Below are 109,120 nucleotides of genomic sequence, written 5' to 3'. Positions count from 1 at the left end.
TCGACAACAATGGTGGTATCCAATCAATGTCCAGGAGAGGTAATTGTTATGACAATGCCGTGATGGAAAACTTCTTTGGCCATTTGAAAGCCGAGATGTATCACGGCGAGAAGTTCGGGTCTGTCAAAGAATTCACCGCTGCGGTAGACGCGTACATCGACTGGTATAACGCGGAAAGACTCCAGCTGGGACTTGATGGTTGCACCCCGATGAAATACCGGGATAAGGCCTTTAAGGCGTTAGCCGGGTAGGATTACCCCTAGTCTAACTTTCGGGGGCAAGTTCAGAACTTCTTCGGCCGGTCGGGGGTGGGGTGGTCGGTGACCTGGGGAAACGCCGCACTGGGCGGCCCGAGAAGGCCCCGAACCCCAAAATGGTTCCCCGGCTCGGGAACTTCTTCAGCCGACCGGGCCGGTGACCCGAGGAAACGCCGCAAACCCCAGAACCGAATTCCCCAAAAACCGGAACTAGATCCGGTGGTTCGGCCGGTTCGGGTGCCGGTCGCGCTTGTCAGAGACGGTCACGCCGTAGAGGGTGCGCCCCATGATGAAGGAGCCGACGGAGCCGACGATCCATACGCCGGCGATGGCGATGATGGCGCGGAGGAAGTCGTTGAGGTCGAAGCCGGTGGTCGACCAGGACCAGATCAGTTTGGCAACGACCAGGAGCGGGAAGGCGAGGCAGACGGTTGGGCCGAGCAGGTTCGCGCGGGTCAGGGCGTCGGGGGCGCGCAGCTGCAGGAGCGCGGTGGCGACCACGAGCAGGGTGGCCACGATGACGAGCGCTGCGACGATGATTTCGATGATGGTCATTAGCGGCGTCCTCTCGTGATGATGCGGGCCATGGAGATCGTTGGGATGACGCCACAGACGAGGCCTGCGAGGATGGCGATTTCGTAGCCGATCATGGTCGGGGTCCAGATGGACCAGACGAGGAAGATGGTGACCATGGCGTAGAAGATGAGGTCGGCCATGACGGCGCGGGAGAGTTCGTCTTTCACCAGGATGAGGCCGGCGAGGCCGACGAGCAGGCTGAGTGCCATGACGATGACGCAGCCCATGAGGATTGTTTCAAACATGTTCTAGTCCATCCTTTCCGCTGGTGGCAGGGTGTGGTCGTCGGGGTCGCCGAGGTCCACGTAGTGGTCCCACCCGATGGATGCGGGGTCCAGCGGGGTGGCTTTGATGGCCGGGTTGATGCGCTCTTCCATGTCGATGAGGCCGGCGATCTGATCTAAAGGATCGCTGCCGAATGCGGCCTGGACCAGCAGCACGATGGGGCCGTCTTCCTGGGCGGGGTAGCGCAGTCCGAGGGACAGCGTGCCCGGGGTGACGGTGATAGAGGTGGAGTACCAGAAGATTTGCCAGTCGGTGGTCAGGCGCAGTGGGTAGTAGATGATGATCGGGTCCAGCCCGGTGTTGGGTTTGAACGCGGCGGCGGCTGCGCTGAAGCCGGAGGCGAAGATTTCTTTGATGAGCCAGGCGGTGTAGCCCACGCCGTGTGCGAAGCGTTGCAGCATGGTTAGTTACCTCCTTGGAGGGTGTCCACATCGGGGAGGCCGATGGCGTCGTCGCCGAGGACGGCGGTGGTGTAGGAGTTGACGTCGAGAAGGCTGTCGACGGCCGCGGTGCTGGCTGCCCAGAGCGGGCCGGCGCCGATGAACATGCCAAGCGACATGAGCATGAGCAGCGCGGACGGTGCGAGCAGCTTCGCGCGGACGTTGAGGGCCTTCGGGTAGTGCTGCATTGGGCGGCCCCAGAAGACGCGTTTCCAGACGCGCATCATGGAAAGCAGCGCACCGAAGGACGCGACGATGATGGTGGTGATTGCCACCCAGGAGCGCCAGTCGCCGGCCGTGGCGGCTGCGAGCACGATGGTGACCTTGCCGAAGAGGCCGGAGAACGGCGGGAAGCCGACGATGGAGAACGCGCCGGCGACAAAGACCGCGGAGGTCAGCGGGTCGCGGCGTGCGAGGCCAGACAGTTTCGAGATGGTGCCGGTGCCGTAGGTTTCTTCGATGGCACCGACGTTGAGGACGAGGGCCGCGATGGTGATCATGTGGTGCAGCGTGTACATGAGGCCGGCGGCGAGCGCGTAGCGGGCGTCGTCGTTGGTGAAGGCCAGCATGATGAGGATGAACGGCATGCCGTTGACCATCTGGTAGGCGAGGACGCGGCGCATGGTGTGCTCGGCAAGGCCGGCGAAGCCGCCGATGAGCATGGAGATCACCATGATGACGATGATGAGCGTGTTCCAGCGGGCGTCCATGTCGAAGATGACTACCCAGATGCGGAAGAGCATGTAGACGGCCACCTTCGTGTGCAGGCCTGAGAATAGGCCCATGACGGCGGCGCTGGTGGAGGGGTAGGTGCGTGGCAGCCAGGTGTGGACCGGGAAGACGCCGGCTTTGGCGGCGATGGCGATGATGACCAGGCCGGTGGCCACGGTGATCGGGCCGTTGCCGGCCGTGGCGCCGCGCAGGGCGGCGATGTTCACCGCGCCGGCTACACCGTAGATGTAGCCCACGCCCATCACGAGCAGCGTGGATGCCGCAAGGTTCACCAGCACGAACGTGCGGGCGGACAGGAGGCGGTTGCGGGTACCGGTCATGGCGATGAGGCCGTAGGACGGCAGCAGCATGACCTCGATCATGACGAAGAAGTTGAACAGGTCCGCGGTGAGCAGCGCGCCGGAGACACCAGTGATGAGCACCAGGGTCAGTGGCGTGAAGTAGCGCGCCTGGGTTTCACCGGCGACGCTGGCGAACCAGTTGGAGGTCAGCGCCACGATCATCGTGGTGATCAGCATGATGGCGGAGAACTGGTCGGCAGCGAAGGAGATGCCGACGCCACCCTGGTACAGGCCGATGACGTGGGCAATCGTGCCGTGTTCTGCGGTGTAGCCGTACAACCAGATGGCCAGGCCAAGGTTGATGGCGGGGATGATGAGGCCCAGGGCGTCGTTGCAGCGTTTCCAGGGACTGAGCGTCGTCACTGCCGCCATGATGAGGGGCAGGGCGACGAAGACTGGGAGGATTGCGTCCGCACTCATGCGCGTGGTGCTCCTTCCGTGTTGTTCATCTTGTTCGGGTTGAGGCGCGCGGTGCGGCCTGCGGTGGACAGTGCGGACGGGCTCAGGCGCATGAGGTCGTAGGTGCCTGCGACGCCGGTTGGGTTGTCCATGGTGTCGTCATCCTTGCCGAGGGACGCCAGCATGAGCAGGATCGTGGTCGTCGCCATCGCGATAACGATAGCGGTGAGCACGAAGGCTTGCGGCAGCGGGTCGGACAGGTCGGCGAAGGCGGTGCGGGAGGGGAATGCCTCGCCGCGCCAGGCGCCGATGCCGGTGGCCAGCAGCGTCAGGTTGGAGGCGTGTCCGAACAGGGACATGCCGAAAATGATGCGGACCATGCCGCGCTGGAGGATCATGTAGACGGACCCTGCAACCAGGACCGCGATGGTAAGTGCCATGACCATGTGGTTTACAGCTCCTTCGTGGTAACTGGGCGCGGGTTTTCCGCGGGGTTGAGTGGGGCTGGGTGGGCGTCGACAGGCTCGGCGGGTGCTTCCGGCTCTGGTACATCCGGCAGTGGGTTTTCGCCGCCGCGGGTGTAGGTGAGGTCGGAAATTTCGGTGCCGGGGCGTAGGTAGCCGCCGAGCGCGTTGAGCGCCTGCGTAACCATGCCGAGCACGGCGAGGTAGATGCCGAAGTCGAAGATGAGGGACGTCGTCATGTGCTCCCCGGCGATGGTGCCGTGGATGGCGTACATGAATCCGCCTTCGAGGAACCCGAGGAAGCCGGAGCTGATTGCGATGATGATGCCCCAGCCCGTCAGCCTGATCGGGGTGAGTTGCTTGACGACGTACGCATCCGCGCCACGGGACAGGTAGTTGAGGCCGAACGCGGTGGCCAGCACGAGCGCTGCGACGAAGCCGCCGCCGGGCGCGGTGTGGCCGCGGAAGAAGATGAGGACGGACAGCAGCGCCAGGATCGGTACGACGAGCGCGGACGCCTTGCGCAGTGGCAGCGAGTTGAGCTGCGACTGGCCGAACGGGCGTGGGCGGGTGCCGGCCTCGAACATGTGGCGTGGCATGGACTGGACGACGGCCGCGATGACCACTGCCGCCATGCCGAGCACGGAGAGCTCGCCGAGGGTATCGAAGCCACGGAACTCAACGATGATGACGGCGACGATGTTGTCGGCGCTGGTCATCTTGCCGCCCTCGGTGAGGTACCACAGGGCGAGGTCGGAGCGGTCGTGGCGGCCCAGCAGGGCGTAGACGCCGAGGAAGGCGACCACGCCGGCGATGGCAGCGACGACGGCCGCGAAGACCTTGCGTGAGGTCGGGGTCTTGGGGAAGGTGCGTGGCTGGTAGCGCAGCACCACCATGATGATCACGACGGTCAGCGACTCGACGAGGAACTGGGTGAGCGCCACGTCGGGTGCGCCGAGCATGAGCATCTGCAGCGTCATGCCCACGCCGGTGGTGCCCAGCAGTACCGCCGCGGCGAGGCGGGAGCGGGTGCGTACCAGGCCGATGACGGACAGGGTGATGATGGCGAATGGGATGAGGTCCCACCACACGTCGATGCCTTCGGCGCGCGGTGCGAGTGGCATGCCGTCGACACCCTCGGTGAAGACCGTGGTGCTCACGCCGAGGACGAGGATGCACAGCACGGTCGGCAGCAGGTGGCGCGACGGGTTGAAGGTGTCCGCCATCGCGCCGAGCCAGCGCCCGACCGTGGAAAGCCCGCGGACCATGCCGTTGAGCAGGTCGTTGCCGCTGGTTGGCAGCAGCTGCTTGTTCTCGACGGCCGCGAAGAACGGCTTGCGCACGAAGAGGATGAAGCAGATGCCCAGCACCAGTACCGCCAGCGAGACGATGAACGGCGCGTTCAGGCCGTGCCACAGCGCCAGGTGTGAGTGGAACTCGGTGTCGCCCGTGATGGTGCGTACGCCTGCGTTGATTGGGCTGTCCACCCAGCCGAGCATGAACGGCAGGAGCAGGGAGGTCAGGCCGGGCAGCGCGGCTGGCAGCCAGAGCGCGACGGGCGCTTCGGTGACGTGCGGCATGGGCTTGGTGCCGTCGATAAACGCGCCGAAGACGATCTTTGCCGAGTAGATGAAGGTCAGCAGGGCGGCGAGGCCGGCGACGGCGAGCAGGAGCGGGCCGAAGCGGGTGGCGTCGAACGCCGTGAGGATGGATTCCTTCGAAATGAAGCCGAACAGCGGCGGGATGGCGGCCATGGAGGCCGCGGCCACGCAGGTGGAGGCGAAGGTGAACGGCAGCTGCTTGTACAGCTGGCCGAGGCGGCGAATATCGCGCGAGCCTGCCTGGTGGTCGACGACGCCGATGAGCATGAACAAGGAGGACTTGAACAGCGCGTGGGCCAGCGTGTGCACCATCGCGGCGGCGAGTGCCGCCGGGGTGCCGATACCGATTGCCGCGACGATCCAGCCCAGGTGGGAGACCGTGGAGTAGGCCGTCAGGTGCTTCAGGTCCGTCTTCGTGATGGCGAAGGCGGCCGACATCAGCGCAGTGAACAGGCCGGTGACGAGCAGCAGCGTGTTCCACGCGGTGACGTCATGGAAGATGGTGGAGAAGCGCAGCAGGAGGTAGACGCCCGCCTTGACCACTGCCGCCGCGTGCAGGAACGCGGAGACTGGTGTGGCTGCCGCCATGGCTTCGGGCAGCCAGAAGTGGAAGGGGAACTGCGCGGCCTTCGTAAACGCGGAGAAGCCGATGAGCAGCGCCACCGTGGTGGTCAGCCCTGGCGATTGCGCCCACACCGGCGACGCGAGCACCGCGCTGAGCTGCGTGGTTCCCGCCGCGACGGAGACGACCGCGAGGCCCGCCAGGAGCGTCAGCCCGCCGAAGAAGGTCAGGATGAGCGTGCGGTAGGACCCGGCCTCGCCGCCGGAGCCGGAGCGCGCGATGAGCAGGAAGGACGCGATTGAGACGAGTTCCCAGCCGATGAAGAGGAGTACGGTGTCGTCCGCAAGCACGAGCAGCAGCACCGAGAGGGTAAACGCCGTCATGATGGTGTAGAAGCTGGTGTTGCCCTCGCGCTTCGGCAGGTATGCGGCCGAATATATAAGGACAATCCCGCCAATGACGAGCGCCAGTAGCGCGAAGAAGATACTCAGTCCGTCCGCGCGTAGTGAGAACGCGATTTCGGTGCCGGGCCCGAGGATGTCATTGGCCCAGGTGACGGACCATGTTTCTACGTTCCCTTGGGAAATGCTGGGAAATTCGCGGCCCAGCGTGATCGCTGCGGCGAACAGCAGGAGCGCTAGCGGCCAGCCTGCTTTCCTGTCGAAAACTCGCACGAGCAGCGGCGATAGTGGTACCGTCGCGGCCACGAATGCGAGCACGAGAGGTAGTGCCATGGTGAACCCTCTCCAAGATTGAAAACTGTCAGTTGCTTTAAAGGGTAGCAACAAGCTTGGACAAGGCCACAACAACTTTGCCAGCGTGCGGTGTGCCCTCCAGCCTTCATGCAGTTGCAGGGGTTACATTGTGCAACATGAAGTGGCGCGTGTTGTGTGTGTTGTTGGTGTGTATTGTGGCGGCGTTTTTGCCGTTGAGCCCGGTGAGTACCTGGATGTCCACGCAGGGCGACGCCGCCGCGCCGCAGCTGCCGTCGGATCAGGGCAACCCGAATGAGGCGCGCCGCGCCGCGGGGGAGGCCAACACGCAGGCCAGCTTCCTCACACAGGGCACCAAAGAGCTTGTCGACGGCACCTCCCAGCTCACCGGCGGCGCCGACGAACTCGTCGCCGCGATCTCGCAGGCGCAGGCTGGTGCCCAGGAGTTGTCGGCCGGGATGGTGCAGCTGCAGGCGGCCACGGGGCAGCTCGGGGGCGGCGCGACGGAGGTCGCGGACGCGATCGGCCAGGTTGTTGAGCAGGCCACGGCTTTCGATGCGGTGCGTGGCCAGGTCACCGCTGCCATCGACCGCGCCCTCGTATCGACGAAAGCCTCCAAGGACCCGGACGTCATCGCCGCGCGTGAGCAGCTCCAACAAGTAAAGGTGCAAGCGGAAAACGCGCAGCTGCCGCCGGAGGTTGTCTCGCAGATGAACAAGCTGCGTGACGGCTCCCGCGAGGTGGCCAACCAGTTGGCGGTGCCGGGCTACGCCTACCACGACGGCGTGTACACCGCGACGAACGGGGCCCAGCAGCTGGCGAACGGCCTGACCCAGCTCAATAACGAGGCGCAGGGCGCGGTCGGCGGTATCGCTCAGCTTGATGAGGGCGTCGCAAAAATTGACCACATGGCGAACCTGACTGCCGACCAGATCCGCGCGGTACGCGGCGCGCTCCCGGCACCCGCCGCGGCACAGGCAGGCGCGGAGGGGGCAGCGCAGGAGCCGCAGGAGTCCTCGCTGGCCCCGGTCGCAGCGATGCTGGTTGCAGCACTCGTGGGGCTTGGTGGCGTCGGCGTCGCCGCGGCGGCGTGGCTGTCCCGCACGAGGCACTGGTTGGCGCTGGCGCTGGGCGTCGTACTCCTGGCGGTTGCTGGCTGGGTGCTGGTGTTCATCCTCGGCCGGAACCTAAGCCCCACGGCCCTGGGGATCGCTGCGCTTGCGCTGCTGTGCGGCGCGGCCGCATCCGCCGGAGTGACGACAGCGCTCGCGGCGATCTTCGGGCGCGGATGGGGGACCCTGGTTGCCACAATCCTGGCAATTTCTCAGATGGGGGTAGTCGGGTGGGTCTGGAAAGCCGCTGCGGCCGCCCCTGTGAGTGGCGCCCTGGAGGCGATTTCGGCGGCGATGCCGATGCACTGGCTGGCCGCGTCGCTCTCGAGCGCGGGCAATAATGGCTCTGTGCAGGCACTGTGGATCGGCGTCGGGATGAGTGCGCTCGTCGCGGCGGTCGGGCTGCTGGGCGGTGTGCCGCAGCGAAGCCGTGTTGCCGTTCACGAGGAGGAATAACCCAAGCGCACGGACACGGTTCCTACTTTCGGATGGGTTTGTGATAATCTGGCGCTGCTCATTTCAAGTAATAGGGGCTTGGATTGAGTGGTCTCCTTTCGCCCCATAGTGGGCAAGAAAGGGGTTAGGGATGGGGAAGGCCCCGTCGGCTTCGGTCGGCGGGGCCTTCACTTATGTAAATTTAAGTGTTTTACCGAAGCTGGGGTTTGGTTACACTATTCCTGTATTTGCAATGTATGTGCGAAATAAACTGGCGCGCATTTATTGATTGGAGCTTTCCATGAATCTCACGACCAGCCGCGGCGGCCGTAAATCCGGCCGCGCAGGCATCACTCTCGCATCGACGATCGCTCTTGCCCTGGGCGGCGCTGCGGTCATCGCCCCGTCCCCGCACGCCGGGGCACAGGAAGCAGGAGACGAAAACCTTACCTACACGGGTGACATGGTTTCGCTGGGGGACCAGCAAGCACCAAGTGGACTTATTGACAAGACGTGTACACTCGATCTAGGAAAGGCCGACGAACGCGATGAGGCAGGCAAATATGCCAATCACGCCGGACTCACGTTCCAGACGCACAACCCCAGTAGCGCATCTCCAGACAAAACTGGATTTGGCCTCCAGATGCACTTTGACACCTCGAAGCAGCGCACGTTCACGGGGGCCGTCTTTACCGACGGTGGGAGAGTCCCTGTAGCGGCCGGTGAATTGGACGCCGTCCCAGAGGGCGAGAAGCTAACCCCGGACAACTCATTTACGGTCAACGGCACAGCTGACCCCGCCGAAATCGAAGCTAGCAGAACACAACGAAATCTGAATGGCGACTTCACCTTCAGCGAGCAGTTTCAGCAGCAAGCCGTTGGCGATAAGGGACTGACCCTTGCGTGGAAGGGTAATTACACGCAAGACAACCCTGGAGTCAAGTTCTTCGGTGATAACTTCTTCATCACCGCGAACGTCAACCCGTGGCCCAGCGAGACCGATAACTGCGTGCCGTTGCAGCTTGACTGGGCGGACGTGTCCAAGGCAGTGGTCAAGCCTGGCGAGAAGGTGAAGATTGCGAACGCCATCGGCGAAGTTCCTGAAAGCGACCTGGCTCGACTGCGCATCAAGGTGGCGGACGGTAGCGGTCAGATGCTTGAAAACGTCACCATCACGCGCGAGGGTTCCGACTTCTTCCTTACCTGGCCGACATTCGTCGACGATGCGGTGCTGGACAGCCTGCAAGGGCTTCGGTTTACCGCCGTCGCGCTGCCACGAGAAGTTCAGCAGCTTGACGAGCTGGCGAAAAACGCTAAGGATACAGGAGATCAACCGATCCCAGGTGAGGCTACCGATAGCTCCATCGCGCTGCCACGCTACAACACCGCGAACGAGATTAGCTCGCACGCTATCAGCGTCGACGACACCCTGTATCACGACCCGCAATACAAGAAGAACCAGGTGACCATCACCTCCGGCATCGTGGATGGCCAGCCAAGCGATCAGACGCAGAAGATCACCTTCGAGCCCGTCGCGGACAAGAACCGCGATACGCTTGCGGACCTGAAGAAGAAGTACGACGCCAAGATCACCCTCGACGACCGCCTCGTCTACGAAGGCTGGACCGCCGAGTTCGCTGACCCTGAAAAGGACGACTACCGCGTGATCGTCACGGCGCCAGCGGGCTTCGACAAGCCGGTCCCCGGCACGTTTGCCCAGCCCGTTGTCAACGTGCGCTACTCCAACGGCTCCAAGGACGTCATCCCGCTGCTCGTGGTAGTGGCCCCGAACCACACGCAGCAGACCGAGCTCAAGTACCCCAAAGAGACTAAGCAGGGCGCTCAGGGCACGCCCCTGACCGCTGAAGCGACGCTGACGCGAGTACTGGGCAAGGGGGACGTCATCAAGCCTGCTAAGTACGAAATCGTCGAAGGCTCCTACGACAAGGACCACTGGGAAGAAGTCACGGTCGATAAAGACGGCAACGTCACCGCAAAGTCCAAGAAGGACGCCCCGAACTTCACCACGATCACGCCGAAAGTGAAGGCAACCTACCCGGACGGCACCACCGATGAGGCACCGGTCTCGTTCCAGGTTGTGTCGAACGTGAAGGTGCCGGAATACGGCGCAACCTCGGGTAAGGCAAAGGACACGGTCACCCTGAAGCCGACGGTCCCATCGAAGGGTCTGGGTGGCAAGGAAACCGACGAGCAGCCGAACCGCTACACCTTCCCTGACGGTTCCCTGGAGTACAAGGTCGGCGACTGGACTATCACCGTCGACGAGAAGACAGGTGAGCTCACCAGCACCATCCCGGAGAACGCGCTGCCGGGCGCCTACATCACGGTGCCGGTGAAGACGTACTACGCAAGCGGCTCGGTGCCGCAGGAAGTCACCGGCACCATCAACGTGATTGGCGACGGTACAGGTTCCGATATTGCGAACTACCCGCCGAAGGTCACCAAGGCGGGGATGAAGGTGTCCTCCAACATCAATACGCAGCTGTCGGACCCGAAGCTGGCGAAGTACGAGCTGCCGAAGAGCCTGCCGGAGGGGTGGACGTTCGACGTCGCCGATGACGGCACCGTGACCGCGACCCCACCCAAGGACGCGAAGCCAGGGGACGAGGAAACCATCAGCATCCACGTCAACTACCCTGACGGCTCCGAAGCCGACGTCCCTGTCACCGTCACCGTCGTGGGTGAGGACAAGGACATGAACAACCCGAAGTACCCAACCAAGACTGGGAAGCCGGGCGACAAGGTCACCAGTCCCGTCGATGATAAGGACATCCGCAAGGAGTCGGAACCAAAGTTCTCCCTCATCACGGACCCGAAGGACCCGAACTACATCGCGCCACCGCGCAACCTGACATGGGACCAGGTCAAGATCGACCCGAAGACGGGCACGATCACCACCCCGATCAGCGAGAACGCCGTGCCTGGCAGCTCCGCCGACATCCCTGTGCGTGTCACGTACAAGGACGGATCGTCAGACACCACCATCGCCACCGTCGTGGTGGTCGGCGACCAAGCCAACGTCTACGAGCCGCGCTATGCACAGCAGGAGACGAAGCCGGGCGTCGCAAAGACATCCGACATCACCAAGGACACCAAGGTCCCAGACAAGGACCTGGACGAAAAAACGCCGTACAGCGTGCCTGATAAGGTTGACGGCTGGACCGTCAGCGTAGACAAAAACGGTCAGGTCACCGCCACGCCACCGAAGACGGCGAAGCCAGGCGACCACATCGACGTTCCTGTCACTGTCAAATACGAGGATGGCTCCAAGGACGTAGTCAACGCGCCGTTCGTGGTGCGGCAGGAAGACAAGGACATTTATGAGCCGGGCTACTCCGTCGAGTCGACGGCCCCGAACAAGTACGTCAGCCGTCTGATCTCGCCGAAGGACCTGCCGGAAGGTACCACGTACAAGCTGGAGGCCCCGAAGGAGGGCGACTGGAAGTACGAGATCAACCCGGACACGGGCGAGGTCACTGTTACACCGCCGGCAGACGCGAAGCCGGGCGACAAGCAGACCAAGAACGTCACGGTCAAATACCCGGACGGCTCCACGGAGGAAGTCCCGGTCACCACAATCGTGAACCTGACCAACAACTACCAGGCCGAGCCTGCCTACCCGCCGAAGACCACCTACCCGGGTGAGCAGACGGTGTCGCCGCTGAGCATCGAGAAGCCAGCGGGGCTTGAGGTTGCCAAGGAGAACCCGTACCTGATCCAGCCAGCAGAAGGCAAGATCACCCCGACGGGCGAGAACAACGAGTTCGGCAACCCGATCTACAAGGTCCTGAGCGAAAAGGGCAAGTTGTGGGACGCCAGCCTGGACAAGGACGGCAACATCCTGGCCACCCCGCCAGCCGACGCCGAACCAGGCGACCTGATCAACGTCCCAGTCCTGGTCACGTACGCTGACGGCTCCGTCGACACCACCAGCGCGCCAATCACGGTCGTTGGTCAGCCGAAGCGTGAGCTGCCGTTCGACGTGAAGGTCGTAGAGGACCCGAACATCCCAGCCGGCGAGCACAAGGTCGTCACCAAGGGCGTACCGGGCACTGAAGTCATGGACCGCGACGGCAACTGGGTACGCAAGACGGACCCGGTCACCGAAGAGATCCATGTTGGCACCAAGCCAGCCACCGCTGGCACGACAACCACCTGGACCGCGCCGATCCCGCACGGTTTCATCGAACGCCCGAACAAAGAGCTGGAGCCGGGCACCATCAAGGTTGTCGAGGAAGGCGAGAACGGCGAGAAGACGTTCACCGCTGACTTCAGCGCAACCGGTGGCAAAGCTGGCGTCGAAACGAAGGAAGAAACCACGAAGGAGCCGAAGGACCGCATCGTTGAATACGGCCCGGCGGCGGACGCAACCGAGCTGGTCACCAAGACCACCAAGCGCGTCCCATTCGAAACCGAAGTCACCATCGACCCGACCCTGAAACCGGGCGAAAAGGTCGTCGACCAGCAGGGCGAGTACGGCGAAGAGGTAGAAACCTCCACGCAGAAGATCGAGAACGGCAAGCCTTCCGGCGACCCAGTTGTTGATACCAAGCGCACCAAGGAGCCAGTCACCGAGAAAATCCGTGTTGGCGCAATGACCAAGAACACGGACGTCGCCAAGACCGAGGTCGAGGTGCCGTTCGAAACCCGGATCGTCTTCGACCCCGAGCTGGAAGTCGGAGAGCAGAAAGTCGACCCCGAGCACCCAGGCGTACCTGGCAAGGACGAGGTGACCACCACCCGGACCATCGAGAACTCCCAAATCACCGACATCCACACCGAAAAGACGCGCGTCACTGAACCACAGGACCGCATCATTCGCGTCGGCACCAAGGAGAAGCCAGGCGTCACGCCTGAAATCCACTGGACGGAAGAAACCCCGTTCAAGGTCATCGTGAAGGAAGACCCGACTCTCGACGCCGGCACCCACAAGATCGCGCAGCCAGGCAAGGTAGGCAAGATCTCGCACAAGGTGATCGACGGCGTCCCACAGAAGCCGGAAATCCAAGAGCCAGTCGACCAAATCATCCTGGTTGGCACCAAGAAGCAAACCAAGCAGACTGAGCTACGCGAGACCATCCACACCCCAGTCCCATTCGAGACTAAAATCCGCAAGGTAGACACCCTGCCAGCCGGCGCAGTACGCACCGTGCAGGAAGGCACCTACGGCGAAAAGGTCACCGAAAAGGTCTGGAAGCTTGTCGACGGCACCGTCCAAGGCGACCCCGTCGAAAACACCACCGACACCAAGACACCGCAAAACCGCATCATTGAGGTCGGCGTCGGCAAGGTCGTGCCAACCTACGGCAAGGTCGTCCAGGAGCCAGGCTCCACCGACGAAGTGCCACTGCACGAAGGTTCCAAGGTCCCAGCAAACGCCAAGGTCGAAATCGACCCCGACTGGAAGCCAGAAATCGAAGGCTGGAAGGCCACCATCGACGAGCACGGCAACGTCTTGTCGACGCCACCAGCAAACGCCAAACCTGGCGACTCCGTCCTGATCCCAGTCAAGGTCACCTACGGCGACGGCAGCAGCGTCATCGTCCCGGCCTTCGCCTCCGTGAAGGACAAGTCCGACGCCCCGAAGGCCAACTACGGTGCGCTCAAGACACTGCCAGGAGAAACCCACACCCAGCAGCCCGAAAACGCGGCTGAGGGCGACAAGTTCTCCGTACCGGGCGACGTCGACGGCTGGGAAGTATCCGTCGACGACAACGGCGTCGTCTCCGCAACGACACCGAAGGACGCCAAGCCAGGCGACTGGATCCGCGTCCCCGTCACCGTCACCCCGAAGAACGGCGAAACCTACACCACCTACGCCGTGTTCACCGTCGGCAACCAGCCAATCGAGCCATCCGAGCCGCTGAAGCCAGGCAAGCCGGATCAGCCAGGCCAGCCTGGTGAGCCGGGTGAGCCTTCGACGCCTGAGGTGCCTGGCCTGTACTACCCGCCGGCCATCACCACCCCGGGCACTGACGTGCCGGTCAACATCGGCAAGCACACCGACGGCAACACCTACGAAGTAGGCGCGCTGCCGAAGGGTTGGAAGGCGACCATTTCCAAGGAAGGCAACCTGCTGGTCACCCCACCAGCCGACGCCACCCCAGGCGAAAAGGTCGACATCCCAGTCACCGTCACCACCGCCAGCGGCAAGAAGTACGAGGTGAAGACGGTAGTGGGCATCATCGCCAAGGACAGCAGCGCGACGGACAAGCCTGGCAAGCCTGGCAAGCCTGGTGAAGGCTCCTCCGCCGACGGCTTCAAGCGCTGCATGGCCAACATGTTCGCGCTCAACAGCCCGATTCTGTGGCTGCTGCCAATCGGCCTCGCAGCCGCAGTCGGCGCACCAATCGCGGAAGCCCTCCAGCCACAGTTGAACGGCCTGACCGCCCAGTTCAACGAAGCAATGCGTCGCAACACCCCAGACCGGGGCGAAGGCGGCCGTGGCTGGGAACGCCCAGACTGGGTACGCGAAATTGATGCGCAGGTCGCAGCCATCAACAAGCAGTTCGCCCCAATCGGCGAGCAGCTGCGCCCAATCGGTATCGCACTCGGCGCAATCGCCGCCGGCGCCCTCGCGATCTCCCTGATCAAGCAGGCGTGCGAACCCGAAGGCTTCGACCACGGCATGACCATCTTCGGTTCCTCCAAGGAAGGCGAGCCAAGCGCAGCCTCCAGCAAGAAGGGCGCCATCCATGACGCCATCATGGGGAGCTCCAACAAGGAGAACAAGGAGAAGTAGCGCCGTCTAGGCCAGTGAACCCGCCCAACCACCGACTCGTTTCGGTGGGGGGCGGGTTTTCGCGTGTGAACTTTTGGCCTGTAAAAAGTGAGCCAGTGACAAAGGACGCAACTAACAAAAATTAGGCATTTTGTGACCAGCTGGTTTGTATGTCTGGTCCAAACGTGGTTGCGTCTTTTGTCACTCACCCCTTCAGGTAAGGAAAGCAACGCCAAAACCCCGCCGCAGAAGCGGCGGGGTTTTCATTGGTCGGGATAACAGGATTTGAACCTGCGACCTCTTCGTCCCGAACGAAGCGCGCTACCAAGCTGCGCCATATCCCGTGGGCACAAGGATATGTTACTCCTACGCCCACGAAAAACAAAAGCAGTGGTCAGGGCCGTTCCGTGATGTGGAGCAACGCCGCGGATGGCGGGCAGAAGATGCGTACGGGGGCGTACTTGGAGGTGCCCAGCCCGTTGGAGACTTCCATCCACATGCGGCCGAAGCGGTGCAGGCCGGAGGCGCGCTCGCGGTCGATGTCGGCGTTGGTGACGATTGCGCGCTCGCCAGGGAGGCAGATTTGGCCGCCGTGGGTGTGACCGGAGAGGGCCAGCTGGTAGCCGTCGCGTTCGAAGGCGTCGAGGACTTCCCGGTAGGGGGCGTGGAGCAGTGCGATGGACAGGTCCGCGTCGGGGTGGGGTGCGCCGGCGATTGCGGAGTAGTCGTGAAGGTTGTGGTGTGGGTCGTCGACGCCGGTGATGGCGAGGCGGACGTCGTTAATTTTGAACTCGAGGCGGCGGTGCGTGGCGTCCTGCCAGCCGTGCTCGATGAACGCGGCGCGCATGCCTTCCCAGGGGAGGTCGACGTAGGAGGGCTCGCGCTTCGTGCCAAGCAAGTACTTGAAGGGGTTGACGGGGCGGGGTGCCCAGTAGTCGTTGGTGCCGAAGACGAACGCGCCCGGGACGTCCAGGAGCGGGCCGAGGGCCTGGAAGACCCAGGGCACACCCTTGGGGTCGGAGAGGTTGTCGCCGGTGTTGATCACCAGGTCGGGGTGGAGTTCGGCGAGGCTGGAGACCCAGGCGACTTTGGCGTGTTGGCCGGGGATCATGTGGAGGTCGCTGACGTGCAGGATGTCGAAGGTGTCCCGCCCGCTGAGGGTGCCGGGTGGGAGGAGGGGGAGGGTGTATTCCTTCAGTCGGTAGTTGTTGAGTTGGCTCACGCCGTACGCGGCAGTGGCTCCGGCGACCCCGGCGGCAACTCCGGCGGCGCGCGTGAGGCGTTTGAGGGAAGTGTTCACGCGTCCTAGCGTACAGATGGACTACGCTTTTCCACATGAGTGAATTGAAAGCACAGCTGCGCGCAGACCTGAAGACCGCGATGAAGGCGAAGGAGAAGGAGCGCACCGGCACGATCCGTATGTTGCTTGCCGCGATCCAGACCGCTGAGACCGAGGGTGCGAAGCACGAGGTGGATGATGCGGAGATCTTGAAGATTATTGCTCGCGAGGTAAAGAAGCGCCGCGAGTCCGCGGAGATTTACGCCACGAACGGCCGCCAAGAGCTTGCCGACGCCGAACTCCGCGAAGCCGAAATCCTCGAGGCATACCAGCCTGCCCAGCTCACCGACGAGGAAGTCGACGCCCTGGTGGAGGAGGCCGTCGCCGAGGTCGGTGCGGAGTCGATGGCGCAGATGGGTCAGGTCATGAAGGCTGCGAACGCGAAAGCCGCCGGCCGTGTTGACGGCAAGCGGCTTTCCACGGCGGTCAAGGCCCGCCTGAGCTAGGGCTAGTTAGCCTTATTGGAAGACGCTCGTGAGCGCATCGCGGGCGTCGTTGAGTGACTGCTGGATGCCGTCGAAGTCGACGGCGGGGGCTTGCGTGCTGGTCGGCGGGGTGGACGCCGACGGTGACGCGGTGGGGGAGGCGGCGCTGCCGTCGGACACGTTGAGGGTGACCATGGTGCCCTGCGTGAGTGCGGGGTTGGCGGGGATCGCGGCGATGACGTTGCCGGTGGGCGCCCCGTTGCCGAAGACGGTTTGAGTGGTCACGTTGAACCCTTGCGCCTGGAGCTGCTGCTTCGCGGTGGCGGCCGGGAGGCCGACGACGGCGTCGAGCGCCGACTGCTTCGTGCCGCGCGTGTAGGTCGCACTGGTCGGCGGCAGGCCCGCGGCCGCGGCGCCGGGCACGCCGTGGGCGGCTTGGAACCAGGTGCGCGCGGCCTCGTTGCCGCCGAACAGGTTGCCTACGGAGCACTGACGCACTGGGCCGGTGCACAGCGGGGTGGTTTGGGTGCCGTCGTTGAAAATGTACGGCGCGCCGGCCATCCCGCGGGTGAACCCGAGGAACGCGGAGGACTGGTGGGACTCCGTGGTGCCGGTCTTGGCTGCGACGGGCGAGGTCCACCGGGCGGCGGCGGCTGCGTCCTTGGCGGTGCCGTCGATAGAGTCGTGTGACATACCGAGGGCGAGCGCGCCCGCGATCTCCGGGTCGAGGACTTGCTCGCACGGCGGGCGTTGGATGAACACTTCCTGCCCGTGCTTATCCACCACGCTCTTGATTGGGTTCGGCTCGCACCAGCGGCCACCCGCGGCCAGCGTGGCGCCCACGTTGGAGAGCTCGAGCGGGTTCACCGCGGTGGGGCCCAGGACGAAGGAGCCCATGTTTTCTTCCTTCGCCGCTTGGGCGACGGAGCGGCCGTCGCCAAACGTATTGGGCTCGGTGTAGGAGCGAAGGCCCAGGCGCACCGCCATATCCACTGTCGGGGTGACGCCGACGCTCTGGATGAGCTCGATGAACGACGTGTTCGGAGACTGGGCCAGGGCGTCGCGCAGGGTCATTTGTGGCGGGTAGACGCCGGCGTTCTCCACGCAATAGGCGCCTGCGGGGCAGCCTGCGGCGCCGCCCTTGCCCATGCCGTAGACCACGGAGCGCACCGGCGTGTTCAGCATCGAGTCGAGCCCGTAACCCTGCTCGAGCGCAGCCGCGGCGGTGAAAATCTTGAATACGGAACCTGCGCCGTTGCCCACCATCGACGTGGGCTGCGGCAAGATCGTCTGGTTCTTCTCCAGCTCAAGGCCGTAGTAGCGCGAGGACGCCATCGCGAGGATGTCGCGGGAGTCCGCGCCGGGCCGGATCACGTTGAGGACCTCGGCCACGCCGTGGGTGGCGGGGTTGACGTTGTTACGCACCGCCTGCACTGTTGATGCCTGCACCGCGGGGTCCAGGGTGGTGGTGATGGTGTAGGAACCGCGCTCGATCTCGTCGAGGCTCAGGCCCTTGCTCTCCAGGTATTGCAGGGCGTAGTCACACATGAAGCCCGCGTCGCCGGCGGTGATGCAGCCGTCCGGCAGGCCCTTCGGCTTGTCCACCACGCCCAGTGGGGTCGCCGCGTAGCGGTCCGCCTCCTCCTGGGTGAGGTGGCCTTCGTTCGCCATGTTCTGCAGGACGGTGTTGCGGCGCTGCGTCGCGCCCTCCGGGTTCGTGTATGGGTTGAGGTACTCCACCGACTGCAGCAGGCCCACCAGCAGCGCCGCCTGCGGCGGGTTCAGCTCGGACGCTGGGATGTCGAAGTAGATACGCGCTGCGGCTTCGATGCCGTAGGCGTGGTTCCCGAAGGAGACAAGGTTGAGATAGCGGGTGAGGATCTCGTCCTTCGTCAGCGTCTTGTCCAGGTCGGAGGCCATGCGCATCTCCCGCAGCTTCCTCGGGATCGACTGCTCAGTCGCGGCCTGCGCCTCCTCGTCGTTGCCGGCCTCGACGAGCCACAGGTAGTTCTTCACGTACTGCTGATTAATTGTCGACGCCCCCTGCTCAACACCACCCGCCAGCACATTCGTCACCATGGCCCTCGCGAAGCCCTGCATATCAACGCCGTCATGCATATAAAAGCGTCGATCCTCTGTGGAAACCAGTGCATGTTTTACATGCGCTGAAATTTTTTCGCTCGGGACTTCGTATCTACGCTGTTTGTATAACCACGCAATGGGGGTGCCGTTGACGTCCGTGACAGTCGTGACGCCGGGGACATCACCGTGCGTCAGGTCGAGCAAATTCGACTGCATTGTATTCGCGGTGCGCGCAATAGCGAGGCCCGTCAGGCCCGCGACCGGCGCCAAACACAGGGCAATCGCCAGCGCAACGGCGCAAAGGCCGAGCAAAAGGTTTCCAAAGGAACGAAGTGCACTCACACCGTTACCTTAAATGAAACGCGGGGGAGAGTGAATAGGACGCCCCCATCTTTCGTGTGACGCATTTTACAAGGTGCATACCCTGTGAATACACTTACAAGCGCTTAATGGGTCTAAGTATTATACTTTGCCTCCGCTTGAAAGGAGACCGATTCATGACTGCCACTCTTGGAACCGCGACTTGCGAGGACACCCGCGCCATTCCGCGCCGCGTGAACTCCGCTGGGGAGCTTGTGTTTGACCGTGGGGAGTGGATTACTCGTGCAATCTGTCGCACAGGTGACCCAGACGCTCTCTTCGTACAAGGTGCCGAACAGCGCAAGGCCGCAGAAATTTGTCGACGCTGCCCCGTCCAACTCGAGTGCCTCGCCGAGGCGCTGGAAAACCGGGTCGAGTTCGGCGTGTGGGGTGGCCTGACTGAGCGCCAGCGCCGCGCCGTCCTGCGCAAAAACCCGCAGGTCAACGACTGGGGCGAGCACCTCGTTGCAGGACGTGAGATTATCGGCCTCTAAATATCGTCTAGGGTAGTGGCCATGACGAAATGGGAATACGCAACGGTTCCGTTGCTCACGCACGCCACGAAGCAAATCCTGGACACCTGGGGTGAAGACGGCTGGGAACTGGTCACCGTCACCCCAGGCCCGACGCCCGACAGCGTCGTCGCCTACATGAAGCGCCCGCAGGAGTAGGCCATGGCACACACAGATTGGGACGCGCGCCTCGCCGAGCTCGGCATTACCCTGCCCGCCGTCGCCGCGCCCGTTGCCGCCTACGTCCCCGCAGTGCAGACCGGCAACCACGTGCACACGTCCGGGCAGCTCCCATTTATCGACGGCTCCCTCCCCGCCACCGGCAAAGTCGGCGCCGACGTTTCCGCCGACGACGCCTACGGCTACGCCCGGCAGGCCGCCCTCAACGCGCTAGCTGCCGTCGATAATTTGGTGGGCCTCGAGCGCATCAAGCGCGTCGTGAAAGTCGTAGGCTTCGTCGCCTCCGACCCAACCTTCACCGGCCAACCCGGCGTGATCAACGGCGCCTCCGACGTCATCGGCGACATCTTCGGCGACGCCGGCGCCCACGCCCGCTCCGCCGTCGGCGTTGCCGTCCTCCCCCTCGACAGCCCAGTCGAAGTCGAGATCATCGTCGAGCTCGACTGATACCGCGCGGTGCCCCTAAGCGGGGGAATCGCACTGTTTCGCAGCAAAAACCGGGCACAAGGCGGTAGGGTGGGTGACATGCAGCATCCCGCTTATAGTCAGTTGCGTCCTGTAACGGCATCCGTCGCGGTCGTTCTAGCGCCCAATCCAAGCTACGCGGCGCTCGAAGGCACAAACTCCTGGGTCGTGCGCGACCCCGAAGACGAATACAGCATCGTCGTCGATCCGGGCCCAGAAGACGAAGGCCACCTCAACGTCCTGCAAGCAAAAGCAGACAAGGTCGCCCTCATCCTGCTCACCCACCGCCACCACGACCACGCCGACGGCGCCCGCCGCTTCTCGCAACTCACCGGCGCCCCCATCAGGGCCCTCGACGCCCGCTACACCCACGGCGCCGAGCCGCTCACCGACGGCGAGATCATCTCCGTCGAAGGCGTCTCCCCCAAAATCCAGGTCGTAGCCACCCCCGGTCACACCGCCGACTCCACCTGCTTCTTCGTCTACACCCACGACATCGAAGACGACCAACTCGAAGGCATCATCACCGGCGACACCATCGCCGGCCGCCACACCACCATGATCTCCGAAACCGACGGCGACCTGGCCCAATACCTGGAGACGCTCTCCATGCTGGAACGCCGCGGCAAGAACATCCCGCTGCTGCCCGGCCACGGCCCCGACGCCGCCGACCTCTCCGCCTTCGCCCGCAAATACATCGACCGTCGCGAACAGCGCCTCGACCAAATCCGCGAAGCCCTGAAGAAGTACGGCGAGGACGTAGACATCAACACCCTCGTCGACGCCATCTACGACGACGTCGACCCCGTCCTCCGCGGCGCCGCCGAACAGTCCACCCGCGTCGCTCTGCGCTACCTGAAGGAACACTAGTTCCTGGTGTTTCGAGTTCTAGAGCCCTAGTTGCCTTAGTTGTGGATGCCGGCAACTAGGGCTTTTGCTTTGCCTTTTCATGCCTGCGGGGAACTTTTTGCGGGTTCTGGTCGGCTTCGGGGTGGGTGGGTCGGCGTTTCCGCTGGTGGCCGGGCCTCACCTCTTTGCGCGGCGGGTGCGGGGTTGAAATGGTTCCCCGCGGCTGGGTGGTGCCGCATCAAAGTCCAGGTCGCGAAAACCTGGCGCGGGATTTTGGTGCGCCTCCGCTTGCGCAGTGACAAAAGACGCAATCGAAAAGAGGCTAGACATTCAAACCGCCTGTTAGAAAAAGGGCTATTCAAAAAAGTGTGCGTCTTTTGTCACTGGATCCTCTAATGGGCAGAAGAAAACCCCCGGGGAAGGCCCAGGGGTTCACAAATAACAGGCAAAAGCAGCCTACCGCGCGCGGCGGGCGAGGTGCTCCGTGTTCACGATGACCACGGACTTGCCCTCGAGGCGGATCCAGTCGCGGTGGGCGAAGGTTGCCAGGGCTTTGTTGACGGTCTCGCGGGACGCGCCGACAAGCTGGGCGATTTCCTCTTGGGTGAGGTCGTGGTTGACGCGGAGGACGCCGCCTTCCTGGGAACCGAATCGGTTCGCCAGCTGGAGCAGCGTCTTGGCGACGCGGCCGGGCACATCAGTGAAGATGAGGTCGGCGAGGGAGGCGTTGGTGCGGCGGAGGCGGCGGGCCAGGACGCGCAGGAGCTGCTGGGAGATTTCTGGGTGGTTGTCGATCCACTTCTTCAGCAGTGTGGAGTCCATGGTGGCCGCGGTGACTTCGGTGACGCACACTGCGGAGGAGGTGCGTGGGCCTGGGTCGAAGATGGAGAGTTCGCCGAACATGTCGGAGGGGCCCATGACGGAGAGGAGGTTTTCGCGTCCGTCGGGGGCGTGGCGGGCGAGTTTCACTTTGCCGCTGATGATGATGTAGAGGCGGTTGCCGGGTTCACCTTCGTCGAAAATGGTGGTGCCGCGGTTGAAGGTGACTGTTTCCATGTCTTGGATCAGTGCTGTGACGGCCGCGGGATCCACGCCTTGAAATATGCCCGCGCGGGCGAGAATTTCTTGTGCGCCTTCCATGAATCCTCCTTTTGGACTGGTGTGACATCCCGTGTTGGTTGTCACGTTAGCTCTTGAAGTGTGCGTTTGTCACACCACACTGTGAACTGTACCACTAGTCGACGACTGCGGACTCCAGGTGTTCCATTCCTATCGTGAACAGCCCGAGAATGAGGGGAATCGCGACGACTAAAAGTACTGCCATGTGTCCATCGTATCGCTTACCCCGTTAAGGTGAGAAAGCATGTCTGGTTCGTTGACGCCGCAGCGGCGGCGGGTCCCTGGTAAGCATCCGGTGTTGGAGGGTGAGGAGTCGCTGTTGGCGCGGAAGCGTCGGGCGCGGAGGATTAACCGTACGCTGGCGAAAGCGTTCCCGGATGCACATGCGGAGTTGGATTTTTCGAACCCGTTGGAGTTGCTTGTGGCGACGGTGTTGTCGGCGCAGACGACGGATGTGCGGGTGAATCAGGTCACCCCCGCGCTGTTCCGGGCGTATCCGACGGCGGCGGATTATGCGGCGGCGTCGCAAGCGGAGGTTGAGGAGATTATTCGCCCGACGGGCTTCTTCCGCGCGAAGGCTGCGAACCTGATTGGGTTGGGGCAGAAGTTGGTGTCGGATTTTGGTGGTGAGGTGCCGGTCGCGTTGGAGGACTTGGTGAGCTTGCCGGGGGTGGGGCGCAAGACGGCGCACGTTGTGCGGGGGAATGCGTTTGGGAGGCCGGGGTTGACCGTCGATACGCATTTTCAGCGTTTGATGCACAGGCTGAAGCTTATCGACGCCTCCTTGGGTTCAAATGCGGTGAAGATCGAGCATGCTGTGGCTGAGTTGATTGAGCCTTCGGAGTGGACGATGTTTTCCCACCGGATCATTTTTGAGGGTCGGCGGGTGTGTCATGCGAAGTCGCCTGCGTGTGGTGTCTGCCCTATCGCGTACGATTGTCCCAGCTTTGGTCTGGAGGGTCCGACGGACCCGGCTGAGGCCGCGAAACGTGTCAAGGGCGAGATGGAGCAGCTGTGAGTGCGAGTAGGTCGGTGGGCGCGAGTGTTGCCGCGATTGTGGTGGTGACGGCGCTGGTGGTCGGGGGTGCGTGGCAGTTGTTGCGCCCTGACCAACCTGCGCAGCCGGGCGACCAGCCCGCACCGACGGCGCAGGTGGCTCAGCGCCCCGATTGCCCTGGGCCGACTGTGGCTGGTGTCGCGCTGCCGTGTTTGGGTGGGGAGACGGGGCAGGAGTCGGAGTCGGGCTTGACGGTGGTGAACGTGTGGGCGTGGTGGTGTGAACCGTGCCGCGCGGAGTTGCCGCTGTTTGACACGTTGGCGGAGGCGCACCCGGACGTGCGTGTGGTGGGGGTCCATGCGGATGGGAATGCGGCGAATGGGGCGGCGTTGTTGGGGGATGTGGGCGTCGATATGCCGAGTTATCAGGATAGTGAGAATGCGTTTGCGGGCGCGTTGGGGTTGCCGGCGGTGGTGCCGTTGACGTTGGTGCTGCGCGATGGGCACCAGGTTGGGCTGTTCCCGAAGGAGTTCGGCTCCCTGGAGGAGCTTGAGGCGGCGGTGGGTCTCTAGTGCTTATCGACGCCTTCATCCTCATCATTGTGCTCGCCGCCTGTGTCAGTGGTTGGCGGCGCGGCGCGTTTTCGGCGGTGCTGTCGGCGCTGGGCATCGTGGCTGGCCTGACGCTCGCGGTGGTGGGGCTGCCGCCACTTCTTGAGCGGGCGGACGCCCAGTGGGTGCGCGTGGCGGGGCTGATTGTGGTGGTTGTGCTGGTGGTCTGCTTGGGGTCCTTCGCGGGCTCGACGGTGGGTGATTGGGTACATGACCGGTTCCGTCGGAAGGCGGCGCAGCGTCTCGATTCGCTGTTTGGTGCCCTGTTCCAGGGTGTCGTGGCGGTGGCGTTGGTGTGGTGCGTGTGTATGCCGTTGGCGGCGTCGTTGCCGGGGGCGTGGGCGAAGCAGTTGCAGAGCTCGCGGGTGCTGACGCAGATTGATGCCGCGATGCCTGCGGCGGGCAAGCAGTTGCCGTCGCAGGTGGCGGCGGTGCTGGCGGATTCGGGGCTGCCGCCGCTGATTTCGCCGTTTGCTTCGGATGGGCACACGGAGGTCGACGCCCCCGACCCGTCGGTTGCGCGCCCCGAGCTTGTCGACGCCGCGCGCGCCTCCGTAGTGCACGTGATGGGGGATGCGGAGTCCTGCAGCAGGCGGCTGATGGGCTCCGGCTTCGTGATCGAGGACGGCTACGTGCTCACCAACGCCCACGTCGTAGCGGGGACGGAGACGGTGTCCCTGGACACGGTGCTTGGCGTGAAGAAGGCCAAGGTGGTCTTCTACGACTCGGAGGCGGACATTGCGGTGCTGCACGCGGAGGCGCTGGGGATCGCGCCGCTGCGCTGGGCGGAGGGGACGCTGCGCACCGGCGACAGCGCCCTGGTGATGGGGTTCCCGGAGTCCGGCCCGTTCGAGGCGATGCCGGTGCGGGTGCGCAACCAGGTCAGCCTGTCCGGCCCGGACATTTACGCGAAGCGGCACGTGCAGCGCCAGGTGTACACCATCCGCGGCAATATCCGCCAGGGCAACTCCGGTGGGCCGATGCTCACCCCGTCCGGCGCGGTGGCGGGCATGGTGTTCGGGGCGTCCGTGGACGCCACGGAAACCGGCTACGTGCTGACGACGCAGCAGATCCTGGAGCGCACAGGCGAGATCGCAGACCTGCGGGAGCAGGTAGGCACGGGGGCCTGCGTCGGCCGCTAGCTTCTGAGCACGTGCTACATGCGGGCTTCGATGCGTGCGAGCTCCATGATGTAGGGCAGCGCGTTGGTAATGTGGGTGCCGTCCTGGCGCAGACGCAGATGGTCGGCGGTGGCGTCCTCGGGCTGGTTGCGCAGCAGGTCGCGCAGCCACAGTTGGTCGAAGAGCGCCGGGACATGGCGGTAGAGCGCCGTCGGTACAAAGGCTGCCTTGGTGCCAGTCCACGGGCGCGGGGTGTGCCGCGTGACCAGATGCGGGGAGCGCTCCCGCAGCGTGTTCGTGATCACGGTGGAGGCGCCAGCGCTGATCACCTCCGCAGAGTCGTGGCCAAGCGTGTGGATCGCGCCCTTCAGGTCACCGGCGTGCAGCAGGAGGGCGTCGCCGCTGCGGCGCACCGGCTTGTCGGACAGGCCGCAGCCACGCAGGTCGAGGGCTGCGACGTGATAGCCGGAATCGGCAAAGTCGGCGATGCGGTTGCGGTAGTCATACCAGCCACCGAACGCGCTGTGCAGCAGCAACAGCAGAGGATTCGTAGGGTCGCCCGCGACGGCCGCATGCAGGCGCAACCCACGAGTGTGCAACCACTCGTGGGTGAATGGGCCAGGTAGGTCGATGGCCGAAGGGGACGTCGAAAAGTGGGGCACGCCTTAGTTCGAGCCCGTGTAGAGCCCGGAGCTGTCCTTGGCAAGGTTCTTCTGCGCCTGGCCTGGGCGCAGATTCTTCAGCTCGTTGACGGAATCAATGGTCTTCTTCGGCGCGCGGATCTTCTTCAGGCTCTTCACGCCGACCAGCGCCAGGATGCCCGCCAGAGCGATCATGATGGCGAAGACGATCAGGAACGCCCAACCGCGGTGCATCCAGGAGGACAGCATCTCGGCGAACGCGAAGAAGAGGAAGAAGGAGGAATACAGGGCGATAACACCCGCGACGCCCAGGAGGCCACCGCCGACGGCGCCCTTCTTGGCCTCGCCGATGACCTCGGCCTTCGCCAGCTCAATCTCGCCGCGAACCAGGGTAGATACCTGCTCGGAGGCGTTCGAAATCAACGTACCGATGGAGTCCTTGCCCGGGTGGGTGACATCGGTGTCGTGCAAAGGAATCGAGTTGACCTTTGCGGACACTGCGGACGTTCCACTGGTGTACAGACCTTCGTTGCTCACTGTATGTTCAACCTTCCTGCGATTATTGAATGCACTCAACCCTAGCAACCATTGATGGGATTTGTCGCACACGCTCAGGGCTTAGGCAGACTTATCTTTCTTCATGGCCTTCGCCAGCAGCGTCCCTGCCACGGCCAACGCGGTCACGCCCGCTATGACGGACGCCCCGATACCGACTTCTTTCGCGTTCGGCATCTGGATCAGCGGCTCCGGGTTCTTGAACGTCTGCACGTCCCAGCCCTCCGCCTGTGCGTGTTTGCGCAGCGCCCGGTCCGGGTTGACGGCGACGGGGTTGCCCACCAGCTCCAGCATGGGGATGTCGGTGGCGGAGTCGGAGTAGGCGTAGCTTCGCTCCAGGTCGTAGCCGTGTTCGGCGACGAATTCGCGGATGGCTTCGGCCTTGGCGTCGCCTTTGAGGTAGCGGGTGATGCGGCCGGTGAGGGTGTCGTCGACAACTTCGACCTCGCTGGCCACAATCATGTCGATGCCCAGCTCCTTCGCAATCGGCGCGACAAGAATGTTTGCCGACGCCGAAATAATAATGACGTCGTGGCCGAGCTTGCGGTGCGTCTCGATGAGCTCGCGGGCCTCCGAGTAGATCGCCGGGGTGATCACGTTGTGCATGGTCTCGGTGGTAACGGCGGCGACGTCCTCGACGCTCCAGCCGGTGATCATGTTGGCCAGGTTGTCGCGGGTGGTGTCCATCTTTTCGCTGCTCTGCCCGACGAGCATGTAGGCGGCCTTAGTCAGGTAGAGGTCCAGCGCTTCCTGGCGTGTGATCATGCCGTTGTTCAGGAACTCTTTGCCGAACGCGAACACGGACGAGGTGGCGATGATCGTCTTATCCAGATCAAAAAACGCCGCTACCGGTGCCGAGTTCGAAGCCATGTGGCACATTCTAACGCCACATACACGAACATGTCGGGCCGTGCGGCGTCTTATCCACAAAACGAGGTTGAACGCTCAGGCAGCACGGGAGTTATCCACAGGCGCGGTACAAACCGTTGTGGCGGCGGTGTGGCGTCAGCGATGCTCGAGGTCATGAGCACGCACAACATCACCATCGCCGTCAACGACGCGGCACTGCACCCCGAGGCCATGCACCTCGCGGCGGCAACAGGGATGCCCGTCACCGACCTCAGTAGCGCCGAGCCGGCGGAAGTCGCCCGCCGCTGTGAGCAGGCCTTCGCCATACTTATCGACGCCCACTTCGCCACCCACCTGCCCCCAGCAGTACTGCGCCGCCCGAACTGTTTCGAGCTCGGCCAGCAGCGCGGTGCCTACGACGTTCCGGACCAGTCCGGGCAGCTGCTGCGCGCGATTGGGGCGCTGCGGACCCCGAAGGAACGCGGCCGAGTCATCGGCGTGGTCGGCGCGTCCGGCGGCGTGGGGGCCTCAACATTCGCGGCGGTGTGCGCCAGGGCCGCGGCGCCCTCGACCCTGGTGGATGGGCACGCCCACTCGGGCGGGCTGGACCTGCTGCTCGGCATTGAGGAGGAAATCGGGGCCAGGTGGGGCGAGATCGCGATCGGCGAGGGCGCTGTGGCCCGCGAGGACGTGCGCCGCGCGCTGCCCGCCACCCCGGACGGCGTGGCGGTGATGACGTGTAGCAGGGAGGTCGCTGGTGCGGGGTTGGGCTCTTTCGCTTCTGTTGACGAGCTGGAGGCGCTGGTGGAGGTGCTCGGCACCGGCGGGGTGACCGTGGTGGACGCTCCGTGCGCGCAGCTGCCCGCGCGCGTTGATGTGGTGGCGATCCTGGTCGCCCCGCAGGTCAGGGTGGTGTCCGCGGCGGCGCAGCTGGTCGCCGAGTGCGAGCGAGCAGGGCTGCGGCACGTGCTGGTGGTCAGGGACATCGGGTGGGCAGGCATCGGGGTGAATGAGATCGCCGCGATTGCTGGCTCGCGGGTGGTGGCCACCATCGGCCAGGTGCGCGGGCTGACGAAGCGCGTCGAGCAGCGCGGCCTACCGTCGCGCTTGCCTACTGGGCTTGCGAAGGCGGCGAAGGCTGTGCTCGAGGAGGTGGCCTCATGAGCCTCATCGATCGCGATCTGCTGCTCCGCGTGCAACGCCGCATGGCCGACGAACCCGGGGAGGTTGACGCCACCCGGCTTGCGGCGCTGATCCGCGAAGAGGCCGTCGTCATCAGTGACGTGGACGTACTGGCGGCGATGCGCCAACTTCGCGACGACACCTCCGGCGCCGGGCCCCTGGAGCCGCTGCTCGCCGGCGGCGAGGTGACCGATATCTGCGTCAACGCCCCCGACCGCGTGTTCGTGGACCGCGGGCACGGCCTCGAGCGCAGTGAGATCCGCTTCGACTCCGAGGAGGCCGTGCGTCGCCTAGCCACCCGCCTGGCGTTGCGCTGCGGGCGTCGCCTTGACGACGCCCAACCCTACTGCGACGGCCATTTCCGCAGGCCGGACGGCTCGATTATCCGCTTCCACGCGGTGCTGGCTCCCACGGCCGTGGCGGGCACGTGCCTGTCGCTGCGCGTGCTGCGCACCACCACTGCCACCCTCGACGAGTTGGTGGCCAGCGGCACGATGGATGAGGAACGCGCCGAGATGCTGCGCGAAATCGTGCGGGCCCGGCGCGCCTTCGTCATCGTGGGCGGGACGGGTTCGGGCAAGACGACGTTGCTCTCCGCGATGCTTGCGGAGGTGGCCCCGCACGAGCGGATCTTGGCGATCGAGGACACCCTGGAGTTGACCCCGAACCACCCGCACGTGCTGAACCTGAATACGCGGGCGGTGAACACGGAGGGCGCTGGCCAGGTCACGATTGCGGACCTGGTGCGGCAGTCGCTGCGGATGCGCCCGGACCGGATCGTGGTGGGGGAGATCCGCGGGGCGGAGGTGACGGACCTCCTTGCGGCCCTGAACACCGGCCACGAGGGTGGCGCTGGCACCTTGCACGCGAATGCGATTGAGGAGGTCCCGGCCCGGTTTGAGGCGCTCGCCGCGCTCGGTGGGATGGGGCGCGACGCCCTGCATGCGCAGTTGGCGCCGGCCCTGGATACGGTGATTGTGATGCAGCGCCGCCCCGACGGCCGCCGCGTCCTGCACCAGATCGGTGTGCTGGAGGGCAACCCGGTGACCACGCGAGTGATTTGGCAGCGGCCATGACGTACCTGTTCGCATTCGCGGCCTGCGTGGCCTGGACGGGAGGGGTGCCTGCGCGCCGGATTCGCCCGCACGTGGTGTCGTGGGGGTGGGTGCCGCCGGTGGCGCTCGCGGTGGCGCTGCTGGTGATCGTGACGGATCGCGCGGCGGTGGTCATCGCCGCGGCGCTCGCCGGGGCGGCGGCGCTCTACGCCTACTCGCGACGCCGCGCCGGGCAGGCATTGGTGCGACGCCAGGAGGCGGCCTCGCAGTTCCTCGGCCACATCAGCGCTAGCCTGCAGGCCGGTTCCTCGCTTCTCGACGCCACGCTGCGCGCCACCGAGCAACTCCCCGATACCACCCCCACCGACTTGCGTGCCGACGCTTCCCTGTTCTGCCACGTGCTACGCACCGGCGACGCCGCAGGCCTGCGCACCCCGGAGCTGTCCCGCGTGGAAGCGCTGTGGCGGGTCGGGGTGCAACGCGGCGTGCCGATCGCCTCCCTGGTCACCGCCGCCCGCGAGGAGATCGACGCTGCGCTGCGCCACCGCGCCGCCACCACTGCGGCGCTGGCCGGGCCGAAGACCAGCGCGGTGGTGCTCTCCCTGCTCCCGCTGGCCGGGATCGGGATGGGTGCCGCGATGGGGGCACGCCCGCTGCACTTTTTGGCCGGAACCAACCTGGGCGGGGTGCTACTCATCGTCGGCACCGCGCTGGTGGGGGCCGGTTTCTGTACGTCACAACACATCATCGAAAGGGCAACCCAATGAGTACGTTTGTTACCGCTTTGTGCGTCGCTGGCGCGATGGCCGTCGCCGGGCACAGCCCGCGCGGCAGGGTGGGGCGCGACGTGACCCGGGCGCCGAAGACTCCGCGGGACGGGCCGTCGCCAAGCCCCGGCAGGAGCGCAACCGACATCCGGCTCTTCGCGGCGTGCTGCCGCGCAGGCCTGCCGGTTGCAGCCGCCGCGGGCGCAGTGGCCGACACCCACGGCGAGGACCCAAGCCCCTGGCACACCGTGGCAGCGCTCAGCGCGCTCGGGGCCGACCCGGCACGCGCCTGGGCGGAGCTGCACACAGTGCCGGGCGGTGAGGAGCTCGCGCACCTGGTGGCCCTGTCCAACGCTACCGGCGCAACCCTCGCCGCGGGATGTGAGCGCATCGCGGTCAGCCTGACCGCGGACGCCGCCGACCACGCCACCGCCCGCGCCGAGCGCGCCGGGGTGCTCATCGCACTCCCACTGACCGCCTTCTTCCTGCCGGCGTTCTTCGTCCTCGGCCTGGCGCCCGTGGTGGTCAGCCTGGGCCAAACCCTGTTCTAAAACACCAACAACTAATAAGGAGAATGAAATGTCTACAAACTTTATCCACGCTGCAGCTGCCCGCATTGTTGTGCATATGCAGGCCAAACTCGCCAACGACGACGGCTTGTCCACCATCGAATACGCCTTTGGCACGTTGGCTGCCGCGGCCCTCGCCGGGGTGCTGTACATGGTGGTCACCAGCAACGGCGTCTCCGACGCCATCGAAGGCGTGATCACCGACGCCCTGACCAACAAGCCGGGCTAGCCCATGAACACCATCGAGGCAGCGCTCTCCCTGAGCGCTTTGGTGGTCGTCGCCGGTGCGATCGTCGCGGCGCTCGCCGCGATGGGCGCCTACATCTCGGCGGTGGACATCGCCGGGGCAGCGGCCCGCGCGCACGCCATCGGCCTGGACTACGATCCGCCCGCCGGGCGCGTGAGCACCCAGGAACGCGGCGGCATGGTCACCGTGACCGCCCGCGTGCGCGGCATGGAGGCCACCGCCATCTTCCCAACCGAGTTCGGAGGCTAGCCATGCTTGGTCAACTCCGAAACGAGGAAGGCTCCGCATCCGTCACCACGGCGGGCATCATCGCCGCGGTGACCGCGCTGGCTCTTGCGGTTGCGGCGGTGGTTGCCGGGGTGGCGAACGCCCACCGGGCGCGCGTCGCCGCCGACCTTTCGGCCGTCGCCGCGGCCACCGCCCTCTACCAAGGTGTCGACGCCTGCTCCGCCGCCAACGACACCGCCCAGGCCAACGGTGGAAGCGTCGAAACGTGCGAAGTCGACGAGTCAGACGTGCAGGTCAGCGTGCGTGTCGGCCGGGCAGTGCAGGCAGCGCGCGCTGGGCCGGTCTAGTGCGGGTTTATCCGGTGAGCAGCACCCCAAGTGCTGCCAGCGCCGCCAGGACGCACGGCACAACCTCCGCCTTGCCGATGTCCTTGGCAGTCCACCGCTTCCCGCGACGCGCGCTCAGTGGGAAGTACACCGCGCGGGCCAGCGCCAACACCAGTACCGCGACCATCCACCAACCGAACCCAACAAGGAGGGCATATACGACCATCACCACGATTGCCACCACGTGGTAGCCGATACTGAACGCCAACATGGCGCTGCTGCCGCGGTCACGCACCATCGTCTTGACCAGCGGCACCGTCCCGGTGAAGTAGAGCGCCAAAAACGTCGTTGCCACCATTGCCGGGCTGGACCAACCAGTCGGCAACCCGGCTAGGTGCGCGATTACCGCGACCAGTAGTGCGGAGGCGACCGTCGTTGCTGCGCCACTGGCCAGCGAGCGTGGCCTGCGTTGCAGCGTTTCCCACACCGCGATCCAGACCAACGGCGCGTAGCGCCACGCCCACTCGAGCACCGACGGATCCTGCACGACGACGATCGTCACCGCGACCAGGGAGATCGCTCCGTAGGTGAGTACTGGCGGCATGTACTGGCGGCGTCGCTCCACAGTGCGTGCCCGCGCTGCCTGCCCAAAGGCGAAGAACGCGCAATATCCGATAAACCACGCAATCAACAACCACACGATCGCGGCCGGGAAGCGCTCGGTGCCGAACGCGACGCCGAGAGTCCCCACGATGGCGGGGGTGAGCGCCATTGCCCACGCGCCGTGCTGGTTCGGGATCCACATGCGGAGTGTGCGTTTATCCATGCCCCGCAGTGTATCAATCAAAAGGACCACGATTAAGCTGAAAAATCAATAACCCCGGCGATGTACCCCTACTTTCGCAGTGCAGGGATCGTTCCGGGGCTTTCGAGGTAAAGGATAGCATTTCCCCTGCACAAAGGGATTTGGTGTCACCCCAGCAGACCCGGGTGGCAAAGGACGCAACCCACTTTTCGCGACCTGGGCTTTTGCCGGAGTCGGCCGACAGGATTGCGTCCTTTGTCACTGGCTCCCCAAGCTATGCACCAAATTCCCGGTTTTCCCCGTCCACTGATGACGCCTTGCTCAGGAGCGCCAACACCTTCAGCGCTGCCTGTTTGTCCAGCGGCTGGTTCCCGTTGCCGCACTTCGGTGACTGAATGCAGGACGGGCAGCCGTGCTCGCACGGGCAGGACTCCACCGCGCCGTAGGTGGCGGTGATCCACGTGTGGAAGCGGGCGAAGCCTTCGTCGCTCATGCCGGCGCCGCCGGGGTGGCCGTCGTAGACGAATACTGTGGGGAGCAGCGTGTCTTGGTGGAGGGCCGTCGATACGCCGCCGATGTCCCAGCGGTCACACGTGGCGATGAGGGGCAGCAGCCCGATCGCTGCGTGCTCCGCCGCGTGCAGCGCGCCGGGCACCTCGCCTGCGCTGATGCCCAGCGAGTCCAGCACCAGGGGGTCGATCGTGTAGGCCACCGCTCGGGTCTCTAGGTGCTGCGCGGGCAGGTTCAGCGGGATGTGTTCGCTGACTGAGCCGTCCGCCAGGCGGACGACGTAGCCGGTGACGCGGTCGGTGACCTCGACGTCCATGCTGGCAACCCACACGCCCTTCGCTAGCTGGCGGGTCTCGTGGGCCTTACCCAGGATGCGGATATCCGTGGTGGAACGGGCGCGGGTGGTGTAGTCGGGTTGCGCGGGCTCCACGAGCGCCACGTAGTCGTCCAGGTTGAGCTCCTGCACCACGAAATGTTCGCCCTGGTGCACGTATACCGCGCCTTCGTGGACCTGGGTGAGTGCGCGGGCAGCATCGACGGTGCCCAGGAGGCGGCCGTCGCTGGTATCCACGATCATTACCTCGGCGCCGGCGCCGCCGCGGATAGAGACGGTCACCTCCGCGTCTGGCGCGGGGAACCAGCCGCGGGGCCGCTTGCGCAGCAAGCCCTCCTCGCACATCTGCTCCACCACGTCGTGCGCGCCGAAATCGTCGACGTCCTGCGAGGTCAGCGGGCGCTCCAGCGCAGCGTGGTACAGGTGGCCGCGCAGGATGTACGGGTTCGACGGGTTGAACACGCTGCGCTCCACCGGGCGTCCCAGCAGCGCCTCGGGATGGTGCACCAGGAAGGCATCCATCGGCTCATCGCGCGCAACCAGCACCACCAGCGACCCCTGCCCGCGGCGTCCCGCCCGGCCCGCCTGCTGCCGAAACGACGCCACCGTACCCGGATAGCCCGCCATCACCACGGCATCCAACCCGCCGACGTCGATACCCAGCTCGAGCGCGTTCGTCGTGGCCATGCCCAGGATGTCGCCCTCGTCCAGGGCGCACTCCAGCGCACGACGGTCCTCCGCCAGGTAGCCCGCCCGATACGCCGCGATCCGCCGCGCAAAATCCGGCCGCCCCGCAGCACTCAAGTCCTCCTGCGCGCGCATCGCCACAATCTCCGCCGCCGGCCGCGACCGCACAAACGTCAAAGTCCGCGCCCCCTCACGCACCAACCACCCCATTATCGACGCCGCCTCCGTCGCCGCCGCGTACCTCACCGGGGCACCGTGCTCACCCTCCGCGCCCTCGATGAACCCCGGCTCCCACAACACCACCGTGCGCTCACCTGTCGGCGCCGTATCCACATCCACCTCCCGCACCGGCCTGCCACACAGCAGCTCGGCGTGCTCCGCCGGTGCCGCCGACGTCGCCGACGCAAACACCAACGTCGGCTCCGAGCCGTACGCGCGGGCGAGGCGAAGCAGGCGTCGAAAAACGAGGGACACATTGGCGCCGAACACCCCCCGATAGGTGTGCGACTCATCCACCACGATGAAGCGCAAGTGCCGCAACAGGCGCGCCCACCGCTCATGCGAACCAAGGATGCTCGCGTGCAACATGTCCGGATTCGTGAACACGAACCGCGACTGATCCCGAATCGCGCGCCGCGCATCAACCGGGGTATCCCCGTCATACGGCGCCGGCGTAATCCCAGGCAGATCCTTCGTCAGCGCCAACGTCGCCTGCAACTGATCCGAACCCAACGCCTTCGTCGGCGTGATATACAGCGCACACGCCCGCTCGTCCGCCGCCAACGCCGACAGCACCGGCAGCTGATACCCCAACGACTTACCTGACGACGTCCCCGTCGCCACCACAACGTCCTCACCCCGCCAGGCCGCCTCGGCACACAACTGCTGGTGGCGAAACAGCCGCTGCACACCGCGCTCCTCCAGCGCGTGACGCAGCGCCGGGTGCACCCACTCTGGCCACTCGCCGTATTCCGCCGGGCGCGCCGGCACCTCCTCCACGTGAGTGATCGTGGAGTGGGGAAACTGCTCGCGAAGCCCGCGAACCAGCTCGCCCCCAAAAGAACAAAAATCCTGCTTCATGACACAGCAAAGTATGCCAGTTTGTGGCACACTGGTTAGCAGTAACAAATTTTGTGCGCGCCTTCAACGGTGCTCGCGAGGGATTGTTTACGCGGGCGCCAGGACATCAGCCCTGGTGGACGGCTTTATTTATCCATCTTTTGAAAGGGAACACACCAATGGCTACAGGCATCGTGAAGTGGTTTAACGCAGAAAAGGGCTTCGGCTTCATCGCTCCAGACGACGGCTCCGCCGACGTCTTCGTCCACTACTCCGAGATCCAGGGCAGCGGCTTCCGCACCCTCGAGGAGAACCAGAAGGTCGAGTTCGAAATCGGCGAGGGCGCCAAGGGCCCACAGGCCCAGCAGGTCACGGCTCTCTAATCTATATACGTGCACACCCCGGCTTCGGCCGGGGTTTTTGCTTTGATTGGGCAGCGAGTGACAAAAGACGCAACCATTAACGCCTAGCCCTTTCGCTACCTGCATCTTTGAATGGCTAGACGAAAAAGGGTTGCGTCTTTTGTCACTCGGGCCGGCTGGGGTGACACCAGATTCCTTTATACGGCGGAGACGCCGCGCCGGACGTCGAAAAGTTCGAAGATGTAGGACTGGATGCGCTGCATGATCCAGCCGACGAGGGCGCCGAGGGCGATGCCGACGACCATGCCGAGGAGGGGGAAATCGGAAAGGAGGGAGCCGCCGGCGTAACCGAGGCCGACTGAGAGGCAGGCCCAGATGATGACGCCGATGGTGTCGTAGAGGAAGAAGGCGAACCAGTTGTAGCGCACGCTGCCCAGCACGATCGTGGCGACCCACCTGGCCCAGGGGAGGAACCTGGCGACGAGGACGGTGATGCCGGCACCGCGGTTCATGTTGCGTCGGACCCATTCGATGGCCTGACCGGCTTTGGAGGAGGGGTCGAGGCGGTCGACGACGTGGATGAGGCGGCCGCCGAGGAGGAAGCAGATGTTGTCGCCGATGATGCCGCCGATGGTGGCGGCGGCGATGATGCCCCATGCGTTGGGGACGCCTTGTGATGCGGAGAAGGCGCCGGAGAGGTTGAGGACGGTTTCGGAGGGGATGAGGGGGACCAGGGCGTCGCCCAGGATGAGGAGTACGACGAGTGGGTAGAAGAGGGGTGTGCCCATCAAGGTGTGGAGGAAGCCGATGAGGGAGTCGATCATCTGGGGTTTTACCTCCTTGGGTGCCCGATGGTGCTCATGGGGGTTCAGTGTAGTTGGTGGGGGTGAAAACGGTGAGTTGTAGGGTTGCTATTTAATTGTCTGATACAACTTATGTGAGTTAACGAACATAGTTCTTGAAGTGAGGTGTCACGAAGCGTGGCTGAAGACGGCAAGACCCTCGTCATCGTGGAGTCCGCGACGAAGGCGAAGAAGATCCAGAAGTATCTGGGGAGTGACTACATTGTGGAAGCTTCCGTGGGGCACATTCGTGATCTTCCAGGCCGTGCTGCTGACATCCCTGCGAAGTACAAGAAGGAACCGTGGGCGAAGTTGGGTGTGAATCCGGAGTCTGGGTTTGCACCTATATATGTTGTCAGTCCTGACAAGAAGAAGAAGGTCGCTGACCTGAAGTCGAAGTTGAAGCAGGCGGACAAGTTGCTGCTGGCGACAGACCCGGACCGTGAGGGTGAGGCCATCGCGTGGCACTTGCTTGAGACGTTGAAGCCGAAGGTGCCGGTGGAGCGCATGGTGTTCAACGAGATTACGGAGTCGGCGATTCGGGAGGCTGCGGAGAATACCCGCGAGCTGGATATGGATCTTGTCGACGCCCAGGAGACCCGTCGCATCTTGGACCGGTTGTATGGCTACGAGGTCTCTCCGGTGTTGTGGAAGAAGGTCATGCCACGGCTGTCGGCGGGCCGTGTGCAGTCTGTGGCGACGCGCGTGATTGTGGAGCGTGAGCGCGAGCGCATGGCGTTTATCCCGGCGGAGTATTGGGATGTGACCGCGACGTACGGTGGGGGTACGGCGTTTGACGCGAAGCTCGTGGCGATTAACGGTTCGCGGATTGCGCAGGGCAAGGACTTTGATGATCGCGGTCGGCTGAAGGGGTCGGCTGAGGGGGTTGTGGTCGTCGATAAGCAGGTGGCGGAGGAGCTTGCTGGGGCGCTGAAGGACACCTCGATGACGGTGAGCAGCGTGGAGGAGAAGCCGTATAGCCGCAAGCCGTACGCACCCTTTATGACGTCCACCCTGCAGCAGGAGGCCGGGCGGAAGCTGCGGTTTACGTCGGCGCGTACGATGCGTATTGCGCAGCGCCTGTACGAGAATGGCCACATTACGTATATGCGTACGGACTCGACGTCGCTGTCCCAGCAGGGGCTATCGGCGGCGCGGGCTGCGGCGACGGAGTTGTACGGCGCGGAGTACGTGGCGGACAAGCCGCGTATCTACGACCGGAAGGTGAAGAACTCGCAAGAGGCGCACGAGGCGATCCGCCCTGCTGGTGAGCGGTTTGCTACGCCGGGGCAGCTATCGAAGGTGCTGGACGCGGAGGAGTTCAAGCTCTACGAGCTGATTTGGCAGCGCACGGTGGCCTCGCAGATGGAGAACGCACGCGGGAACTCCACGAAGGTGACCGTTGCGGGCGACTTCGATACCGAGTTCGCTGCGACCGGCCGCACGATCACGTTCCCGGGTTGGTTGCGCGCCTACTCGGACACCCGCGACAGTGAGACGCACTTGCCGCAGCTCACCGCGGGCGACGAACTGCCTACCACCGCGATTTCGGCGGATGGGCACTCCACGAACCCGCCGGCCCGCTACACCGAGGCCAGCCTGGTGAAGAAGATGGAGGACCTTGGGATTGGGCGTCCGTCGACGTATGCGTCGATTATTAAGACGATCCAGGACCGCGGCTACGTCTTCTCCCGCGGCAACGCGCTGGTGCCCAGCTGGGTGGCGTTTTCCGTGGTGGGGCTGTTGGAGAACAACTTCGACGCCCTGGTGGACTACGACTTCACGTCCTCGATGGAGGACGAGCTCGACGAGATCGCGCACGGCAACGAGGACCGCACCCGCTGGCTGACCAGCTTCTACTTCGGCGACGCCCACGCCAGCGACAACACCGCCGAGGCAATTGCGCGCCGCGGAGGGCTCAAGCACATCATCGAGGACAACCTCGAGCGTATCGACGCCCGCCAAGTCAACTCTCTAAAACTCTTCGACGACGCGGAAGGCCGCGCCGTCAACGTGCGCGTGGGCCGCTACGGGCCGTACATGGAACGCCAGGTGGGCGTCACCGCCGACGGCGAGCCGGAGTACCAGCGCGCCAACATCCCCGAGGCGACCACGCCTGACGAGGTCACCCTGGAGCTGGCGGAGAAGCTGTTCGCCACCCCGCAGTCCGGCCGCGAGCTGGGCGTGAACCCGGCCAACGGGCGCATGGTGGTGGCCAAGGAGGGCCGCTTCGGCCCCTACGTCACCGAGAAACTCGGCGACGACGAGCTGGAGAAGGCGCAAGCCCACGCCGAGGAAATCATCGCCGAGGAGCGCGCCGCCGAGGACAAGCAGCGCGCCGAAGAGGGTAAGCGGAAGAAGAACTGGGACACCAAGACTGCCGCGAACCAAAAAGAAAAGCGCATGACCGAGCTCGTCGAGGAACAGCTCAAGCCCGCCACGGCGTCTCTGTTCCAGTCGATGGACCCGGCCTCTGTCACCCTTGAGCAAGCGCTGCAGCTGCTGAGCCTGCCGCGCGAGGTGGGCGTCGACGATGGGGAAGTGATCACGGCGCAGAACGGCCGCTACGGCCCGTACCTGAAGAAGGGCACCGATTCGCGCTCCCTGGCCAGCGAGGAGCAGATCTTCAGCATCACGCTGGAGGAGGCACGCCGCATCTACGCGGAGCCGAAGCGTCGAGGCCGCGGGGCTGCGAAGGCGCCGCTGAAGCTGCTCGGGGACAACGACGTGTCCGGCAAGCCGATGTCCATTAAGGACGGCCGCTTCGGGCCGTACGTCACCGACGGCACCACCAACGCGTCCCTCCAGCGCGGCGACACTCCGGAGACCATGACGGACGAGCGCGCGAACGAGCTGCTGTCTGCGCGCCGGGCCCGCGAGGCGGAGAACCCGAAGCCAGCCAAGAAGGCCGCGCGCAAGACCACGCGGAAGAAGGCGACGAAGAAGACGACGCGCAAGAAAGCGACGAAGAAGGCCGCGAAGCGCTCGTAAGCGGGGTCGGCTAGTAGCGGTCCGCCAGGGTGGAACGTACCGGGCGGGCCAGCTGCGTCATGCGGTTGCGCCCGCGCAGCTCCACGGACTTCATCAGCGTCCAGCGCTGCTGCTCGACCTCGTTGGCGGCGCGCAGGGTTGCGGCGTTGGTGAGCACGCAGCCCGGGGTGTCTTTGGCCAGCTCGGTGAGGCGGGCGGCGGCGTTGACGGCGTCACCGATCACGGTGTATTCGAAGCGGTCGGACCCACCGATGTGGCCGGCGACCACGTGCCCGGAGGCCACCCCGATACCTGCCTGCAGCTCGAGGCCGGCCAGTTCGCGGCGTAGCTCACGGGCGGCCTGGAGGGCGTGGGAGGCGGCGTCGTGGATGGAGACGGGCGCGCCGAACACGGCTAGCGCCGCATCACCCTGGAACTTGTTGATTACGCCCTTGTTGCGGTGCACCACCTCAACGACGATCTCGAAGAAGTTGTTCAGCGCGGCCACGACCTGTTCCGGGGTGTGGTTGACGGCAAACGTGGTGGAGCCGATCACGTCGATGAACACGACGGCCACGCGGCGGTCCTCCCCGCCGAGCTCCGGCTTCTCCTCCAGGGCCTTCTGGGCGACCTCGGTGCCGACGTAGCGGCCGAAGATGTCGCGGACGCGCTGGCGCTCGTTGAGCCCGCGCATCATCTCGTTAAACCCAGCCTGCAGTACGCCGATTTCGGAGCCGTCGTAAATGTCGACCTGGGTGTTGCGTTCCCCGCGGCGCACCTTATTGATGGCTTCCTGCAGCTCCTTGATGGGGTCCACCACGCTCATGATGGCGAACGCGGTGCCGATGAAGCCTGTGGCCAGCGCGGTCAGCGTCAGCGCGAGGACAGCTGGCATGAGCTCGCCGGGGCGGTTGGAGAAGAAGCCGTGGCGCTGCGCGAAGAACAGGGCGAGCACCCCGAACATTGGCACGGCGGAGGTGGTGAACCAGGTCAGGTACAGGCGGTGCTTGATCGGCGGTTCCAGGGTGGAGTCTTCGAAGCGCCGCGCGAGTGCCGACGCCGCCACCGGCCGCACCAGGCGCTCTGCCTGCAGGTATGTCATCACTGCGGTGACGAAACACGCCAGCGACGTGGACCCTAAGGTTACGATTGCCAGCTGGTGGTCAATGCGCCAGGCGGCCACGGTGATGATCATGATGCCGATGGCCCACACCCCGACCACGATCACGGTCTGCAGCACCGGGATGCGCATGACCAGGTTGCGTACCATGTTCGGGTCGTGGTCGTCGGGGCTGAGCTGCCACTCCAGCACTGGCCGGAACAGGAAGAACGTGACCACGATGCCCACGAAGATCGCAAAGCAGAAGTAGGTCGCGCCGAGGAAGCCGAGGCTTTCGTCGTGAATGTTGAGCTGCTGCACCTCCCGCATGGGGATGAGGAAGCGCACGAACAGCATGATTAGCACGGCGCCGACAACGTTGGTTCCGAGCACAGTTGCGGCGTACAGGGGCCACGAGGTGCCCCACAGCCATTTGAAACTGCGCCAGAATCGTTCCATGCTGTAACACTTTAGCGGGTTTTCGCCCTGCTGTACGCTTGGGGCTTGTGCCTACCGTGAGTCAATTACTTGCCGACGCCCCCTCCGTCCAGCAGGTCATCATGAACGCTGCCGCGGCCGCCCGGGGGATCGGCGACGCGCGCGCGATGACGCACTCCTGGCTGTTCACGGGGCCTCCCGGTTCGGGGCGCTCCAACGCGGCGCTTGCGTTCGCGGCTGCGCTGGTGTGCACGGATCCCGACGAGATCGGCTGCGGGCGCTGCAAAGGCTGCCGCGACGCGCTGTCTTCCCAACACACCGACGTCATGCACGTGGTGCCCAAGGAACTCACGATCAAGGTGAAAGAGACCCGCGAGTACATCGCGCAGGCCGCCCGCATGCCGACGGTCGCCCACTGGCGCGTCCTCATCATCGAGAACGCCGACCGTCTCGGCCAGGACGCCTCCGACGCGCTACTGAAAACGGTGGAGGAACCCCCGGCCCACACCGTCATCATCCTGTGCGCGCCGTCGACGGACCCGGAAGACTTCTCCCAGACGCTGCGCTCTCGTTGCCGGCACCTCTATATCCCCGCCCCCTCCGAGGACGAGGTGGTGCGCATCCTCATGCAGGAGGAAGGGGCCACAGAGTCCGACGCCCGCCTCGCCGCCGCCACCACCCTGCGCCACGTAGGCCGGGCCCGCAGGATGGTCAACGACAAGTCCGTGCAGATCCGCCGCGCCCAGGCCATCAACCTTGCCGAGCTTGTCTTCCACGGCGCCCAGGCCTTCCAGGCCGTTACCTCCCTGGTGAAGGCCACGGAGAAGACCGCCGTCGAGGACTATGCCGAGGAGGACGCCGAGGAGCGCGCCAAGCTTGAGCAGGCCCTCGGCGTTGGCGCGAAGGGCAGGGGAGCGGCGAAGGCGCTGCGCGGGGCGTCCGCCTCCGTCAAGGCGCTTGAGGCGAGTCAGAAAGCGCGTGGCACTCGCCGCAAACGCGACGTCTTCGACCTCATCCTCGTGGACCTCGCCGGCATCTACCGCGATGCCCTCGCCGTCCAGTCCGGTGCCGAAGTCTCACTGACACACCCCGACTTCCAGCCGCTGGCCGCAGAACTCGCCGAGAAAGTCCGCCCAGAAGGACTCGTGGCGTGCCTCGACGCTATCGCCCAGTGTCGACTGCGCCTCCAGCAGCAGGTGAGCCCCGTCGTGGCGTTCAACGGGATGCTCGGCCACATCCGCCTCGCCTGTGAAGCCCGCTGACCTGGCAGTTTCGTAGATTCTTGGCGGTGCTGTAATATTGTGCAGCGTTGCCACCTTAGCTCAGTCGGCAGAGCGTCTCACTCGTAATGAGAAGGTCGCGAGTTCGATTCTCGCAGGTGGCTCGGGATAAACCCCCTGGTAGGAACGTGTTCTGCCAGGGGGTTTAACGTTTGCAAAACGCCGTCCGGTACACACTAGCTTTCAACACTCGGTCATCGAACAACAATGAAGCAAGTCCGAAACGTAGCACGCCGAAGAACCGCACGGGATCTATGGTGGCGAGCTTCGGCGGAAACCTAACTCGACTTATATTCATAGGCATCAGGCTCGGGGCGGTGCTTTACGATGTTTCGCAGGGTCCGCCCCACGTATCGACGCCCTCTTCACCCACTCCCCGTTCTCACCACTGCAGAGGCGTGTTTGGCGAGCAAAACAAAACTTACCCCTACCCGCGCAGAAAACGCGAACACCCGGGGTGTTTTATGGTCTCGTGCGCGTTCGCGGTGAGGTGTTGTGGGATCTATATCGACATGAGCTATACCTATCCACTAAACTAGACGCCTATCTGCTGCTGGAAATACCACGTCAGTGGCACTTTTACAACAGATTCAGGAAGCTGGTTGTTTTTATCAGTTTCTTCTGAAGTATTTATGAGGAGTAAATTAATGGCCGAATCATCTCGGCGTTTACGTAAATCAACGTCTACAGGCATCGCGGCAACATCTGCGATTGCGCTCGCGCTCGGTGGCCTGAGCGTGGTCGGCCCGGGCCCGCTGACACCGCACGCTGCGGCTGCCACATTGTCCGGCGGAATCCGCGACAAGTCCGGCGCGGTGGAGAAGGACGCACAGAAGGTCTCCGACCTGCCGGCCGGGTCGTGTGTTGTTGAAAGAAGCGGCACCGCTGAACACAGTCAGGCTGGTTTCAGCTGGAAGACCCTGGAGCCGGCCGCGGACAGCCCCGACAAGACCCTGTGGGGCTTGAGCGTCTCCTTTGATAACTCGAAGGACCGCACGTTCGCCGATTGGTCCTTCACCAATGGGGGAGAATTGGCGGCGTCTTGGATACCGGCGAGGTGCCTTCCATGGAGGCAGGTCAAACCTTCCTTGGCAAGAACGTCACGCACAAGGCCGACGAACCCATCGCCATTACTAGTGCTGGTGCACAACGAAACCTGAATATCTTCGCAGAGGTGACCGGAGAGAAGGTTAAGCAGTTTGCTTCGGCCACTGCCGACAATCCCGTGCGCTACGCCTGGCAGAGCAATTACACGAAGGACCATACTTCGGGCTTGAGAGCCACGGAAGGTGGCAGCTCGGTATTCAGCGCTACTGTAAACCCGTGGCCGAGCGAGAACATTGAATGTAACCCGATCACGGTGTCGTGGGAGGAATGGGAGAAGCACGTCATCATCCCTGGGCCTAAGGGCAAAACCAAGGTCGGCACGATCAACGTCCCTCCCGTGGAGGGCGGCGGTGGTGGCAAGGACGATTCCATGTCCCGCATGGTCGTGGAAGCTTACGACGGCAACGGCAAGTTCATCGGCACCACGGACCCGTCCGTCTCTGGCGGTGAGAAGCTCCTGAGCATCGACGAAGACGGCAATATCTACTTCACCTGGCCGGAGTACCGCGGTACTGACCTGGCGACAGACAAGAACGTCAACTTCTCCGTTCTGGCGATGCCGCGTACCGTGGACGAACTCCAGGCTGCTGTTGAGCACAACAACTACGGCGAAGGCAGTGCGTTCGATAGCTCCAACTCGCTGGATCGCTACAGCAAGGCGAACGTCATCGACTCCAAGGCGTTCTCCTTGGACGACACCGAGTACCACGACCCGAAGTACGACAAGACGGACGCTTCGATCATCTCTGGCGTGGATAGCGAGACCGGGAAGGCTTTCCCCGTGAAACCGGGCGAAGAACCGCCGAAGCAGAAGGTCACCTTCATCCAGACCCCTGACCTGATCAAGGACTTGGCGAAGAAGAAGGGTGAGAAGGGCTACGAAGCCAAGGTCGCCTTGGACGAGAAGTACGTCTACGAGGGCTGGACCGTGGAGATGGACGAGGACTACAATGTCACCGTCACCGCTCCGGAGGAGCCACGCCCGGGCACCTTTGCGCGTCCTGTGGTGACGGTCGAGTACTCGAACGGCTCCACGGACGAGCTGGAACTCCTCGTGGTTGTCGACCCGAACAACACCCAGGTCACCGACCTGGTGCGTCCGGGTCTGACGAAGGGCACCATCGGTAAGGAGCTCACCGCCCAGGTGGGTACTAAGTCGATCATGAAGGGCCACAAGCCGGTTCACCCGGCTGAGTTCGATATCGTTGAGTCCACCGTGCCTGAAGGTTGGACCGTGACGGTCGATGAGACCGGCAAGGTCACCGCGAAGGCGGATGACACCGTCGCACCGGGCACCATCATCACCCCGAAGGTGAAGGCCACCTACCCGGACGGCACTACAGATCCGATTCAGGTCCAGTTTCAGGCGATCGTCGACATCAAGATCCCCGAGTACGACACGGTGACGAACAAGCCGAACGCAAAGGTCTCACTCAAGCCCGAGATTCCTGAGCGCGGATTGAGCGGTAACACGACCGATGAGGCACCGGAGCGATACACCTTCGAGAACGGGAAAACCGAGATCACCCTCACGAGTAAAGAGGGCAAGACGTGGACCGTAAAGATCGACGAAAAGACCGGTAAGATCACCACGACGATCCCGAAGGATGCACCGGAAGGTGACATCCTCGACGTGCCGGTTCTCGCGCACTACGAGAATGCGGACAAGCCGCAGAAGGTCAAGGGCACCGTCGTTGTGATCAAGGGCGACGTTGCTCCGCAGTACAACGTCCAGGTCACTGGCCCGAACCAGGCTGTTGACCACCAGATAACGGGCGCGCCGGAAGAATCGACTTACTCCTTCGGCGTGGATGGGGACGAGCCGGTCCTGACTAAGACAACCGACGACGGATGGAAGTACACCATCGATCCGAAGACCGGTGTCGTGTCTTCCACCCCACCGGTAGACGCGAAGCCGGGCGACAAGAAGACCATCACCGTGACGGTCCAGACCCCGGATGGTTCCCGCCCGGAGGTTCCCGTCACCACCGTGGTGAAGCTGACCAACAGCTGGGAGTCCAACCCTGTCATCCCGCCGAAGACGGTCTACCCGGGGGACACGGCAACGTCGCCGTTGGCTATTGAGAAGCCAGAAAACATCAAGGTAGCCGAGAAGAATCCGTACGTGATTGCTCCGGTGCCTGAGACGTTCACCGCTACCGGTGAGAACAACGAGTTTGGCAATCCGACCTACACGGTGAAGACAGATAACGGCGACTGGACCGTCGGCCTGGATGACAAGGGCAACGTTGTCTCCACGGCGCCGGTCACTGCGAAGGGCGGCGACAAGATTGAGGTCCCTGTCACCGTCACGTACGAAGATGGATCAGAGGACACCACTTCCGGAGTGGTGAACGTGGTTGCTGCCCCTGAGCGTGAGGTTCCGTTCAAGGTCGAGTACAAGTACGACGACTCCATCCCTGCTGGCACCTACGAGGTTGAAACCAAGGGTGTGCCGGGCAAGGAAAAGATGAACAAGGACCGCAAGTGGGAGCGCGTCGTTGATCCGGAAACCAAGAAGCCGATGGACCCGGTCAACGAGGTCGTCCTCATCGGCACCAAGCCTGCCGAGAGCGCCAAGGACGTCAAGTGGACGTTCCCGATTCCGTACCCGACCGAGGTTCGCGAGAACCCGGAGCTCAAGCCTGGCGAGATGAAGACCGTCCAGAAAGGCGAGAACGGCGAGAAAACCTACACCGCTAAGTTCACCTCCAAGGGCTCTGAAGCACAGGTTGCTGAGGAGAAGACCGAGAAGGAACCGGTTACTCGCATCATCGAGGTCGGCCCGGGCATTGAGGACGAGGATCTCACCAGCAAGAAGACCCAAGAGGTCTCGTTCGAGATCGAGTACGTCTACGACGACACCCTCGAGTCCGGCAAGCAAATTGTCGACGAAGAGGGCGTTCCGGGTGAGCAGACGATTACCTCCACCCAGAAGATCAAGGACGGCAAGCCGGACGGCGAGCCGAGCATCAACATCGAGCAGACGAAGGCCCCGAAGAAGGCCAAGATCCGCATCGGTACCAAGACCACCGGTGAGAACACCGAGACTTACAAGGCTGAGGCTCCGTACAAGGTCGTCGTTAAGTACGACCCGAACATGCCTGCCGGTGAGTCCAAGGTGACCACCAAGGGTGAGCCAGGCGAGAAGACGGTGACGATCAAGCGTGACATCACCAACTCCAAGCCGGGCGATCCGCAGATCACCGAGGAGATCACCAAGAAGCCTGTTGACGAGGTCATCACTGTCGGCACTAAGCCGTCCGAGGCTTCTGAGAAGGTCACCTGGACTGCGCAGGTTCCGTTCGACGTTGAGACCCGTCCGAACCCGGAGTTGAAGCCGGGTGAGATCAAGGTTGTCCAGGAAGGTGTTCCGGGCGAGAAGACCTACACCGCAGATTTTGCGGCTAAGGGTGACCAGGCGACTGTGACCCCTGAGGAGAAGCAGACCAAGGATCCGGTTAACCAGATCATTGAGTATGGTCCAGCGGCTGAGGACACCTCTGTGGTGACCAAGGTTGAGAAGCCGGTTCCGTTCGAGACCGAAATTGTCTTCGACAACACCCTTAAGGAGGGTGAGCAGGTCGTCGATGAGCAGGGTGAGCTTGGTACCGAGGTTGTGACCTCTACACAGAAGATCGTCGACGGAAAGCCGTCCGGCGAGCCGACCGTGACCTCTGAGCAGACGAAGGCACCGAAGAACGCCAAGATCCGCGTTGGCACCAAGACCACCGGTTCTACTACCGAGACCGTGGAGTCTGAGGTTCCGTTTGGTGTGAAGATCGAGTTCGATCCGAACCTGCCTGCCGGCACCTCTGAGACTGTCACTGAAGGTAAGCCGGGTAAGAAGAAGGTGACGATCGAACGCGACATCACCAACTCCAAGCCAGGCGAGCCGAAACTCTCGGAAGAGATCACCGAAGAGCCAGTTGATCAGGTAATCAAGGTCGGCACCAAGCCAGCCGAAGCACCTGAGACCTCCGAGAAGGTCACCTGGAAGGCGCCGCTTCCGTTCGAGGTTGAGACCCGTCCGAACCCGGAGCTGAAGCCGGGCGAGATCAAGGTCGTCCAGAAGGGCGTGCCAGGAGAGAAGACCTATACGGCTGACTTCACCGCCAAGGGCGACCAGGCTTCCGTGAAGCCTGAAGAGAAGCAGACCAAGGATCCGGTCAAGGAGATCATCGAGTACGGTCCGGCTATCGAAGACGGCGAGCTGGTCACCAAGGTGAAGAAGCCAGTTCCGTTCGACACCGAGGTCATCTTCGACGACACCCTTGAGTACGGCACGCAAAAGGTTGACCAGCAGGGCGAGCTTGGTGAGGACGTTGAGACCTCCACCCAGAAGATCGTCGATGGTAAGCCCTCCGGCGATCCAAAGGTGACCACTGACCGCACCAAGGAGCCGGTCAAGCAGATCATCCGCGTTGGTACCAAGAAGGCAACGACTCCGCCGTCGACTGATCCGGAACCGTCGATTGAAGCAAAGGAAGTCAAGCTTCCATTCACCACGAAGATCATCTACGACGAGAAGCTCGAACCAGGCGAAGAAGTCGAAGAGCAGAAGGGTGAAGACGGCAAGGTTGAGGTGACCGTCGAGAACGGTCAGCCTTCCGTGAAGACAACCAAGGAGCCCGTCCAGCGCATCGTCCGTGTTGGCACCAAGCCACCTGCGGACGTCGAGTGGAACGAGCGGATCCCGTTCGAGGTGAAGGTCAAGCTTGACCCCACCATCCCGGCGGGTGAGCACAAGGTCGGGCAGGAAGGTAAGCCCGGCCTGGTCCACCACAAGTCTGACGGCACCGAAGAGAAGCTCGTAGAGAAGCAGGATCACGTCATCCTCATCGGCACCAAGCCTGCGGATCCGGCGAACCCGGAGGACCCGAAGCCGCTGCCCGAGGGTGGCACTGACATCGATGTCCGCTACACCACCCGGATTGTCTACGATCCGAAGCTGCAGCCGGGCGAAGAGGTTGAAGACGTCCCGGGTAAGGATGGCAAGTACAGGATCACGGTTGTTGACGGCAAGCCTGTCGTCGAGATGGTTGTTCAGCCAGTTGAGCGCGTGCTGCGTGTCGGCACCAAGCCACCAGCGGGTGTCCGCTGGACCGAGGAGATTTCCTACGACTACGAGGTGGTCGAGGACAATGAGCTCGAAGCTGGAAAGCACAAGGTTGTGCAGCCAGGTAAGCCGGGCGAGCGCATCCATAAGGAAGACGGAAGCGTCGTCGAGGTTGCTCCGCAGAAGCTGATCATCAAGGTCGGCACGAAGAAGAACCCGAACGACCCGAGCGAGCCTTCGAACCCGAACAACCCGGATCCGAATAACCCTGATCAGCCAGGTGGCAAGCCAAACCCGAACGATCCTTCGACGCCGGCTGAGCCAGGCGCCAACGGTTCCTCGGAGAAGGCGAAGCGCTGCGCAGCGAACGCGTTCGCGGTCAACAGTCCACTGCTGTGGCTGCTGCCGATCGGCCTGCTGGCAGGTATCGGCTACGGCGTGAATGAAGCGTTCGGCCCGCAGCTCCAGCAGGCTGGTGCTGAACTGAATGCTCGCTTCCAGGAGTCCATGCCGAAGCGTGATTGGGGCCACGGTAACCAGGGTCGCCGCCACGAAGATCCAGAATGGGTCCGCGAGCTGCGCGCGAAGGCAGACGCTGTGAACCGCCAGTTCGCTGGCTACGGCGAGCAGCTTCGCCCGCTGGGTATCGCACTCGGTGCAATTGCTGCGGTCAGCATGTTGGGCGTCCTCATCGCCCAGGCATGTGAGGAGGACGGCTTCAATAACGGCCTGACTATCCTCGGCTCGTCGAAGGGCGACACGCCTGCAGACAAGGCCAAGACTGGTTCTTCTGAGCAGAAGTAAACCGCGCTGAGCCGAATGGAAGGCGTCACCCACTTCGGGTGGCGCCTTTTGGCGTTCCGCAGCAGTCGAGGGTTTGCTCAGCGTTCACCCAAAATTGCGCCAAACATAACCGGAATGTCTCCGGAAACTCACATTGCTTTCGCAGAATCGTTGTGTCGCCAACCCGGCGGCTCGAACCAAGTACCGATTCTGTGAAGGATTCTCATGGCTTTTCCAACCCACGTGTTGTCGCTGCTGCAACGGCTGCTGTTGCAGTGCTTGGTGTCGTCGCAACGCCGGCGCAGGCCGCTGAAACGAAGGCGCCGAAGAACATCATCTACATGATCGGCGACGGCATGGGCTACAACCACGTCGCCGCAGTCAACCTCTGGCAGACCGGCCAGTCAAAGTGGATGCTCAACGGCGAAAACAGCATCAACAGCATCTCCAACGTTGACGGCAAGCCAGTCCAGGCCTTCGAGCAGGAAGACAAGGGCTGGAAGCACACCTCCATGACCACCTTCCAGTACGGCAACGAGTACGACGAAATCAAGGCGTGGAGCGACCGTGAATGGATCAACAAGAACTTCACCGACTCCGCCGCAGCCGCCACCGCAATGGGCACCGGCGTGAAGACTGATAACGGCAAGATCGGCGTCGACCACAAGGGTGAGAAGCTGGAGAACGTCTCCCAGCGCGCAGCGGCGCAGGGCAAGGCTGCCGGCGTCGTGTCCTCCGTGCCGTTCAACCACGCCACCCCGGCAGGCTGGGGTGGCCACAACGAGAACCGCAGCAACTACACCCAGCTCGCCGACGAAATGCTCGGCCCGGACAGCCCACTGTCCGTGATCATGGGCGCTGGCCACCCGCTCTACGACGACAACGCCCAAAAGACCGACAAGTTCAACCCCAAATACATCACCGAGGAGACCTACAACAAGGTCGCCAACGGTGAAACCGACTGGCGCCTGGTCACCGACCAGGCGGACTTCGAGTCCCTCGCCAAGGCAGCCAACAAGGACGCCAAGAAGGTCTTCGGCCTCGCACCTGTGGCGAACACGCTGCAGCAAGGCCGCGATGGCTCCGACGGTGAAGACAAGGCGAACGTCGGCCCGTACCTGACCGAGTTCAACAAGGGCGTACCCTCCCTGGCCACCATGTCGCTCGGCGCGCTCAACACCCTCAACCAGGACGAAGACGGCTTCCACCTCATGATCGAAGGCGGCGCCATCGACTGGACCGGCCACGCCAACACCATCGGCCGCTCCATCGAGGAGACGATCGATTTCTTTGACGCGGTAGCTGCCGTCGAAAAGTGGGTTGAGGCCAACTCCTCCTGGGAAGACACCCTGCTCATCGTCACTGCCGACCACGAGACCGGCTACCTCGCAGGCCCGCAGGACCCATCTAAGTACAGCGAGCTCAGTGGCGAAAAGGGCGCCAAGCCGGAGCACACCTACAACTCCGACAACCACACCAACCAGCTCGTCGGCTTCTGGTACAAGGGCGCAGGTGCCGGCGACATCTACGAAGCATCCACCAAGCACACCGACAAGATCCGCGGCTCCTACATCGACAACACCACCGTCGCACGCCTCACCCTAGACAAGTGGTGGAACGGCGAAAAGCCAGCAGACGACACAAAGCCTGACGACGGCTCCTCCGCCGACTCACCGTGGCTCATCGCCATCCTGTCCATCCTCGGAGTCGCCGGTCTGCTGGCTGTGATCGCCCAGGCAGCGCCGTCTCTAGTGGACAACCTGCGTGGGCAGTTCGCGAAATTTTAAAGCATCGGCAGCTGCGGCAACTTTACGCCGAGCTGCGGCAGCGCGGCAATCAGGCCAATGATCGCGAGCACCGCCGCGATCACGCCGCCAACAATCGCCGACAGGTTCAGCTCCGGCTCCGCCGTCGGGTACGCAACATCCGCCTGGGCGCCCTTTGCGCAGGCAGCGGCCGCGGCGGAGTCGGCATCGTCAAGAAGGGCCTGCTTCTCGGCGAACTTCCCAGCCGGCGTGGCGGCCCACGCCTTATACAGCGCTGCATCACTCTTCTCGACGCCAAACGGCACCGCAGCGCGCTTTACCTCCGGACCGACCTGGCGCTTGGCCGGGACAATGTCCTCGAGCGTGCGCTCCTTCGTCGGCTCCGTCTCCTTTACCGTCTTCTGCGCCTCGGCGTACTTCTCGGCGAGCTTCGCGGGCCGCTTTGCAGCGTCCGGGTAGGTGGTGTCCACCGCGGCCACGAAGTCACGTGCCTGCTCATGGGCGCCGATCGCCTTCGACTCGTCGAACCAGGCCCTCACAAAGCGCTGCTCGGCGAGTGAAAGCTGCACCGTGCACATGCCGTCCTTGTCCTTCACGTTCACCGTCGCTGCGTGGGCAGGCGCGGCAATGGTGCCTAGCGCGACCGCGGCGGCGGCAGCGCAGGTAACGATACGTTTCATGGTCTCCTCCTAGAGGGTCAGTGGGTGTACTGGGTGTACTGAGTGTACGTCCTCAGTTTCCGACACCGCCTGTTGCGACAGCGTTAACGGGGGTTCCCGGGGGTGGTGGGGTTATGCCACACGTGTCTGTTTGAAATAGTTCCCACGCCGGGGAATCATTTTGCGTTTCAGGTCCATTCCGGTCTACGAGCGCTGACGTTTCCCCAGGTGGCGACGTTTGTCCACGAAGAAAGTTCCCAGTTCATCGGAAAGCCGGGGAACTTTTCCAGGCCCCGGGCCCAGCACCCGAAGGTTCGGTCTTGCCAAGCGCACACCTCCCCCTTACAACTCCCGTGGCACGACTTTGCCGGTGGCGTTGCGGGGTAGGGCGTCGACGAAGTGGACGTCGCGGGGGATGGAGTGCTCGGCAAGGTGGTCGCGGACCCAGTCCTGGACGCTGGCAGGCGTGAGCGCCCGGCCGGCCTCATCACCAGAGCGGACGATCCAGACTGCGACGCGTTTGAAGGTGTCGGGGTCGTCGACGCTGCCGACGTAGAGGTCGTCGATACCTGGCATGCGCTCGAGGACCGCCTGGACGGATTGGGGGTGGACGTTTTCGCCGCCGACGATGATCATGTCGTCGCTGCGTGACACCACGTGCAGGAGGCCGTGGGTGTCGAAGTAGCCGAGGTCCCCCATTTCGATGAGGCCGTCGATGGTGACCATGGGGGTGTCGGGGTTGGTGTAGCCGCGGAGGGCGGTTTCGTTGTTGAGGAAGATGCGGCCGACGGTGCCGGTAGGGACTTCGTGGTCGGCGTCGTCGTAGATGCGCAGGGTGGTGCCGGGTGGGACGCGGCCGACGCAGGTCGGGTCGTTGGCGACGGTGGTGGCGTCGGCGGCTGCGGCGAGGGCGAGTTCGGTGGAGCCGTAGATGTTGGCCACGATGGGCCCGAAGCGTTCGATGAGGCGCTCGGCGAGGAGCGGGGTCAGGGCGTTTCCGGCGGTGCCGATGAAGCGCAGGCGCGAGGTGTCGTAGCCTTCCTCGAGGTCAAGCATGTGTTTGAGGAAGATGGGGGAGGAGATGAGGCCGTCGCAACGGAAGTGCTCGAGCTGCCGGTAGGCGTTTTCGGGGTCGAAGACGCGCTGCGTAACGATGGTGCCGCCGACCCCAAGCGTGATGTTGAGCGCGGACCAGCCCCAGGTGTGGAACATGGAGGCGGTCATCTGGACGGTGTCGCCGGCGCGGAAGGGGATCGCTTCGAGGTAGCCGGTGACAACGAAGGGGAGGGTGGGCTCGGCACGCAGGATGCCTTTGGGGATGCCGGAGGTGCCCGAGCTCATGAGCACGATGTCGCCGTGTTTCGGGAACAGCGGCAGCGCGGTATCGCCCCCTTCTTCGCTTATCGACGCCAACTTCGCCCCAACAACCACCACCATTCCGGTGACCTCCGGGATGCGGGGCAGGAACTCGTCGTCGGTGAAGAGGACGTTGATGTTGTTTTCCTCGATGCAGCCGCGGAGCTGTTCGGTGGAGGAACCAACGTTGAGGAGGAAGATGGAGCCGCCGGTGTAGCCTTTGGCGCCGAGTGGCAGGATGATGCCGCGGCCGTTGCGGGCGATGACGCCGATGCGGGGTTGGTCGGTGACGCTGAGGATCCAGCGGGCCACGCTGCGCGCTTGGGTGCGGAGGTCGCGGTAGGTGAGGAGGCCGGCGTCGTCGATAAGGGCGGTGCGCTCGGGGGCGGCGAGGTAGCCCTGCTCGATGGCGCGGGCGGTGGTGAAGCGGAAGCGGAGCAGATTTGGTATAATCCCTAGCGCTGCTTTCGGGCTGTTGCCGAGGCTGATCATTCCGGCGCGGTGAGTGGCCCTGAGAAAGCGGAAAAACATTGCTCTATTCTATGACATCTGGCAAAGTAGAGACATCTGCGTTACGGAAGTGAAAGAAGTGAACTCATGTTTCGGAAATTGATGGCTGCAATCGTGGCAGTCGCGATCGCTATCGTGCCTGTTCAGGCGACTGCGCAGTCGCGGGACATGGTGATTTTCGGAGACTCGGTCGTCGCTGACCCGACAGTACGGGACTGGGCGGCCGGGAAAATCGGTGCGACGCCACAGGGCTCCTCCGACGCGAAAGTCTGGTGCCCGACGGGCCCGACGAACTGGGGCAAGCAGGCAGCCGCGCGCCTGGGGCTGCAGGCAATGGACTACTCCTGTGCCGGGACAGTCTCGACACGCAAGGGTCCCTACTTTTCGCTCCAGGTCGACCGCGCGCTGCGCGACCGCACCCTGTCGCCGGCGACGGCCCGCGTGGTCATCTCCACCGGCTTCAACGACACGTATTCGACCGGCGGCCGCTCCCCGGAGCAGGTGCGCCGCGCGTTCGTCGATGCGATGGTGCCGCAGGTGAACCGGATCCGGGCGGCGGCGCCGAACGCGCGCATCCAGATCGTCGGCTACCCGAAGATCACGCAGGGGGACCGGGTGTGCCTGTTCCAGCTGGGCAACAACATTCACGACGCCACCCCGATACCCGCCGTGAAAGTGATGGAGGACACCGCTCAGTGGATGCAGGTCGACCTGGCCCGCGCTACGGGCCTGGAGTTCGTGGACCTGAAGCCGTCCACGTGGAACAACAATATGTGTGCTCCGGATCACCTGCGGATGTGGTCGGGGATCGTGGACTTTGGGGCGTCGCCGCGGCACATGCCGCTGCACGTGAACCAGCGCGGCCACGCCCACGTCGCGGACGTCGTCGCGCGGTCCTAGCCGCGATTATTTGGCTAGCGCGTCCTCGATGGCCTTCTCGAAGGCCTCGTAGGGCTGCGCACCGATGATTTCCTGGCCGTTGACCAGGAAGGACGGGGTGGAGTTGAAGCCCGCGCGCTGCGCCAGGTTGTTGGCCTCCTGCAGGGCGGCGTCGTACTTGTCGCTGGCGGCGTCGGCCTTGAACTTCTCCATGTCCGGCATGGCGGCGGCTTCCGCGAAGCGGACGAAGTCCTCCATGGCGAAGTCGGGGTGGCCGTTCGCCTTGACGGCCTCTGCCATGTAGGCGTCCTGGTACTCGAAGAACTTGCCCTGCTCGGCGGCGGCGCGGCCCGCGCGGGCTGCTTCGACGGCGGCCTGGCCGTTGACCACGAAGTCGTTGAACTCGATGCGGACCTTGCCCTCATCGACGTAGTTCTTGATGATCTGCGGCATCAGCTCAACGTTCGCCTTGATGCAGAATGGGCAGTCCCAGTCGGAGAACTCGGAGAGGACGACGGGGGCGTCGACATTGCCGAGCGCCATTGGGTCGTTGGCGTCGCGGCGTTCGATGTCGGCGGCGGCCGCGTTCATGGTCGGCTCGGCAGCAGGCTGCTCGGCGGCCTGGGATGGCGCGGTCTGGGCAGTCTCCGTGGCGGGTGTCGCGGAGTTCGCGCCGATAACGTAGCCGCCCACCCCGGTGCCGACCGCCAATACTGCCGTAAACGCCCACATCAGCGGTGGGATCTTGGTATCACTCATTGTGCTCCTTTGGTTGTTCTGCGTTTTGTAATGCTACCGCCCGCGCCAAGCGGGCATAGCGCAGCTCCTGCTCACGGAACCTGGTCCAGGTTGAGATGGTGGTGAAGAAGAACGCGATGATCAGCACGTACAGCATCAGGTCCGTGCCGCGGTCCACGCCGAGCCAGTTGGCAAGGATGGTGACGTCGTCGGGGCGCAGGATCGCCCAGATGGCGGCGATAAACATCACGCCGAAGCCGATCTTCACCCACGCCTTCGCGTTCGCCTTGCGGCGGTTAGCAAAAAAGTAGAGTGCCAACAGGACGGTGGCGCAGATCAGTGCGAACTGGATCATGGGAGCCTCCCCGCCACGATGTTGTCTGCCAGGATGTTGACGCCGTTGATCAGCGACTGGCCCTTACTCATGGAGTACTCCGTGTACAGAATCTCCACCGGCTCCTCGACGACGCGCCACTTGTGCTGGTCAATCAGGGTGACGATCTCCGAGGCGTGCGACATCCCGTTCATCCGCAGGTTCATCTCGTTGGCCACTTTGAGGTTGAAGGCGCGTAGGCCGTTGTGGGCGTCGCTAAGCCCGAGGCGACGAGTGCGCGGCGAGAGCAGCACCACCGTGCGCAGCACCACGCGCTTGATCCACGGCACCTGCGAGGAGTCCTGGCCAGCGAAGCGGGTGCCCACCACAATGTCGAGCGGTTCCGTGCGCAGGCGCTGCACCATGCGCAGGACGTCCTTGACCTGGTGCTGGCCGTCGGCGTCGAAGGTGACGAAGTACTTCGCCCCCGGCTGGGCGCGCGCGTACTCCACGCCGGTCTGGATCGCGGCGCCCTGGCCCAGGTTCACCGGGTGGTTCACCAGGTGGGCCCCTGCGGCGCGGATGGCGTCTGCAGAATTGTCTCGGGAGCCGTCGTTGACGGCCACGATGTTCGGGAACGTTTCCCGCGCATGCTCAATGACCTGCTGGATAACGGGGCCCTCGTTATAGCAGGGGATGATGAGCCAAGTGTCGTCGTTCATGTTGACGCAGATGTTACCCGGCGTGGTGGAAAAGCCGCGCATAAACGCGCTTCAGCAGTGGCTTCGGTAGCAGTCGGTAGAGGGTGCGCACCGCGACATTCACCGTCGCGCGGGTGCGTCCGATCAGCCCGTAGCGCACCAGCCGGATCTGCATGTCTACCTCGGAGGTGAACATGTCGCTGCCGGTGCGGCGGTCGAATTGCTCGTCGGTGACCCGGAAGTAGGTGAGTGGCTCCTGCATGTTGTAGAGGGTGTAGCCGTCGGCGATGAGGCGCGCGAAGAGGTCGTAGTCCTCCATGAGGTGCACGTCCTGGTAGCCGCCCACCGCCTTGACGTCGGCGGTGCGGTACATCACGGATGGGTGGTTCATGGGGGAGTTGATCTTGGCGTAGTGCTCGGGGTGCTCGGGCAGACGCCGGATGCCGCCGGTGCGCTCGCCGTCGAATTCTTGCACGGCGGTGCCCACCACGGACACCTCAGGGTGCTGCTGCAAAAAATCGAGTTGGCGCTCGATGCGCTGGGGGAACGCCTTGTCATCGGAGTCGAGCTGCGCCACGAACTCGCTGTCGATTGTCTCCAGCGCCGCCTGCAGCGCGGGGCCTGCACCGCGGTTCTCAGCGCAGCGCACCACGCGCACCCCATACTTCTCGACGACCCCCTCGACCCCATCCGCCACCGGCCCATCAAAGACGACCACGACCTCGTCCGCGGGGCGGGTCTGCTCAGCGAGGGACTGTAGCGCCTCGGCGAGCTGGTCAGGAACAGTGCCGTGGTAGGCAGACAGGAGCGCAGTAACGGTGGACATGGATACCGATACTAGTTGCGCGCGGCGTCGAGAAGAAATGTGCCGTAGCCCGACTTCACCATCGACTCACCCAGGCTGACCAGCCTGTCCACAGAGATGAACCCCTGCTTGTAGGCGGCGACCTCCGGCGAGCCAATCACCAGGCCGGTGCGCTTCTGCAGCACCTCCACGTAGGCGGACGCCTCCGCCATGGAGTCAATCGTGCCGGTGTCCAGCCACACGTCACCCCTGTTCAAGCGGTGGACCCGCAGCTGGTTCGCCTTCAGGTACGCCTCGTTCACGCTGGTGATCTCCAGCTCCCCGCGCGTGCTCGGGGTGATCGTCTTCGCGATGTCCACGACCTGATTGTCGTAGAAGTACAGCCCGACCACCGCGAAGTTGGACTTCGGGTGCTCCGGCTTCTCCTCAATCGAGGTGGCCACACCATTCGCGTCGAAGTCCACGACGCCGTAGCGGTGCGGGTCGGAGACCTCGTAGGCGAAGATGGTGCCGCCGGTGCCGTCGTGGCTGAGGTCCAGGGCGCCGTCGAAAATGTTGTCACCCAGCACGAGCGCCACCGAGTCATCCCCGATGAAGTCCTCGGCGATCAGAAACGCCTGGGCAAGCCCGTCGGGGGAGGGTTGGATGCCGTAGTGGAGCATGATGCCCCAGTCGGAGCCGTCGCCGAGGAGGCGCCGGAACGCGGGCGCATCCTCCGGCGTGGTGATCACCATGATCTCCCGGATACCAGCGCTGATCAGCGTGGTCAGCGGGTAGTAGATCATGGGCTTGTCGTAAATCGGCATCAACTGCTTCGAAATACCCTTCGTAATCGGGTAGAGCCGGGTGCCGGACCCGCCGGCCAGAATGATGCCCTTCATCGACTTAGCGCTTCGGCAGGATCTTATCCAGCGGCAGCTTCTCCACCACGGTCAGCACCGTCGTCAAGATGCCCATGATGAACAGGATCAGCGCCGGAGTGGACACGTTCGACGTGTCGCCCGCGGACAGGGCCATCGCCGGGTCCGTCGGGGCGGTGTTCGTCGTCGTTGGTGCAACCGTCGGGGTGACCGTCGTCGTCACCGTCGGGGTGACAGTGACCGTGGTGGTTGTCGGGGCCGAAGGAGCGGGAGCGGATGCCTGGGTGGAAGCGAACGCCGGGGTTGCCACCACCAGTGCTCCCGCCACCGCGAGAGCTGCAAGAGAAGTGCGATTCATGCAGTACAACCTACCCAAGATAGAGCGCCAACGCAGCTCTCCAGTTCATGGGGGCAAAGCCCGTCGCCTTGATCTTGTCCAGCGCCAGCGTCGATTCCGCAGGCCGCGGCGCCTTGTCCCCGTACTCCTGCGACGTCACCGGGTGTACCTGCGCGGGGTCCTTACCCATCCCGATGAATACCGCCATCGCGATCTCGTCGCGGCCCACCGAATCCCCATCCGAAGTGATGTTGTACACCCCGTACTCAGCCTCGTTGGCCAGCAGGTGGCGGATGCCCTTCGCCAGGTCCTCCGCCGACGTCGGCCGCCCACGCTGGTCCTTGACTACGCGCGGCTTCTTGTCCGCCTCCGCGAGCTGGCGTATCGTCGCCATGAAGTTCGCGCCGTCCCCGAACACCCACGACGTCCGAATCACGTAGTGCCTACGCGCCACCCGCGCAGCCGTCTCCCCGGCAGCCTTCGACGCACCGTAGCGGCTCAGCGGGCTCGGCAGCTCCTCCTCCGTGTGCACCTGGTGGGTGCCGTCGAAGATGTAGTCGCTGGACACGTGCACCAACACCAGGTCGTGCTCGTTGGCCACCTGCGCCAGCTGCGCTGGGGCCTCCGCGTTCACACGCCACGCGCCCGCCGGGTCATCCTCCGCGCCGTTGACGTCGTTGTACGCCGCGCAGTTGATCATCGCCCAGTACTTCGACCAGTCCACGCCCTCCAGGTTCGTGATATCCAGCTGGTCCCGCGTGCAGAACTCCGCCTCATCCGGCCCGTAGAGCTCCTGCAGCGCCCGGCCCAGCTGCCCGTTCGCGCCCGTCACAAGGATTTTGCGCTGGGGGACCGGGGTGGCGTCGACAAGCATGGGGTGGGTGAGGTCAGCCTGCGAAAGCTCCGTGGGCTCCAGCGGCCACTCAACCTCCCTGTAGGAGCAGTAGGCGTAGCGCGCGCCGGGCTGGTAACGCTCATTGACCAGGTAAATGTACGTCGTGCCGTCCTCGAGCGCCTGAAAGCCGTTGGCCACCCCGCGCGGCACAAACACCGCCGTCTCCGGGCCGATCTCGCAGCTGAACGTCTCCCCGAAGGTCTCCGAGCCCTCGCGCATGTCCACCCACGCCCCGAACACGCGGCCTGAGGCCACCGACACCCACTTATCCCACGGCTCAGCGTGCATGCCGCGAGTCGCCCCGCGCCGCGCGTTGAAGCTCACATTCTGCTGCACGGGCACCAGCTTCTGCCCGGCCCAGTTCTCTTTGAACCAGCCCCGGTTATCGCGGTGCACCGCAAGCTCGTGGACTTCCAACCCAGCAATCATTACTGTCCTCTCGCCTCATAACGCTTCTCGACGTCCCCCTTCGCCCCTTCCCACCACCAGCGGTTCTCGCGATACCACTCGATGGTTTGCTGCAGCCCGTCGCGCAAATCCTTCGTGTAACGCGGCCGCCACCCCAGCTCCTTGGCGAGCTTCGTGGAATCCATCGCGTAGCGCTGATCGTGGCCGGGGCGATCGTTGACGTGCTCGTACTCGCCACCCATCAACTCGCAGATCATCTCGATGACCTGCTTGTTCGTGGTGTGGTCGTTGTCCGCGCCGATGTTATAGGTTTCGCCCAGCTTGCCGCGCTCCAGGATGGTCAGCACGGCATCGTTGTGGTCGTCGACGTGGATCCAGTCGCGCACCTGTGCGCCCGTGCCGTACAGTTTCGCTGGCTGCCCGCACAGGATATTGGTGATCTGGCGCGGAATGAACTTCTCCACGTGCTGGAACGGCCCGTAATTATTCGAGCAGTTCGAAATCGTCGCCTTGATTCCAAAACTGCGGATCCAGGCCCGCACCAAATGATCCGAGCCAGCCTTCGTCGCCGAGTACGGACTCGACGGCTTATACGGCGTCGTCTCCGTAAACTTCTCGTTGCCCGTCAGCGGCAGGTCCCCGAACACCTCATCCGTGGAAATGTGATGCAGCCGTGCCCCGTGCCTGCGCACCGCCTCCAACAACACGTACGTGCCGATCAAATTCGAATGAATAAATGGCGACGGGTCCTCCAACGAATTATCGTTATGCGACTCCGCCGCGAAATGCACCACCACATCCGACGCCCCCACCAAGTCACCCATCAGCGCTTCATTAGCGACGTCCCCTTCCACCAACTCCACGTCCAATCCACGCAAATTCGCCGGGTTGCCCGCGTACGTCAGCTTGTCCACTACCGTGACCTTGTAGTCAGTGCGCTCGGTGACCATCCGTACGAAATTCGCGCCGATGAAGCCCGCACCACCAGTGACCAGCATTGTTCCCATGGGGTTCTACCTTAGCCGGAGCGCCACCAAATGTACCGCCGCCCCCGCCAGCGGACCCGCGAACAGGGCCGTGACTACGACGGAGTGGACGTCGACACCCACGAGCCGCGGCATCACTCCCAGCACCGCGAACGCCACCGCCGTCGCCGTCAGCCACCCCGCGACGTACCAGCCGTGCCGCTCTAGCGACAGCACCGCCACCCCCGTAATAATCAGCGCCCCCATAAACGCCGACGCGAACGTGAGCACCCCAAGCGTCAGTCCATCGACGTAAAACTCCGGGTCAAACGCCAATTTCAGAATCCAAGGACCCACCGCCCACGCCGCGGCAAAGCCCACAACGCCCAAGCCGAGCACCGCAGCGACCGGCTGCACCAACGCCGCAACCAACGCTTCTCGACGCTCCACAAACCTCACCACCAACGCCGACTGAAACCGCTGCAACGGCACCAACACCGGCGCCCGCGTCAAAATCACGGCGTTCATAATCGCCGCCACCGACGCCTGCGGGAACGCCGCGTTGACCGCCGTCGGGAAGCCCGTAATCAACGCCGCCGACGCCCCCGACGCCACCATCGCCGTCAACACCCGGCGCACAAACACCCCACGATGCACATCCAGCGGCACCCGCAAATGCTCCCGACGCAACACCACCAGCCAGCTCAACGCGCCGACCACCGTAATCACCAAAAACGCAGGTAGCCCCCACCCCAGCGCCCACGCAGCCAGCGCCAACACCAGCCGCACACCCGAGTCCAACGCCACCAGGGCCGCATACCGCTCCCACAACTGCGCCCCCGACAACACCCCGCCCAGCACAGCTTGGAACACGTACATCACCAGGCCAACCTGCAGCAGGGCAGTAGCCGTCAGCGTGCTCCCAGGAACAACGGTGCCAATAAACAGCGCGCCCGCAACAGTCACCACGACGACGACCACCAGCGCCGTCCACGCCCCCAATCGCCACGGATTCGCCGAACCACGCCGGCCATCCTCGCGCGCCGCCGCGACGGCGCGGGTTGTCTCGTGGGTGAGGCCGTCGATAAGTCCGGTGGACGCGAAGAACAACCCCCAATACGCAGCGAAGTAGCGGTAGGCCGTGTCGGCGTCGAGCGCCTTCGACGCCACCCACAACACCACAAAGCCACTGACGGCCGCGAACAGTGTGGCAAAAGAAAGGTGCTTCACCTTGGCCTACATTGCCTTACATTCCGAACGACGGCGCGATCGTCGTAAACCACGCCTTGTGCAGATCCTCGCGCCAGTACGGCCACGAGTGCGTCCCCGCATTCCGGAACTCATAATGCGCCGGAATGTTCAAGCCCTCCAGCTTCGCGCGCAAATCATGCGAACACTTATTAATCGCCGCCTCAATCACGCCGCCCTCAACCTGCAAAATCGCCGAACCCACACCAGCCGCGGGCTGCGACAACCCCTGCCCAACCAGGTAGCTCACCTGGTCAGAACGCCCAGCGAGGCCAGTGCCCGTCGAAATGTACAAGCGGGTCCCGCGCAACTTCTCCGCATTCACAAGCGCATCGTTATAACGGTTGTTCGGGCTGCCCATCGGGCCCCACATCATCTCCGGAGTCACCGTCCGGTAATCCAACGTTCCCGACGCCCGGTTCACCGTAATCCGGCCAAACTGGTACGCATCAGGCGTCGACGTCGCTGCACACCCCGAGAACGACGCCGCTGACTTATAAAACCCCGGGTAGTGCGTCGGCAACACCAGGGACGTCGTTCCCGACATCGAGAAGCCCACGATCGAACGACGGTTCCTATCCGCCCCCAGCAGCCCCTCAATCGGGCCCGGCAACTCCTTCACCAGGAACGTCTCCCACTTCTGCGGACCGTTAATGTAGCGCGAGCGCATATTGTCACTCACCCAATCCGTGTAGTACGAAAACGCGCCCTCCTGCGGAATCACAACATTGACGCCCTTACCCGCAAAAAAGTCACGAGCATCACTCATGCTCAGCCAGTCCTGGTGCTGCTCCGCGCCACCAGCGCCATTCAGCAGGTAAATCGTCGGCGCGTTCTGCACGCGCTGCCCCGCAGCATTCGTCGCAGGCAACACCGCCACCGGAATATCCCGACGCATCGACGGCGAGTACACCAAGTAACTCAGCACCCGCTTGTGGTCAACTTGCTGCACCCACTTCTGAGGCTTGCCATCCGACTTCGCCAACGGCGGATTCTCCACAGCGTTCCAGGGCTTCACGGTGCCCACAGGCTGGGCCATCGCTGCTGGCGTAACCGCTGGGATTGCCTGAACAGCCGACAAAGGAATAGCCACAGCCATCGCCGTAGCCACAACCGAACGAGAGATGCGCTTCAACATGGAAGACATCCTACTTTACAGATGTGACAATTGGGGCTTCTGGTGTCACCTTGTTCGGCGTTTCGTGCAAGAATGTGGGAAGCATTTCGTTCATACAGGATTTCTCTTTGAAAGAAGGTAGTTGCAATGAACCCGATCGAGTCCGTACAGGTCGCCATCAACACCGTCCTCGGTGAGCTGATCCACTTCGGCTCCTCCACGTCCTCCACCATCGCGTACGGCATGGGACTGTTCTAGGTCCTCGCTCGTTTGTGCCCGTCGCGCTACCTTTTGTTGGGTGGGGCGGCGGGTTTTGTGCTTGGGCCTTTTCCCGGTTCGCCGAGTGGGCGTGAGGGAAGCCGGAGTGACAAAAGACGTAACCTTAATTAGTCTAGCCATTCAAATCTCGAGGTAAAGAAAGTGCTATACAATTAAGGTTGCGTCTTTTGTCACTACGCCTCCGGACGGGCGCGTCCAAAGGGGCTTAGAGCTCAAGCGCCGGCTTGATGGTCTGCTTCCAGGCGAGCTCCAGGTCTTCCTTCCAGATGCGCCACGAGTGGGTGCCGGTGGCGCGCAGGTTAGCGTTGTATGGGATGTCGTTGGCCTTCAGCTTGACTAGCAGGTCGTGGGTGCAGGCGTTCATGGCGGCTTCGATCACGCCGCCTTCGATTATGAGGGTTTGGGCGTTTGCGGAGGCCTGGATGAAGTCCATGTTGCGGGTCTTGCGCAGGAAGCCGACGGTGTCGCTCTCGGCGAAAAGACCGGTTGCGCTGGAGATGTACAGTTTGGTGCCCTTGAGCTTCTCGGCGTTGACGAGGGCGTCATTGTGGCGGTTGTACTCGCTGCCGGCGCGGCCCCACATTTCCTCCGGCTTGGCACCGCCGCGGTTGACGGTGAGGTTGACCCAGCCGTTCGGGATACCCGTCGAGGTAGCGGCGCAGCCCGAGAAGGAGCCGACCGCGGCGTATTTGCCAGGGTTGTGCTCAGCGAGGAGGAGAGCTGAGGTGGCGGACATGGAGAACCCGACGACGGCGCGCTTGTCGTTGGCGCCGAGGTAGGGCTCGATGGCGTCGGGAAGCTCGGAGCCTAGGAATGTGGACCACAGCTGCTTTCCTTGCAGGTATGGGGTGTCGGGCTCGTAGAGCCAGTCGATGTAGTAGGAGAACGCACCCTTCATCGGGATGACGACGTTTACCGATCTATCTTTAAACACATCGTTTACAACGTCCCAGGCCTGGGCGATCCAGTCAGTGTCCTGCTCGGAGCCACCGGCGCCGTTGAGGAGGTAGACGGTCGGGGCCGGCTGCTCCTTTGCAGGGATCACGGCGACCGGGATGTCGATGCCCATCGCGGTGGACTTCACGTTGAGTTTCTTGGCGCCCGTAATATTGTCGATTAACGTGAACCAGCGCTGGGGTTTCTTGTTGTTTGGCTTCAGGGGTGCGGCGGTCAGCTCCGATACAAGGTTTGACGTGTCCTCCGTGGCGGCGGGGGTACCCTCGTCTGCGAGGGGGGTGGCGTCGTCAAGCGTGGGTTCGGTGCTGTCTTCCTCAACGACTTCGACGACCGTCGTTTCCTCGACCTTGGTTGTGGTTGTGGTGGTCTTCGAGGAAGAGGTCGTCGTCGCCTCGCTTATCGACGTTTCCTCTACGCTCTGGGCAGCGGAAATGGTCGTTGCCTCCTCGGATGGGGAGACGGCATACCAGCCTCCTGCGGCGATCGCGATGGCGGCGGCTCCGGCGATGGCTGGACGCGCAATGTTCACGGGGTGCTCCTCAACTATTCGTAGGTGGTGAAGGGGATCCTTCAGGCATTCTATTAAAGTGTCCGATATTGAGGCGAAATCGTTACAGGCCACGTATCCTATGGGACGTGACTAAAGAGCATTATGACGTTGTTGTCCTCGGCGCTGGCCCTGGTGGCTATGTCGCCGCCATCAGAGCATCGCAGCTTGGCCTGAAGGTTGCGGTGATTGAGAAGCAGTACTGGGGAGGTGTGTGCCTCAACGTTGGCTGTATCCCGTCGAAGTCGTTGATTAAGAACGCGGAGATCGCCCACATTTTTAACCATGAGGCGAAGACGTTCGGCATCAAGGGTGATGTCGAATTCGATTACGCAGACGCCCATAAGCGCTCCCGCAAGGTCTCCGAGAAGATCGTCGGCGGCGTGCATTACTTGATGAAGAAGAACAAGATCCAGGAAATCCACGGTCTTGGATCCTTCACCGACTCCAACACGATCGAGATCACCGAAGGCGACGACAAGGGCACAACCGTCACCTTCGACAACTGCATCATCGCGACCGGCTCCGTCGTGCGTACCCTGCCAGGCATCGAGCTGAGCAAGAACGTCGTCTCCTTCGAGGAGCAGATCCTCAACGAAGACGCCCCGAAGTCCATGGTCATTGTGGGTGCGGGCGCTATCGGTATGGAGTTCGCCTACGTGCTGTCCAACTACGGGGTGGACGTCACCGTTATCGAGTACATGGACCGCGTCCTGCCGAACGAGGACAAGGATGTGTCCAAGGAAATCGCGAAGGCGTACAAGAAGCTCGGTGTGAAGCTTATGACCGGCCACGCAACCACTGCCGTGCGCGATAACGGCGATTCGGTCGAGGTGGACGTCAAGAAGAATGGCACCGATGAGACCGAGACGCTCACCGTTGACCGTGTCATGATTTCCGTCGGCTTCGCACCGCGTGTCGAGGGCTACGGCCTGGACAAGGCCGGCGTCGAGCTCACGGAGCGTGGCGCCATCGCTATCGACGACCGCATGCGCACCAACGTCGACGGCATCTACGCCATCGGCGACGTCACCGCGAAGCTGCAGCTCGCGCACGTTGCGGAGGCGCAGGGCATCATCGCCGCCGAAACCATCGCCGGTGCCGAAACCCTCGAAATCGAGGACTACATGATGACGCCGCGCGCCACCTTCTGTAACCCTCAGGTCGCCTCCATGGGCTACACCGAGGAGCAGGCGAAGGAGAAGTGGCCAGACCGCGAAATCAAGGTCGCGACCTTCCCGTTCTCCGCGAACGGCAAGGCGGTGGGCCTGGCGGAGACCGCGGGCTTCGGCAAGATCGTCGCCGACGCAGAGTATGGCGAGATCCTCGGCGCTCATCTGGTTGGCGCCAACGTCGCCGAGCTGCTGCCAGAGGTTGTCCTCGCCCAGCGTTTCGACCTCACCGCCGGCGAAATCGCCCGTTCCATCCACATCCACCCAACCCTGTCTGAGGTGCTCAAGGAAGCGGCCCACGGCATTGAAGGCCACATGATCAACCTGTAGCTTTTTCTTCTCACGCTTCTCGACGCCCGGTCCCGCTTTTCGGTGAGGCCGGGTTTTGCACTGCTTGGGGCGGGTTTGCGTGCTTACTTGCTTCGGTCCGTCCCTGGATGTCCTTCGCCTCGGTCGCCCCGCTCCGGTTTCGGCCCGGCCGGCTGGCCCGCGGGCTGAAAAAGTTCCCGGGCCGGGGAACCATTTTGAGCCTGAAGCTGGTTCCCGTCGACCAACCGTGGTGTTTCCCCAGGTCGCGACGGATGTCTACAAAGATTGTTCCCCGTTTACGGGTGAGCCGGGGAACTTTCCGGAAGGGAGCGGGCGCCACGCCGGGCCAGGCAAGTTTTTTGCTCCGGTCGAGGTGTTTAAGGCGTACCACTGGAGGCAAGTTCTGAGGCGCGCTGACGGGGTGGGAAGAGTGCCCCTAACGTCCGCATTTTCTGGTGTTTGACGCGAACTCTTGACTACCGACCTTTGGGGGTAATTGCGAGATTTTATAGACGTTAAAGATTGCCAGTGAGTAATATCACAAATTAGGTTTACCTTGGTTTGTTCTCATACTGTATATATGCAGGGTGTCGCCATGTCAAAAATGCCGAAAATTTTCCAAGCGCGTTCAGGAGGGAAATTTTCGAAGGGAAATGCGCTAAAGAAACATGCTCTGACTAGGCAATAGTGAAGATTGGTGCCTAGAGTGGTTGTGACACTGGAGGTGCCATGACTGTACAAAAAACAGACCGTGAAGCAATTCGTCACGGAAAAATTACTGAGGAGCCGCTACGAGAGCGGCCAGGGATCCCAACGTGGGTAGTAAAGCTTGAAATGGCCATCACTGGCCTCATCTTCGGGCTTTTCCTGCTTGTTCACATGGTGGGCAACCTGAAAATTTTTATGCCGCTTAAGGCTGATGGCGGCGCACACATTGATGACTACGGCGAGTGGTTCCGTACGTTCGGTGAGCCGCTGTTCCCACGTGGGGGATTCCTGTGGATTCTCCGTATCGTGCTGCTGACCTGCCTGATCCTGCACGTGTATGGTGCGTTTGCTCTGAAGAAGCGCTCCGCCGAGTCGCGCGGTACGTTCAAGCGCACGAACCTGATGGGGGGCTGGCAGTCCACCGCTACGCGTTGGATGCTGGTGACCGGCGTTATCTTGCTGCTGTTCATTGTCTTCCACATTCTGGATCTGACTGCGGGCACTGTTGTTGCTTCTGAGCAGTTCGTTCATGGCAATGTTCGTGACAACCTGATTGCAACCTTCGCTCCGGAGCGTTGGTACGTGACCTTGTTCTATGTGGTTGCCATGCTGGCGCTGCTGCTGCACCTGACGCACGGTGTGTACCTGGCGGTTTCTGACCTTGGATGGCTCGGCGAGCGTGGACGTGGCGTGATGGTCGTGTTGGGGTACGTACTGCCGTTCATCGTTGTTCTTGGAAATGTCATCATGCCACTGGCCATTATGGCTGGGCTTATCCCGGGATACACCCGCTAACGGCTGATTAGGAGAAACTTTAATGACTACCTCTTTGAACCAGACGCAGGACGAGGTGTTCCGCCAGCCGGAGTCCTCGGCTCCTGGCGTCACCATTGGCCGCATTCTTGATAATGCGATGCCGGACCGCCACAAGGTGCGGATGAAGGACATGTGGGAGTACCAGAAGGACCACATGCAGCTGGTGTCCCCGCTGAACCGTCGCAAGTTTAAGGTGCTCGTTGTGGGCACGGGCTTGGCTGCCGGTGCTTCTGCTGCCGCGTTGGGCGAGTTGGGCTATCAGGTACAGGTTTTCACGTACCATGACGCTCCTCGTCGTGCACACTCCATCGCAGCGCAGGGTGGCGTCAACGCCGCCCGCGGCAAGAAGGTTGATAACGACGGCGCGTACCGCCACGTGAAGGACACCGTGAAGGGTGGCGACTACCGCTGCCGTGAGGCTGACTGCTGGCGCTTGGCTGTCGAGTCGGTCCGCGTCATTGACCACATGAACGCTATTGGTGCCCCGTTTGCGCGTGAGTACGGCGGAGCGTTGGCTACCCGTTCCTTCGGTGGCGTGCAGGTCTCCCGTACCTACTACACCCGTGGCCAAACGGGCCAGCAGCTGCAGCTGTCCACCGCTTCGGCGCTGCAGCGTCAGATCCACCTGGGCAACGTTGAGATCTTCACGCACAACGACCTGATCGATCTGATCATTACTGAGGAAGACGGCAAGAAGCGTTGCCGCGGTATTGTTACCCGCAACCTGATTGACGGCTCCCTGACCCCGTTCACCGGCCACGCTGTTGTGCTGGGTACCGGCGGTTACGGCAACGTGTACCACAAGACGACGTTGGCGAAGAACTCGAACTCTTCCGCGATGATGCGTGCGCACGAGCTTGGTGCGTACCTGGCTTCGCCGGCGTTCATTCAGTTCCACCCGACTGGCCTGCCGTTGAACGCGAGCTGGCAGTCGAAGACGACGCTGATGTCCGAGTCTCTGCGTAACGACGGCCGCATTTGGACCCCGAAGGAAAAGGGCGACGACCGCGACCCGAACACCATTCCAGAGGACGAGCGCGATTACTTCCTGGAGCGTCGCTACCCGGCGTTCGGTAACCTCGTGCCGCGTGACGTTGCGTCCCGTGCTATTTCGCAGCAGCTGAACGCTGGTTTCGGTGTTGGCCCGCTGCACAACTCGGCGTACCTGGACTTCAAGGACTCCATCGCGCGCCTTGGCGAGGACACTATCCGTGAGCGTTACGGCAACCTCTTCGAGATGTACGAGGATTCCACCGGCGAGAACCCATACAAGGCTCCGATGCGCATTGCACCGACGGTGCACTTCTCCATGGGTGGCCTGTGGACCGACTTCAACGAGATGACGTCTATCGACGGCCTCTTCGCAGCAGGCGAGTGCTCCTGGACCTACCACGGCGCGAACCGCCTGGGCGCGAACTCGCTGCTGTCCGCATCGGTTGACGGCTGGTTCACCATTCCGTTCACGGTGCCGAACTACCTGGCGGATCACCTGAACGAGCCGGTGTACGCAGAGGATGCTCCGGCATCTGTCGAAGCCGTGCAGCGTGCGCAGAAGCGTATTGACAGCCTGATGAACATCAAGGGCTCCGACCCACACGGTCCGGAGTACTACCACATCAAGCTGGGCGAGATTCTGTACCTGCACTGTGGCGTGGCACGTACCGCAGACAGCCTGCGCGAGGGCATCGACAAGATCCGTGCCCTGCGTGACGACTTCTGGGCGAACCTGCACATCCCAGGCCGTGCTGACGAGATGAACCAGGTGCTCGAGGCTGCGCTTCGCCTGGTTGACTACATCAACCTCGGCGAGCTGATGTGCATTGACGCACTTGACCGCGACGAGTCCTGTGGCGCTCACTACCGCATGGACCACCTCACCGAAGACGGCGAGGCTGCGCGTGACGACGAGAACTGGTGCTTCGTCTCCGCATGGGAGACCGTGGGCAACGACCAGTTCGTGCGTCACGCCGAGCCACTGTACTTCGATTCGATCCCACTGATGACGAGGAACTACAAGTAATGAAACTGACACTTGAGATCTGGCGTCAGGCCGGACCCGATACTGAAGGCCACTTCGAGACCGTCGAGGTGCCGGACGCAGTTGAGCAGATGTCCATCCTGGAGCTGCTTGACCACGTCAACAACCAATTTGTTGAGGAAGGCAAGGAGCCTTTCACCTACGCTTCTGACTGCCGCGAGGGCATCTGCGGTACCTGTGGTTTGACCATCAACGGTCGCCCACACGGTGCGGACCAGAACGTCCCTGCATGTCTGCAGCGCCTGGTGAACTACAACGACGGCGACACCCTCAAGATTGAGCCGTTCCGTTCCGCTGTGTTCCCGGTCATCAAGGACCTCGTGGTTGACCGCTCCGCGCTCGACCGCGTGATGCAGCAGGGCGGCTACGTCTCCGTCTTCCCGGGTACCGCCCCGGACGCAGACACCCTGTCCGTCAACCACCACGACTCGGAGCTTGCGCTCGACTACGCGGCCTGCATTGGCTGTGGCGCTTGTGTGGCTGCGTGCCCGAATGGCGCCGCGCACCTGTTCACTGGTGCTAAGCTGAAGCACTTGAAGCTGCTGCCACTGGGCAAGCTGGAGCGCAGCCGTCGTGCACGCAAGATGATCGATGAGTTGGAAACCAACTTCGGTCCTTGCTCCCTGTACGGCGAGTGCGCAGACGTCTGCCCTGCAGGCATCCCGCTGGATGCGGTTGGCGCGATCAACGCCGAGCGCGTCCGCGCGGCAGTCCGTGGCGGCGACGACTAAAACGAAACGTAAACGAGGAAGGAAACAACGATGGCGTCCCAACATGCTGTAGCTGATATCCGCAGTGAATCGTTCCCTGAGTACGAGGGCAAGATTCAGGACCTGTACGTCGAAGGCTACGACCCGGTGTCGTACTCTGCGCCGCACTCTTCGCTGCTGCGTTACTCTACGTGGGTGGCAATGGGCCTGATTTTGGCATCACTGTTCGGTATGGGGCTCGCCATCTGGGGTGCAACTGTTGGCACGTACGGGTACGGCGCGTCTGCTGAGCTCAGCAGACAGCTCATCCTGTGCGGCCTCGTAGAGGCGGTTGTGACGCTTGTCCTCGGCGTTGTCCTGATTGTGAAGGGCCGCGCGGGCTACCGTCAGTACCGTGAGCAAACCGGTCGCGTCAATTAGCGGCTACCTCCAGGTCTCCCCGTTACCACGCTCGGTGTGGTGGCGGGGAGATTTTTGCTTTAATCAAGTGCATGGCTACACACGCGTTAATGGAGCTCACCGAGGCGGATGAACAGCGTCGCAGAACGCTGCGGAAGTACAAGATCGGGGTGACGGCCCTGTTGGGGCTGATGGCTGTGATCTTTTTGTCGTGCTCGTGGTGGCAGTCGCAGGGCACGGCACCGCTGTGGGTGGGGTACGTGCGTGCGGCAGCGGAGGCCGGCATGGTTGGTGGGTTGGCGGACTGGTTCGCAGTCGCTGCGATTTTTAAGCACCCGATGGGCCTGCCGATCCCACACACGGCCCTGGTGCCGAACAAGAAGGACCAGGTGGCTGACGCGCTCAGCGAGTTTGTCAGCGAGAACTTCCTGAACGCGGAGACCATCACGGAGAAGGTGATGGCGGCGGGGATCCCGGAGCGTGCCGGAAAGTGGTTATCACTGGAGAAGAACGCGAAGCGGGTATCGGAGGAGGTCGGCAAGTTTACGGTCAAGGCTGTCGAGGCGGTCGACCCCGCGGAGGCGGAGGAGTTCCTCAACGCGCAGGTGATTGACCGCTTCGCGGAGCCGATCTGGGGCCCGCCGATCGGGCGCGCGTTGGAGGGATTCATCGCGGATGGCAAGATCGAGCCGTTGGTTGACGACATCGTTGCCTGGGGCAACGAGCGCCTCGCAGGCATGGAGGACGCGATCGTCCGCACCATCGACGAGCGGATGCCCGCTTGGGCACCGAAGTTCGCCAAGGAGCTGGTCGGCGCGAAGGTCTATAACGAGCTGGTGGCGTTCATGGCGGACGTCGATAAGGACAAGGACCACGAGGCTCGCCGAGCTATTCGACGCCAAATCAACCAGTTCGCGCAGGACCTACAGTTCGACGGTGCCATGATCACCCGCGTGGAGGAGCTGAAGGCGGACGTGATGGCGTCGAACGCGGTGCAGAACGCGGCCGCTGGGCTGTGGGGGCAGGTGTCGGCGGCGATTATTGAGTCGGCGTCGGACCCGGAGAGCATGGTGCGTCGAAAGATTGCGCTGACGGTGCACGAGTGGGGCGAAAAGCTGGTCAACGAACCCGAGACACGTGAGGCGGCCGAGCGCAACCTGCGAAAGTGGACGCACTTCGCGGCGGAGAACGGCGCGGGGCAGATCGTCGGGATCATTTCGGAGACGATTCAGAAGTGGGACGGGCAGGAAGCCGCCGAGAAGATCGAGCTGATGGTGGGCAAGGACCTGCAGTACATCCGCGTGAACGGCACGATCGTGGGTGCATTGGCCGGACTTGTTATATACGCTGTGTCACAGTTGTTGTTTTTCTAAAAGGAGAAGGATTATGTCTGAGAAGAATTCTGGTCTGCGCGATATTGCGGATGCGTTGCTGGTTGCTGGGCAGTCGGTCGGGGAGGCCGTCGGCAAGCTGGGTGGCGATGTGACTGAGCAGCTGAAGCAGGCTGTCGACAATGCGCGCAGCACGTTCGATGGTGCGGGCGACGACAAGGAGCTCAAGGACGCCGTGTCCTCCTTCGCGAGCGACGCTGAGTCCATCGTGCGCAACATCGGCGACTCCACCGAGGCCGACGAGGCGAAGGACGCTCTCAAGCTGGTCGCTGAGGAGATCCGCGACGCGTTCGGCAACATTGACGCTGATGACGCGAAGCAGCGCATCGAGTCCGTGGTTGCGCGTGTGCAGGAGCGCATCGCTGACCTGGGCGGCAAGAAGTAATGTCGCTGTCTGCTGAGCAGCTGATCATGTCGCTGCCTGTGATGGCGAACGCGCTGCTGTTTTGGGTGCTGGCCATCGCGGGCATTGTGGGGGCGGTGATGGTGGCGTCGACGCGCCCGGACGCCTTCGAGGCGGCAGGGCGTCAGTCGAAGCGCACGTGGGTGGCCATTCTGGCTGGTTCCGCGATTGCCTGCATACTGTCGTTGCCGTTCGTGGCGTGGATTGGTGCGGTCGCCATCGGTGTGTATTTCTTCGATGTTCGGCCGCAGATCAATAACATTTTGCGGGGGAACTACGGCTGGTAGGCCTGGAGTTCGGCGAAGTCCACGTTGTGGCCCTGCATCGTGACGCGGAGGCCACCGGGGACGACGTCGAAGCCGGTGATGCGCATCGCCTGGTCGGTGTATTCGGCCACGCCGTTGGTGAGCGCGTCAGTGAGCGCTGAGGAGATCTCGTCCGGCAGCGTGTTGCCGAACAGAGAAGTGTCGACCGCCTGGACAGAGAACTCGCCGGCCTCGTCGATGACGGGGCGCAGGGAAACCGCCGCGGCGCCGCCGCTGAACTCGACGGTGAAAGTGCCGTCCTCGGGGGAGGTGGTCACCTCGGACACGTTAATGAGCGCGGAGAAAAAGTCGTTGTCGATGCTCTGATGCAGTTGCTTGTTCAGCGTTGCGCGCACGAACTCGCTCGGGACTTCGGTGGTGGCGGTGAGGGTGTCCGCGATGGATTGGCCGCTGGCGTCAACCTTGATGGAGTCCATCTCCACGGTGGAGGCCGGCTGGCCGGTGGTGTCGTCGCCGTTGACCACCAGCGTGGAAGGTGTGGTCACCGTGATGTGGGGGATGGTGCCGCTCAACATGCCGAGCGTCAGCGGGGAAGCGCCGAAGGAAACCTCGGTGCCCTCCGGTGCTTGGTCACGCATCTGGTTGCCGATGTACGCACGTGTGCCGGCTTCGGCGGCGATGAACAGGACCAGGATGGCGGCGAGGATGCCGATCAGGACTTTCCAGACGGTTTTCATGCGCACTAGTGTAGCGACTCACCCCGGGGCGCTACAGCCGCCCAGTCGACGGTGACGGTGTTGTCGCTGAGACGGCGGCGTACCGGGGTGATCGGCCAGTCGCGGGCCAGCGCCTCGCGGGCGTGGCGCCACCGCACCCGAGGCCCGTGCGGTTCCCAGCCGGCGGCGTGTTCCCAGGCGGAGTCGGCGTCGCGAAGAAAGTCATGGATGGGTTCGCCGGGGACGTTGCGGTGAATGAGCGCCTTCGGTAGGCGTTCGGCGAGGTCGCTGGGCGTCGAAATGTCGAATGGGTCCCAGGACAGGGTGAGTGTTTGGGGGCCGGTGGCGTCGAGAAGTACCCAGGTGCTGCGGCGGCCGAGCTCGTCGCAGGTGCCCTCGATGAAGAGACCTCCGGGGGCGAGCTTGGACGTGACGGTGCGCCACACGTCGGGCACTTCCGCGACGTCGTACTGGCGCAGCACGTTGAACGCGCGCACCAGATGTGGCCGGTAGCCGGCGAGCTCGAAGCCGCCGAGCTCGAAGCGGACGCCGTCGCGCAGCGGGAGGACCCGTTCGGGGTTGATCTCCAAGCCGACGACCTCGACGTCGGGGTTGATGCGCCGCAGCCAGCCAGCCCACTCGCAGGTGGTGGTGTGGGAGGCGCCGTAGCCGACGTCGAGCGCCAGCGGGCGCCCCTCGCGCAAAAGCGAAATGACCCGCGCGTTGTGGCGGGTCCAGCGATCGCAGCGCCGCAGCCGATTGATGCCGGTCGTGCCCCGGGTGATCACCCCGTAGGGCTGCCCGGGCCCCGCCTGCGAGCGCAGATTGTGGTGGTGCTTAGAGATTGTTGGAGATCCATTCCTCGGTGAGCTTCGCCTCATTTTCGACGATCTCCTCGAGCGCCTCAGCAACCTTCGGCTCCAGCGCAGCGCCCATGAATGGGATGTCTACCTTGGCCTCGTTGTCGTAGGCCAGGGAAGTGGTGTCGCCGTTGTCGGTCAGCGTGATCTCGCCGCCGAAGTCCACCGGGGTGCCCTTGACGTCTCCGGTGAAGGTGATCGGGTCTTCGCCGGTGTTAACGGTGCGCTTCAGCTTCAGGTCCTGCGAAATCATGGCCTGCGCAGCCTCAGGCAGGATGGACTTGGGCAGAATCTCAAAGAGGACGGCGGTGGAGCCGTCGAACTCGTGAAGCTGGCCTGGTTCCGGCGACAGCTTCTCCGCGATGAACTCCCAGTACTCCTTGCTCGCGAAGGCGTCGCGCACCTTCTGCGCAGGGTGGTTGATGGTTACGGTGATTTCACTACGTGCAGTCATAGTGAACAGACTACCGTTGATGGGGTGTCTGATACATCTTTTGCCTCAATGACAACTCTGCGCGTCGGTGGCACCCCCGCCGATGTGATCCGCTGCGACACCGCCGAGGACCTCGCAGCGACGGTCGCGCGCCTCGACGCCGCGGGCACGCCACTGCTCATCGTGGGCGGCGGCTCCAACCTTGTCGTTGCTGACGGCCCGCAAGGGGTTACGGCGGTACTCGTGCGCAACGCCGGCATCAAGCTTCTCGACGACGCCCTGTTCCGCGTCGGCGCCGGCACCGTGTGGGACGACGTGGTTGCCTACGCCGTGGAGCACGGCCTGGCGGGCATTGAGGCCCTGTCCGGCATCCCAGGCTCCGCTGGGGCCACCCCGGTGCAGAACGTGGGGGCCTACGGCGCCGAGATCGCCGACGTGCTGCACCGCGTCCGCCTGTGGAACCGAGAAACCGGCGTGGACGAATGGGTGACCCCGGAGTCCCTGGAGCTGGCGTACCGCTACTCCAACCTGAAGTTCACCCACCGCGCCGTGGTCCTCGAGATCGAGTTGAAGCTGACCAAGTCGGACCTGTCGGCGCCGCTGCGCCACCTCGGCGGCAAGCGGGTCCCCCTCGCGGAGGCGCGCGAGTCAGTCCTGGAGACGCGCCGGGCGAAGGGCATGGTGCTCGACTCAGCCGACCACGACACCTGGTCCGCGGGCTCGTTCTTCACGAACCCGGTGGTGGACGCCTCGGTCGCAGATGCGATCGGTATTGAGGGGATGCCGCGCTACCCACAGGAGGACGGCCGCGTGAAACTGTCCGCCGCCTGGCTCATCGAGCGCGCCGGGTTCCCCCGCGGCTACCCCGGCGAGCACGCCCCGGCCCGCCTGTCCACCAAGCACACCCTGGCGCTGACCAACCGGGGCAACGCCAAGGCCGACGACATCGTGGCCCTGGCCCGCGACGTGCAGGCCGGCGTGGAGCGCGCCTTCGGCGTCCGGCTAGTGCCGGAGCCGGTGTGGGTCGGGATGTCGATCTAATCACCTACAGGCGGGACAGGAGCTCCTCCTGCACCTTGCGGCGCGACAGCTTGCCCAGCTGGTCCTTCGGTAGTTCCTCGAAGTGGTAGAAGGTGCGCGGCACCTTGTAGCGGGTGAGGTTCTTGCGCGCGAAGTCTTTCAGGCCCTCCGGGTCGAGTGGGGCGCCGTCGCGTAGCGTGACGCAGGCGACGACGTCTTCGGAGCCGTCCTCGCGGGGGCGGCCGACGACGGCGACGTCGACAACATCGGGGTGGGTGCGCATCACCGTTTCCACCTCGGCGGGGTAGACGTTGAACCCGCCAGTGATGATGAGCTCCTTGAGGCGGGAGACCAGCTTGATGAAGCCGTCCTCCTCCATGACGCCGAGGTCGCCGGTGCAGAACCAACCGTCGTGGAAGGCATGCTCGGTGGCTTCGGGGTTGTTGAGGTAGCCGTTGAAAACTTGTGGGCCGCGGGCGAGGATCTCGCCGGGCTCGCCGTAGGGCATGTCCTCGTCCAGGTTGTCGGGGTTGACGATGCGGATCTCGGTGTCGGGGAAGGGGATGCCGATGTAGCCGGCGCGGCGGTCCGCGGTGCCAGGGTTGCCGACCAGGATCGGGGAGGTCTCGGTCAGTCCGTAGCCTTCGACGAGGCGGCCGTGGGTGACGCGCTCCCACGCCTCGATCGTCTCGACGGGTAGGGAGGCTGCACCCGAGAAACCGGTGTTGACGCCGTCGATGTTGAGGCCTTCGTTGTTGGCGGCGTCGATAATTCGCTCGAATACGGTGGGCACGCCGGGGATGAATGTGGGCTTGAACTTCTTGATGGAGCCCATGATGAGGTCCATCTTTGGCGCCGGGAGCAGGTCGACCTCGGAGCCGATGAGCACCGTGAGCGTGAGCGAAAACGTGAGACCGTAGGCGTGGAAGAACGGCAGGGTGGCCAGCATGCGCTGCTGGTCCTTGGATTGCAGGTCCTTGACCCAGGCGACGCCCTGCCATGCGTTCGCGTGCAGGTTCTTGTGGGAGAGCACGGCGCCCTTGGGTTCCCCGGTGGTGCCGGAGGTGTAGAGGATGAGGGCTGGGTCTTCGGGGGAGATATCTGCTTCGGTGGTGAGGTCGTCGCCCTCGCCGCCGATGGCGGAGCCGAGTAGCGTCTCCCACGGCACCGTCTTGAGTACGGTGTTGGAGCTTTGCACGGTGAGCTGCTCGCGCGCCTTGCGGATCTTCGCGATCGGGATGCGCAGCGCGAGCTGCTGCAGCTTCGGCATCGCCTTGGTCATGTCGACGGAGATGACCGTCTCCAGGTCCGTGGTGGTGCGCAGCGCCTCGAGGGTGTCCGCCGCCTTGTCCCACGCGATGGCCACGCGCGCACCGTGGTTCTGGAACTGCGGGCGAAGCTCGTTCGCGGTGTACAGCGGGTTGTGCTCGACGACGACGCCCCCAAGCTTCTGCACCGCGAAGAAGGCGATGACGTGCTGTGGGCAGTTCGGCAGCAGGATGGCCACGCGGTCACCCTTGCGCACGCCGAAGGCCTTGAGCCCGGCGGCGGCCCGGCGGACTTCCTTGTCCAACTCGCCGTAGGTCATGGAGCGGCCGAAGAACCTGGTTGCTGGCTTGTCGGCGTTGCGTGCCAGGTTGTCGTCGTAGATGCCTGGCAGCGTGGTGAACCCGTACTCGAGCGAGTGCTCGGTCCAGTCGGGGTAGTACTGCAGCCATGGCTTTGTGGTGTTTGCGTCCAAGGTCATGGCACTACCCTACGCTACCGTAACCTATTGGGTGGGCTGCAGCATGGCCACCAATTCTTGCTGCACCGCGCGGCGCCGGACCTTGCCGGTCTGGTCCCGGTTCAAGTCCTCGAAGTGGTAGAAGGTGCGCGGCACCTTGTAGCGGGTGAGGCGTTGGCGCGCGTGCTCCTTCAGCCCTTCCGGATCGAGCGGGGCGCCGTCGCGAAGGGTGACGCAGGCAACGACGTCTTCGGAACCGTCTTCGCGGGGGCGGCCGACGACGGCGACGTCCTCGACGTCCGGGTGCGAGCGTACGGCCTCCTCGACCTCGTCCGGATAGACGTTAAAGCCGCCGGTGATGATGATTTCCTTGATGCGCGCCACCAGGCGGATGAAGCCATCGGGCTCCATGACGGCCATGTCGCCGGTGCGGAACCAGCCGTCGTGGAATGCTTGCTCGGTGGCCTCGGGGTTGTTGAGGTAGCCGGAGAAGACCTGCGGGCCGCGCGCGAGCAGTTCGCCCGGCTCGCCGTCGGGCATGGTTTCGCTGGGGTTGTCCGGGTTGGCGATGCGGATGTCGGTGTTGGGGAACGGCACGCCGATGTAGCCGGGGCGCCGGTTGCCGTCGAGGGGGTTGCCGCACAGGCACGGGGAGGTCTCGGTGAGCCCGTAGCCTTCAACGAGCTGGCCGCCGGTGACCCGTTCCCACAGTTCAATGGTGCTCTCGGGGAGGGTTGCGGCGCCAGAGATTGAGCTGTGGAAGGAGGAGAGGTCCACATTCTTCTCGACGGCCCACTGCGCAATCCGCTCATACAGCAGCGGCACGCCGGGCAGCAGCGTGGGGCGAGTCTTGAGGATGGCCTGCTGGTAGAGCTTCGGCTTCGGCGCGGGCACCAGCACGATCTGACCGGCGACGGTCAGCGGGAACCCGTAGTTCAGGGCCAGGCCGTAGATGTGGAACATCGGCAAGATGGCGAGCACCTTCTCGTTGACGGCACCCCAGTCCTTCACCCACTGTGCGCCGGCGGCGAGGACGGCGAGCACGTTCGCGTGCGTCAACGGCACGCCCTTGGGGGTGCCGGTGGTGCCGGAGGTGTACAGGATGAACGCGGTGTCGGACTGTGCGATGGTCGGCAGGTTCGTTGGTGTGGCGGGCTTCGCTACGAGGGATTCCCACGAGATCGCCTTCGGTGCGGGCTTGTGCAGTTCCTCGCGCTGGCTGCGCACGGCCCCGAGGGGCACCTGCAGGGCGAGCTGCAGGTGGCGGGGCATGGCGTCGATAAGGTTGACGGCGATGACCGTCTCGAGCGCCGTCGTTTCCTGCAGCGTGTGGAAGGTCTCGGCCTCCCGGTCGAACACGATGGCCACGCGCGCGCCGTGGTCCAGGAACTGTTTCTCCAGCTCGTAGGCGGTGTAGAGCGGGTTGTGCTCGATGGCGACGGCGCCGATGCGCAGGATCGCGGTGATGGCGATGACGTGCTGCGGGCAGTTCGGCAGCGCGATGACAACGCGGTCGCCTGGTGCGACGCCGAGGTGCTGCAGGGCGGCAGCGAGGCGGTTGACCTGCTCGTTGAGGGCTTGGTAGGTGAGTGTTTTGCCCATGAACCAGGTGGCTGCGCGGCCCGGGTGGGTGGTTGCGGCGGTATTGAACAGGCTGACGAGGGTGTCGCTGCCGACGATCGGGTGCGGGTCGGTCCATTCGGGGTAGTGCGTAAGCCAGGCTTTGGTTTCGTAGGCTCCCATAAACACTCCTTTTGTTAGCTAGTCGAAAGTAGGTGAGGGAAAGTATAACCTACGGTTTGGTAGGTTTTGCTAGTTTTCCACATCAGGTACGCTCGTGAGCCATTGGGGAAACACAAGGGGGGATTCCATTGACCACAATTTTCGACGCCACCACCGACCTCACGCCGCCAACCGGCCTCGACCAAAGCAACCTGGTCGATCCCGTCAAAGCACCACCGAAACAGGGCTGGCGTAAAGTCGTCCACACCGCCAGCCGTGGCCGCATTAACCCGGGACGCTCCCGGGCCCAAGTCGAACGCGACGAACTCATCGACGCTATCCGCGCACCCCTGCGCGGCGACTACAGGATTGCCGTCATGTCGCTGAAAGGGGGCGTCGGCAAGACAACGACCACCATCGCCCTCGGAGGGGTGTTTGCCGAAACCCGCGGCGACCGCGTCATCGCCATCGACGCCAACCCGGACCTCGGCACGCTCGCGCAACGCGCCACCGCCAACTCACCCGCCACCATCCGCGACCTCCTGCTCGCGCAGGACACCTCGCGATACCCGCAGGTCCGCGCCTTTACCAACCAGGCCAGCTCACGCCTCGAAGTCATCGGCTCCGAACGCGACCCAGCCGTCAGCGAAGCCTTCTCCGAGCTCGACTACCGCAAAGCCATCGACATCCTGCAACACCACTACAACGTCATCCTCACCGACTGCGGCACCGGCCTCATGCACTCCGCCATGGCCGGCGTCCTCGACCTCGCCAACGCGCTCGTCCTGGTCACCTCGCCAGCCCTCGACGGCGCCCAATCCGCCGCAGCCACCCTCGACTGGCTCAGCCTCCACGGCTACGACCAGCTCGCCTCCAACGCCGTCGTCGTCATCAGCGCGGGCGCGCCGGGCAAACCCACCATTGATATGGAGCGGCTCACCGAGCACTTCGCTGCCCGCACCCGCGCCGTCCACGCCATCCCATACGACCGCCACCTAGCCGAAGGTGCCGTCGTCGATATGGACCGCCTCGCGCCCGACACTCTGCGCGCCTACCAGCAGCTCGCCGCGACCGTCGCAGCCGACTTCGGGTCGTGGCACCGCCACGCCGTGATGTAATACGCTGGCGAGCATGCGCGTCGCCATGATTTCAATGCACACCTCGCCCCTCGAGCAGCCCGGCATCGGGGACGCCGGGGGGATGAACGTGTACATCCTCAACATCGCCCAGCAGCTCGCGCGCCAGGGCATCGAAGTCGATGTGTTCACCCGCGCCACCCGCCCCAGCCAGCCACAAATCGCCGAGGTTGAGCCGGGCTTCCGGGTCATCCACATCGTCGCCGGCCCCTACGAGGGACTGCCCAAAGAGGAACTACCCACGCAGCTCGCCACGTTCGCCGGCGGCATCGTGCAGTTCTGCCGAATTTACGACGCCCACTACGACATCATCCACGCCCACTACTGGCTCTCCGGCCAGGTCGGCTGGCTCCTCGCCGAACTTAGCGACGTCCCCCTCATCTACACCGGCCACACCTGGGCCGCCGTCAAAAACGCCTACGCGTCCGGCGCGGAAAGCTCCGAAAGCGAAGCCCGCCGCATCTGCGAACAACAACTCGTGGACAACGCCGACCGCCTCGTGGTCAACACCGAAGACGAAATCACCGAGCTGTCCCGCCACTACGACGTCGACGCGGGCAAAATCGCCGTGGTCACCCCCGGCGCCGACACCGAGCTCTACACCCCCGGCACCAACCGCAACACCGAAATGTCGCGCCGCCATCTCGGCATCCCCGTCCACGCCAAAGTGGTCGTCTTCGTCGGCCGCCTCCAAGAGTTCAAGGGCCCGCAGGTGCTCATCCGGGCCATCGGCCAACTCGTTCGCGACGGCGTCGACTACCCCCTGCGCGTCCTCATCTGCGGTGGCGCCTCCGGCGGCGGGGTGAGCGTCGATACGTACCAGCGCCTCGCCGAGGAAGAAGGCGTGGGTCACATCGTGCGCTTCCTCGGGCCGCGGCCGCCCCAGGAACTCGTGAACGTGTACCAAGCCGCCGATATCGTCGCCGTGCCCAGCTACAACGAGTCCTTCGGCCTCGTCGCCGTCGAAGCCCAAGCCACCGGCACTCCCGTCGTCGCCGCGGCCGTCGGCGGCCTGCCGATCGTCGTCGCCGACGGTGAAACCGGCACCCTCGTTCCCAGCCACGACCCCGTCGACTGGGCCAACGTCATCGGCACCCTCCTCCGCGACGACGACACCCGCATCGCCATGGGCCAAGCCGCCGTCGCCCAAGCCAGCAAGTTCAGCTGGCGCGAAAGCGCCCACGACCTCACCGGCATCTACCAGGACACCCTCGACCATTTCGACCGCGGCCTCTGCGACCGGAAAGCCATCGGGAGCTAATTGCATGTTTGGGGGAGCCCGGTTTGGGCTGCGGCCAAGAGATTTTAATAACGTTCTGGTCGAGGTACTGGAAGCGTGTGATGCTGGTGGTTATTCAAAATAGGCATCGGGTCGGGTGAAATGTATTCAGAGTATGTAGCACCAATTATGACGTAAATACTGGTGGGACTGTGCTACGATCAAATCGAAAAGGATCGGACCGTTAATCTTTCGTTAAGGAGCTACTGTGCGGTATCGAGTTTTGGTTGAGGGTCTTCTGCTTGTCTTCGCTTTTGGCGCTGTAGGGACGCCGGTGAGTGTTGTGCAGGCTCAAGAGGCTGGAGAGCAGGTCAATGAGTTATATGAAGGTGGTGAGGAACAACATTGGGTGGATGAGTCTGATGGAAATGAACCGTACGATGAGGGGTTGGACTGGTTCACTACCAATAAAACTCCTACATACGACAATAGGATCGGTGCCTTATATTTCTCTGACGGATTAAAATCGGAGCGAACATGTACAGCCAACTATATTGGAGATTATTACTGGCTGACGGCTCGGCACTGTGTTGAGGATGAATTGAATTCAATTGGATTTATCCACCAGTCTGATGGTGAATTTGCCGGGATTGAGTTAATTGAAATGGCTCCCGACCCGGAGCACGATCTTGCGCTCATACGTGTGGGAACTGGAATTAATGCTAGAAAATTTGAGTTGAGTGCGAGGCCGCCACGAGTGGGTGACGGCGTTCGAGTAATTGGCTATTCGGGGCAGGTTGGGCAGCGCAATAATTTTTCGTCGGCAGCAGACTTTCGTGTGGGGGTAGTTGATTACCTGGTTCATACCACCAGGGGAGACGTTTACTCCGATCAAGTGCGTTTAGACCCAACCGGCGACGCCAATTTGTGTCACGGTGACTCTGGTGCAGCGGTTTTTGCCGGGAATGAGATAGTTGGGGTTGCTTCGACTACTGAAATCCAGAATGATAGCTCTGGGCGGAAGCAGTGCATTGGGTCTGGATCGGCTGCAAAAATCGACTCGAATTTGGGTTGGATACAAAAAACGGTACAAAATCAAAGCTTGACTCAAGCTCAGAAGCACCGAGCTTGGCGGGGCGGTGTTACGGCGAAATTTAATCGTAAGTCCCTTGGTGTCCATGAGCGTTCGAAGCTCCCAGGCAGTTCTTGTGGGGGATCGTCGTGCGGAAAGTAAAGAAGATGCAGCGAAGATTTCTAGTGTGTGGCATGACTGCGTTGGTTACAGTTGTGCCTGGGGTTACCCACGGTGTTGGTGCAGCGGTTTCGGTTGACCAAACTGTGGGAGCAACAGTGGCGTCGAGCAAAACAGACAACGTGTTCGATTTCGCTGATGCTATGTGGTATGTATTCAAGCATCGTGAGGAGTCTGAAGAGATGAGCGAGGCGATGCGCTGGGGGGTGACATCAGAAGAAGAAGCAGCGAAGTGTCGTGAGCTGAAGAAGTCTCCAGTCCAGCCTGCAATTGGTGGCCCAATTTGTCCATCTCAGGCATATACGTCGGCAGACGTGGCCCTAGCGAAGTATGCCTCCACGTTTGCCAAAGGGTCGCCTATTTTGGCCTTGCGGATAGCTCTAGCGGTCTTGGCCGTTCTTGGTGGGGCTGCCTATGCGGTAGGTCCACATTTATCGAATTGGGGTGTTCCAGTCCCCTGGCTGTGATGACGTAAAAACCAACAGACTTAAAGGTTTTCGTACAACACCTCACAAAGATAAAGATGATGCCTTAACCGATCGCCACCGCACCGCCCCGGACTACCGCCCGATCGCCTCCACCGCCGCGGCGGCACCCCACTTGCCGAGCTGCTGCGCGTGGTGATCGACCGCACCTGAGACGTCGGCGGCGAGGCGTTGCGCCTGCTCAACGGTGCGAACTTGCCCGGCGCGCTGGGCGGCAACTTCGGCGTCACGTTGGGCGGCGGTGACGGCCTCGTCGAAGCCTTGCTTGCCGGTCTTGCTCGGTTTCAGTTCGGGGTTGTCCTGCATGATCTGGTGCATGAGGGCGCCTTGCTCCTGGTTGAGCGGGGTGAAGTTGCCGTGGGGCGCGGTGGAGTCGGGGAGGGTGAAGGCTTCGTTGACTTTGCCGTCGGGGACGTTGAAGGCGTCTTCGATGATGCGGTCGGCACGCTGGGCTTTGCCGAGGGGTCCTATGCCCATGGAGCTGACGCCGAGGACAGCGCCGTCGCGGGGGTCGTAGTTGATGCCGCCGGAGTCGCCGTGTTCGTAGCGCAGGCCCCAGGAGTAGATGCTGTTGCGGGAACGGGCGAGTTGGTGGCCGCAGGTGCGGCCGGTGGTGGCGCCGTCTTTGCAGATGGGCTGGCCGAAGTTGGAAGTGTCGAAGTAGTTGTAGGGCAGGTTGCGAGTGTCCTGGATGTAGCGCAGTTCGCGGGGTGCGCCGTGGGCGTGGCCGTTGGCGTCGCGGGAGAAGGACATGCGGGTGGCTGGGGTGTCGGGGGCGGCGGTGACGACGCCCCAATCCGGGGTGTTGACGGTGTCCCAGAAGAACTGTGAGGGGAGGTAGACGTCGGCGTAGTCGGTGGAGGGTTTGAGGTTGGTTGGGGTGCCGATGGGGCGGTAGCTGGCGTCGATAGGCACTTCGACGCGGTGGGTGCGCATGACGTCGGTGGGCTCGTTGTCGACACCCTCGGAGAGGTCGAAGCAGTGGCCGGCGGTGATCATGACGCGCTGGCCGTTGATGGTGCCGCTGAAGCCTTGGGAACAGGACGCGGCGCTGGCGTGTTCGGGGATGGAAATTGTGTGATTGCCCACTCGCATTGTGGTCGGCGGCTGCTCGGGGAGGACGCGAAATGGTGCTCCAGGTGCGAGAAGTGCGACGGAGAGCGCGGCGGCGACGGCGTTGGCGTGGATCATAGTGAAAGAGCTTAAAGAAAAATCATACGATTCGTGGCATGATTGGTGCCATGACGAATGGAAAGTTGATTCTTGTCCGTCACGGACAAAGTGAATGGAACAAGTCCAACCAGTTCACCGGCTGGGTCGATGTCAATCTGACCGAGCAGGGTGAGCAGGAAGCCGTCAACGCCGGTAAGTTGATGGCAGAAAAGGGCGTGCTGCCGGACATCGTGTTCACGTCGCTGCTGCGTCGTGCGATCCGCACCGCGAACATCGCGCTGAACGCTGCGGACCGTCACTGGATCCCAGTTGTGCGTAACTGGCGCCTCAACGAGCGTCACTACGGCAAACTGCAGGGCCTGAACAAGGCCGAGATCCGTGAGGAGTACGGCGAGGAGCAGTTCATGAGCTGGCGCCGTTCCTACGACACTCCGCCACCAGAAATCGACGCCGACAACGAGTACTCCCAGACCGACGACGTGCGTTATGCGTTCCTCCCGGAGGTTCCTCGCACGGAGTGCCTGAAGGACGTTGTGGAGCGCTTCCTGCCGTTCTACATCGACGTCATCCTGCCTGAGGTTCTCGACGGCAAGACGGTCATGCTGGCTGCGCACGGTAACTCGCTGCGCGCGCTGGTGAAGTACCTGGACAACATCTCCGACGATGACATTGCTGGTCTGAACATCCCGACCGGCATGCCGTTGGTCTACGAGATTGACAGCAAGGGCAAGGTGCTCAACCCAGGCGGCACGTACCTCGATCCGGAGGCGGCTGCGGCAGGTGCTGCTGCGGTTGCTAACCAGGGCCAGAAGTAAGTAGCCACATTGTCCCCGCTACTGGCGTTTTTAGGGGGCGTAGTTCTCGCAGCGCTTGCTGCACCGTTGGTGCGGCGGGCGCTGCGTTGGCGTTTACGCAACCGGGTTGATGGCGGTTCGGATTCCCGCAGGGCGGCCACGATTAGTGAGGTGCTGCAGTTGGCGGTGCAGGGCTCGCCGACGGGGATTGCGGTGATGAACCAGGAGGGCAAGGTGTTGCTCTCGAACGCGAGGGCGCACGATATGTCGCTGGTGTATGACCGCACGGTGCAGCCGGAGGTGTGGGAGACCGCCCAGCAGGTTTTTGAAGATCAGGAGACGCACGTCCTTGACCTTGACCTGCCGATTCGCGCGACGGGGTCCCGCATTCGGAACGTACGCGTGGTGGTCAAACCGCTGACGCTGACGGAGAACTCCTACGTGATTGCGTACAGCACGGACGAGTCGGAGAACGTGCGGATGGAGCATGCGCGCCGCGACTTCGTGGCGAACGTCTCGCACGAGCTGAAGACGCCGGTGGGTGGGATGGCGCTGCTCGCGGAGGCGCTGCTGCAGGACCCGGATGACCCGGAGATGGTGGACTACTTCGGCACGAAGGTGCTGAAGGAGGCCCACCGGATGGGCGACATGATCACGGACCTGATTTCGCTGTCGAAGCTACAGGGTGCGGAGGCGTTGCCTGAGATGTCGCCGGTGAGCCTCGACGAGGTGATTGACGACGCCATCACCCGCAACCACGTCACCGCCGAGGGCCGCAACATCGACCTGATCCGTGGGGAACCCACCGGGATTACGGTGATGGGGGACCAGTCGCTGCTGACGTCCGCGGTGAGCAACCTGGTGTCGAACGCCATTAACTACTCGCCGGACGGCCAGCCGGTGAGTATTACGCAGCAGGTGCGTATGTCCGGGAAGCAGAAGGTGGCGCTTGTGCGCGTCACTGACCGGGGGATCGGAATTGCGGAGGAGGATCAGAAGCGCGTGTTTGAGCGTTTTTACCGCGTCGATAAGGCGAGGTCCCGCTCGACTGGGGGAACTGGGCTGGGTTTGGCCATCGTGAAGCATGTGGCGCAAAACCACGGGGGTACTATCAAGGTATGGTCGCGCCCGGGGACCGGGTCGACATTCACGCTCGAGTTGCCGATGTAGCTTTGCAGGAGGGCTTCCCTAACCGTGTCCACGAAGATCCTGATCGTTGAAGATGAAGAGTCCCTGGCGGACCCGCTGTCGTACCTGCTGGAAAAGGAGGGCTTTTCCACGGTGTGGGCGGCCGACGGCCCCGCGGCGCTTGAGGCCTTCGAATCCAACGAGGTGGACCTTGTCCTACTGGACCTGATGCTGCCGGGCATGAGCGGCACGGACGTGTGCCGGAAGCTGCGCGCGAACTCGTCGGTGCCGATCATTATGGTGACGGCGCGCGATTCGGAGATCGATAAGGTGGTGGGCCTCGAGCTCGGCGCGGATGACTACGTGACGAAGCCGTACTCGACCCGTGAGCTCATCGCGCGCATCCGCGCGGTGTTGCGTCGCGGCGGGGAGTCGGCGGCGGAGGAAGAGAGCGAGCCGAACGGCGATGTGCTTACCGGTGGCCGCGTCACCATGGACGTCGAGCGCCACAGCGTACTTGTCGACGGCCAACCAGTCCGCATGCCGCTCAAGGAGTTTGACCTGCTGGAGTACCTGATGCGCAACGCCGGCCGGGTGCTCACACGTTCCCAACTCATCGACATGATCTGGGGCGCGGACTACGTCGGCGACACGAAGACCCTGGACGTGCACGTGAAACGGCTGCGCTCGAAGATCGAGGAGGAGCCGTCGAAGCCGAAGCAGCTGGTGACGGTGCGCGGCCTCGGCTACAAGTTCGAGGCCTGATCGCTGGCAGGGTGCGTGGTCTTCGCCTCGGGGGGCAGTTTTGCGCGGGCGGCGCAGTGCGCGGCGAGAACCTCGTAGGGTTTCTCGCCGATGAGCTGCTGGAGCTCCTGCTTCATCGACTGCCACACGGGTGTGCTGCCGGTGTGGCAGGCGGGCGCGTCGGTGCACCACCAGTCGAAGTCTTCGCCGCCGCCACCCCACTGGCGCCGGTCGTACTCGCCGATCGTGGTGCGCAGGATTTCCTGGCCGTCGGCGCGTTCCTCCCAGGAGTCCTCCCTTGAAAACGGCACCTGCCAGCACACTTCCGGCTTGGAGCCGATGATGTTGCGGCCCTCCGCAATCGCCCACTGGTGCAGGGAACACCCCGGGCCGGTCTCGGCGCCGGTGCGGTTGGCAAAGATGCAGGCGCCGTCCACCACACGGGTCTTAATGTGCGGGCCGTCGTCCTCTTCCTCAGTGTCGTCCCACTCCAGCCAGGGCTCCAGGATGGTGGGGTCGGCGGCTGCGATGTAGGAGTCGACGTCGCGGGGGCGCAGCTGCCAGTACTTCGCGGGCATCTCGGCGACCGCATTATAGAGGTCGTCTCGGTCTGTTTCGTCGGAGAGGTACGCGCCGTGGATGCAGCAGCCGACGACGGCGAAGTCCTCGTCAATACCGTGGCACTGCGGGGTGCCGAACCGGCAGGACCAGGTAGATTCCACCCACGTCAGGTCGATGCTGAAGTAGTGCAGCGGGTCTTCCGGGTGCATGAACACGAACCATTCGCGGGGGAAGTCGGTGGGCACTTCGCGCCCCGCGAGGATGGAGCGGCCGGCGGGGGATTCGGCGGGGAATCCGAGAAATACTGGTTGATTCACACCAACACACCGTAGACGCACTACGCTGAGGGTGTGCGATTAGGTGTATTAGACGTAGGCAGCAACACGGTGCATCTCGTGGGGGTCGATGCCCGCAGTGGCGGCCGCCCCACCCCGATGAGTGACTGGAAGCAGCCACTCCGGCTCGTCGAACTCCTCGACGATGAGGGCAACATTGCGCCGAAGGGCGTCGACAAGCTTATCGACGCCGTGGGGGAAGCCGCCGGCTTGAGCAACAAGCTGAAGTGCGAGGAGTTTCTCGCCTTTGCGACGTCCGCCGTCCGCTCGGCGACGAATTCCGAGGAAGTGCTGAAGAAGGTCGAGAAGAAAACCGGCGTGCGCCTCGAAGTCCTCTCCGGCGAAGAGGAGGCGCGGCTGACGTTCCTCGCTGTGCGCCGCTGGTACGGGTGGTCCGCCGGGCGCATCACCAACCTGGACATCGGCGGCGGCTCCTTGGAAATGTCCACCGGCACCGAGGAAAGCCCCGACCTGGCCGTCTCCCTCGACCTGGGTGCGGGACGGCTGACCCACGAATGGTTCGAATCCGACCCACCTGAGCGCAAAAAGATCAACCTGCTTCGCGACTACATCGACGCCGAACTCGCCGGGCCCGCCCGCGACTTCCACACGCTGGGGGAGGCAGGGCTGGCCGTCGGCACCTCGAAGACGTTCCGGTCGCTTGCGCGCCTGACCGGCGCCGCACCCTCCTCAGCTGGGCCTTTCGTAAAACGAACCCTCACCGCGCCGGGTCTGCGCCAGCTCATCGCATTCATCTCCCGTATGACCGCAGCCGACCGCGCGGAGCTCGAAGGCATCAGCGCCGACCGCTCCCACCAGATCGTTGCGGGTGCCCTCGTTGCAGAGGCTGCCATGCGAGCGCTTAAGCTTGATAAGTTAGAGATCTGTCCATGGGCGCTACGAGAAGGCGTGATCCTCCGTTGGATCGACCAAGGGCATGACGTAGGAGATGACGAAGGAGACAACGACTGATGTCTGAGGACAAGCAGCTGACGGTTGCGGAGCTCCTCGCCCGGGCCCAGAAAACCAACCCGGACGTGGGCAAGCGTCCCCGCCGACGCCGCAGCTTGGAAGAAGGCGGCGTCTCGGTCGCGGAGCTGACCGGCTCCTTCAAGGCTGTCGACGCCCGCCCGGCCGAAGCGAAGCACTCCAGCGTGCCACTCGACGCACCAGCCGAACCAGCCCCGGCGAAGCCTGCGGCTGAGAAACCGAAGCCTGCTGAGAAGCCGGTCGACCCGCCCGCGCCTGCCGCGAAGGCCAGCCCTTCCGAGGACGAAACGACGCAGATTCGCGTCGTGGAGGACACCAAGGAGCCAGCGCAGCGCACCAAGACTGAGCCTGCTGAGAAACCCGCCGAGGAAGACAGCCTCGACATCTTCGGCGACGACCATGTAGAGGATCTGGACGTCGAAAAGGTGGAGCCTGAGACCGACGACGGCGCCATCAACCCCATCATGCTGGTGCTCTTCGTGTTCATCGGCGTGGTCCTGGGCGTGCTCGGGTTCATGCTGTTCAGCTGGATCTGGGCGAACCTGGCAACCGCACTCGCGGCCATCCTGGGTGCAGCCACTGTAGCGGGCGTCGTCTTCGGTGTGCGCGCGATGCACACCGGCCGCGACGGCCTGACCATGACGCTCGCGGGTGTCGCAGCTCTGGTCATGGCGTTCGGTCCGGCCCTGCTCTAAGGGTGTTTTCCGCCACAGCGCCCCCGTGGCGCTAGTGTGTGGTGCATGGAAAAAATCGCAATCATTGGCGTTGGCAACATCGGTGAGGCCCTGCTGCAGGGCCTGATCGCCTCAGAGGTTGAACCGCGTCACCTCATTGCTACCTGCCGCTCGGAGGAGCGCGTGGCGGCGCTCGCGGAGCGCTACGCCGTCCAGGCCACGACGGATAACGTGGAGGCCGCTACCGACGCGGACGTCGTCTTCCTGTGTGTGAAGCCCAACCAGGTCATCGATGTGATCGGGGAGATCGCGGAGACCGTCGCGGGTAACTCGGTGCCCACCGTGCTCGTTTCGATGGCGGCCGGGGTCGACATCGCCGACATGGAAGAGGCCATCTCGTCTGCGGGCACCCCGATCATGCGTGTCATGCCCAACACCCCGATGCTCGTGGGCAAGGGCGTGCTCGCCGTCTCCGCCGGCCGCTACGTGGAAGATGAGCAGCGGGAGGGCGTCGAAAAGCTCTTGGCCTCCGCGGGCCGCGTTGTTGCCGTCCCGGAAAAGGCAATGCACGCCGTCACGGCGCTCTCGGGCTCGGGGCCCGCCTACTACTTCCTGCTCACCGAAGCACTTATCGACGCCGGCGTCGCCCTCGGACTGCCCCGGGACCTCGCCACGGAACTGGCCACCCAAACCTGCGCCGGCGCCGGAGCGCTCCTGGACCAGCACCCCGACCCCGTCGGCCTCCGCGCTGCCGTTTCCTCGCCGGGCGGCACTACCGTCGCCGCGATCCGCGAACTCGAGGAGTCCAGCCTACGCGCCGCCATCTACCGCGCCACCGACGCCTGCGCGACCCGCTCCGAGGAATACTGAGCCTTTTGAGCCACAACAGTCACCACTTTCACACCAGATACGGGGGGTTTCTCCTGGCACTTTGAAAAATTATCGGCACATGAGTCGCATTAGGCCCAGTGTTCACGATAAGGTTGTTTGAAGCACGTGCGTGTTTCGTCCTGCAGGAGGGGAAGCCTGCAGCGCGACCGTGCTGAAGGGTTTATGAATTAATGGCAAATGAAGATAAAGGCAAGTTCTTAACCGTCGCCGAAGTCGCCGAGATCATGCGCGTCTCCAAGATGACGGTCTACCGCCTGCTGCACTCGGGCGAACTGCCGGCAGTCCGCGTCGGCCGCTCGTTCCGCGTCAACGAAACGGCGGTCAGTGAGTACCTCGAGTCCTCCGTATACGACGTCGGATAAACAGCACTCACCTTGCCCGAACCTTTTTGAGTGCCAAACACCTTGGTTGTATGCTTACACCCATTGCGTACACCACGAGTGAATGCTGGCACGTCAAGAACGTACTACGAAGAAACGAGGAAACCTTATGGGTTCAGTGATTAAGAAGCGCCGCAAGCGTATGTCCAAGAAGAAGCACCGCAAGATGCTTCGCCGCACGCGCGTTCAGCGTCGTAAGCTTGGCAAGTAAGCCTTTGCAGCGCCCGCACCACATGGTTGGAGCGGGCGTTTTTTCATGCGCGTGTGCGGGGTAGGTCAGGCAGGTGTTCGGGCGGGCGGGGCACCCCGAAATCATGAAAAGTTCCCGGCCCATATGGTGAACGGGGAACAATCTTCGTAGACAGTCGTAGCGACCTGGAGAAACGCCGGAGCTGGTCGACCGGAACCGGCCCCAAAACCAAGATAGTTCTCGGGAGCGGGAACTTTTTGGCGTGGGTGGAGGTGGCCGGAGGTGTGCGACGTCCAAAACGCCTGAACGGTGTTCAATTACGGTCTACACTGATGCGTACTTACAACCCGTCCCCGCAATGAACGGAGCACAGCACCATGACCGACATCCTCGACATCGCGCGCGAAAAGGCCCTTGAACGTGGCGAAGGACTGAACAAGGACGAGCTCGTGCAGATCCTCACCATCGAGGACGAGCGCCTGCCGGAACTGCTCGACCTCGCGCACCAGGTCCGCATCAAACACTGTGGCGTCGACGTCTCCCTGGAGGGCATCATCTCCTTGAAGACCGGCGGCTGCCCCGAGGACTGCCACTTCTGCTCCCAGTCCGGCCTGTTTGAGTCCCCGGTTCGCGCCGTCACCCTGAATATCGACGAGCTTGTGGAGGCCGCGAAGCAGTCCGAGAAGATGGGCGCCTCCGAGTTCTGCATTGTGGCCGCCGTGAAGGGGCCGACTCAGGACTTGTTGGACCAGGTCGCGGCGGCGGTGACCGCCATTCGGGAGGAAGTGGACATCTCCATTTCTGCCTCCCTGGGAATTCTGACCCGCGAGCAGGCGCGCCAGCTCGCGCAGATGGGCGTGTCCCGCTATAACCACAACTTCGAGACCGCGGAGTCCTTCTTCCCGAACGTGGTCACCACCCACACCTGGCAGGAGCGCAAAGACACTCTCGAGCACGTTCTCGCTGAGGGGATGGAGACCTGCTGCGGCGGGATCATTGGGCTGGGGGAGACCATTGAGCAGCGGGCTGAGTTCGCCACGCAGCTTGCGGAGATCCAGCCGCACGAGGTCCCGATGAACTTCCTTGACCCGCGCCCCGGCACCCCGTTCGCCGATCGCCCACTTGTCCCGCAGGGGGAGGCGCTGCGTGCCGTCGCCGCGTTCCGCCTGGCCATGCCCGCCACGCAGTTGCGCTTCGCTGGTGGCACCGAGCTCGCTCTTGGCGACGACGGCACCGAAGCCGGCTTGATGGGCGGCGCGAACGCCATCATCGGCGGCAACTACTTGACGACGTTTGGCCGCCCGATCGAGCAGGACCGCGACGCCGTGGACCGCGTCCTCTACGACACGATCAAGTCACTCTAATGCGCATCCCAGACAACACCGATCTTGCCGACGCCATCCTCTCCGGCGACATCGCCTGGCCCCTCGACCCGGCCCGCCCCTACGACGCGCCACGCATTTGCCCGCTGTGCCAGCGGCGGATGGTGGTGAAGATTTCGCCGATGGCGTGGTCGGCGGCGTGCTCTCGCCACGGATTGCTGCGTTCGGAGTGGCTTGAGCGGTGACGCCCGCACTAAATTCCCTCCCGCGGATTCCAGACCGGCCTGGCAGTGACAAATCACGCAGCGCTAAACGGCTAGCACTTTTTCTACCTGCCCGTTTGAATGGATATTCCAAATGGGGTTGCGTCTTTTGTCACTCCTTGGCGCGCGAGTGTGAAGAGACAGCTCAAGAACTAGCGGTATCGGCGGCGCAGCGCCATCACGCCAGCCGCGACACCGGCAGCGACCGCGCCGCCGGCCAGCGCGCTGAGGGCCGGGAGCATGTAGCGGCGCAGCGAGCGGTAGTCCTCGATGGTCCAGCCTTGGCCGGTTGCGTAGCGGCGCAGTGCCCGGTCCGGGTTGATGGCGATGGGGTTGCCGACCATGGACAGCATCGGCAAGTCGTTGATGCTGTCGGAGTAGGCGGTGCACTTTTCCAGGTCGAGCTTCTGGATGGCGGCCAGTGCCGCCACGGCGTGCTGCTTGCCGGGGCCGTGGAGGATGTCGCCGACGAGGCGGCCGGTGAACTTGCCGTCTTCCTCTTCGGCGACGGTGCCGAGGGCGCCGGTGAAGCCGAGCCGTTCCGCGAGCGCCTGGCCGATTTGGACCGGGGTTGCGGAGACCAGCCAGACTTGTTGGCCTTGGGCGATGTGGCGGGATGCGGCGTCGATAGTTGATTGGTAGGTCTTGTCGAGCATTTGGTGGTCGACGATTTCGGCGCAGAGCTCTTTGAGCTGCGAAACGTTCTTGCCCTTGACCACTTGGAGGGCTTGCTCGCGGCCTTTGGCGATGTCTTTGGCGCTTTCGGAGCCGGAGACGCGGTAGCGGATTTGCTTGGTCAGCGCGGGCAGAAGCTCGCGAAGGGTGATGAAGCGCTGCTTGGCCAGGCCCTTGGCCAGGAGGATGAGCGAGGAACCCTGGATGAGGGTGTTGTCGATGTCGAAGAACGCGGCGGCCTCGGTGTCTTGGGGGACGTCGGGGTCGGGCTGGGTGATTTTCTGGCGGCCGGCGGTTTTGAAGGCGCCGCCGACGGAGTCGACGCCGGTGGCGAACTCTTCGATGCTGATGCCGAAGGTTTCCTCGATGGCGGCGGCTGCGGCGGCGTTACCGGCGGTGCGCTGGGATTCGGCGTCGAGAGGCGGGAGGGCGACTTCTTCGAGGAAGCGGCGAAGGTTGCCTTGGGAGAGTGACCATTGGGCCAGGAGTTCTTTGTGGTCGGACATTGCCAGCGAGCCTTTCACCATGTGGCAGACGTGATAGTTTGTATCGTAAACAAGATTGGCGGAGAGATGAAACAGGTTGAACTGATGGTGCGTGCGACCTGCGGGTCGTGTGAGCGGGTGGCTGCGCAGATCGCCCCGGTTGTCGAACAGTGCGGTGCGCAATTAACGCTTGTAGATGTCGACGCCTCTCCGTCCCTCAACGCCGAATTCGGGGACCGTGTCCCGGTTGTGGTGATTGACGGGGAAGAGTTTGCGTGCTGGGAAGTGGATAACGCCGACCTGGCCGAGGCACTGTCAGAGTGACGCGCTATCCTTTGGTTTGATTCACGGCTGACTGGAGGGATTGAGTGAGTGTTCTCGTTGTAGGGATGTCGCACCGCTCGGCGCCCGTTGCGTTGTTGGAACGCTTGAGTATGGATGATGCGGTGCAGCATTCGGCGGCGTCGGCGCTGGTGGAGCGCCCGTCGTTGTCCGAGGCGATGATTATTTCGACGTGTAACCGGCTTGAGGTGTACACGGTTGCGAACGCGTTCCATGCGGGTGTGCAGGACGTGTTGGCGGTGCTGGCTGAGGTCTCCGGGGTGAGTGAGGCGGAGCTGCGCGGCTACTTGTATGTGCGGTATTCGGACGCGGCTGCGGAGCACTTGTTGACGGTCGCCTCCGGCCTGGATTCCATGGTGGTGGGGGAGCAGCAGATCATTGGGCAGGTGCGGACTGCGTATACGAACGCGGCGGAGCAGGGCACGGTGGGCCCGGCGTTGCATTCGTTGGCGCAGACGGCGCTGCATACGGGGAAGCGCGTGCATACGGAGACCGCGATTGATGAAGCGGGTGGCTCGATGGTGACCTTCGCGTTGGATACAGCGATGGAGACGCTGGGGGTTGAGTCGCTGGACGGCCAGACTGCGCTGGTGTTGGGGGCTGGCGCGATGAGTTCGTTGGCGGCGACGCAGTTGGGGAAGCGGGGCGTCGATAAGTTGATTATTGCGAACCGCACTCGTTCGCGTGCGGAGCGGTTGGCGGAGCACGCCCGGGAGGCCGGGGTGGCTGCGGAGGTCGTGGACTTTAATGCGCGCGCGGGGGCGTTGGGGCGTGTGGATATTGCGGTTTCGGCGACGGCGTCGGACGGGTTCACCATTTCGGGCGAGGACATTTCGGGCCCAACGATGTTGATTGACTTGTCGCTGCCGCGCGACATTGACAACTCGGTGCTGGAGCATGAAGGCGTGCACCTTATCAACATCGAGTATTTGCACGAGCAGCTGCACCACGCGGATTCGGAGGACTCGAAGGCGCTGCAGGCCGCGGAGGCGATTGTGGCCGAGGAGGTGCAGGCGTTTAGCTCCGAGCAGCGGATGCGTGATGTGGGGCCGGCGGTGGCGCAGCTGCGCCGGGTTGGCGCGGAGATTTCGCAGGAGGAGCTGGCGCGGTTGCGCAAGCGCCTTCCTGACATGGATGAGCAGGATTTTGAGCAGGTTGCCCGTTCGGTGAAGCGTGTGGTGGATAAGTTGCTGCATACGCCGACGGTGAAGATGAAGGAGCTGGCGGCGCGTTCAGATTTGGTTAATCTGGAGACCGCTGTTGAGGAGCTGTTTGGGGTGCGTCCGGTGTCCGCCGCTGCCACGATGGATAGGCTGCCGAGCCCCGACGAGTTGAAGTTGAAGGAGTCATAAAACTTATGCTGAAAATTGGTACGCGGGGTTCGCACTTGGCCACGACGCAGGCCGGCCATATGCGTGACGCGCTGATCGAGCACGGTTACCCGTCTGAGCTGCATATTGTGACGACGGCCGGGGATGTCTCCCACGCGCCGGTGGAGCGCATCGGCGTGGGCGTGTTCACGTCGGCGCTTCGCGACGCCCTCTTCGACGGCGAGGTCGACGTCGCCGTGCACTCCTTCAAGGACTTGCCGACGGCCCCAGAGCCTCGCACCTACCTGATCGTTCCTGAGCGCGAGGACCACCGCGAGGCGCTCATCGCCCGCGATGGCTTGACGCTGGACACGCTGCCGGAGGGTGCGAAGGTGGGCACCTCGGCGCCGCGTCGTATCTCGCAGCTGCGCGCGCTGCGCCCCGACCTGGAGATCCTTCCGCTGCGCGGCAATATTGAGACGCGCATGGGCCGGGTGGAAAGCGGCGAGATGGACGCGATTGTCCTGGCGTACGCGGGCCTGGTCCGCGGCGGGTTCGCGGACCGCGCCACCCAGATCTTCGACGCTGAGGTGTTTATGCCGGCCCCGGCGCAGGGCGCGTTGGCGGTGGAGTGCCGCGTCGACGACACCCCGCTGCGCGAGGGGCTAGACAAGCTGCTGCACGCGGACTCCTTTGCGTGCGCGGCGGCGGAGCGTCAGGTGCTGGCAACCCTGGAAGCGGGCTGCACGGCCCCGGTTGCGGCGCACGCCACGATTGTGGATGGCACGATGACGTTGCGGGCTGGGGTGTTCGCCGTGGATGGTTCGAAACAGCTGGTAGAGGAGGCATCAGGCACGGACGCCCGTGAGCTGGGCACGCGGCTTGCGCAGACGCTGATTGGCCGCGGGGCGGCAGAAATTATGCAGTAAGTTTTCAGACAGGTTTTGAAACACGGCGTATGCAAATTAAGGTGTAACTACCATACGTCCATTCGTCTCGGTGTATAGGGGTCCTTTTGTGTCCGTTGTACGCCGGGACACTTCTTTACGCCTTTTATAAGACCAGAAAAGACCAGTTTGATGACACTGCCTTCAGTCACTCCCCAGCCGGGGAAGGTGATCTTCGTCGGTGCAGGACCGGGCAATCCCGATCTGCTGACGATCCGTGCCCGCCAGGTGATGGAAAACAATTCTATCGCCTTGGTGGAACCGGATGTTCGTGAGGGTGTCCGAAACGTTCTTGCCGCAGCGTGCGCGGTGCCGCAGGAGAAGATTGACGCTGCTGAGGCGCAGTATGAGGCGATGTGTGCGGAGGCGAAGGCGTCGGGGGCGCGGCGTCGCCCGCCGAGGCCTGCAGACCCGACCGCGGCTGAGGTTGTAGAGGTGCCGCTTGGCGCGGACGATATTGTTGCGCGGTTGCGTTCGGCGCTGCAGGCTGCGGCCGAGGTGATCCGCAAGGGGGATGACGGTGACGGGGATGTGATCCGTCTGGTCAGCGGGAACCCGCTGACGCGCGATGCGGTGCGGGAGGAGATCGCCGCCGTGGCGGCCGCCGGCCTGGAGTTCCAGATTGTGCCGGGGATGTCGCTGCCGTCGACGGTGCCCTCCTTTGCTGGGATCGCGCTTGGTTCAACGTATACGGAAGCAGATCTGGCGAACGGGCCAGTGGACTGGGATCAGTTGTCGCAGGCGCCGCAGCCGTTGGTGTTGCAGGCGGTGCGCGAACAGCTGCCGGAGGTAGCGTCGCAGTTGATGCAGCGCGGGTTCCCGGGCGAGCTGGCTTGCAGCGTTACCGCGAACGGGACGACGCGCCTGCAGCGCACGGTGGACGCGACCCTGGCGACCCTGGCATCTATTGACTCGGTGGCGGCAGATTTGCCTGGTTCTTTGGTGGTGACGCTCGGTACTGTGAATGATGATCGTTCGAAGTTTTCGTGGTGGGAGAACCGCCCCCTGTACGGGTGGCGCGTGTTGGTGCCTCGCGCAAAGGAGCAGGCGGAGGCGATGAGCAGTCGCTTGGCGTCGTACGGGGCGATTCCGCAGTCGGTGCCGACGATTTCCCTGGAGCCGCCGCGCAACCCGGCGCAGATGGACCGCGCGATCAAGGGCATCGTGGAGGGGCGCTACCAGTGGGTGGTGTTCACTTCGACGAACGCGGTGCACGCGGTGTGGAAGAAGTTTGAGCAGCTTGGCCTGGACGCCCGCGCGTTCGCGGGTGTGCACTTGGCTGCGGTGGGCCGCAAGACGGCGGAGGCGCTGCGCGCGCTGGGGATGAGCCCGGAGCTGCTGCCGCACCGCACGAAGCAGAACGCCGCTGGCTTGGTGGAGGTGTTCCCCGAGTACGTGGAGGACATCGACCCGGTTTCGAGGGTGTTGTTGCCGCGGGCGGACATCGGTACGCATGTGCTGGTGGATGGCTTGATTGAGAAGGGCTGGGACGTCGAGGACATCGTGGCGTACCGCACGGTGCGCGCTGCCCCGCCGGCCCCGGAGGTGCGCGACATGATCAAGACCGGCGGGTTTGACGCGGTCTGCTTCACGTCCGGCTCGACGGTGCGCAACCTGGTTGGAATCGCCGGTAAGCCGCATCAGCGCACGATTATCGCGTGCATCGGCCCGATGGCCGCTGAGGCTGCGCGCGAGCAGGGGCTGCGTGTCGACGTCGTACCAGAGGTCGCGGACGTGCCGTCCCTGGTGGACGCGCTCGCCGAGCACGTCGCCGCCCTGCGGGCAGCGGGGGAGCTGCCGCCGCCGCGGAAGAAGCGGAGGGCGCGTCGGAAACCGGCGTTATGATGTAGCACATGACTACATATCATCTTCCACGCCGTCCACGTCGCCTCCGCCAGAATCCTGCGATTCGGCAGCTCACCGCGGAGACGCGACTGGCTCCGGCCGATTTTATTTTGCCGTTGTTCGTGGCTGATGGCATCACCGAACGTCGAGAGATTGCCTCCATGCCGGGGGTGTACCAGCACACCACGGACACCCTGAAGGCGATCTGCCACGAGGCACTCGAGGAAGGCGTCCGTTGCGTGGACCTCTTCGGCGTGCCGCTCGACGAGGATAAGGACGCCACGGGTTCCGTCGCGTGGGACCCAGAGGGCATCCTGAACCGGAACCTGCGCGCACTGCGCGAAGAGTTCGGCGACGACCTGCTGATCATGGCTGATACCTGCCTGGACGAGTTCACGGACCACGGGCACTGTGGCGTAGTGGGCGTCGATAAGTATGGCAACCAAGTGGTGGACAACGATGCCACCTTGGACCTCTACCGCGACATGGCGCTATCGCAGGCCGCTGCGGGCGCGCACATCGTGAGCCCATCGGGGATGATGGATGGGCAGATCGGCGTGATCCGCGAGGCACTCGACGCCGAGGGCTACCAGGACGTGGCGATCATGGCGTACTCGGCGAAGTACGCGTCGAAGTTCTTCGGACCATTCCGCGATGCGGTCGGTTCCTCCCTGAAGGGCGACCGCCGCACCTACCAGCAGGACCCGGCGAACGTGCGCGAGTCCCTGCTTGAGACCGAGCTCGACATCGAGGAAGGCGCCGACTTCGTGATGGTCAAGCCTGCCCTGCCGTACCTGGATGTGCTGGCCCGCGTGGCGGACATGTCGCCGGTGCCGGTGGCGGCGTACCAGGTGTCGGGCGAGTACGCGATGATGGTTGCCGCTGGCCAAAACGGCTGGATCGACTTCGAGGCAACCATGATGGAGTCGCTGATCTCCATCAAGCGTGCTGGCGCGGACCAGATTTTGACGTACTACGCAATCGAAGGCGCACGTGCGCTGAAGGAGCTTCATGGCTAACACACCTCCCGTGGCGCAGGCCCCGGCCCCGACCAACCACCGGAAGGACGAGTCGCCGAAGCACCAGCCAGAGGCGGTGCGCTACCTCCTCGGCGCGTGGGCGGTGATGATCCTTGGGGAGCTGCTGCACCAGATCCTCTCCGTGGTGGTGACGGTGCTGGACCCGGCTGCGCTGCGTGAGGCGGCGAAGCAGGCCGCGAAGAACCAGCCGGAGGCGATCCCGGACAACCTGATGCACGCGAGCATGTACGCCACGGTGGTGCTGATGGCGCTGCTGCAGCTGGGCATCATCGTGGTGTTTGTTCTGGCGTTGCGCTCGGTGCAGCGTCGCGGGAAGTGGGTCCTGAACGCGACGCGGGTGCTGCAGGTCTTCTCGGTGTTCTTTGCGCTGCGCGTGCTCACGCTGTTCTTGATGACGCCCGCTGCGACCAAAGTGCCGGTCGCGCTGTTCGCCGTCGACGGTGCGGCGCAGATCGTGGTCGGTGTGGCAGGTGTGCTTGGACTGTTCTATGCTTCCCGGAAGGAATCGCAGGACTACCTGCGTCCGGCTGAGCAGCAGCAACAGTAGGGAAGAAGTGGAGTAACGGCGCATGGCTGATAATGTGACGCGCTCAATTGACGACGCCCGCCTCGCGGCCAAGGACGCCGGCTTCGACCCGGATTCGAGCCACTCCGAGGACAGCAACGGCAATCCGCTGCGCCCCCACGCTTCCTACGCGTTCGAGCTCGAGGGGCTGGAGGATGGCGCACAGTTGCGCGACATCGAGGAAGCCCTCGAAGAGCTGCCGGGCGTGCAGGCGCGCCTGGTGTACCCGACGAAGATGGCGTGGGTGACCGCGCCGGATACCACGGCGCCCCACACGATCGCCGAGGTGATGCAGCGGTTCGGGGTGGAGGTGCAGCTGACCGATTCGACGCTGCGCCGCCGAGCCCAGGGGCATTCGGTGGTGGATCACACGCCGCCGCGGCGTGGCACACGTGGCATGTCCGGCCGGATGCGGCGGTTGAAGGAGCACGAGCAGCGCTCGCTGCGTTCGGCGCGTGCGAGCGGGTTCGTGCGCACTGCCCGTCGGCGCCGCGGCATGATGCGCGGCCAGGACGTGCTGTTTACCGCCCGCGACTTGGTGACGCCGCTTCGCATGTGGGTCGCCCTCGTGCTGAGCATCCCGGTGATCCTGATGGCGTACATTCCCCAGTTGCAGTTCCCCGGTTGGCAGTGGTGCTCATTAGCGCTGTCCACCCCGGTGGTGCTGTGGTGCGCGTTCCCGTTCCACCGCGCGATGCTTGGTGGTGTGCGCCGCGGGATCTCCGCGCTGGACGGCGCGAGTTCGATCGCGATTTTGGCCGCCTGGTTGTGGTCGGTAGTCGCGGTGGTGCTGACGTCCGCGGGGCAGATCGGCTGGACTACCAGTAGTGGCTGGGTGCCGCACAAGATGAGCCACGACGTTGAGATCTTCTTCGAGGTCTCCTGCGCCGTGACCACGTTGCTGCTGGTGGGCCGCTACTTCACCATGCGCGCCCGCCCCCGGCTCATGGAGGACCTGCAAGCCCGCAACCCTGATCCTGACGCGGTGTACACGGTGGTGCGCCGCTCGCGGGCGGGCAACGTGACGGAGGATGATTTCCCGGCAGTCGAGCTGAACAAGGGCGATGACGTCTACGTCAACGCCGGCGACATCATCCCGGCTGACGGCGAGGTCGTCGGCGGCTCGGGCGTGTTGAACCCGCAGATTATCGACGCCCGCGAGCCCTCCGAAGTGAAAGTCGGCTCAACGGTGCGCGCCGGGTCGGTGCTGCGGAGCGGCAAGATTAAGATGCGCGTGGAGCGCGTCGGCCACACCACCCGCCTGGGCGCGGTGGAGCGTTGGGTGGACGCGGTGCTGCGGCACCAGAACGAGGCCACACTGATGTCCACGCGCGCGGCGGGCCTGCTCATCCCAGCAGCGTACGCGCTGGCCGTACTGGACTTCGGGCTATGGGTGCTGCTGACTGGCAACTACAACGCGGGATTCTCTACGGCGTTGGCCATCCTGGTGGTGGTGGCGCCGGTGGCGCTGGCGATTTCGCCGTCGCTGGCGATCCGCCTCGGCATTGAGTCGGCGGTGCGCAACGGCATCCTGATCCGCGACGGTGAAACGTTCCGCGCGTTGGATTCGACGGACACGGCCGTGTTCAACCGCGTCGGCACCCTGGTCAAACCGCAGATGACGGTGGAGACCGTTACCGCCGAGCGCGGCGAAAGCCCGGAGATGGTGCTGCGTGTGGCGGGGGCGTTGTCGGTGGAGTCCAACCACCCGTCGGCACGCGCGATGGTGAAGGCTGCGCGTGAGGCGCGCGACGGACGCACGAAGAGCGCCGACGTGCCGTCGTGGATCGAGATGACAAATGAGGAAATCACCCCCGGCGGCGAGTTCCGCGGCCGCCTCACCTTGACGTACGGCGACGAGGACGAGGACCGCACCGAGTCCTTCGACGCCTGCCTATGGCGCCCCACGAACCTGTCCCAGCTGCACGGCCGCCTCGCGATGGCCGCTACCGCCGGCGGTACCCCCGTGGTGGTGCGGTGGCGTGGCAAGGACCGCGGCGTGATCACCCTCTACGACCCCGCGAAGGACGACGCCCGCGAGGCCATTGACCGACTGGAACAGATGGGCGTCGAGACGGTGATGCTCACCCGAGATACCTACCCGGTGGCACGCCGCTTCGCGGACTTCTTGGGCATGTCCAACGTGCTCGCCGGCATCACCGCGCCGGACAAGCCGGGGGCGGTACGCGCGATCCACACGAAGGGGGCCACGGTGGCCATGGTCGGCGACGCCACCGCGTTGCCCACGATCAAGGTTGCGGACGTCGGCGTGCTCTACGCCACCGACGACCTTATCGACGCCCAGTCCTCCACCATCGCCCGCGCATGCAACGCCGTGCTGATCCGCGATGACGTCTCCGCCGTCCCGCAGCTCATCGCGCACGCGCGCCGCGTGTGCCACATCATCGACTACAACATGATCTTCGCCTGGGCGTATAACTCCACCGCGGTCGTGCTCGCCGCGATCGGCGTGCTGCCACCGGTGGGGGCCACGCTGCTCATGCTGGGCAGCTCGCTCGTGATTGAGGCGCACTCCTCGCGGGCAAATCATTTTCCCACCTAAACCGCAACGGCGGTAGTGTGGGAGACTATGACCAGACGCGACCTTTCTTCTGCCCCACTCATTGAGGCCGCCAACGGCCGCACGCCCTCCCGCACCCCGGTGTGGTTCATGCGCCAGGCCGGGCGCTCGCTGCCGGAATACCGCAAAGTCCGTGAAGGCATCTCCATGCTGGACTCCTGCTTCATGCCGGAACTCCTCGCCGAGATCACGATGCAGCCTGTGCGCCGCCACGACATGGACGCGGCGATCCTCTTTTCCGACATCGTTGTGCCGCTGAAGGCGGCGGGCATCGGCGTTGAAATCGTGCCGGGGCGCGGCCCTGTGATGGAGAAGGCGATTACGACGCGAGGGGACGTCGATAATTTACCGGTGCTGGACCACAACGTTGAGGAAGTCGCCAAGGGCATCGAGATCATTCTTGATGAGCTCACCGACACCCAGGCCCTGATCGGCTTTGTCGGCGCGCCGTTTACGCTGGCCAGCTACCTCATCGAGGGCGGGCCGAGTAAGAACCACGAGAAGACGAAGGCCATGATGCACGGCGACCCGGACACGTGGCACGCCCTGATGCGCCGCCTCGTGCCGACCATCAGCGCGTTCCTGCGCACGCAGGTCGACGCCGGCATCGACGCCATGCAGCTCTTCGACTCCTGGGCTGGCTTCCTCACCGAGGCTGACTACCGCGAGCACGTCTTGCCGTACTCCATCGAGATCCTGAAGGAGGTCGAGGGGGTCATCCCGCGCATCCACTTCGGCGTGGCCACGGGTGAGCTGCTCGGCGCGATGTCGGAGGCCGGTTCTGAGGTGATGGGCGTCGATTGGCGCGTGCCGCTCGACGTCGCCGCCACGCGCTTTGCGTCCCCGCGCGTGCTGCAGGGCAACCTCGACCCGGCGATGCTCTTCGCCGGCCCCGCCGTGGTGCAGGAGGAAGTGAGCCGCATCAAGGCTGAGGCCGCCCGAGCTATCGACGCCGGCACCGCCACCGGCCACATCTTCAACCTCGGACACGGCGTCTTGCCGACCACCGACGCCGGCGCCATCACCGACGCCGTCGCAATGATTCACGAAGCATAAATTCCATAAAGTAAGGAGATCCCCATTGAATATCGCCATTGTCGGTGCAGGGCTCGCCGGGCTGACCGCAGCGTTTGAGCTACGCAACTCCGGCCACACCGTCGACGTCTACGAAGGCAACGACCGCATCGGCGGCAAGCTGTACACCGTTGCGTTCGACGGCGGCCCCACCGACATGGGGGCAGAGGCCTTCATCGCGCGCCGCTCGGAAGCGAAGCAGCTCGTCGAGGAGCTGGGACTGCAGGACTCGCTGGTTTCCCCGTCGGGGATGCGCTCCCTGCTGTACGTCGACGGAGAGACCCGCGCCATGCCGGCAGGCGGCATGATGGGGATCCCTTCCACCTCTGAGCCGGTCGCGCACTTGGTCAGCGAGGAAACCGCGCGCCGCATCGACACCGAGGCGGGGCGCGAGGGCTTCGAGTGGACCATCGGCGGCGACATGAGCGTCGGCGCCCTGGTCCGCGAGCGCTACGGCGACGACGTCGTGAACAACATCGTCTCCTCCCTGCTTGGCGGGGTGTACTCCTGCACCGCCGACGACCTGGGCATTCGTGCCACAGTGCCGCAGCTCGCCGCCGAGTTCGACCGCCTGGCCGCCGACGGCCCCGTGCACTTGTCCACCGCGGTCGCCAACTTGGAGGCGGCCCGGAAGAAGGCCATGGCGGCCGCTGGTTCCTCGAAGCCCTCGAAGCCGGCGCCCATTTTCGCGTCCTTCCGCGAGGGCTACCAGGAGCTTTACGAGGCGCTCGCCGAGCAGTCCGGCGCCAACATCTACGTCGACGCCTTCATCCCGTCCATCAGCCGCGAGGGCGAAGGGTTCCGCCTCAAGGGGGGCGAGGACACCGTCTACGACCGCGTGCTGTTGGCCACCCCGGCGCCGACGACCGCGCTGTTGCTTCGCGACATTGCCCCCGAGGCCTCCGAGGCGCTCCGCGCCGTCGAACTGGCGAACTCCGCCGTGGTGGGCCTGCGCTTCGCCACCGACGAGGGCCTGCCGGAGAACTCCGGCGTGCTTGTCAGCACGGATGCGAAGGACGTGCACGCCAAGGCGTTTACGCTTTCGTCGCGGAAGTGGCCGCACCTCGCGGAGCGCGGCGGTGCGCTGGTGCGCGCCAGCTTCGGCCGCTACGGCGACAACATCGCCCTGACCGCCAGCGAGGATGACCTCGTGGACTGGGCCCTCGACGATCTGCAGACCATCACCGGTTTCGACGGCCACGCCACCGGCGTCGAGGAGATCTTCGTGCAGCGCTGGCTCGGCGGCCTTCCGCGTTACGACGCCACCCACCTCGCTACCGTGGCCAAGGTCCAGGAGGCCCTTGCTGGTGTCGACGGAGTTGGCGTGACCGGCGCCTGGGTTGCCGGGGTTGGGGTCCCGGCCGTGATCGGCAACGCGCGTGAGGCCGCGCAGGGCCTCCTCTAGGCGGAAGCGCGCACTGCTGACGAACCCCCCGCTCAACCCGGACCTCGGGTTGAGCGGGGGGTTCGTCGTATTTTTAGGGGCGGGCCTTGCCGTGGAACCAAAAAGGCACCCACACCACGTCGCTGGCATCTAGTCCCCAACTCTTCACAGCGAGCGCGCGTACAGCCTTGGTCAGGTCACCTTCCCCCGAAACCCACACCGAGCGCGGCGGGGCGGGGGAGAAGCGCTCGCGCAGGGTGTTGAGAGCCGCTTCGGTTTCGCGTGTCTTTTCCGTGTCGACGATGGTGAGGCTGCCCAGTGCCGCGCTCCACTCGTCGACGAGCCCGTCTTCCACCTCATCGGAGGACGTGATGATGGCGACGACGTGGGTGTCGGCGAGCGCTCCCGGCGCATTGGTCCACTGATAGGCCAGGATGTGGCGTAACGCGGGAAGGGCGGAAGCATCGGCGACAAGCAGTTGCGAATCCGTTGGTGGCGTCCACAGTGCGGGGCACGTGAACATGCCTGCGGTGTCACCTGGCCGGGCCCGACGCACCCACCGTGATCCCGGCCCAGAATCGCCGTGGGTGACCACGTCGACGTCGATAAGCTGCTTGTCGCGATCGAGGCTGCGGATGGTGTACCAGCGCAGGTCGGGGCGGGTTTCCTCCGGCATTGCCGCGACGGCGGCGCGGACGTTGACCCCATCGACGCTGAAGGGGGTGAAGGGTAGGCCGTCTTGAGGCATGACGAGGCCGAAATACTCGTCTGGGCCACTGAGGGGGAAGTCGGCGAAAGCATCGCTGGTGAACGTAAGTCGGTGGAGACGCGGTTTGAGTTTGGTGTTGGAGACGACGGTGACAGGGTGCAGAAAATGCGTGAACATGGGCATCAACCGAGAGTTTATAAGGTGAGGCTTGCGTAAGATGTAGTGGAAACCCTACTATACGTAAAGCTTTAACGTAGTTATTTCCTTGTGCTCTCATTCGGCACCCAATTTGCAAAGATACCGATGTTACCCATGACCATTTTCTCTCGACGGATCATCAAACTCGCCGCCGCCACGCTCACCGCCGGCCTCGTACTCACCGGGTGCTCTCGTGGGGAAGGGGAGGCCCCGACTAAGCAGGCAGACCAGGAAATGAGGGTGGCCAGCCTCGGTCTCGGGGACGTAGATACGCTTCTCGCGCTCGGCATCACCCCCGTCGCCATCGCCCCCTGGGGCGCGCAGGGCGACGGTGACCCTTCCGGCGTCGGACCGTGGGCAAAAGAGATGCTTGGCGACGCCCGCCCCACTACCATCTACAACACCGCCAGCGGCTTCACCGCTGACGTTCTCGAGCAGGTCGCCGCCACTGACCCGACGCAGATCATCGCCGTCAACCAGGCCGTGGACGTGCAGGCCCAGGACTCACTGGAAAATATCGCGCCGACCACCCTGAAGCCTTCAGGGTACGAAGACTGGCAGATCCCGTGGGACAAGCAGGTGGAAACGATCGCTGCGGCGGTGGACAAGGCACCGGAAGGCGAGAAACTCATCGAGGACACCAAAAAAGCCTTTTCCGACTTCAAAGCGGACCATCCTGAGCTGGAGGGCAAGCGCGCCGCCATCGTTATGCCTTACGAGGGCAAGATTGGCCTCTACACCGCCGGCGACGGCCGTGGCCAGTTCATCGAGAGCCTTGGCTTTACCATCCCCGAGGACTTGCAGGGCGACGGCTCGAGCTTCTTCGTGGACTACGCGCCCGAGAACTATGCCGCGCTCAACGACGTCGACTACCTCTTCGTGCTCGACTACAACGGCGCCGTCGACGCCCTGAAAAACACCCCCGCGTTTGCGAACCTGGATGTGGTCCGCGACGGCCGTGTGCGCTACCTGGAGACTGACGCCGGCAACGCAATGAGCATGCCAAACCCGGTGACCATTCCGTGGGCCATCGAGAAATTCGCCGAGCAGCTTCCCTAGCCCCGCCACCCGTGGAACGCATCGGACGGCCACTGACTCATGCACACACTGAATCCGAAATGAGTGCGATAACAATCCCTGCCACTGCCCGGCCTCGACGCCGGGCAGTGGCATTCAGGCTGCTTGGTTTCCTGGTTTTCGCGAGCCTCGCCGCTGCGGCGGCGTCGCTCTTCGTCGGCTCCCGCTCGGTAGCGCCCGGAGAGCTACTGGCTGCACTGGGTGGCGCGGGCAATGCCGAGATCGAGAGCATTGTGTGGGACCTGCGCGTGCCGCGTACCCTGCTCGCCTATGCAGTGGGGGCCGCTCTCGCAGTTGCCGGGGTGCTTGCCCAATCGTGGACACGTAATCCTCTCGCCGACCCAGGTTTCATCGGTGTCACCGCCGGCGCCTCATTCGCGGTGGCGCTAGGCACGGTCCTCGGTGCCGCGGGCACTCTCGGAGGCAGGGCTGCCCTGGCTTTTCTCGGTGCGGCTGGAGCGGCCTTCCTCGTCACCGTCATCGCGCGCCGCTCAAGTAGTCCGCTGACTCTGATTCTCATTGGCGTGGGCGTGGACACGTCGCTGCGCTCCGCGGCCATGCTCATCGGGTTATACGACACCGATGTCCTCGACGCGATGCGTCATTGGACCGTCGGTTCGACGTTTGGCCGCAGCTACGCTGACGCTGCTCTGGCCTTGGCCGGCCTCATTGTAGGGATCGCGATCGCCGGCCTGGCCGCCCGTCCTCTCGACCTTTTGTCTATGGGCGAGGAAACCTCGCTGGCCCTGGGCGGGTCCCCGCGTCTGGCGCGCACGCTCGCGGCGCTCGGGATAGTGGTGCTTGCAGGCAGTGCTACCGCGGCTGCTGGCCCTGTCGTCTTCGTCGGTTTCGCAGCCCCCCACTTGCTGCGCCCCGTCCTTGGCCCACAGGTCACCCGTTTGGTCGCTCCCTCGGCGTTGCTCGGCGGAACCATCGTTTTGCTCGCCGACATCATCGGTCGTGTCGTGGCGCGCCCGGGCGAATTGGAAATGTCCATCGTGGTTGCGCTCGTCGGGGCGCCTGTGCTCATCGCCGCAGTGCATCGGGGCGCTGGGCGGCGGAAAGGAGTTGGTTCGGGTGCGTGACCAGGTAGAAACACCGTCCGCTTCGCAGATTCAAGACCGGCTGGGCAGGCAGCGGTGTAGCAGGGTTCGCTCGGCCGCCGAGGCAACCGCGATTTTCGCAGTGGTGGCCGCATGCGCCTACGTCGTGCTGTTGGGGCAGGGTGCGGTCAAGCTCACCCCCAGCGAAGTGGTCACAGTGCTCACGGGAGGTGGCACTGCACGAGAGATCGCCGTGGTGTGGGACTTGCGTCTCCCCGTGGCATTGGCGACCCTCATCGTCGGCGCCGGTCTTGGTGCCGCCGGCGCGTGGACGCAGACGATGTCGCGCAACCCCCTGGCCTCCCCGGATATTCTCGGGGTGACCTCGGGGGCATCGGTCGCGGTGGTGCTGGGCACAGTCACTGCCCGCCCTGCGTTCGCGGAGGCAGTCCCCGAGTTCTGGTGGCGCGCTGGACTGTCCCTGGTCGGTGCCGCCGCTGTGATGGTGCTGCTGGTACTGCTGGGTGGGGTGGGCTCCGGTACCCGGATCGTACTCATGGGCTTCGCGCTGTCGCTGATGTTTCACGCCGCGGTAAGCTACCTGCTGCTCAAAGCGGAGCTGCTGCGGGCCGCGGAGGCGCAAACGTGGCTGGCGGGCTCAACGGGCTTCGTGCGCGCGGACGCCTTGGTTCCCCTCTTGGCAGGTTTGGCTCCGTTCGTGGCACTTGGCGCGTGGTGCGCGCGGGACCTGCCGCTGTTGGCGCACGATGATGCGTCGGCGGCGACGCTCGGCGTCAACGTCCGGGCGCGGCGCGCGGCGCTGCTCGTCGCCGCGACTGGGGTATCTGCGGTGACGGTTTCGGCTGTCGGCCCAATCGGTTTTGTCGCACTGATTGCCCCGCATCTCGGGCGGATTGTGGCACGCACCCCCACACCCGATCCTCTGGTGTCTGCGGCCGCGGGCTCAGCTTTGCTGTCTTTGTGCGCCGTAGTTGCGGGTGCGCTTCCAGTCGCAGCGCCAGTGGGAGCTGTGTCTGCTGTGATCGGGGGCATCGCACTAGTGGTGCTAGTGTTCCGCGCAACGACGAGGGTCAGCTGATGGTCAACTTAAGCACTGGAGGTTACATGCCAACGATGGTCGCGGAAGGAATCCGTGCAGGCTACGGCGCTGGGCAGGATGTCGTACGCGGTGTGAGTTTCACGGCGCGCGCCGGGGAGGTGACCACCCTGATCGGGCCGAACGGCTGCGGGAAGTCTACGTTGCTCAAGACGATGTCGAAGCTGCTCGTCCCGCGCGAGGGAACGGTGACGTTTGACAACACACCCATCCACACCTTGTCCCCGCGCGAGGCGGCCCGGTGTGTCGCGCTGCTGCCGCAGCAGCCTACTGCCCCGGATGGGCTGTATGTGGGGGAGCTCGTCGCCCGTGGCCGCCACCCCCACCAGGGGCGGCTGGGCGGAGAATCCTCTGCGGACCGGGAAGCCATCGCAAGTGCCTGCAGAGCTACCGGCATCACGGATCTGCTCGACCGGGATATCGCCGCTCTCAGTGGCGGCCAGCGCCAGCGGGTGTGGTTAGCCATGACCTTGGCGCAAGACACCCCGCTTCTGCTCCTCGATGAGCCGACGACGTACCTTGATCCTGCCCACGCCATGGAGATGCTCGACCTGGCGCGCGAGCAGTCGCGTCGAGGCAAGGCTGTGGTGATGGTGCTGCATGACCTCATGTTGGCAGGGATGTTCTCCGACAAGATGGTGGTGCTCAAAGACGGCCGCGTCCTGGCGCAGGGCAGTCCCACGGAAGCG

Annotated in this window: 98 protein-coding genes, 2 tRNA genes and 1 pseudogene (1 of these 101 running past the window's edge); 62 read left to right on the top strand and 39 right to left on the bottom strand. The window is 63.8% G+C overall.

The genetic code is table 11. From position 1 onward, the window contains the following. Positions 1-251: IS3 family transposase (locus BJP08_RS10980; RefSeq protein ID WP_143109966.1), on the top strand; the 251-nt coding region annotated here is incomplete at its 5' end. Between the two features lie 216 nt (positions 252-467). Here the strand turns inward: BJP08_RS10980 and BJP08_RS10975 are convergent. From BJP08_RS10975 to BJP08_RS10950, 6 genes are read right to left on the bottom strand one after another with little or no spacing between them, the layout of a single operon-like run. After that, positions 468-812, bottom strand: a complete 345-nt coding sequence (locus tag BJP08_RS10975) for a Na+/H+ antiporter subunit G (RefSeq protein ID WP_071566435.1) — start codon at positions 810-812, stop codon at positions 468-470. Beyond that, positions 812-1,078 (bottom strand): cation:proton antiporter, encoded by a 267-nt coding sequence (locus tag BJP08_RS10970; RefSeq protein WP_070477293.1) that lies wholly within the window; start codon positions 1,076-1,078, stop codon positions 812-814. The genes BJP08_RS10975 and BJP08_RS10970 overlap by 1 nt, the downstream gene beginning before the upstream one ends. A 3-nt stretch (positions 1,079-1,081) precedes the next feature. Continuing rightward, complete coding sequence (locus tag BJP08_RS10965) at positions 1,082-1,519, bottom strand: monovalent cation/H+ antiporter subunit E (RefSeq protein ID WP_083428534.1); 438 nt, start codon at positions 1,517-1,519, stop codon at positions 1,082-1,084. A gap of 2 nt (positions 1,520-1,521) precedes the next feature. Next, complete coding sequence (locus BJP08_RS10960) at positions 1,522-3,051, bottom strand: monovalent cation/H+ antiporter subunit D family protein (protein ID WP_071569560.1); 1,530 nt, start codon at positions 3,049-3,051, stop codon at positions 1,522-1,524. Beyond that, entirely contained in the window at positions 3,048-3,476 is a 429-nt protein-coding gene (locus BJP08_RS10955; RefSeq protein WP_071569559.1) for a cation:proton antiporter subunit C, read from the bottom strand. The genes BJP08_RS10960 and BJP08_RS10955 overlap by 4 nt, the downstream gene beginning before the upstream one ends. Before the next feature lie 5 nt (positions 3,477-3,481). Then, a complete protein-coding gene (locus BJP08_RS10950; protein WP_071569558.1) occupies positions 3,482-6,391 on the bottom strand; it encodes a DUF4040 family protein in 2,910 nt (969 codons plus the stop codon). A gap of 137 nt (positions 6,392-6,528) precedes the next feature. Between BJP08_RS10950 and BJP08_RS10945 the strand changes: the two genes are divergently transcribed. Together BJP08_RS10945 and BJP08_RS10940 are read left to right on the top strand one after the other, a co-directional pair. Then, complete coding sequence (locus BJP08_RS10945; RefSeq protein ID WP_071569557.1) at positions 6,529-7,938, top strand: hypothetical protein; 1,410 nt, start codon at positions 6,529-6,531, stop codon at positions 7,936-7,938. A gap of 280 nt (positions 7,939-8,218) precedes the next feature. Continuing rightward, entirely contained in the window at positions 8,219-14,680 is a 6,462-nt protein-coding gene (locus BJP08_RS10940; RefSeq protein ID WP_071569556.1) for a YPDG domain-containing protein, read from the top strand. 246 nt (positions 14,681-14,926) lie between these two features. Here BJP08_RS10940 and BJP08_RS10935 read toward each other — a convergent pair. Together BJP08_RS10935 and BJP08_RS10930 are read right to left on the bottom strand one after the other, a co-directional pair. Further along, positions 14,927-15,003, bottom strand: a tRNA-Pro gene (locus BJP08_RS10935). A 50-nt stretch (positions 15,004-15,053) separates the two neighbouring features. Next, entirely contained in the window at positions 15,054-15,959 is a 906-nt protein-coding gene (locus tag BJP08_RS10930) for a metallophosphoesterase (RefSeq protein ID WP_071569555.1), read from the bottom strand. Positions 15,960-15,994: 35 nt separating this feature from the next. Here BJP08_RS10930 and BJP08_RS10925 point away from each other — a divergent pair, with 35 nt between their 5' ends. Continuing rightward, on the top strand, positions 15,995-16,444 hold the full coding sequence (locus BJP08_RS10925; protein ID WP_071569554.1) for a GatB/YqeY domain-containing protein: 450 nt from the start codon (positions 15,995-15,997) through the stop codon (positions 16,442-16,444). A gap of 12 nt (positions 16,445-16,456) precedes the next feature. On the opposite strand, the gene BJP08_RS10920 is transcribed toward BJP08_RS10925, so the two are convergent. After that, complete coding sequence (locus BJP08_RS10920; RefSeq protein WP_071569553.1) at positions 16,457-18,847, bottom strand: transglycosylase domain-containing protein; 2,391 nt, start codon at positions 18,845-18,847, stop codon at positions 16,457-16,459. Positions 18,848-19,002: 155 nt separating this feature from the next. Here BJP08_RS10920 and BJP08_RS10915 point away from each other — a divergent pair, with 155 nt between their 5' ends. The 4 genes from BJP08_RS10915 (at position 19,003) to BJP08_RS10900 (ending at position 20,892) form a co-directional block, all read left to right on the top strand. Continuing rightward, positions 19,003-19,359, top strand: coding sequence for a WhiB family transcriptional regulator (locus BJP08_RS10915; RefSeq protein ID WP_083428533.1), 357 nt, complete (start codon positions 19,003-19,005; stop codon positions 19,357-19,359). A 21-nt stretch (positions 19,360-19,380) separates the two neighbouring features. Then, a complete protein-coding gene (locus BJP08_RS11525) occupies positions 19,381-19,536 on the top strand; it encodes a DUF4177 domain-containing protein (RefSeq protein WP_071569552.1) in 156 nt (51 codons plus the stop codon). Positions 19,537-19,539: 3 nt separating this feature from the next. After that, a complete protein-coding gene (locus BJP08_RS10905; RefSeq protein WP_071569551.1) occupies positions 19,540-20,004 on the top strand; it encodes a RidA family protein in 465 nt (154 codons plus the stop codon). 78 nt (positions 20,005-20,082) lie between these two features. Next, entirely contained in the window at positions 20,083-20,892 is an 810-nt protein-coding gene (locus BJP08_RS10900; protein WP_071569614.1) for an MBL fold metallo-hydrolase, read from the top strand. A 435-nt stretch (positions 20,893-21,327) separates the two neighbouring features. On the opposite strand, the gene glxR is transcribed toward BJP08_RS10900, so the two are convergent. Next, positions 21,328-22,011 (bottom strand): CRP-like cAMP-activated global transcriptional regulator GlxR, encoded by a 684-nt coding sequence (gene glxR / locus BJP08_RS10895; protein ID WP_071569550.1) that lies wholly within the window; start codon positions 22,009-22,011, stop codon positions 21,328-21,330. Positions 22,012-22,234: 223 nt separating this feature from the next. Here glxR and nth point away from each other — a divergent pair, with 223 nt between their 5' ends. The 3 genes from nth to BJP08_RS10880 are packed head-to-tail and all read left to right on the top strand — an operon-like array spanning position 22,235 to position 24,740. Further along, positions 22,235-23,008 (top strand): endonuclease III, encoded by a 774-nt coding sequence (gene nth / locus BJP08_RS10890; RefSeq protein ID WP_071569549.1) that lies wholly within the window; start codon positions 22,235-22,237, stop codon positions 23,006-23,008. Then, positions 23,005-23,559, top strand: a complete 555-nt coding sequence (locus tag BJP08_RS10885; RefSeq protein WP_255364823.1) for a TlpA disulfide reductase family protein — start codon at positions 23,005-23,007, stop codon at positions 23,557-23,559. The genes nth and BJP08_RS10885 overlap by 4 nt, the downstream gene beginning before the upstream one ends. Next, entirely contained in the window at positions 23,559-24,740 is a 1,182-nt protein-coding gene (locus BJP08_RS10880) for a MarP family serine protease (protein WP_071569548.1), read from the top strand. Before BJP08_RS10885 ends, BJP08_RS10880 begins: the two co-directional genes overlap by 1 nt. Before the next feature lie 14 nt (positions 24,741-24,754). On the opposite strand, the gene BJP08_RS10875 is transcribed toward BJP08_RS10880, so the two are convergent. From BJP08_RS10875 to BJP08_RS10865, 3 genes are all read right to left on the bottom strand, one after another. Continuing rightward, positions 24,755-25,381: an alpha/beta fold hydrolase gene (locus BJP08_RS10875; protein WP_071569547.1), complete on the bottom strand. Its 627-nt coding sequence runs from the start codon at positions 25,379-25,381 to the stop codon at positions 24,755-24,757. 3 nt (positions 25,382-25,384) lie between these two features. Beyond that, positions 25,385-25,897 carry a phage holin family protein gene (locus BJP08_RS10870; RefSeq protein WP_070363251.1) on the bottom strand — a complete coding sequence of 171 codons (513 nt, stop codon included), beginning with the start codon at positions 25,895-25,897 and terminating at the stop codon, positions 25,385-25,387. Between the two features lie 81 nt (positions 25,898-25,978). Continuing rightward, complete coding sequence (locus tag BJP08_RS10865; RefSeq protein WP_071569546.1) at positions 25,979-26,785, bottom strand: HAD family phosphatase; 807 nt, start codon at positions 26,783-26,785, stop codon at positions 25,979-25,981. 153 nt (positions 26,786-26,938) lie between these two features. Here BJP08_RS10865 and BJP08_RS10860 point away from each other — a divergent pair, with 153 nt between their 5' ends. The 7 genes from BJP08_RS10860 to BJP08_RS10830 all read left to right on the top strand — a co-directional run bounded on the left by BJP08_RS10860 (position 26,939) and on the right by BJP08_RS10830 (position 31,159). Continuing rightward, entirely contained in the window at positions 26,939-27,928 is a 990-nt protein-coding gene (locus BJP08_RS10860; protein WP_071569612.1) for a hypothetical protein, read from the top strand. After that, the gene (locus BJP08_RS10855; RefSeq protein ID WP_071569545.1) at positions 27,925-29,022 is read left to right on the top strand and encodes a TadA family conjugal transfer-associated ATPase; all 1,098 of its coding nucleotides are present in this window, start codon (positions 27,925-27,927) and stop codon (positions 29,020-29,022) included. The genes BJP08_RS10860 and BJP08_RS10855 overlap by 4 nt, the downstream gene beginning before the upstream one ends. A 26-nt stretch (positions 29,023-29,048) precedes the next feature. Further along, positions 29,049-29,768, top strand: coding sequence for a type II secretion system F family protein (locus BJP08_RS10850; protein WP_143110103.1), 720 nt, complete (start codon positions 29,049-29,051; stop codon positions 29,766-29,768). Continuing rightward, the gene (locus BJP08_RS10845; RefSeq protein WP_071569544.1) at positions 29,765-30,319 is read left to right on the top strand and encodes a type II secretion system F family protein; all 555 of its coding nucleotides are present in this window, start codon (positions 29,765-29,767) and stop codon (positions 30,317-30,319) included. Before BJP08_RS10850 ends, BJP08_RS10845 begins: the two co-directional genes overlap by 4 nt. A 76-nt stretch (positions 30,320-30,395) precedes the next feature. Next, on the top strand, positions 30,396-30,566 hold the full coding sequence (locus tag BJP08_RS10840; protein ID WP_083428543.1) for a DUF4244 domain-containing protein: 171 nt from the start codon (positions 30,396-30,398) through the stop codon (positions 30,564-30,566). Between the two features lie 3 nt (positions 30,567-30,569). Next, positions 30,570-30,833 carry a hypothetical protein gene (locus BJP08_RS10835; protein ID WP_071569542.1) on the top strand — a complete coding sequence of 88 codons (264 nt, stop codon included), beginning with the start codon at positions 30,570-30,572 and terminating at the stop codon, positions 30,831-30,833. Positions 30,834-30,835: 2 nt separating this feature from the next. Beyond that, positions 30,836-31,159, top strand: coding sequence for an Rv3654c family TadE-like protein (locus BJP08_RS10830; RefSeq protein WP_071569541.1), 324 nt, complete (start codon positions 30,836-30,838; stop codon positions 31,157-31,159). A 7-nt stretch (positions 31,160-31,166) separates the two neighbouring features. On the opposite strand, the gene BJP08_RS10825 is transcribed toward BJP08_RS10830, so the two are convergent. Then, positions 31,167-31,964 (bottom strand): YwiC-like family protein, encoded by a 798-nt coding sequence (locus tag BJP08_RS10825; RefSeq protein WP_071569540.1) that lies wholly within the window; start codon positions 31,962-31,964, stop codon positions 31,167-31,169. Positions 31,965-32,217: 253 nt separating this feature from the next. Next, complete coding sequence (locus BJP08_RS10820; RefSeq protein ID WP_071569539.1) at positions 32,218-34,554, bottom strand: DEAD/DEAH box helicase; 2,337 nt, start codon at positions 34,552-34,554, stop codon at positions 32,218-32,220. 158 nt (positions 34,555-34,712) lie between these two features. Here BJP08_RS10820 and BJP08_RS10815 point away from each other — a divergent pair, with 158 nt between their 5' ends. Then, the gene (locus tag BJP08_RS10815; protein WP_070363240.1) at positions 34,713-34,916 is read left to right on the top strand and encodes a cold-shock protein; all 204 of its coding nucleotides are present in this window, start codon (positions 34,713-34,715) and stop codon (positions 34,914-34,916) included. Positions 34,917-35,092: 176 nt separating this feature from the next. On the opposite strand, the gene BJP08_RS10810 is transcribed toward BJP08_RS10815, so the two are convergent. Next, positions 35,093-35,719, bottom strand: a complete 627-nt coding sequence (locus tag BJP08_RS10810) for a DedA family protein (protein ID WP_071569538.1) — start codon at positions 35,717-35,719, stop codon at positions 35,093-35,095. Positions 35,720-35,875: 156 nt separating this feature from the next. Between BJP08_RS10810 and topA the strand changes: the two genes are divergently transcribed. Continuing rightward, positions 35,876-38,728 (top strand): type I DNA topoisomerase, encoded by a 2,853-nt coding sequence (topA, locus tag BJP08_RS10805; RefSeq protein WP_071569537.1) that lies wholly within the window; start codon positions 35,876-35,878, stop codon positions 38,726-38,728. A gap of 10 nt (positions 38,729-38,738) precedes the next feature. Here topA and BJP08_RS10800 read toward each other — a convergent pair whose 3' ends face one another. Beyond that, positions 38,739-40,265: an adenylate/guanylate cyclase domain-containing protein gene (locus tag BJP08_RS10800; protein WP_071569536.1), complete on the bottom strand. Its 1,527-nt coding sequence runs from the start codon at positions 40,263-40,265 to the stop codon at positions 38,739-38,741. 47 nt (positions 40,266-40,312) lie between these two features. Between BJP08_RS10800 and BJP08_RS10795 the strand changes: the two genes are divergently transcribed. From BJP08_RS10795 to BJP08_RS10775, 5 genes and pseudogenes are all read left to right on the top strand, one after another. Further along, positions 40,313-41,506: a DNA polymerase III subunit delta' gene (locus tag BJP08_RS10795; protein WP_255364822.1), complete on the top strand. Its 1,194-nt coding sequence runs from the start codon at positions 40,313-40,315 to the stop codon at positions 41,504-41,506. 49 nt (positions 41,507-41,555) lie between these two features. Continuing rightward, positions 41,556-41,628: transfer RNA gene (locus BJP08_RS10790), tRNA-Thr, on the top strand. Positions 41,629-42,156: 528 nt separating this feature from the next. After that, positions 42,157-42,800 (top strand): annotated as a pseudogene (locus BJP08_RS11790) (adhesin domain containing protein); the annotation flags it as partial. A 201-nt stretch (positions 42,801-43,001) separates the two neighbouring features. Next, the gene (locus BJP08_RS10780; RefSeq protein WP_369816435.1) at positions 43,002-48,494 is read left to right on the top strand and encodes a G5 domain-containing protein; all 5,493 of its coding nucleotides are present in this window, start codon (positions 43,002-43,004) and stop codon (positions 48,492-48,494) included. Between the two features lie 191 nt (positions 48,495-48,685). Beyond that, the gene (locus tag BJP08_RS10775; protein ID WP_083428528.1) at positions 48,686-50,260 is read left to right on the top strand and encodes an alkaline phosphatase; all 1,575 of its coding nucleotides are present in this window, start codon (positions 48,686-48,688) and stop codon (positions 50,258-50,260) included. Here the strand turns inward: BJP08_RS10775 and BJP08_RS10770 are convergent. Beyond that, entirely contained in the window at positions 50,257-50,919 is a 663-nt protein-coding gene (locus BJP08_RS10770) for a hypothetical protein (RefSeq protein WP_071569532.1), read from the bottom strand. The genes BJP08_RS10775 and BJP08_RS10770 overlap by 4 nt on opposite strands. Before the next feature lie 321 nt (positions 50,920-51,240). Beyond that, complete coding sequence (locus BJP08_RS10765; protein WP_071569531.1) at positions 51,241-52,785, bottom strand: AMP-binding protein; 1,545 nt, start codon at positions 52,783-52,785, stop codon at positions 51,241-51,243. Between the two features lie 66 nt (positions 52,786-52,851). Between BJP08_RS10765 and BJP08_RS10760 the strand changes: the two genes are divergently transcribed. Next, a complete protein-coding gene (locus BJP08_RS10760; RefSeq protein ID WP_071569530.1) occupies positions 52,852-53,664 on the top strand; it encodes a GDSL-type esterase/lipase family protein in 813 nt (270 codons plus the stop codon). A gap of 6 nt (positions 53,665-53,670) precedes the next feature. On the opposite strand, the gene BJP08_RS10755 is transcribed toward BJP08_RS10760, so the two are convergent. From BJP08_RS10755 to BJP08_RS10705, 11 genes are all read right to left on the bottom strand, one after another. After that, positions 53,671-54,402, bottom strand: coding sequence for a thioredoxin domain-containing protein (locus BJP08_RS10755; RefSeq protein WP_255364821.1), 732 nt, complete (start codon positions 54,400-54,402; stop codon positions 53,671-53,673). Continuing rightward, on the bottom strand, positions 54,395-54,736 hold the full coding sequence (locus BJP08_RS10750) for a DUF2304 domain-containing protein (RefSeq protein WP_071569529.1): 342 nt from the start codon (positions 54,734-54,736) through the stop codon (positions 54,395-54,397). The genes BJP08_RS10755 and BJP08_RS10750 overlap by 8 nt, the downstream gene beginning before the upstream one ends. After that, a complete protein-coding gene (locus BJP08_RS10745; protein WP_071569608.1) occupies positions 54,733-55,416 on the bottom strand; it encodes a glycosyltransferase family 2 protein in 684 nt (227 codons plus the stop codon). Before BJP08_RS10745 ends, BJP08_RS10750 begins: the two co-directional genes overlap by 4 nt. Positions 55,417-55,429: 13 nt before the next feature. Then, positions 55,430-56,221: a glycosyltransferase gene (locus BJP08_RS10740; RefSeq protein ID WP_071569528.1), complete on the bottom strand. Its 792-nt coding sequence runs from the start codon at positions 56,219-56,221 to the stop codon at positions 55,430-55,432. Positions 56,222-56,232: 11 nt separating this feature from the next. Then, positions 56,233-57,081, bottom strand: a complete 849-nt coding sequence (gene rfbA, locus BJP08_RS10735) for a glucose-1-phosphate thymidylyltransferase RfbA (RefSeq protein ID WP_071569527.1) — start codon at positions 57,079-57,081, stop codon at positions 56,233-56,235. 4 nt (positions 57,082-57,085) lie between these two features. Further along, positions 57,086-57,418, bottom strand: coding sequence for a hypothetical protein (locus BJP08_RS10730; protein WP_071569526.1), 333 nt, complete (start codon positions 57,416-57,418; stop codon positions 57,086-57,088). A 10-nt stretch (positions 57,419-57,428) separates the two neighbouring features. Continuing rightward, positions 57,429-58,721, bottom strand: coding sequence for a dTDP-4-dehydrorhamnose reductase (gene rfbD, locus BJP08_RS10725; protein ID WP_071569525.1), 1,293 nt, complete (start codon positions 58,719-58,721; stop codon positions 57,429-57,431). Beyond that, entirely contained in the window at positions 58,721-59,707 is a 987-nt protein-coding gene (gene rfbB / locus BJP08_RS10720; protein ID WP_071569524.1) for a dTDP-glucose 4,6-dehydratase, read from the bottom strand. The genes rfbD and rfbB overlap by 1 nt, the downstream gene beginning before the upstream one ends. Before the next feature lie 6 nt (positions 59,708-59,713). Next, positions 59,714-60,895, bottom strand: a complete 1,182-nt coding sequence (locus BJP08_RS10715) for a hypothetical protein (RefSeq protein ID WP_071569523.1) — start codon at positions 60,893-60,895, stop codon at positions 59,714-59,716. A gap of 16 nt (positions 60,896-60,911) precedes the next feature. Next, a complete protein-coding gene (locus tag BJP08_RS10710; RefSeq protein WP_177221757.1) occupies positions 60,912-62,051 on the bottom strand; it encodes an alpha/beta hydrolase family protein in 1,140 nt (379 codons plus the stop codon). A gap of 463 nt (positions 62,052-62,514) precedes the next feature. Beyond that, on the bottom strand, positions 62,515-63,795 hold the full coding sequence (locus BJP08_RS10705; protein WP_071569522.1) for an alpha/beta hydrolase family protein: 1,281 nt from the start codon (positions 63,793-63,795) through the stop codon (positions 62,515-62,517). Positions 63,796-63,902: 107 nt separating this feature from the next. Here BJP08_RS10705 and lpdA point away from each other — a divergent pair, with 107 nt between their 5' ends. The 8 genes from lpdA to BJP08_RS10665 all read left to right on the top strand — a co-directional run bounded on the left by lpdA (position 63,903) and on the right by BJP08_RS10665 (position 72,046). Then, positions 63,903-65,315 (top strand): dihydrolipoyl dehydrogenase, encoded by a 1,413-nt coding sequence (gene lpdA / locus BJP08_RS10700; protein ID WP_071569521.1) that lies wholly within the window; start codon positions 63,903-63,905, stop codon positions 65,313-65,315. A 708-nt stretch (positions 65,316-66,023) separates the two neighbouring features. Beyond that, on the top strand, positions 66,024-66,797 hold the full coding sequence (locus tag BJP08_RS10695; RefSeq protein WP_071569520.1) for a succinate dehydrogenase cytochrome b subunit: 774 nt from the start codon (positions 66,024-66,026) through the stop codon (positions 66,795-66,797). Between the two features lie 22 nt (positions 66,798-66,819). Continuing rightward, on the top strand, positions 66,820-68,838 hold the full coding sequence (locus tag BJP08_RS10690; RefSeq protein WP_071569519.1) for a fumarate reductase/succinate dehydrogenase flavoprotein subunit: 2,019 nt from the start codon (positions 66,820-66,822) through the stop codon (positions 68,836-68,838). Further along, positions 68,838-69,587, top strand: coding sequence for a succinate dehydrogenase/fumarate reductase iron-sulfur subunit (locus BJP08_RS10685; RefSeq protein ID WP_071566649.1), 750 nt, complete (start codon positions 68,838-68,840; stop codon positions 69,585-69,587). The genes BJP08_RS10690 and BJP08_RS10685 overlap by 1 nt, the downstream gene beginning before the upstream one ends. 30 nt (positions 69,588-69,617) lie before the next feature. Further along, positions 69,618-69,986, top strand: coding sequence for a hypothetical protein (locus BJP08_RS10680; RefSeq protein WP_071569518.1), 369 nt, complete (start codon positions 69,618-69,620; stop codon positions 69,984-69,986). 71 nt (positions 69,987-70,057) lie between these two features. Then, complete coding sequence (locus BJP08_RS10675) at positions 70,058-71,338, top strand: DUF445 domain-containing protein (protein ID WP_071569517.1); 1,281 nt, start codon at positions 70,058-70,060, stop codon at positions 71,336-71,338. Positions 71,339-71,351: 13 nt separating this feature from the next. Continuing rightward, a complete protein-coding gene (locus BJP08_RS10670; RefSeq protein WP_071569516.1) occupies positions 71,352-71,741 on the top strand; it encodes a CGLAU_01105 family protein in 390 nt (129 codons plus the stop codon). A 41-nt stretch (positions 71,742-71,782) separates the two neighbouring features. Next, positions 71,783-72,046, top strand: a complete 264-nt coding sequence (locus BJP08_RS10665) for a DUF2516 family protein (RefSeq protein WP_369816434.1) — start codon at positions 71,783-71,785, stop codon at positions 72,044-72,046. Here BJP08_RS10665 and BJP08_RS10660 read toward each other — a convergent pair. Genes BJP08_RS10660 through BJP08_RS10650 form a run of 3 tightly spaced genes read right to left on the bottom strand, consistent with a single transcriptional unit; the run spans position 72,034 to position 74,055 of the window. Next, on the bottom strand, positions 72,034-72,762 hold the full coding sequence (locus tag BJP08_RS10660) for a DUF2993 domain-containing protein (RefSeq protein ID WP_143110102.1): 729 nt from the start codon (positions 72,760-72,762) through the stop codon (positions 72,034-72,036). The genes BJP08_RS10665 and BJP08_RS10660 overlap by 13 nt on opposite strands. Before the next feature lie 5 nt (positions 72,763-72,767). Continuing rightward, the gene (locus BJP08_RS10655) at positions 72,768-73,586 is read right to left on the bottom strand and encodes a class I SAM-dependent methyltransferase (protein WP_071569602.1); all 819 of its coding nucleotides are present in this window, start codon (positions 73,584-73,586) and stop codon (positions 72,768-72,770) included. Continuing rightward, the gene (locus BJP08_RS10650) at positions 73,579-74,055 is read right to left on the bottom strand and encodes a DUF2505 domain-containing protein (protein ID WP_071569601.1); all 477 of its coding nucleotides are present in this window, start codon (positions 74,053-74,055) and stop codon (positions 73,579-73,581) included. The genes BJP08_RS10655 and BJP08_RS10650 overlap by 8 nt, the downstream gene beginning before the upstream one ends. Positions 74,056-74,103: 48 nt before the next feature. On the opposite strand from BJP08_RS10650, the gene BJP08_RS10645 reads away from it, so the two are divergent. Continuing rightward, entirely contained in the window at positions 74,104-75,075 is a 972-nt protein-coding gene (locus tag BJP08_RS10645; protein ID WP_369816433.1) for a UDP-N-acetylmuramate dehydrogenase, read from the top strand. A 4-nt stretch (positions 75,076-75,079) separates the two neighbouring features. On the opposite strand, the gene BJP08_RS10640 is transcribed toward BJP08_RS10645, so the two are convergent. Together BJP08_RS10640 and BJP08_RS10635 are read right to left on the bottom strand one after the other, a co-directional pair. Beyond that, positions 75,080-76,795, bottom strand: a complete 1,716-nt coding sequence (locus BJP08_RS10640; RefSeq protein ID WP_071569599.1) for a long-chain-fatty-acid--CoA ligase — start codon at positions 76,793-76,795, stop codon at positions 75,080-75,082. 30 nt (positions 76,796-76,825) lie between these two features. Beyond that, positions 76,826-78,523 carry a long-chain-fatty-acid--CoA ligase gene (locus BJP08_RS10635; RefSeq protein WP_071569514.1) on the bottom strand — a complete coding sequence of 566 codons (1,698 nt, stop codon included), beginning with the start codon at positions 78,521-78,523 and terminating at the stop codon, positions 76,826-76,828. A 128-nt stretch (positions 78,524-78,651) separates the two neighbouring features. Between BJP08_RS10635 and BJP08_RS10630 the strand changes: the two genes are divergently transcribed. The 4 genes from BJP08_RS10630 (at position 78,652) to BJP08_RS11515 (ending at position 82,576) form a co-directional block, all read left to right on the top strand. After that, on the top strand, positions 78,652-79,620 hold the full coding sequence (locus tag BJP08_RS10630) for a MinD/ParA family protein (RefSeq protein WP_071569513.1): 969 nt from the start codon (positions 78,652-78,654) through the stop codon (positions 79,618-79,620). Positions 79,621-79,633: 13 nt separating this feature from the next. After that, positions 79,634-80,899, top strand: a complete 1,266-nt coding sequence (gene mshA / locus BJP08_RS10625) for a D-inositol-3-phosphate glycosyltransferase (protein ID WP_071569512.1) — start codon at positions 79,634-79,636, stop codon at positions 80,897-80,899. A gap of 226 nt (positions 80,900-81,125) precedes the next feature. Beyond that, positions 81,126-82,091 carry a serine protease gene (locus tag BJP08_RS10620; protein WP_071569511.1) on the top strand — a complete coding sequence of 322 codons (966 nt, stop codon included), beginning with the start codon at positions 81,126-81,128 and terminating at the stop codon, positions 82,089-82,091. 32 nt (positions 82,092-82,123) lie between these two features. Then, positions 82,124-82,576, top strand: coding sequence for a hypothetical protein (locus tag BJP08_RS11515; RefSeq protein ID WP_143000818.1), 453 nt, complete (start codon positions 82,124-82,126; stop codon positions 82,574-82,576). 93 nt (positions 82,577-82,669) lie between these two features. On the opposite strand, the gene BJP08_RS10615 is transcribed toward BJP08_RS11515, so the two are convergent. Further along, positions 82,670-83,785 carry a hypothetical protein gene (locus BJP08_RS10615; RefSeq protein ID WP_071569510.1) on the bottom strand — a complete coding sequence of 372 codons (1,116 nt, stop codon included), beginning with the start codon at positions 83,783-83,785 and terminating at the stop codon, positions 82,670-82,672. A 50-nt stretch (positions 83,786-83,835) separates the two neighbouring features. Between BJP08_RS10615 and BJP08_RS10610 the strand changes: the two genes are divergently transcribed. Genes BJP08_RS10610 through BJP08_RS10600 form a run of 3 tightly spaced genes read left to right on the top strand, consistent with a single transcriptional unit; the run spans position 83,836 to position 86,454 of the window. Beyond that, positions 83,836-84,582 (top strand): phosphoglyceromutase, encoded by a 747-nt coding sequence (locus BJP08_RS10610; RefSeq protein ID WP_071566638.1) that lies wholly within the window; start codon positions 83,836-83,838, stop codon positions 84,580-84,582. Positions 84,583-84,591: 9 nt separating this feature from the next. After that, positions 84,592-85,731 carry a cell wall metabolism sensor histidine kinase WalK gene (locus BJP08_RS10605; protein ID WP_083428527.1) on the top strand — a complete coding sequence of 380 codons (1,140 nt, stop codon included), beginning with the start codon at positions 84,592-84,594 and terminating at the stop codon, positions 85,729-85,731. Positions 85,732-85,755: 24 nt separating this feature from the next. Further along, positions 85,756-86,454: a response regulator transcription factor gene (locus tag BJP08_RS10600; RefSeq protein WP_071569508.1), complete on the top strand. Its 699-nt coding sequence runs from the start codon at positions 85,756-85,758 to the stop codon at positions 86,452-86,454. Here BJP08_RS10600 and BJP08_RS10595 read toward each other — a convergent pair. Beyond that, positions 86,436-87,311 carry a hypothetical protein gene (locus tag BJP08_RS10595; RefSeq protein ID WP_083428526.1) on the bottom strand — a complete coding sequence of 292 codons (876 nt, stop codon included), beginning with the start codon at positions 87,309-87,311 and terminating at the stop codon, positions 86,436-86,438. The genes BJP08_RS10600 and BJP08_RS10595 overlap by 19 nt on opposite strands. A 33-nt stretch (positions 87,312-87,344) precedes the next feature. Between BJP08_RS10595 and BJP08_RS10590 the strand changes: the two genes are divergently transcribed. The 7 genes from BJP08_RS10590 to BJP08_RS10560 all read left to right on the top strand — a co-directional run bounded on the left by BJP08_RS10590 (position 87,345) and on the right by BJP08_RS10560 (position 92,021). Then, positions 87,345-88,301, top strand: coding sequence for a Ppx/GppA phosphatase family protein (locus BJP08_RS10590; RefSeq protein WP_071569506.1), 957 nt, complete (start codon positions 87,345-87,347; stop codon positions 88,299-88,301). After that, positions 88,301-89,014 (top strand): hypothetical protein, encoded by a 714-nt coding sequence (locus tag BJP08_RS10585; RefSeq protein ID WP_071569505.1) that lies wholly within the window; start codon positions 88,301-88,303, stop codon positions 89,012-89,014. The genes BJP08_RS10590 and BJP08_RS10585 overlap by 1 nt, the downstream gene beginning before the upstream one ends. A 45-nt stretch (positions 89,015-89,059) precedes the next feature. Continuing rightward, entirely contained in the window at positions 89,060-89,863 is an 804-nt protein-coding gene (gene proC, locus BJP08_RS10580; protein WP_071569504.1) for a pyrroline-5-carboxylate reductase, read from the top strand. 191 nt (positions 89,864-90,054) lie between these two features. Then, entirely contained in the window at positions 90,055-90,246 is a 192-nt protein-coding gene (locus tag BJP08_RS10575) for a helix-turn-helix domain-containing protein (protein WP_070363204.1), read from the top strand. 127 nt (positions 90,247-90,373) lie between these two features. Then, positions 90,374-90,475, top strand: a complete 102-nt coding sequence (locus BJP08_RS10570) for a 30S ribosomal protein bS22 (RefSeq protein ID WP_003855542.1) — start codon at positions 90,374-90,376, stop codon at positions 90,473-90,475. A 356-nt stretch (positions 90,476-90,831) separates the two neighbouring features. After that, positions 90,832-91,818, top strand: coding sequence for a biotin synthase BioB (gene bioB / locus BJP08_RS10565; protein ID WP_071569503.1), 987 nt, complete (start codon positions 90,832-90,834; stop codon positions 91,816-91,818). Then, positions 91,818-92,021: a hypothetical protein gene (locus BJP08_RS10560; protein ID WP_070363202.1), complete on the top strand. Its 204-nt coding sequence runs from the start codon at positions 91,818-91,820 to the stop codon at positions 92,019-92,021. The genes bioB and BJP08_RS10560 overlap by 1 nt, the downstream gene beginning before the upstream one ends. 170 nt (positions 92,022-92,191) lie before the next feature. On the opposite strand, the gene BJP08_RS10555 is transcribed toward BJP08_RS10560, so the two are convergent. Then, positions 92,192-93,220, bottom strand: a complete 1,029-nt coding sequence (locus tag BJP08_RS10555; protein ID WP_071569502.1) for an HAD-IB family hydrolase — start codon at positions 93,218-93,220, stop codon at positions 92,192-92,194. A gap of 66 nt (positions 93,221-93,286) precedes the next feature. On the opposite strand from BJP08_RS10555, the gene BJP08_RS10550 reads away from it, so the two are divergent. The 9 genes from BJP08_RS10550 (at position 93,287) to BJP08_RS10510 (ending at position 104,308) form a co-directional block, all read left to right on the top strand. Further along, positions 93,287-93,523: a glutaredoxin family protein gene (locus BJP08_RS10550; RefSeq protein WP_071569598.1), complete on the top strand. Its 237-nt coding sequence runs from the start codon at positions 93,287-93,289 to the stop codon at positions 93,521-93,523. 44 nt (positions 93,524-93,567) lie between these two features. Next, positions 93,568-94,893: a glutamyl-tRNA reductase gene (locus tag BJP08_RS10545; RefSeq protein ID WP_071569501.1), complete on the top strand. Its 1,326-nt coding sequence runs from the start codon at positions 93,568-93,570 to the stop codon at positions 94,891-94,893. A gap of 5 nt (positions 94,894-94,898) precedes the next feature. Next, entirely contained in the window at positions 94,899-95,780 is an 882-nt protein-coding gene (hemC, locus tag BJP08_RS10540; RefSeq protein ID WP_071569500.1) for a hydroxymethylbilane synthase, read from the top strand. A gap of 150 nt (positions 95,781-95,930) precedes the next feature. Next, positions 95,931-97,643, top strand: coding sequence for a uroporphyrinogen-III synthase (locus BJP08_RS10535; RefSeq protein ID WP_071569499.1), 1,713 nt, complete (start codon positions 95,931-95,933; stop codon positions 97,641-97,643). 8 nt (positions 97,644-97,651) lie between these two features. Beyond that, positions 97,652-98,662, top strand: coding sequence for a porphobilinogen synthase (gene hemB, locus BJP08_RS10530; RefSeq protein ID WP_071569498.1), 1,011 nt, complete (start codon positions 97,652-97,654; stop codon positions 98,660-98,662). Further along, positions 98,655-99,230: a hypothetical protein gene (locus BJP08_RS10525; protein WP_083428524.1), complete on the top strand. Its 576-nt coding sequence runs from the start codon at positions 98,655-98,657 to the stop codon at positions 99,228-99,230. Before hemB ends, BJP08_RS10525 begins: the two co-directional genes overlap by 8 nt. A 22-nt stretch (positions 99,231-99,252) precedes the next feature. After that, positions 99,253-101,811, top strand: coding sequence for a cation-translocating P-type ATPase (locus BJP08_RS10520; RefSeq protein ID WP_071569497.1), 2,559 nt, complete (start codon positions 99,253-99,255; stop codon positions 101,809-101,811). A 27-nt stretch (positions 101,812-101,838) separates the two neighbouring features. Further along, positions 101,839-102,885: a uroporphyrinogen decarboxylase gene (hemE, locus tag BJP08_RS10515; protein WP_083428523.1), complete on the top strand. Its 1,047-nt coding sequence runs from the start codon at positions 101,839-101,841 to the stop codon at positions 102,883-102,885. A 25-nt stretch (positions 102,886-102,910) separates the two neighbouring features. Further along, a complete protein-coding gene (locus BJP08_RS10510; protein ID WP_071569495.1) occupies positions 102,911-104,308 on the top strand; it encodes a protoporphyrinogen oxidase in 1,398 nt (465 codons plus the stop codon). 73 nt (positions 104,309-104,381) lie between these two features. Here BJP08_RS10510 and BJP08_RS10505 read toward each other — a convergent pair whose 3' ends face one another. Continuing rightward, positions 104,382-105,173 (bottom strand): siderophore-interacting protein, encoded by a 792-nt coding sequence (locus tag BJP08_RS10505; RefSeq protein ID WP_071569494.1) that lies wholly within the window; start codon positions 105,171-105,173, stop codon positions 104,382-104,384. A 135-nt stretch (positions 105,174-105,308) separates the two neighbouring features. On the opposite strand from BJP08_RS10505, the gene BJP08_RS10500 reads away from it, so the two are divergent. The 4 genes in view from BJP08_RS10500 to BJP08_RS10485 are tightly spaced (at most 59 nt apart) and all read left to right on the top strand, a layout consistent with a single transcriptional unit that may run on beyond the window. After that, the gene (locus BJP08_RS10500) at positions 105,309-106,253 is read left to right on the top strand and encodes an ABC transporter substrate-binding protein (protein ID WP_071569493.1); all 945 of its coding nucleotides are present in this window, start codon (positions 105,309-105,311) and stop codon (positions 106,251-106,253) included. Between the two features lie 59 nt (positions 106,254-106,312). Continuing rightward, the gene (locus BJP08_RS10495) at positions 106,313-107,356 is read left to right on the top strand and encodes an iron ABC transporter permease (protein WP_083428522.1); all 1,044 of its coding nucleotides are present in this window, start codon (positions 106,313-106,315) and stop codon (positions 107,354-107,356) included. 28 nt (positions 107,357-107,384) lie between these two features. Next, complete coding sequence (locus BJP08_RS10490) at positions 107,385-108,413, top strand: iron chelate uptake ABC transporter family permease subunit (RefSeq protein WP_177221760.1); 1,029 nt, start codon at positions 107,385-107,387, stop codon at positions 108,411-108,413. A gap of 35 nt (positions 108,414-108,448) precedes the next feature. Further along, positions 108,449-109,120 carry the 5' portion of an ABC transporter ATP-binding protein gene (locus BJP08_RS10485; protein ID WP_143110108.1) on the top strand. The gene runs 105 nt beyond the window's last position, so 672 of the gene's 777 nt are visible here — the first part of the coding sequence; the start codon lies at positions 108,449-108,451; the stop codon falls past the right edge of the window.

This window comes from Corynebacterium sp. NML140438 (assembly GCF_001875725.1).
Lineage (GTDB): Bacteria > Actinomycetota > Actinomycetes > Mycobacteriales > Mycobacteriaceae > Corynebacterium.
The sequence above is the reverse complement of the archived record's forward strand: the minus strand, read 5'-3'. Positions and strand labels throughout refer to the sequence as shown.

Bases quoted from the DNA above. Each gene is read 5' to 3' on its own strand.
- BJP08_RS10975 (WP_071566435.1), bottom strand. From the start codon at position 812: ATGACCATCATCGAAATCATCGTCGCAGCGCTCGTCATCGTGGCCACC.
- BJP08_RS10970 (WP_070477293.1), bottom strand. From the start codon at position 1,078: ATGTTTGAAACAATCCTCATGGGCTGCGTCATCGTCATGGCACTCAGC.
- BJP08_RS10965 (WP_083428534.1), bottom strand. From the start codon at position 1,519: ATGCTGCAACGCTTCGCACACGGCGTGGGCTACACCGCCTGGCTCATC.
- BJP08_RS10960 (WP_071569560.1), bottom strand. From the start codon at position 3,051: ATGAGTGCGGACGCAATCCTCCCAGTCTTCGTCGCCCTGCCCCTCATC.
- BJP08_RS10955 (WP_071569559.1), bottom strand. From the start codon at position 3,476: ATGGTCATGGCACTTACCATCGCGGTCCTGGTTGCAGGGTCCGTCTAC.
- BJP08_RS10950 (WP_071569558.1), bottom strand. From the start codon at position 6,391: ATGGCACTACCTCTCGTGCTCGCATTCGTGGCCGCGACGGTACCACTA.
- BJP08_RS10945 (WP_071569557.1), top strand. From the start codon at position 6,529: ATGAAGTGGCGCGTGTTGTGTGTGTTGTTGGTGTGTATTGTGGCGGCG.
- BJP08_RS10940 (WP_071569556.1), top strand. From the start codon at position 8,219: ATGAATCTCACGACCAGCCGCGGCGGCCGTAAATCCGGCCGCGCAGGC.
- BJP08_RS10925 (WP_071569554.1), top strand. From the start codon at position 15,995: ATGAGTGAATTGAAAGCACAGCTGCGCGCAGACCTGAAGACCGCGATG.
- BJP08_RS10915 (WP_083428533.1), top strand. From the start codon at position 19,003: ATGACTGCCACTCTTGGAACCGCGACTTGCGAGGACACCCGCGCCATT.
- BJP08_RS11525 (WP_071569552.1), top strand. From the start codon at position 19,381: ATGACGAAATGGGAATACGCAACGGTTCCGTTGCTCACGCACGCCACG.
- BJP08_RS10905 (WP_071569551.1), top strand. From the start codon at position 19,540: ATGGCACACACAGATTGGGACGCGCGCCTCGCCGAGCTCGGCATTACC.
- BJP08_RS10900 (WP_071569614.1), top strand. From the start codon at position 20,083: ATGCAGCATCCCGCTTATAGTCAGTTGCGTCCTGTAACGGCATCCGTC.
- glxR (WP_071569550.1), bottom strand. From the start codon at position 22,011: ATGGAAGGCGCACAAGAAATTCTCGCCCGCGCGGGCATATTTCAAGGC.
- nth (WP_071569549.1), top strand. From the start codon at position 22,235: ATGTCTGGTTCGTTGACGCCGCAGCGGCGGCGGGTCCCTGGTAAGCAT.
- BJP08_RS10865 (WP_071569546.1), bottom strand. From the start codon at position 26,785: ATGGCTTCGAACTCGGCACCGGTAGCGGCGTTTTTTGATCTGGATAAG.
- BJP08_RS10860 (WP_071569612.1), top strand. From the start codon at position 26,939: ATGAGCACGCACAACATCACCATCGCCGTCAACGACGCGGCACTGCAC.
- BJP08_RS10855 (WP_071569545.1), top strand. From the start codon at position 27,925: ATGAGCCTCATCGATCGCGATCTGCTGCTCCGCGTGCAACGCCGCATG.
- BJP08_RS10845 (WP_071569544.1), top strand. From the start codon at position 29,765: ATGAGTACGTTTGTTACCGCTTTGTGCGTCGCTGGCGCGATGGCCGTC.
- BJP08_RS10840 (WP_083428543.1), top strand. From the start codon at position 30,396: ATGCAGGCCAAACTCGCCAACGACGACGGCTTGTCCACCATCGAATAC.
- BJP08_RS10835 (WP_071569542.1), top strand. From the start codon at position 30,570: ATGAACACCATCGAGGCAGCGCTCTCCCTGAGCGCTTTGGTGGTCGTC.
- BJP08_RS10830 (WP_071569541.1), top strand. From the start codon at position 30,836: ATGCTTGGTCAACTCCGAAACGAGGAAGGCTCCGCATCCGTCACCACG.
- BJP08_RS10825 (WP_071569540.1), bottom strand. From the start codon at position 31,964: ATGGATAAACGCACACTCCGCATGTGGATCCCGAACCAGCACGGCGCG.
- BJP08_RS10820 (WP_071569539.1), bottom strand. From the start codon at position 34,554: ATGAAGCAGGATTTTTGTTCTTTTGGGGGCGAGCTGGTTCGCGGGCTT.
- BJP08_RS10815 (WP_070363240.1), top strand. From the start codon at position 34,713: ATGGCTACAGGCATCGTGAAGTGGTTTAACGCAGAAAAGGGCTTCGGC.
- BJP08_RS10810 (WP_071569538.1), bottom strand. From the start codon at position 35,719: ATGATCGACTCCCTCATCGGCTTCCTCCACACCTTGATGGGCACACCC.
- BJP08_RS10800 (WP_071569536.1), bottom strand. From the start codon at position 40,265: ATGGAACGATTCTGGCGCAGTTTCAAATGGCTGTGGGGCACCTCGTGG.
- BJP08_RS10780 (WP_369816435.1), top strand. From the start codon at position 43,002: ATGTCCCGCATGGTCGTGGAAGCTTACGACGGCAACGGCAAGTTCATC.
- BJP08_RS10770 (WP_071569532.1), bottom strand. From the start codon at position 50,919: ATGAAACGTATCGTTACCTGCGCTGCCGCCGCCGCGGTCGCGCTAGGC.
- BJP08_RS10765 (WP_071569531.1), bottom strand. From the start codon at position 52,785: ATGTTTTTCCGCTTTCTCAGGGCCACTCACCGCGCCGGAATGATCAGC.
- BJP08_RS10760 (WP_071569530.1), top strand. From the start codon at position 52,852: ATGTTTCGGAAATTGATGGCTGCAATCGTGGCAGTCGCGATCGCTATC.
- BJP08_RS10755 (WP_255364821.1), bottom strand. From the start codon at position 54,402: ATGAGTGATACCAAGATCCCACCGCTGATGTGGGCGTTTACGGCAGTA.
- BJP08_RS10750 (WP_071569529.1), bottom strand. From the start codon at position 54,736: ATGATCCAGTTCGCACTGATCTGCGCCACCGTCCTGTTGGCACTCTAC.
- BJP08_RS10745 (WP_071569608.1), bottom strand. From the start codon at position 55,416: ATGAACGACGACACTTGGCTCATCATCCCCTGCTATAACGAGGGCCCC.
- BJP08_RS10740 (WP_071569528.1), bottom strand. From the start codon at position 56,221: ATGTCCACCGTTACTGCGCTCCTGTCTGCCTACCACGGCACTGTTCCT.
- rfbA (WP_071569527.1), bottom strand. From the start codon at position 57,081: ATGAAGGGCATCATTCTGGCCGGCGGGTCCGGCACCCGGCTCTACCCG.
- BJP08_RS10730 (WP_071569526.1), bottom strand. From the start codon at position 57,418: ATGAATCGCACTTCTCTTGCAGCTCTCGCGGTGGCGGGAGCACTGGTG.
- rfbD (WP_071569525.1), bottom strand. From the start codon at position 58,721: ATGATTGCTGGGTTGGAAGTCCACGAGCTTGCGGTGCACCGCGATAAC.
- rfbB (WP_071569524.1), bottom strand. From the start codon at position 59,707: ATGGGAACAATGCTGGTCACTGGTGGTGCGGGCTTCATCGGCGCGAAT.
- BJP08_RS10710 (WP_177221757.1), bottom strand. From the start codon at position 62,051: ATGTTGAAGCGCATCTCTCGTTCGGTTGTGGCTACGGCGATGGCTGTG.
- BJP08_RS10695 (WP_071569520.1), top strand. From the start codon at position 66,024: ATGACTGTACAAAAAACAGACCGTGAAGCAATTCGTCACGGAAAAATT.
- BJP08_RS10690 (WP_071569519.1), top strand. From the start codon at position 66,820: ATGACTACCTCTTTGAACCAGACGCAGGACGAGGTGTTCCGCCAGCCG.
- BJP08_RS10685 (WP_071566649.1), top strand. From the start codon at position 68,838: ATGAAACTGACACTTGAGATCTGGCGTCAGGCCGGACCCGATACTGAA.
- BJP08_RS10680 (WP_071569518.1), top strand. From the start codon at position 69,618: ATGGCGTCCCAACATGCTGTAGCTGATATCCGCAGTGAATCGTTCCCT.
- BJP08_RS10675 (WP_071569517.1), top strand. From the start codon at position 70,058: ATGGCTACACACGCGTTAATGGAGCTCACCGAGGCGGATGAACAGCGT.
- BJP08_RS10670 (WP_071569516.1), top strand. From the start codon at position 71,352: ATGTCTGAGAAGAATTCTGGTCTGCGCGATATTGCGGATGCGTTGCTG.
- BJP08_RS10665 (WP_369816434.1), top strand. From the start codon at position 71,783: ATGGCGAACGCGCTGCTGTTTTGGGTGCTGGCCATCGCGGGCATTGTG.
- BJP08_RS10660 (WP_143110102.1), bottom strand. From the start codon at position 72,762: ATGAAAACCGTCTGGAAAGTCCTGATCGGCATCCTCGCCGCCATCCTG.
- BJP08_RS10650 (WP_071569601.1), bottom strand. From the start codon at position 74,055: ATGACTGCACGTAGTGAAATCACCGTAACCATCAACCACCCTGCGCAG.
- BJP08_RS10645 (WP_369816433.1), top strand. From the start codon at position 74,104: ATGACAACTCTGCGCGTCGGTGGCACCCCCGCCGATGTGATCCGCTGC.
- BJP08_RS10635 (WP_071569514.1), bottom strand. From the start codon at position 78,523: ATGGGAGCCTACGAAACCAAAGCCTGGCTTACGCACTACCCCGAATGG.
- mshA (WP_071569512.1), top strand. From the start codon at position 79,634: ATGCGCGTCGCCATGATTTCAATGCACACCTCGCCCCTCGAGCAGCCC.
- BJP08_RS11515 (WP_143000818.1), top strand. From the start codon at position 82,124: ATGACTGCGTTGGTTACAGTTGTGCCTGGGGTTACCCACGGTGTTGGT.
- BJP08_RS10615 (WP_071569510.1), bottom strand. From the start codon at position 83,785: ATGATCCACGCCAACGCCGTCGCCGCCGCGCTCTCCGTCGCACTTCTC.
- BJP08_RS10610 (WP_071566638.1), top strand. From the start codon at position 83,836: ATGACGAATGGAAAGTTGATTCTTGTCCGTCACGGACAAAGTGAATGG.
- BJP08_RS10585 (WP_071569505.1), top strand. From the start codon at position 88,301: ATGTCTGAGGACAAGCAGCTGACGGTTGCGGAGCTCCTCGCCCGGGCC.
- proC (WP_071569504.1), top strand. From the start codon at position 89,060: ATGGAAAAAATCGCAATCATTGGCGTTGGCAACATCGGTGAGGCCCTG.
- BJP08_RS10575 (WP_070363204.1), top strand. From the start codon at position 90,055: ATGGCAAATGAAGATAAAGGCAAGTTCTTAACCGTCGCCGAAGTCGCC.
- BJP08_RS10570 (WP_003855542.1), top strand. From the start codon at position 90,374: ATGGGTTCAGTGATTAAGAAGCGCCGCAAGCGTATGTCCAAGAAGAAG.
- bioB (WP_071569503.1), top strand. From the start codon at position 90,832: ATGACCGACATCCTCGACATCGCGCGCGAAAAGGCCCTTGAACGTGGC.
- BJP08_RS10560 (WP_070363202.1), top strand. From the start codon at position 91,818: ATGCGCATCCCAGACAACACCGATCTTGCCGACGCCATCCTCTCCGGC.
- BJP08_RS10555 (WP_071569502.1), bottom strand. From the start codon at position 93,220: ATGTCCGACCACAAAGAACTCCTGGCCCAATGGTCACTCTCCCAAGGC.
- BJP08_RS10550 (WP_071569598.1), top strand. From the start codon at position 93,287: ATGAAACAGGTTGAACTGATGGTGCGTGCGACCTGCGGGTCGTGTGAG.
- hemC (WP_071569500.1), top strand. From the start codon at position 94,899: ATGCTGAAAATTGGTACGCGGGGTTCGCACTTGGCCACGACGCAGGCC.
- BJP08_RS10535 (WP_071569499.1), top strand. From the start codon at position 95,931: ATGACACTGCCTTCAGTCACTCCCCAGCCGGGGAAGGTGATCTTCGTC.
- hemB (WP_071569498.1), top strand. From the start codon at position 97,652: ATGACTACATATCATCTTCCACGCCGTCCACGTCGCCTCCGCCAGAAT.
- BJP08_RS10525 (WP_083428524.1), top strand. From the start codon at position 98,655: ATGGCTAACACACCTCCCGTGGCGCAGGCCCCGGCCCCGACCAACCAC.
- BJP08_RS10520 (WP_071569497.1), top strand. From the start codon at position 99,253: ATGGCTGATAATGTGACGCGCTCAATTGACGACGCCCGCCTCGCGGCC.
- hemE (WP_083428523.1), top strand. From the start codon at position 101,839: ATGACCAGACGCGACCTTTCTTCTGCCCCACTCATTGAGGCCGCCAAC.
- BJP08_RS10505 (WP_071569494.1), bottom strand. From the start codon at position 105,173: ATGTTCACGCATTTTCTGCACCCTGTCACCGTCGTCTCCAACACCAAA.
- BJP08_RS10500 (WP_071569493.1), top strand. From the start codon at position 105,309: ATGACCATTTTCTCTCGACGGATCATCAAACTCGCCGCCGCCACGCTC.
- BJP08_RS10495 (WP_083428522.1), top strand. From the start codon at position 106,313: ATGAGTGCGATAACAATCCCTGCCACTGCCCGGCCTCGACGCCGGGCA.